Source organism: Pseudomonas palleroniana, assembly GCF_022836895.1.
Classification (GTDB): Bacteria; Pseudomonadota; Gammaproteobacteria; order Pseudomonadales; family Pseudomonadaceae; genus Aquipseudomonas; species Aquipseudomonas palleroniana.
Genome location: NZ_CP092411.1, coordinates 5,966,287 through 6,081,629, shown reverse-complemented (window position 1 = coordinate 6,081,629; position 115,343 = coordinate 5,966,287). Strand labels below are relative to the sequence as shown.

Annotated in this window: 93 protein-coding genes, 2 tRNA genes and 2 pseudogenes (2 of these 97 only partly in view); 47 read left to right on the top strand and 50 right to left on the bottom strand. The window is 61.7% G+C overall.

Annotated elements, in window-relative coordinates; all coding sequences use genetic code 11:
• The 3 genes and pseudogenes from MJP36_RS27395 to MJP36_RS28255 form a co-directional block, all read left to right on the top strand.
• Positions 1-601, top strand: the 3' end of a protein-coding gene (locus MJP36_RS27395) for an adenylosuccinate synthase (RefSeq protein WP_060755100.1). Its footprint begins 689 nt before the window's first position; only the last 601 of its 1,290 coding nucleotides appear in the window; its start codon lies off the left edge, out of view; its stop codon occupies positions 599-601.
• A 112-nt stretch (positions 602-713) separates the two neighbouring features.
• Positions 714-1,769, top strand: a pseudogene (locus MJP36_RS28260) (methyl-accepting chemotaxis protein); the annotation flags it as partial.
• Between the two features lie 390 nt (positions 1,770-2,159).
• Positions 2,160-2,675: pseudogene (locus MJP36_RS28255) on the top strand (methyl-accepting chemotaxis protein); the annotation flags it as partial.
• 124 nt (positions 2,676-2,799) lie between these two features.
• On the opposite strand, the gene MJP36_RS27385 reads toward MJP36_RS28255, so the two are convergent.
• Together MJP36_RS27385 and MJP36_RS27380 are read right to left on the bottom strand one after the other, a co-directional pair.
• Positions 2,800-2,886, bottom strand: a tRNA-Leu gene (locus MJP36_RS27385).
• A gap of 153 nt (positions 2,887-3,039) precedes the next feature.
• Positions 3,040-3,126 (bottom strand) — tRNA-Leu (locus MJP36_RS27380).
• Between the two features lie 224 nt (positions 3,127-3,350).
• On the opposite strand from MJP36_RS27380, the gene rnr reads away from it, so the two are divergent.
• The 13 genes from rnr (at position 3,351) to MJP36_RS27315 (ending at position 21,671) form a co-directional block, all read left to right on the top strand.
• Entirely contained in the window at positions 3,351-5,981 is a 2,631-nt protein-coding gene (gene rnr, locus MJP36_RS27375; protein WP_244384521.1) for a ribonuclease R, read from the top strand.
• Complete coding sequence (rlmB, locus tag MJP36_RS27370) at positions 5,978-6,733, top strand: 23S rRNA (guanosine(2251)-2'-O)-methyltransferase RlmB (protein WP_244384520.1); 756 nt, start codon at positions 5,978-5,980, stop codon at positions 6,731-6,733. The genes rnr and rlmB overlap by 4 nt, the downstream gene beginning before the upstream one ends.
• A gap of 310 nt (positions 6,734-7,043) precedes the next feature.
• A complete protein-coding gene (rpsF, locus tag MJP36_RS27365) occupies positions 7,044-7,466 on the top strand; it encodes a 30S ribosomal protein S6 (protein WP_003236224.1) in 423 nt (140 codons plus the stop codon).
• 28 nt (positions 7,467-7,494) lie between these two features.
• Positions 7,495-7,725 (top strand): 30S ribosomal protein S18, encoded by a 231-nt coding sequence (rpsR, locus tag MJP36_RS27360; protein ID WP_002551829.1) that lies wholly within the window; start codon positions 7,495-7,497, stop codon positions 7,723-7,725.
• Positions 7,726-7,761: 36 nt separating this feature from the next.
• On the top strand, positions 7,762-8,655 hold the full coding sequence (locus tag MJP36_RS27355; protein WP_060755096.1) for a YybS family protein: 894 nt from the start codon (positions 7,762-7,764) through the stop codon (positions 8,653-8,655).
• Between the two features lie 18 nt (positions 8,656-8,673).
• Entirely contained in the window at positions 8,674-9,120 is a 447-nt protein-coding gene (gene rplI, locus MJP36_RS27350; RefSeq protein ID WP_003171376.1) for a 50S ribosomal protein L9, read from the top strand.
• Positions 9,121-9,230: 110 nt separating this feature from the next.
• Positions 9,231-10,628, top strand: a complete 1,398-nt coding sequence (dnaB, locus tag MJP36_RS27345; RefSeq protein WP_060755095.1) for a replicative DNA helicase — start codon at positions 9,231-9,233, stop codon at positions 10,626-10,628.
• A gap of 110 nt (positions 10,629-10,738) precedes the next feature.
• Entirely contained in the window at positions 10,739-13,042 is a 2,304-nt protein-coding gene (locus MJP36_RS27340) for a YgiQ family radical SAM protein (protein ID WP_060755094.1), read from the top strand.
• A gap of 240 nt (positions 13,043-13,282) precedes the next feature.
• A complete protein-coding gene (locus tag MJP36_RS27335) occupies positions 13,283-14,188 on the top strand; it encodes an Ssp4 family T6SS effector (protein ID WP_244384519.1) in 906 nt (301 codons plus the stop codon).
• A complete protein-coding gene (locus MJP36_RS27330) occupies positions 14,185-14,634 on the top strand; it encodes a hypothetical protein (protein ID WP_060755092.1) in 450 nt (149 codons plus the stop codon). Before MJP36_RS27335 ends, MJP36_RS27330 begins: the two co-directional genes overlap by 4 nt.
• 187 nt (positions 14,635-14,821) lie before the next feature.
• Positions 14,822-18,112, top strand: coding sequence for a transglutaminase family protein (locus MJP36_RS27325; RefSeq protein WP_244384518.1), 3,291 nt, complete (start codon positions 14,822-14,824; stop codon positions 18,110-18,112).
• 182 nt (positions 18,113-18,294) lie between these two features.
• A complete protein-coding gene (locus MJP36_RS27320) occupies positions 18,295-20,781 on the top strand; it encodes a circularly permuted type 2 ATP-grasp protein (RefSeq protein WP_104995363.1) in 2,487 nt (828 codons plus the stop codon).
• On the top strand, positions 20,781-21,671 hold the full coding sequence (locus tag MJP36_RS27315; RefSeq protein ID WP_060755089.1) for a transglutaminase family protein: 891 nt from the start codon (positions 20,781-20,783) through the stop codon (positions 21,669-21,671). Before MJP36_RS27320 ends, MJP36_RS27315 begins: the two co-directional genes overlap by 1 nt.
• 46 nt (positions 21,672-21,717) lie before the next feature.
• On the opposite strand, the gene MJP36_RS27310 is transcribed toward MJP36_RS27315, so the two are convergent.
• Positions 21,718-21,900 carry a hypothetical protein gene (locus MJP36_RS27310; RefSeq protein ID WP_060755088.1) on the bottom strand — a complete coding sequence of 61 codons (183 nt, stop codon included), beginning with the start codon at positions 21,898-21,900 and terminating at the stop codon, positions 21,718-21,720.
• 332 nt (positions 21,901-22,232) lie between these two features.
• Between MJP36_RS27310 and azu the strand changes: the two genes are divergently transcribed.
• Positions 22,233-22,679 carry an azurin gene (azu, locus tag MJP36_RS27305; RefSeq protein WP_060755087.1) on the top strand — a complete coding sequence of 149 codons (447 nt, stop codon included), beginning with the start codon at positions 22,233-22,235 and terminating at the stop codon, positions 22,677-22,679.
• Positions 22,680-22,799: 120 nt separating this feature from the next.
• Here azu and nadE read toward each other — a convergent pair whose 3' ends face one another.
• The 3 genes from nadE to MJP36_RS27290 form a co-directional block, all read right to left on the bottom strand.
• Positions 22,800-23,627 (bottom strand): ammonia-dependent NAD(+) synthetase, encoded by an 828-nt coding sequence (gene nadE, locus MJP36_RS27300; protein WP_244384517.1) that lies wholly within the window; start codon positions 23,625-23,627, stop codon positions 22,800-22,802.
• A 3-nt stretch (positions 23,628-23,630) separates the two neighbouring features.
• Positions 23,631-24,845, bottom strand: coding sequence for a nicotinate phosphoribosyltransferase (gene pncB / locus MJP36_RS27295; RefSeq protein ID WP_060755085.1), 1,215 nt, complete (start codon positions 24,843-24,845; stop codon positions 23,631-23,633).
• A 208-nt stretch (positions 24,846-25,053) separates the two neighbouring features.
• Positions 25,054-25,944, bottom strand: a complete 891-nt coding sequence (locus MJP36_RS27290) for a LysR family transcriptional regulator (protein ID WP_060755084.1) — start codon at positions 25,942-25,944, stop codon at positions 25,054-25,056.
• Positions 25,945-26,098: 154 nt separating this feature from the next.
• Between MJP36_RS27290 and amaB the strand changes: the two genes are divergently transcribed.
• From amaB to MJP36_RS27245, 9 genes are all read left to right on the top strand, one after another.
• Positions 26,099-27,589: an L-piperidine-6-carboxylate dehydrogenase gene (gene amaB, locus MJP36_RS27285; protein ID WP_244384516.1), complete on the top strand. Its 1,491-nt coding sequence runs from the start codon at positions 26,099-26,101 to the stop codon at positions 27,587-27,589.
• 143 nt (positions 27,590-27,732) lie between these two features.
• Positions 27,733-29,016: an L-pipecolate oxidase gene (gene amaA / locus MJP36_RS27280; RefSeq protein WP_060755082.1), complete on the top strand. Its 1,284-nt coding sequence runs from the start codon at positions 27,733-27,735 to the stop codon at positions 29,014-29,016.
• A 374-nt stretch (positions 29,017-29,390) separates the two neighbouring features.
• A complete protein-coding gene (locus MJP36_RS27275) occupies positions 29,391-30,524 on the top strand; it encodes a branched-chain amino acid ABC transporter substrate-binding protein (RefSeq protein ID WP_161547778.1) in 1,134 nt (377 codons plus the stop codon).
• Positions 30,525-30,724: 200 nt separating this feature from the next.
• Complete coding sequence (locus MJP36_RS27270) at positions 30,725-31,639, top strand: ABC transporter permease subunit (RefSeq protein ID WP_010213575.1); 915 nt, start codon at positions 30,725-30,727, stop codon at positions 31,637-31,639.
• Between the two features lie 2 nt (positions 31,640-31,641).
• On the top strand, positions 31,642-32,919 hold the full coding sequence (gene livM, locus MJP36_RS27265) for a high-affinity branched-chain amino acid ABC transporter permease LivM (protein ID WP_060755081.1): 1,278 nt from the start codon (positions 31,642-31,644) through the stop codon (positions 32,917-32,919).
• Positions 32,916-33,791 carry an ABC transporter ATP-binding protein gene (locus MJP36_RS27260; RefSeq protein ID WP_060755080.1) on the top strand — a complete coding sequence of 292 codons (876 nt, stop codon included), beginning with the start codon at positions 32,916-32,918 and terminating at the stop codon, positions 33,789-33,791. The genes livM and MJP36_RS27260 overlap by 4 nt, the downstream gene beginning before the upstream one ends.
• Positions 33,788-34,504 (top strand): ABC transporter ATP-binding protein, encoded by a 717-nt coding sequence (locus MJP36_RS27255; protein ID WP_060755079.1) that lies wholly within the window; start codon positions 33,788-33,790, stop codon positions 34,502-34,504. The genes MJP36_RS27260 and MJP36_RS27255 overlap by 4 nt, the downstream gene beginning before the upstream one ends.
• Positions 34,505-35,287: 783 nt before the next feature.
• Positions 35,288-36,052, top strand: a complete 765-nt coding sequence (locus MJP36_RS27250; RefSeq protein WP_090367112.1) for an SDR family oxidoreductase — start codon at positions 35,288-35,290, stop codon at positions 36,050-36,052.
• A gap of 197 nt (positions 36,053-36,249) precedes the next feature.
• Positions 36,250-37,155: a cation diffusion facilitator family transporter gene (locus MJP36_RS27245; protein ID WP_060755077.1), complete on the top strand. Its 906-nt coding sequence runs from the start codon at positions 36,250-36,252 to the stop codon at positions 37,153-37,155.
• Here MJP36_RS27245 and MJP36_RS27240 read toward each other — a convergent pair.
• From MJP36_RS27240 to ureE, 5 genes are all read right to left on the bottom strand, one after another.
• Complete coding sequence (locus MJP36_RS27240; RefSeq protein ID WP_244384515.1) at positions 37,127-38,245, bottom strand: AGE family epimerase/isomerase; 1,119 nt, start codon at positions 38,243-38,245, stop codon at positions 37,127-37,129. The two genes, MJP36_RS27245 and MJP36_RS27240, sit on opposite strands and share 29 nt — an antisense overlap.
• A gap of 181 nt (positions 38,246-38,426) precedes the next feature.
• On the bottom strand, positions 38,427-38,999 hold the full coding sequence (locus MJP36_RS27235) for a HupE/UreJ family protein (protein WP_104995367.1): 573 nt from the start codon (positions 38,997-38,999) through the stop codon (positions 38,427-38,429).
• Between the two features lie 22 nt (positions 39,000-39,021).
• A complete protein-coding gene (ureG, locus tag MJP36_RS27230; RefSeq protein ID WP_003188109.1) occupies positions 39,022-39,636 on the bottom strand; it encodes an urease accessory protein UreG in 615 nt (204 codons plus the stop codon).
• Between the two features lie 24 nt (positions 39,637-39,660).
• Entirely contained in the window at positions 39,661-40,335 is a 675-nt protein-coding gene (locus MJP36_RS27225) for an urease accessory protein UreF (RefSeq protein WP_090367105.1), read from the bottom strand.
• Positions 40,332-40,832 (bottom strand): urease accessory protein UreE, encoded by a 501-nt coding sequence (gene ureE, locus MJP36_RS27220; protein WP_060755073.1) that lies wholly within the window; start codon positions 40,830-40,832, stop codon positions 40,332-40,334. Before ureE ends, MJP36_RS27225 begins: the two co-directional genes overlap by 4 nt.
• Before the next feature lie 277 nt (positions 40,833-41,109).
• On the opposite strand from ureE, the gene MJP36_RS27215 reads away from it, so the two are divergent.
• The gene (locus MJP36_RS27215; RefSeq protein ID WP_090367103.1) at positions 41,110-41,607 is read left to right on the top strand and encodes a C40 family peptidase; all 498 of its coding nucleotides are present in this window, start codon (positions 41,110-41,112) and stop codon (positions 41,605-41,607) included.
• 5 nt (positions 41,608-41,612) lie between these two features.
• On the opposite strand, the gene MJP36_RS27210 is transcribed toward MJP36_RS27215, so the two are convergent.
• Positions 41,613-42,245, bottom strand: a complete 633-nt coding sequence (locus MJP36_RS27210; RefSeq protein WP_090367101.1) for a TetR family transcriptional regulator — start codon at positions 42,243-42,245, stop codon at positions 41,613-41,615.
• A gap of 152 nt (positions 42,246-42,397) precedes the next feature.
• A complete protein-coding gene (locus tag MJP36_RS27205) occupies positions 42,398-42,769 on the bottom strand; it encodes a hypothetical protein (protein WP_060755070.1) in 372 nt (123 codons plus the stop codon).
• A gap of 356 nt (positions 42,770-43,125) precedes the next feature.
• Here MJP36_RS27205 and MJP36_RS27200 point away from each other — a divergent pair, with 356 nt between their 5' ends.
• The gene (locus MJP36_RS27200; protein ID WP_244384514.1) at positions 43,126-45,195 is read left to right on the top strand and encodes an AsmA family protein; all 2,070 of its coding nucleotides are present in this window, start codon (positions 43,126-43,128) and stop codon (positions 45,193-45,195) included.
• 186 nt (positions 45,196-45,381) lie between these two features.
• On the opposite strand, the gene MJP36_RS27195 is transcribed toward MJP36_RS27200, so the two are convergent.
• Positions 45,382-45,912 (bottom strand): ferritin-like domain-containing protein, encoded by a 531-nt coding sequence (locus MJP36_RS27195; RefSeq protein ID WP_060755068.1) that lies wholly within the window; start codon positions 45,910-45,912, stop codon positions 45,382-45,384.
• Positions 45,913-46,000: 88 nt separating this feature from the next.
• Positions 46,001-46,897: a LysR substrate-binding domain-containing protein gene (locus MJP36_RS27190; RefSeq protein WP_244384513.1), complete on the bottom strand. Its 897-nt coding sequence runs from the start codon at positions 46,895-46,897 to the stop codon at positions 46,001-46,003.
• A 135-nt stretch (positions 46,898-47,032) separates the two neighbouring features.
• Here MJP36_RS27190 and MJP36_RS27185 point away from each other — a divergent pair, with 135 nt between their 5' ends.
• Together MJP36_RS27185 and MJP36_RS27180 are read left to right on the top strand one after the other, a co-directional pair.
• Complete coding sequence (locus MJP36_RS27185) at positions 47,033-47,674, top strand: FMN-dependent NADH-azoreductase (protein ID WP_244384512.1); 642 nt, start codon at positions 47,033-47,035, stop codon at positions 47,672-47,674.
• Between the two features lie 79 nt (positions 47,675-47,753).
• A complete protein-coding gene (locus MJP36_RS27180) occupies positions 47,754-48,644 on the top strand; it encodes an esterase/lipase family protein (RefSeq protein ID WP_244384511.1) in 891 nt (296 codons plus the stop codon).
• A 12-nt stretch (positions 48,645-48,656) separates the two neighbouring features.
• Here the strand turns inward: MJP36_RS27180 and MJP36_RS27175 are convergent, their stop codons facing one another.
• Entirely contained in the window at positions 48,657-49,532 is an 876-nt protein-coding gene (locus tag MJP36_RS27175) for a DMT family transporter (RefSeq protein WP_060755064.1), read from the bottom strand.
• 97 nt (positions 49,533-49,629) lie between these two features.
• Here MJP36_RS27175 and MJP36_RS27170 point away from each other — a divergent pair, with 97 nt between their 5' ends.
• The 3 genes from MJP36_RS27170 (at position 49,630) to MJP36_RS27160 (ending at position 51,913) form a co-directional block, all read left to right on the top strand.
• Positions 49,630-50,418 carry an AraC family transcriptional regulator gene (locus MJP36_RS27170; RefSeq protein ID WP_090367096.1) on the top strand — a complete coding sequence of 263 codons (789 nt, stop codon included), beginning with the start codon at positions 49,630-49,632 and terminating at the stop codon, positions 50,416-50,418.
• A 71-nt stretch (positions 50,419-50,489) separates the two neighbouring features.
• Positions 50,490-50,789, top strand: coding sequence for a PsiF family protein (locus tag MJP36_RS27165; RefSeq protein WP_060755062.1), 300 nt, complete (start codon positions 50,490-50,492; stop codon positions 50,787-50,789).
• 110 nt (positions 50,790-50,899) lie between these two features.
• Positions 50,900-51,913 (top strand): AI-2E family transporter, encoded by a 1,014-nt coding sequence (locus tag MJP36_RS27160; protein ID WP_090367095.1) that lies wholly within the window; start codon positions 50,900-50,902, stop codon positions 51,911-51,913.
• 125 nt (positions 51,914-52,038) lie between these two features.
• On the opposite strand, the gene MJP36_RS27155 is transcribed toward MJP36_RS27160, so the two are convergent.
• On the bottom strand, positions 52,039-53,307 hold the full coding sequence (locus tag MJP36_RS27155) for an Hsp70 family protein (protein WP_244384510.1): 1,269 nt from the start codon (positions 53,305-53,307) through the stop codon (positions 52,039-52,041).
• Positions 53,308-53,546: 239 nt separating this feature from the next.
• Here MJP36_RS27155 and MJP36_RS27150 point away from each other — a divergent pair, with 239 nt between their 5' ends.
• The 3 genes from MJP36_RS27150 (at position 53,547) to MJP36_RS27140 (ending at position 66,131) form a co-directional block, all read left to right on the top strand.
• Positions 53,547-54,485, top strand: coding sequence for a DnaJ C-terminal domain-containing protein (locus MJP36_RS27150; RefSeq protein ID WP_090367094.1), 939 nt, complete (start codon positions 53,547-53,549; stop codon positions 54,483-54,485).
• A 107-nt stretch (positions 54,486-54,592) separates the two neighbouring features.
• Positions 54,593-60,145, top strand: coding sequence for an NEL-type E3 ubiquitin ligase domain-containing protein (locus MJP36_RS27145; protein ID WP_244384509.1), 5,553 nt, complete (start codon positions 54,593-54,595; stop codon positions 60,143-60,145).
• A 97-nt stretch (positions 60,146-60,242) separates the two neighbouring features.
• Positions 60,243-66,131 carry an NEL-type E3 ubiquitin ligase domain-containing protein gene (locus tag MJP36_RS27140; RefSeq protein WP_244384508.1) on the top strand — a complete coding sequence of 1,963 codons (5,889 nt, stop codon included), beginning with the start codon at positions 60,243-60,245 and terminating at the stop codon, positions 66,129-66,131.
• Here the strand turns inward: MJP36_RS27140 and ureC are convergent.
• The 11 genes from ureC to urtA form a co-directional block, all read right to left on the bottom strand.
• On the bottom strand, positions 66,128-67,828 hold the full coding sequence (ureC, locus tag MJP36_RS27135; RefSeq protein WP_244384507.1) for an urease subunit alpha: 1,701 nt from the start codon (positions 67,826-67,828) through the stop codon (positions 66,128-66,130). The two genes, MJP36_RS27140 and ureC, sit on opposite strands and share 4 nt — an antisense overlap.
• Before the next feature lie 137 nt (positions 67,829-67,965).
• A complete protein-coding gene (locus tag MJP36_RS27130; RefSeq protein ID WP_244384506.1) occupies positions 67,966-68,271 on the bottom strand; it encodes an urease subunit beta in 306 nt (101 codons plus the stop codon).
• Positions 68,268-68,801, bottom strand: a complete 534-nt coding sequence (locus MJP36_RS27125; RefSeq protein WP_198760919.1) for a GNAT family N-acetyltransferase — start codon at positions 68,799-68,801, stop codon at positions 68,268-68,270. Before MJP36_RS27125 ends, MJP36_RS27130 begins: the two co-directional genes overlap by 4 nt.
• Before the next feature lie 5 nt (positions 68,802-68,806).
• Positions 68,807-69,319 carry a GNAT family N-acetyltransferase gene (locus MJP36_RS27120; protein WP_244384501.1) on the bottom strand — a complete coding sequence of 171 codons (513 nt, stop codon included), beginning with the start codon at positions 69,317-69,319 and terminating at the stop codon, positions 68,807-68,809.
• 9 nt (positions 69,320-69,328) lie between these two features.
• A complete protein-coding gene (ureA, locus tag MJP36_RS27115) occupies positions 69,329-69,631 on the bottom strand; it encodes an urease subunit gamma (RefSeq protein WP_003171437.1) in 303 nt (100 codons plus the stop codon).
• 3 nt (positions 69,632-69,634) lie between these two features.
• Positions 69,635-70,474 (bottom strand): urease accessory protein UreD, encoded by an 840-nt coding sequence (locus tag MJP36_RS27110; RefSeq protein ID WP_244384499.1) that lies wholly within the window; start codon positions 70,472-70,474, stop codon positions 69,635-69,637.
• A 31-nt stretch (positions 70,475-70,505) separates the two neighbouring features.
• The gene (urtE, locus tag MJP36_RS27105; protein ID WP_090367080.1) at positions 70,506-71,204 is read right to left on the bottom strand and encodes an urea ABC transporter ATP-binding subunit UrtE; all 699 of its coding nucleotides are present in this window, start codon (positions 71,202-71,204) and stop codon (positions 70,506-70,508) included.
• A 126-nt stretch (positions 71,205-71,330) separates the two neighbouring features.
• Positions 71,331-72,164 carry an urea ABC transporter ATP-binding protein UrtD gene (urtD, locus tag MJP36_RS27100; protein ID WP_244384497.1) on the bottom strand — a complete coding sequence of 278 codons (834 nt, stop codon included), beginning with the start codon at positions 72,162-72,164 and terminating at the stop codon, positions 71,331-71,333.
• On the bottom strand, positions 72,161-73,228 hold the full coding sequence (gene urtC / locus MJP36_RS27095) for an urea ABC transporter permease subunit UrtC (protein WP_090367076.1): 1,068 nt from the start codon (positions 73,226-73,228) through the stop codon (positions 72,161-72,163). Before urtC ends, urtD begins: the two co-directional genes overlap by 4 nt.
• A complete protein-coding gene (gene urtB, locus MJP36_RS27090; RefSeq protein ID WP_104995385.1) occupies positions 73,228-74,730 on the bottom strand; it encodes an urea ABC transporter permease subunit UrtB in 1,503 nt (500 codons plus the stop codon). Before urtB ends, urtC begins: the two co-directional genes overlap by 1 nt.
• 134 nt (positions 74,731-74,864) lie before the next feature.
• The gene (gene urtA / locus MJP36_RS27085; RefSeq protein ID WP_060755047.1) at positions 74,865-76,130 is read right to left on the bottom strand and encodes an urea ABC transporter substrate-binding protein; all 1,266 of its coding nucleotides are present in this window, start codon (positions 76,128-76,130) and stop codon (positions 74,865-74,867) included.
• A gap of 260 nt (positions 76,131-76,390) precedes the next feature.
• Between urtA and MJP36_RS27080 the strand changes: the two genes are divergently transcribed.
• Positions 76,391-80,977, top strand: coding sequence for a DUF4329 domain-containing protein (locus MJP36_RS27080; protein ID WP_244384495.1), 4,587 nt, complete (start codon positions 76,391-76,393; stop codon positions 80,975-80,977).
• Here the strand turns inward: MJP36_RS27080 and MJP36_RS27075 are convergent.
• From MJP36_RS27075 to MJP36_RS27055, 5 genes are all read right to left on the bottom strand, one after another.
• Entirely contained in the window at positions 80,972-82,345 is a 1,374-nt protein-coding gene (locus MJP36_RS27075; protein ID WP_244384493.1) for a PepSY-associated TM helix domain-containing protein, read from the bottom strand. The genes MJP36_RS27080 and MJP36_RS27075 overlap by 6 nt on opposite strands.
• A 116-nt stretch (positions 82,346-82,461) precedes the next feature.
• Positions 82,462-84,522 carry a TonB-dependent copper receptor gene (locus MJP36_RS27070; RefSeq protein ID WP_244384491.1) on the bottom strand — a complete coding sequence of 687 codons (2,061 nt, stop codon included), beginning with the start codon at positions 84,520-84,522 and terminating at the stop codon, positions 82,462-82,464.
• 95 nt (positions 84,523-84,617) lie between these two features.
• Entirely contained in the window at positions 84,618-85,007 is a 390-nt protein-coding gene (locus MJP36_RS27065) for a DUF2946 domain-containing protein (RefSeq protein WP_244384489.1), read from the bottom strand.
• An 11-nt stretch (positions 85,008-85,018) separates the two neighbouring features.
• Positions 85,019-85,501, bottom strand: coding sequence for a copper chaperone PCu(A)C (locus MJP36_RS27060; RefSeq protein ID WP_198760928.1), 483 nt, complete (start codon positions 85,499-85,501; stop codon positions 85,019-85,021).
• A gap of 46 nt (positions 85,502-85,547) precedes the next feature.
• Positions 85,548-85,943, bottom strand: coding sequence for a DUF2946 domain-containing protein (locus tag MJP36_RS27055; RefSeq protein WP_104995391.1), 396 nt, complete (start codon positions 85,941-85,943; stop codon positions 85,548-85,550).
• A 515-nt stretch (positions 85,944-86,458) separates the two neighbouring features.
• On the opposite strand from MJP36_RS27055, the gene MJP36_RS27050 reads away from it, so the two are divergent.
• Positions 86,459-86,710, top strand: coding sequence for a DUF6124 family protein (locus tag MJP36_RS27050; RefSeq protein ID WP_126851395.1), 252 nt, complete (start codon positions 86,459-86,461; stop codon positions 86,708-86,710).
• A 57-nt stretch (positions 86,711-86,767) separates the two neighbouring features.
• Here the strand turns inward: MJP36_RS27050 and MJP36_RS27045 are convergent, their stop codons facing one another.
• From MJP36_RS27045 to cbiE, 4 genes are read right to left on the bottom strand one after another with little or no spacing between them, the layout of a single operon-like run.
• Positions 86,768-87,256 carry a PIN domain-containing protein gene (locus tag MJP36_RS27045; RefSeq protein WP_060755037.1) on the bottom strand — a complete coding sequence of 163 codons (489 nt, stop codon included), beginning with the start codon at positions 87,254-87,256 and terminating at the stop codon, positions 86,768-86,770.
• Complete coding sequence (locus tag MJP36_RS27040; protein ID WP_244384487.1) at positions 87,253-87,603, bottom strand: hypothetical protein; 351 nt, start codon at positions 87,601-87,603, stop codon at positions 87,253-87,255. The genes MJP36_RS27045 and MJP36_RS27040 overlap by 4 nt, the downstream gene beginning before the upstream one ends.
• A 55-nt stretch (positions 87,604-87,658) precedes the next feature.
• Positions 87,659-88,384, bottom strand: coding sequence for a cobalt-precorrin-6A reductase (locus MJP36_RS27035; protein ID WP_244384485.1), 726 nt, complete (start codon positions 88,382-88,384; stop codon positions 87,659-87,661).
• Positions 88,381-89,586, bottom strand: coding sequence for a precorrin-6y C5,15-methyltransferase (decarboxylating) subunit CbiE (gene cbiE, locus MJP36_RS27030; protein ID WP_244384483.1), 1,206 nt, complete (start codon positions 89,584-89,586; stop codon positions 88,381-88,383). Before cbiE ends, MJP36_RS27035 begins: the two co-directional genes overlap by 4 nt.
• A 38-nt stretch (positions 89,587-89,624) precedes the next feature.
• On the opposite strand from cbiE, the gene cobG reads away from it, so the two are divergent.
• The 5 genes from cobG to MJP36_RS27005 all read left to right on the top strand — a co-directional run bounded on the left by cobG (position 89,625) and on the right by MJP36_RS27005 (position 94,974).
• Complete coding sequence (cobG, locus tag MJP36_RS27025; protein WP_244384481.1) at positions 89,625-90,971, top strand: precorrin-3B synthase; 1,347 nt, start codon at positions 89,625-89,627, stop codon at positions 90,969-90,971.
• Positions 90,964-91,590: a precorrin-8X methylmutase gene (locus tag MJP36_RS27020; protein ID WP_104995396.1), complete on the top strand. Its 627-nt coding sequence runs from the start codon at positions 90,964-90,966 to the stop codon at positions 91,588-91,590. Before cobG ends, MJP36_RS27020 begins: the two co-directional genes overlap by 8 nt.
• On the top strand, positions 91,590-92,321 hold the full coding sequence (locus tag MJP36_RS27015) for a precorrin-2 C(20)-methyltransferase (RefSeq protein ID WP_104995397.1): 732 nt from the start codon (positions 91,590-91,592) through the stop codon (positions 92,319-92,321). Before MJP36_RS27020 ends, MJP36_RS27015 begins: the two co-directional genes overlap by 1 nt.
• Positions 92,321-93,958 (top strand): precorrin-3B C(17)-methyltransferase, encoded by a 1,638-nt coding sequence (gene cobJ, locus MJP36_RS27010; RefSeq protein ID WP_244384479.1) that lies wholly within the window; start codon positions 92,321-92,323, stop codon positions 93,956-93,958. The genes MJP36_RS27015 and cobJ overlap by 1 nt, the downstream gene beginning before the upstream one ends.
• A gap of 236 nt (positions 93,959-94,194) precedes the next feature.
• Positions 94,195-94,974, top strand: a complete 780-nt coding sequence (locus tag MJP36_RS27005) for a hypothetical protein (protein WP_090367042.1) — start codon at positions 94,195-94,197, stop codon at positions 94,972-94,974.
• Here MJP36_RS27005 and MJP36_RS27000 read toward each other — a convergent pair.
• The 13 genes from MJP36_RS27000 to MJP36_RS26940 form a co-directional block, all read right to left on the bottom strand.
• On the bottom strand, positions 94,971-95,567 hold the full coding sequence (locus tag MJP36_RS27000; RefSeq protein WP_060755028.1) for a MarC family protein: 597 nt from the start codon (positions 95,565-95,567) through the stop codon (positions 94,971-94,973). The genes MJP36_RS27005 and MJP36_RS27000 overlap by 4 nt on opposite strands.
• Before the next feature lie 210 nt (positions 95,568-95,777).
• On the bottom strand, positions 95,778-98,549 hold the full coding sequence (locus MJP36_RS26995; protein ID WP_060755027.1) for a hybrid sensor histidine kinase/response regulator: 2,772 nt from the start codon (positions 98,547-98,549) through the stop codon (positions 95,778-95,780).
• A 124-nt stretch (positions 98,550-98,673) separates the two neighbouring features.
• Positions 98,674-99,966, bottom strand: coding sequence for a phosphoribosylamine--glycine ligase (gene purD, locus MJP36_RS26990; protein WP_060755026.1), 1,293 nt, complete (start codon positions 99,964-99,966; stop codon positions 98,674-98,676).
• Between the two features lie 129 nt (positions 99,967-100,095).
• Positions 100,096-101,703: a bifunctional phosphoribosylaminoimidazolecarboxamide formyltransferase/IMP cyclohydrolase gene (purH, locus tag MJP36_RS26985; RefSeq protein ID WP_244384477.1), complete on the bottom strand. Its 1,608-nt coding sequence runs from the start codon at positions 101,701-101,703 to the stop codon at positions 100,096-100,098.
• 81 nt (positions 101,704-101,784) lie between these two features.
• Positions 101,785-102,105, bottom strand: a complete 321-nt coding sequence (fis, locus tag MJP36_RS26980; protein WP_002555375.1) for a DNA-binding transcriptional regulator Fis — start codon at positions 102,103-102,105, stop codon at positions 101,785-101,787.
• Positions 102,102-103,115, bottom strand: coding sequence for a tRNA dihydrouridine synthase DusB (dusB, locus tag MJP36_RS26975; protein ID WP_060755024.1), 1,014 nt, complete (start codon positions 103,113-103,115; stop codon positions 102,102-102,104). The genes fis and dusB overlap by 4 nt, the downstream gene beginning before the upstream one ends.
• A gap of 185 nt (positions 103,116-103,300) precedes the next feature.
• Complete coding sequence (locus MJP36_RS26970; protein ID WP_244384475.1) at positions 103,301-104,536, bottom strand: DUF3426 domain-containing protein; 1,236 nt, start codon at positions 104,534-104,536, stop codon at positions 103,301-103,303.
• A gap of 30 nt (positions 104,537-104,566) precedes the next feature.
• On the bottom strand, positions 104,567-105,445 hold the full coding sequence (prmA, locus tag MJP36_RS26965) for a 50S ribosomal protein L11 methyltransferase (RefSeq protein WP_060755022.1): 879 nt from the start codon (positions 105,443-105,445) through the stop codon (positions 104,567-104,569).
• Positions 105,446-105,664: 219 nt separating this feature from the next.
• Positions 105,665-107,026 (bottom strand): acetyl-CoA carboxylase biotin carboxylase subunit, encoded by a 1,362-nt coding sequence (accC, locus tag MJP36_RS26960; protein ID WP_060755021.1) that lies wholly within the window; start codon positions 107,024-107,026, stop codon positions 105,665-105,667.
• 17 nt (positions 107,027-107,043) lie between these two features.
• The gene (gene accB / locus MJP36_RS26955) at positions 107,044-107,508 is read right to left on the bottom strand and encodes an acetyl-CoA carboxylase biotin carboxyl carrier protein (protein WP_060755020.1); all 465 of its coding nucleotides are present in this window, start codon (positions 107,506-107,508) and stop codon (positions 107,044-107,046) included.
• 24 nt (positions 107,509-107,532) lie between these two features.
• On the bottom strand, positions 107,533-107,988 hold the full coding sequence (aroQ, locus tag MJP36_RS26950) for a type II 3-dehydroquinate dehydratase (RefSeq protein WP_010213488.1): 456 nt from the start codon (positions 107,986-107,988) through the stop codon (positions 107,533-107,535).
• Between the two features lie 293 nt (positions 107,989-108,281).
• Positions 108,282-110,243: a methyl-accepting chemotaxis protein gene (locus tag MJP36_RS26945; RefSeq protein WP_244384473.1), complete on the bottom strand. Its 1,962-nt coding sequence runs from the start codon at positions 110,241-110,243 to the stop codon at positions 108,282-108,284.
• A gap of 53 nt (positions 110,244-110,296) precedes the next feature.
• A complete protein-coding gene (locus MJP36_RS26940) occupies positions 110,297-111,967 on the bottom strand; it encodes a response regulator (protein ID WP_060755018.1) in 1,671 nt (556 codons plus the stop codon).
• A gap of 388 nt (positions 111,968-112,355) precedes the next feature.
• On the opposite strand from MJP36_RS26940, the gene MJP36_RS26935 reads away from it, so the two are divergent.
• The 4 genes from MJP36_RS26935 to speA all read left to right on the top strand — a co-directional run.
• Positions 112,356-113,333, top strand: a complete 978-nt coding sequence (locus MJP36_RS26935) for a DUF2333 family protein (protein WP_372241630.1) — start codon at positions 112,356-112,358, stop codon at positions 113,331-113,333.
• 2 nt (positions 113,334-113,335) lie between these two features.
• Positions 113,336-113,872, top strand: coding sequence for an NUDIX hydrolase (locus MJP36_RS26930; protein WP_161547813.1), 537 nt, complete (start codon positions 113,336-113,338; stop codon positions 113,870-113,872).
• 182 nt (positions 113,873-114,054) lie between these two features.
• Positions 114,055-114,426 carry a translation initiation factor Sui1 gene (locus MJP36_RS26925; RefSeq protein ID WP_060755015.1) on the top strand — a complete coding sequence of 124 codons (372 nt, stop codon included), beginning with the start codon at positions 114,055-114,057 and terminating at the stop codon, positions 114,424-114,426.
• Between the two features lie 142 nt (positions 114,427-114,568).
• On the top strand, positions 114,569-115,343 hold the start of the coding sequence (gene speA, locus MJP36_RS26920; protein WP_060755014.1) for an arginine decarboxylase. It continues 1,139 nt past the right edge of the window; only the first 775 of its 1,914 coding nucleotides appear in the window; the start codon lies at positions 114,569-114,571; the stop codon falls past the right edge of the window.

The following is a 115,343-nucleotide window of genomic DNA, read 5'->3' as shown; positions in this document are numbered from 1 at the left end:
CATCGACCACGGTACCTATCCGTACGTGACCAGTTCCAACACCACCGCAGGTGGCGTTGCAACGGGTTCGGGCGTGGGGCCTATGTTCCTGGACTACATCCTGGGCATCACCAAGGCCTACACCACGCGTGTCGGTTCGGGTCCGTTCCCGACTGAGCTGTTCGACGAAGTCGGTGCACACCTGGCCAAGCAAGGTCACGAGTTCGGTGCGACCACCGGGCGTGCCCGTCGTTGCGGCTGGTTCGATGCCGTTATCCTGCGTCGCGCTATCGACGTGAACAGCATCTCGGGCATCTGCCTGACCAAGCTGGACGTACTCGATGGTCTGGAAACCATCAATATCTGCGTTGGCTACAAAGATGCAGATGGCAATAGCGTTGCCCCGACTGACGCCGACAGCTATGTGGGCCTGCAGCCGGTGTACGAAGAAGTGCCGGGCTGGAGCGAATCGACCGTGGGTGCCAAGACCCTGGAAGAGCTGCCGGCCAATGCCCGCGCTTACATCAAGCGCGTGGAAGAGCTGATTGGCGCACCGATCGACATTATTTCGACGGGCCCTGACCGCAACGAAACCATCGTTCTGCGTCATCCGTTCGCTTAATAAGCTGTTGATGTAAAAAGCAAAGGGCTCCTTCGGGGGCCCTTTGTCGTTTGTGACGGGCGAACGGCACGGCCCTTGCTTTGCTTCTTCCTTTCGCGGCGCCATCAGATTAATGGCACCCAGGGTGGAGGGATTCTCGATGTCTGCCGTTCTCTCATTGTTACAAAGCCGTCTGTTGCGGCCGGTGTTCGTTACTCTTGGTATCGCTCTTTTGGTGCAAGTGCTGGTGGCCGTCGCTCTGACGCGGAGCACCGTCACTGCGCTTGAGGCTGATTTGGGCAATCGGCTGGGGGTCGATAGTCAGAAGCTGTCTGGCGAGTTGGCCCAGGCCGGTAAGGAAGTCACGTCCAGCCTGGACAGCTTGTCGACCAATACCCGTCAGCGCCTGACAGTGGGGCTTTCAACCCGACTGCAGGAAGAGCAGAAGCAACTGCGTGCGACCCTGGAAAAAGACCTGAAGGACTCCGCCAATGACATGGCGCAACTGCTGGCCTCGGTGGCGCCCCGCGCCATGTGGGACAGTGACGTGCCGACGCTGTCGGAGTTCGCCCGGCGTGCCCAGCGCAATCCCAACGTACTGTTCGTGGTCTATGACGACGCGGCGGGCGAGCATTTGACCCGCTACCTCAATCGCGAAAATCCGATCAACCAGGCGCTGCTGGAAAAGGGCAAGGGTGAGCGCGCGCTGGATAAAGTGCTGGATGCGGCGAAAGATGATCCGTCAGTGTTCTATGTCGAAGCGTCCATCAGCCCCAACGGTGTGGAAATCGGCAAGGTGCGCATGGGGGTTTCCACCGCAGCAGTGGAGGCGGATCTGGCTGCGCTGGATAAGCGCTTCGCAGCCCTGATCGCCAGTGGCGACCAGTTGGTGGGCGACAGTCTCAAAGGGGCGGCGGCTGATAGCGCGGCCGCCATGGGGGCCCGCTTGCAATCCGCGCAAGCCACGGCCACCCAGATGAGCGCCAACACTGCCAGCGTTGTGCAGGACGCCGCCGGCACCTTGCGCTGGCGCATCGGCATGGGCTTGGCGCTGGTTGGTTTCGGCGTGTTGCTGCTGATCGCTATCGTGCTGGGGCGTCGTGTGGTCAATCGCTTGAAGTTGCTGATTGCGGCCATGGATGACTTGGCGGCGGGCGAGGGGGATCTTACCAAACGTGTGCAAATCAATAGCCAGGACGAAATCGGCGCCATGGCCTCGGCGGTCAATCGCTTTGTCGACAAGTTGCAGCCGATTGTGCGCGAGGCGGGCGATGTGGCTCAGCGAACCGGCGTGGAAATCGGGGCCATGACCCAGCGCAATGCCGGTGCTGATGCGGCGGCTGGTTTGCAGCGCGACGAAGTGGCCGAGAGCTTGCGCGCGCTGTCGCAGATGGCGGACGAGGCTCAGGCCGAAAGCCATGCGATGCAAGCGGCGTTGCAGCAGGTAGTGGATATTCGTCAGGCCACGGATGAGAACTCGCGGACTTCCGCGCAAGTCGGCAACTTGATCGAGGCCTTGGCGGGGCAAGTGCAGGCCGGTTCCCAGGTGATCGAGCGGTTGGCGCAGCAGAGTGAGCAGATTGAGGTGGTGCTGACGGTGATCCACGGGATCGCCGAGCAGACCAATCTGTTGGCGCTCAACGCCGCAATCGAGGCGGCGCGGGCCGGAGAGACCGGACGCGGCTTTGCGGTCGTGGCAGATGAGGTGCGGGCATTGGCCAGTAAAACCCAAAGCTCCACCGGTGACATCCAGGCCCATATCGTGGCGTTGCAGCAGGGGGCGCGTGAGGCGGTGGAAACCATCGGCAAGGCCGGGCGCCAGGCCAGCGAAGGGCTGCTGGTGTTGCGCGACAGTGTGCGCTTGCAGCAGACCGTACAGGTGTCGGTTGAGCAGGTGCATGCGGCGATCGGTTTGGCGACGCGTGCGGCCGAGCACCAGGCCCAGGGTGCTCATGCGGTACGGGGGCGGGTCGAGGTGATCCATGCGCAGGCGGAGCGTGCCGCGCAGGCAGTGGTAGAAACCACCGCCAGCGGCAAGGTGCTGGACGGGTTGGCGGCGCAATTGAAGGCGAGCCTGGGGCAGTTCCGGGCCTAGTGGCTCAGGTGCATCCGGGGCGTCAGCGCAGGTGCTGGCACCCCGGCACTGGAGAATGAGCTGTTGGGAATATTTTCGAACGTCAGAAACGAAAAAACCCGCTTTCGCGGGTTTGATCTGAATTTGGTGCCCAGGAGAAGACTCGAACTTCCACGACCGTAAGGTCACCAGCACCTGAAGCTGGCGTGTCTACCAATTTCACCACCTGGGCATTATCAGCAGCGCTTGCGCTGTTGATGGAGCGAACTATACGGAGGGCTTTTTGATCTGTAAACCCCTGATAACAAAAATATAAATCAATATTCCCGTTAAAAATCAAAGACCTGAAACGAAAAAACCCGCTTTCGCGGGTTTGATCTGAATTTGGTGCCCAGGAGAAGACTCGAACTTCCACGACCTTGCGATCACCAGCACCTGAAGCTGGCGTGTCTACCAATTTCACCACCTGGGCAGCATCAACAACGTTGCCGTCGTCGATGGCGCGCACTATACGGAGCGATTTTTTGGCTGTAAACCCCTGCGATGAAAAAAACCTGGAAAATTTCGCCAATGGTCGTGCAAGGTAGCCGTCAGGGGCTGCAAAAGGCTTTTAAACGCTTGTTGAAACCTGAAATTTCCCGTTTCAATACGCGTATGCCAAACTAACCCTCATATAGACAAGGTGAAAACTCTCTAATGGCCGATTGGCAGTCCCTCGATCCCGAGGCCGCTCGTGAAGCGGAAAAATATGAAAACCCTATTCCTAGCCGCGAACTGATCCTGGCGCATCTCGCCGATCGGGGTTCGCCTGCTAGCCGCGAGCAATTGGTTGAAGAGTTCGGTCTGACCACCGAAGACCAACTCGAAGCGCTGCGCCGCCGCTTGCGTGCCATGGAGCGCGACGCACAACTGATCTACACCCGCCGTGGTACTTACGCGCCGGTGGACAAGCTCGACCTGATCCTGGGCCGTATTGCCGGCCACCGTGACGGTTTCGGCTTTCTGATCCCGGATGACGGCAGCGACGACCTGTTCATGAGCCCGGCGCAAATGCGTCTGGTATTCGATGGCGACCGTGCCCTGGCGCGCGTGTCCGGCCTGGACCGTCGCGGTCGCCGTGAAGGCGTGATCGTCGAGGTCGTATCGCGTGCCCACGAGTCCATCGTCGGCCGTTATTTCGAAGAAGGCGGTATCGGCTTCGTTGTACCGGACAACCCAAAGGTTCAGCAGGAAGTGCTGATTACCCCGGGCCGCAATGGCGCCGCCAAGGTCGGTCAGTTCGTTGAGGTGAAAATCACCCACTGGCCAACGGCGCGCTTCCAGCCGCAGGGCGATATCGTTGAAGTGGTCGGCAACTACATGGCGCCGGGCATGGAAATCGATGTCGCGCTGCGTACCTACGATATTCCTCACGTCTGGCCTGAGGCTGTGCTCAAGGAAGCCGGCAAGCTCAAGCCTGAAGTAGAAGAAAAGGACAAAGAGAAACGCATCGATCTGCGCCATCTGCCGTTCGTCACCATCGACGGCGAAGATGCCCGCGACTTCGACGATGCGGTCTACTGCGAAGCCAAGCCCGGCAAGCTGCGTCTGTTCTCCGGCGGCTGGAAGTTGTACGTGGCGATTGCCGACGTATCCAGCTATGTGAAGATCGGCTCGGCGCTGGACAATGAAGCCCAGGTGCGCGGCAACTCGGTGTACTTCCCCGAGCGCGTGATCCCGATGCTGCCTGAGCAGCTGTCCAACGGCCTGTGCTCGCTGAATCCGAAAGTCGACCGTTTGGCCATGGTGTGCGAGATGACTATCTCGAAAACCGGCGAAATGACCGATTACCAGTTCTACGAAGCGGTGATCCATTCCCAGGCGCGCCTGACCTACAACAAGGTCAGCACCATCCTGGAAACACCGAAGACCAGCGAAGCCAAGGCCCTGCGTGCCGAATACGCTGGCGTGGTGCCGCACCTCAAGCAGCTGTATGCGCTGTACAAGGTGTTGTTGGGTGCACGTCATACCCGTGGCGCGATCGATTTTGAAACCCAGGAAACCCGGATTGTCTTCGGTTCCGAGCGCAAGATCGCCGCAATCACCCCGACCACGCGTAACGATGCGCACAAGCTGATCGAGGAATGCATGCTGGCGGCCAACGTGGCCACCGCCGAATTCCTGAAAAAGCATGAAATCCCTGCGTTGTACCGTGTGCACGATGGCCCGCCACCTGAGCGACTGGAAAAACTGCGCGCGTTCCTCGGTGAGCTAGGCCTGTCCCTGCATAAAGGCAAGGACGGCCCGACGCCGAAGGATTACCAGGCTTTGCTGGCCGGCATCAAAGATCGTCCGGATTACCATGTGATCCAGACCGTCATGCTGCGCTCGCTGAGTCAGGCGGTGTACAGCGCCGACAACCAGGGGCACTTCGGTCTGAATTACGAGGCGTACACCCACTTCACCTCGCCGATCCGCCGTTACCCGGACCTGCTGACGCACCGGGCGATCCGCAGCGTGATCCACTCCAAGCAGAACACCCCGCACGTCAAGCGCGCCGGTGCGATGACCATTCCGAAGGCGCGCATCTATCCGTACGACGAAGCGGCCCTGGAACAGTTGGGCGAGCAGTGCTCCATGAGCGAGCGTCGTGCCGATGAAGCGACCCGCGACGTGGTGAACTGGCTCAAGTGCGAGTTCATGAAGGATCGCGTGGGCGAGTCGTTCCCTGGCGTGATCACGGCCGTGACCGGTTTTGGTTTGTTCGTCGAGCTGACCGACATCTATGTCGAGGGCCTGGTGCACGTGACTGCCTTGCCGGGTGACTACTATCACTTCGATCCTGTGCATCACCGCCTGGCGGGTGAGCGTACCGGTCGCAGTTTCCGTCTGGGCGACACCGTGGAAGTGCAGGTCATGCGCGTCGACCTCGACGAGCGCAAGATCGACTTCGGCATGTCTGACAAGCCCGCCGAATCACCGGGCAGTCGTAAAAAACGTGGGGGTGATACCCCGGCGCCAGCCTCCAAAGGCAAAAGTGCTCCTGCGAAAGCCGCCGAGCCTGAGCCCGCCAAGGCCGGCCGTCGTTCTTCCAGCAAGGACAAGGTCTCCGAAGCCTACCGCCCAAGCGATGCCGCGGCTAAAAACGCTGAGGTACGCAAGAGCCGCGAGTTGAAGCAGCAGTTGCTCAACGAAGCCAAAAGCGGTGGTAAACCGGCGTCGGGCGGTAAGTCGCGTGGGCCGGAAAGCTCGTCGAGCAAGACCAGTAAACATCGTAAAGGCCCGTCCAAGACGGGTTCGGCTCCTGCAAAGAGCAGTGGGTCGCGCAAACCTAAGGCCAAGTCATGAGTCTGGAAAAAATCTACGGCGTGCACGCCGTAGAAGCATTGCTGCGTCACCATCCCAAGCGCGTCAAACAAGTGTGGCTGGCGGAAGGTCGCAGCGAGCCGCGTGTGCAAACGCTGGTCGAGCTGGCCAACGAAAACCGCGTCGCCATCGGCCAGGCTGAGCGTCGTGAGATGGATGCGTGGGTGGAAGGTGTGCACCAGGGTGTGGTCGCGGACGTCAGTCCGAGCCAGGTCTGGGGCGAAGCGATGCTGGATGAACTGCTCGACCGCACCGAAGGTGCGCCGCTGCTGCTGGTGCTGGACGGCGTGACCGACCCGCACAACCTCGGCGCTTGCCTGCGCTCGGCAGATGCCGCCGGTGCGCTGGCGGTGATCGTGCCTAAGGACAAGTCGGCTACCTTGACGCCGGTCGTGCGTAAAGTCGCCTGTGGCGCGGCGGAAGTTATTCCGCTGGTGGCCGTGACCAACCTGGCGCGTACCCTGGAAAAACTCCAGCAGCGTGGCCTGTGGGTGGTGGGTACGGCAGGGGAGGCCGAGGTCAGTATTTATGACCAGGACTTCACCGGCCCGACCATCTTGATCATGGGCGCCGAAGGCAAGGGCATGCGCCGCCTGACCCGTGAGCATTGCGATTACCTGGTGCATTTGCCGATGGCCGGTAGCGTCAGCAGTCTTAACGTGTCGGTCGCGACGGGTGTGTGCCTGTTCGAGGCCCAGCGTCAGCGTGGCGCGAAGGCTAAAGCCAAGAAGTAATCCCGAGCCGGGCCTGGATCCAAACTTTGGGAGGGGGCTTGCTCCCGATAGCGGTGTGACAGTCGCCAGATGCAGTGACTGATACTCTGTCATCGGGAGCAAGCCCCCTCCCACAGTTATTCTGGGGTGTATGGAAGATTGTTCAAATAATCACCAATCACCTTGCGCGCTTTCTCCCCCTTCTCTACAATTGCGCCCCTTGCCTTCCTGGCAGGCACCGATGTGCCTCCCCGCGGCAAGATCCATAAGTGTCATTCACTCCTTGTCTGACCGTTTTTGAGCGGCAGGCTACAACCCGTAAGGAGCATTCATGCGTCATTACGAAATCATCTTTTTGGTCCACCCGGATCAAAGCGAGCAAGTCGGCGGCATGGTTGAGCGTTACACCAAGCTGATCGAAGAAGACGGCGGCAAAATCCACCGTCTGGAAGATTGGGGCCGTCGTCAACTGGCCTACGCAATCAACAATGTTCACAAGGCTCACTACGTGATGCTGAACGTTGAGTGCACCGGCAAGGCCCTGGCCGAGCTGGAAGACAACTTCCGCTACAACGATGCAGTGATCCGTAACCTGGTCATCCGTCGCGAAGAAGCCGTTACCGGCCAATCCGAGATGCTCAAGGCTGAAGAAAACCGCAGTGAGCGCCGTGAGCGTCGCGACCGTCCTGAGCACGAAGGCGCTGATAGCGCTGACAGTGATGACAGCGACAACAGCGATAACGCTGACGAGTAATCCACGGACCTTTTAAGGAGCCTATCAAATGGCACGTTTCTTCCGTCGTCGTAAATTCTGCCGCTTCACCGCTGAAGACGTGAAAGAGATCGATTACAAAGATCTCAACACTCTGAAAGCCTACGTATCCGAGACCGGCAAAATCGTTCCAAGCCGTATCACCGGTACCAAAGCTCGTTATCAGCGTCAGCTGGCCACCGCTATCAAGCGCGCCCGCTTCCTGGCCCTGCTGGCCTACACCGACAGCCACGGCCGCTGAGACCGGGCAGTCGACAAGTAGTAAGGGATTGAATGCATGCGCGCCTTAGCTGAGTTCATCATGCGCGGCCGTGTGCAGGCCACTCTGGTAGTGGCTGGCTTTGCGGCATTGCCGTTGTTTTATTGGTTGGGTGCTGCTGCAGGCTGCCTTGTGCTCCTGCGGCGCGGTTTGAAGGACGCCGTTGGCGTTCTTGCCCTGGGATTGTTGCCGGCCTTGATCTGGTGGCTGCAATTGGGTGATCCACGGGTACTTCTGGTACTGCTGGGGTCATCGAGCCTTGCGTTGGTTTTGCGCGCAAGTGAGTCCTGGGTCCGTACGCTGCTGGTCAGCGTGGCATTGGGTTTGGTGTATTCGGTGATGCTTGGCGCGGCTTTCCGCCCACAGATCGAGGCGCTGGCACAAGAGATCGTCAAGATCCTGCCGCTGGCCCTCGGGGATATCTACCAGCAATTGTCGGTAGATGAGCGAGCGCGGTTTGTGTCACTGATTGCCCCGGTCCTGACCGGCCTGATTGCGGCATTGTTGCAGGTTGTCAGCGTTATGAGCCTGATTCTTGGGCGTTACTGGCAGGCGTTGTTGTACAACCCGGGTGGTTTTGGTCGCGAATTTCGCAGTATCAGAATCCCGACGGGGCCGGCGATGTTGCTGCTGGCGTGCATGGTTGTCGGACCGAACTTCGGTCCTCAGATGGCCTTGCTGGCGCCGATTTGCAGCGTACCGCTGGTGTTTGCCGGACTGGCCCTGATTCATGGGCTGGTTGCGCGAAAGCGCCTGGCCAGGTTCTGGCTGGTGGGGTTGTACGTCACGCTGTTGCTGTTCATGCAGCTGATCTATCCGTTACTCGTGGTCTTGGCCATTGTCGACGGCCTGATTGATTTTCGCGGTCGTCTGGCGCCGAAAGACGCCGATAACGCGAACGGTGAAGGTTAAAAGTTAGAGGATTTTCACATGCAACTGATCCTTCTGGAAAAAGTCGCCAACCTGGGCAACCTGGGCGACAAAGTGAACGTTAAGGCCGGCTACGGTCGTAACTACCTGCTGCCATACGGCAAAGCCACCGCTGCAACCGCTGCCAACCTGGCTGCGTTTGAAGAGCGTCGTGCTGAGCTGGAAAAAGCAGCAGCAGACAAAAAAGCTTCGGCTGAAACTCGCGCTGCCCAACTGGCTGAGCTGGAAGTGACTATCACTGCCACCGCCGGTGACGAAGGCAAGCTGTTCGGTTCGATCGGCACCCACGACATCGCTGATGCACTGACCGCTTCGGGCGTTGAAGTGCAGAAGAGCGAAGTTCGTCTGCCGAACGGCACCATCCGCAACGTAGGCGAATTCGACGTAGCCGTGCACCTGCACGCTGAAGTTGAAGCCACCGTACGCGTTGTCGTGGTAGCAGCTTAAGTCGCACCTAACTGGCTGGCACCTCGTGTGCCGGGCGGTTAACATCGGGCACGATCCTGTTTACAGGTCGTGCCTTTTGTTTTTCTACAGACCCCCAATTCCAAGTGGCCATGAACGATATTTCAGCTCCTGAGCAATACGATCTGCAAACCGCTGCCCTGAAGGTGCCGCCGCATTCCATCGAGGCCGAACAGGCCGTGCTCGGTGGCTTGATGCTGGACAACAACGCCTGGGAGCGCGTGCTGGATCAAGTCTCGGACGGTGATTTCTATCGGCATGACCACCGCTTGATCTTCCGCGCCATCGCCAAGCTGGCCGATCAGAACTCGCCGATCGACGTGGTAACCCTGGCCGAACAACTCGACAAGGAAGGCCAGACCTCCCAGGTCGGCGGCCTCGGTTACCTGGGTGAACTGGCGAAAAACACGCCGTCCGTCGCCAACATCAAGGCCTATGCCCAGATCGTTCGCCAGCGGGCCACTCTGCGTCAATTGATCGGTATCAGCACCGAAATCGCCGACAGTGCGTTCAACCCCGAAGGGCGTACCGCCGAAGAGATTCTGGATGAGGCCGAGCGCCAGATCTTCCAGATTGCTGAGGCACGCCCCAAGACCGGCGGCCCGGTAGGCGTCAACGAGCTGTTGACCAAGGCCATCGATCGCATCGACACCCTGTTCAATACCGATGCCGCCATTACCGGTATTTCCACCGGCTACACCGACCTCGACGAGAAAACCAGCGGCCTGCAACCGGCCGACTTGATCATCGTCGCCGGCCGTCCGTCCATGGGTAAGACCACCTTTGCGATGAACCTGGTGGAAAACGCCGTGTTACGCAGCGACAAGACCGTCCTGGTGTATTCCCTGGAGATGCCAGGCGAATCGCTGGTCATGCGGATGCTCTCGTCGCTGGGGCGTATCGACCAGACCAAGGTACGTTCCGGCCAGCTGGAAGATGACGATTGGCCACGCCTCACCTCGGCGGTCAATCTGCTCAACGATCGCAAGCTGTTCATCGACGACACCGCGGGCATCAGCCCCTCCGAGATGCGTGCGCGTACGCGGCGCCTGGTGCGTGAACACGGTGACATCGCCCTGATCATGATCGACTACCTGCAGTTGATGCAGATCCCAGGCTCCAGCGGCGACAACCGTACCAACGAGATTTCTGAAATCTCCCGGTCCTTGAAAGCCCTGGCCAAGGAATTCAACTGCCCGGTGGTGGCGCTGTCCCAGCTCAACCGCTCCCTGGAGCAACGTCCCAACAAGCGTCCGGTGAACTCCGACTTGCGCGAATCCGGAGCGATCGAGCAGGACGCCGACGTGATCATGTTCGTCTACCGCGACGAGGTGTATCACCCGGAAACCGAGCACAAGGGCATTGCCGAGATCATCATCGGCAAGCAGCGGAACGGTCCTATCGGATTTATCCGCCTGGCGTTTATCGGCAAATACACCCGCTTCGAGAACCTCGCGCCGGGTAGCTACAATTTCGACGACGACGAATAAGCCATCTGCTCAATTCCGACCGTTATCGTCGGAATTGGTCAAAATTTGTGCTATATTTCGCGCCCGCGATTTTTCATCGCAGTTTTTTCATCTCAACACCGGTCACCGTCATGCAAACAGCCAAGCCGTTATTTGACTATCCCAAGTACTGGGCCGAGTGTTTCGGTCCAGCGCCGTTCCTGCCGATGAGCAGGGAGGAGATGGATCAGCTTGGCTGGGATTCCTGCGACATCATCATCGTCACCGGTGATGCCTACGTTGACCATCCGTCGTTCGGCATGGCGATCATCGGCCGGCTGCTGGAGTCCCAGGGCTTTCGCGTCGGGATCATTGCCCAGCCGAACTGGCAGTCCAAAGACGACTTCATGAAGCTCGGCGAGCCGAACCTGTTCTTCGGCGTCGCGGCCGGCAACATGGACTCCATGATCAACCGCTACACCGCCGACAAGAAAATCCGCTCCGACGACGCCTACACCCCCGGCGGCATGGCCGGCAAGCGCCCGGACCGTGCAAGCCTGGTGTACAGCCAGCGTTGCAAGGAAGCCTACAAGCACGTGCCGATCGTGCTCGGCGGCATTGAGGCTTCCCTGCGCCGCATCGCCCACTACGACTACTGGCAGGACCGTGTGCGAAACTCGATCCTGATCGACGCCAGCGCCGATATCCTGCTGTACGGCAACGCCGAGCGGGCGATCGTCGAGGTTGCCCAGCGCCTGTCGTGGGGCCACAAGATCGAAGACATCACCGACGTACGCGGCACCGCATTCATACGCCGTGATACACCGGCGGGCTGGTACGAAGTGGACTCCACCCGTATCGACCGTCCGGGCAAGATCGACAAGATCATCAACCCGTATGTGAACACCCAGGACACCCAGGCCTGCGCCATCGAGCAGGAAAAGGGCCCGGTTGAAGATCCGACGGAGGCCAAGGTCGTGCAGATCCTGGCCAGCCCGAAGATGACCCGCGACAAGACCGTGATCCGCCTGCCCTCGGTGGAAAAGGTGCGCAACGACGCCGTGCTCTACGCCCACGCCAACCGCGTGCTGCACCTGGAGACCAACCCGGGCAACGCCCGCGCCCTGGTGCAGAAGCACGGTGAAGTGGACGTGTGGTTCAACCCGCCGCCCATCCCGATGACCACCGAAGAAATGGACTACGTGTTCGGCATGCCTTACGCACGTATCCCGCACCCGGCGTATGGCAAGGAAAAAATCCCGGCCTACGACATGATCCGTTTCTCGGTGAACATCATGCGTGGCTGCTTCGGCGGCTGCACGTTCTGCTCGATCACCGAGCACGAAGGTCGCATCATCCAGAACCGCTCCGAAGAGTCGATCATTCGCGAGATCGAAGAGATCCGCGACAAGGTTCCCGGCTTTACCGGAGTGATCTCCGACCTCGGCGGCCCGACCGCGAACATGTACCGCATCGCCTGCAAGAGCCCGGAAATCGAATCTGCGTGCCGCAAGCCATCGTGTGTGTTCCCGGGCATCTGCCCGAACCTGAACACCGACCATTCGTCGTTGATCCAGCTGTACCGCAGCGCCCGTGCATTGCCGGGTGTGAAGAAGATCCTGATCGCCTCCGGCCTGCGTTACGACCTGGCCGTCGAGTCGCCGGAGTACGTCAAGGAGTTGGTCACCCATCACGTCGGCGGCTACCTCAAGATCGCCCCGGAGCATACCGAGGAAGGTCCGCTCAACCAGATGATGAAGCCGGGCATTGGCAGCTATGACAAGTTCAAGCGCATGTTCGAGAAGTACACCAAGGAAGCGGGCAAGGAGCAGTACCTGATTCCTTACTTCATCGCGGCTCACCCCGGCACCACCGATGAAGACATGATGAACCTGGCCCTGTGGCTCAAGGGCAACGGCTTCCGCGCCGACCAGGTGCAGGCGTTCTACCCGTCACCGATGGCCACGGCCACGGCGATGTACCACTCGGGCAAGAACCCGCTGCGCAAGGTTACCTACAAGAGCGACGCGGTGACCATCGTCAAGAGCGAGGAGCAGCGCCGCCTGCACAAGGCGTTCCTGCGTTATCACGACCCGAAAGGCTGGCCGATGCTGCGTGAGGCATTGACCCGCATGGGCCGTGCCGACCTGATCGGGCCGGGCAAGGACCAACTGATCCCGCTGCATCAACCGGCTACCGACAGCTACCAGAGCGCCCGTCGCAAGAACTCGACACCGGCAGGCAGCCACAAGGTCGCCAAGGACACCACCACCAGGGTCCTGACCCAGCACACCGGCCTGCCACCGCGTGGCAGCGACGGCAGCAACCCGTGGGACAAGCGCGAGCAAGCCAAGGCCGCAGCCCAGGCGCGCAACAAGCAAGCCGCCAAGGAGCGCACCGATGCGGCCAAGGGCAAAGGCAAGAAGCCTGCCCGCAAGCCGGTCGTGCCGCGTTGATCGCAGCTTGAAACGCAAAACGCCAGCCTCGTGCTGGCGTTTTGCTTTCTAGGCGTTGGGTAGCCTGTTTGTTAAGGTGTCGCCCATTGAGCCGTCATCGGGGGCAAGCCCCCTCCCACATTGGATCGGGTTCACACATCAAAGGGTGGGAGGGGGGCTTGCCCCCGATAGCGTCAGTCCAGTCACCCCCCTCTTTTCAAGGAAGAACACCCATGGGCAACCCCCCTGGCCAGCATCGGCATGGACTTCAACCGCTCCCAGTTCATGGCCCGCCAGCGCATCGAAAGCCAGATCAACCTGCCGCGCCTGTTTGCGGCCATTGACGCCGACCCCGGCATTGTCGGCGCGGGTGTCGTGTACATCGACGCCGACTTTAATGTCGTGACCCTGCGTGAATTCAAGCCCATCTGCAGCATCAAGCCCAAGCGCGTCATTATCCGTGAGGCGCAGAAGTACATCGCGCCAGCTCAGTTTGTCGAGCAGGTGAAGACCGACCCGCGAGAAGAGCGCCTGAGGAAAGAGGTGTTCGACATGGGCTTGTCCTGCGGCGCCGCCGTGATCGGCTGGATTGTGGTGTTCAGCGGTAGCGTTGCGGTGCCGTTCACGGCGGGTGCCAGCGCTTTTGTGGTCGGCATTGGCGTGACGGCGGCGCTGGCCGGCAGTGCGCAATGTGGGTTCGGTGTAGCGCGCACCTACAACGAGATTCTTGACCCCGACGCTAACGATCGCTTGGACGATACCGAGTGGTACAACGCCGTTTCCCCCGTGCTCGATGCGGTCTCATTGGTGGGTATCGGGACCGGCGCGCTCACAACCGTGAAACTGCTCAAGGCCAACAAGGCCGCCGCGCTTGGCAAGAGTTGGTACCAGTTGCTCAAGGGCTTGAGCCGTCAGGAGCGTAAAAAGCTGACCAAGGAGCTGTTAAGCCTGCGCGATCCCAGCCTCACGCCCAAGTTGCTCAAGTTGCAGCAGCGCGCGGGCAAATTGACCAAGAGCTATACGTCCACCGAAATTCGTCACGCCACCCTCACCCAGATGAAGGATGCGCTGGGCGGCCTGCTGGGTATCGTGGGCAGCTATCGCAGCGGTAACGTGGGCACCGCCAGTACCCTGGCGATCGGCTTGTACGAGGACCTGACGGAATGAGCGGTTTTCCCGACATGGCGGCCTTCCTGCGCCGCTATTTTCCGGTTTTCATGGGCACGATCTTCATGGCGATCTTTTCCGGTTCGTCTGCTGTGTCCATGGCAGGGGTGACTTATTGGCGCGACGCTGATCCGGCGCTCAAGTCCAGCTACTCCGGGCTGCTGATCCTGCTGCTGGTAGTCGTGATCGTATTCAGCAACGTCATGATTGCGCGCGGACGCACCTGGGCCACTGGCCTGGTGGCGGTTTACCTGGGCGGCTGTCTGCTGTTTGTATTGCCGATGATTCAGTATCACCTTCATGCGCTGGCTTACGGCTCGGGAGTGTTTTTCCCGCTGATGGGGTTGTTATTGCTCAACAGCAAGCGCCACCGTGAAATGCGCCAGAAGCTGGTCGAGGTCCGTCACCTGCGTGAAACCATGATCGCTCAACGCAAAACCCATTGACTGGGTAGATTCGCCACCTGTCTTCGCAGGTTCGCCACAATTATGTGCGAGCCTCGCACCACGGCACTCACCTGGGCGCCGTTTTGGTGCTGTACTGCACCGGGTCCTACGATAAAGCGCAATGACCGCTGCTCTGGCATAAGTCTTGCGCGCTTTGTTTCCATGCCCTGGCTCGCAGGAGGCCGCCGTGTCGATTCATGTCGCGTTGCACCACGTCACCCATTACCGCTACGACCGTGCGGTAGAACTCGGCCCGCAGATCGTGCGTTTGCGTCCGGCGGCCCATAGCCGCACGCGGATACTGTCCTACGCGCTGAAAGTGCTGCCCGAGCAGCATTTCATCAATTGGCAGCAAGACCCCCAGGGCAATTACCTGGCACGGCTGGTGTTCCCGGAAAAAACTGACGAGCTGCGTATCGAAGTCGACCTGGTCGCCGAGATGGCAGTGTTCAACCCGTTCGACTTTTTCCTTGAGCCCTATGCCGAAAAAATCCCTTTCAGCTACGCCGCCGACGAGCAGCGCGAGTTGGCGCCATACCTGGAAACCCTGCCGCTGACGCCGACGTTTGCCGCCTACCTGGCCGGCATCGACCGTACGCCGCTGCCGGCGGTGGACTTCCTGGTGGCGCTCAATCAGCGGTTGGCTAGCGATATCGCTTACCTGATCCGTATGGAGCCCGGTGTGCAAACCCCGGAGTTCACCCTGGAAAACGCTTCCGGTTCGTGCCGCGACTCGGCCTGGCTGCTGGTGCAATTGCTGCGCAACCTCGGGCTGGCGGCACGATTTGTGTCCGGCTACCTGATCCAACTGACCGCCGACGTCAAAGCCCTCGACGGCCCGTCCGGCACCGACGTGGACTTCACCGACCTGCATGCTTGGTGCGAAGTGTATTTGCCCGGTGCAGGATGGATCGGCCTGGATGCCACTTCCGGGTTGTTCGCCGGTGAAGGTCATATTCCTTTGGCTTGTAGTCCCGACCCATCCTCTGCCGCGCCGATCAGTGGGCTGGTGGAACCGTGCGAGTGCGAATTCACCCATGAAATGTCGGTGGAGCGCATTTGGGAAGCGCCACGGGTGACCAAGCCCTACACCGAAGAGCAGTGGCTGGCGATCCAGGCGCTGGGCCGTCAGATCGACAGTGACCTGCTCAAGGATGACGTGCGCCTGACCATGGGCGGCGAGCCGACCTTTGTCTCCATCGACGACCCCGACGGTGCCGAGTGGAACACCGCCGCGCTGGGGCCGAATAAGCGGCGCCTGTCTGCCGAGCTGTTCCAGCGCATGCGCAAGCACTACGCGCCGACGGGGCTGGTGCACTTCGGGCAGGGCAAGTGGTACCCCGGCGAGCAACTGCCGCGCTGGTCGCTCAACTGTTACTGGCGCCGCGACGGGGTGCCGATCTGGCACAACCCTGCGCTGATCGCCGATGAACAGCAGGACTACGGCGCCGACGACGCGCTGGCCGGGCGCTTCCTGGCCAGCGTCGCCGAGCGCCTCAAGCTGCCTGCGCGTTTCGTGTTCCCGGCCTTCGAAGACAACTTCTACTACCTGTGGCGCGAGGGCGCGCTGCCGCAAAACGTCACCGCCCAGGATCCGCGCCTGAGCGATGAGCTGGAGCGCGAACGCCTGCGCAAAGTCTTCAGCCAGGGCCTGGATAAAGTCATCGGCCACGTGCTGCCGCTGGCGCGCACGGCGGCCAATGATCGTTGGCAGAGCGGGCGCTGGTACTTGCGCGATAACCACTGTCGGCTGGTGCCGGGGGACTCGCCGCTCGGCTACCGCCTGCCATTGGCGTCGCAACCATGGGTGAGCGCGGCGGAGTATCCCTTCGTGCATCCGGTTGACCCCAATCAGGATCAACCGGAGCTGCCGACGCCTGCGCAACTGAAGAGTCACGACGAGCCCGCGCCTGGCGACGAGCGCGTGCCCACAGTGGATGAGTCCGCCGATTGGCTGACCCGCACCGCGCTGTGTGCTGAAGCGCGGGGCGGGCGCCTGTACCTGTTCATGCCGCCGCTGGAGCGCGTCGAGGATTACCTGGAGCTGGTGGCCGCCATCGAAGCCACCGCCGAAGAGTTGCATTGCCCCGTACTGCTGGAAGGTTACGAGCCGCCGTTTGACATGCGCCTGAGCAACTTTCGCGTCACGCCGGACCCGGGTGTGATCGAGGTCAACGTGCAACCGTCCGCCACCTGGGACGAGTTGGTGGAGCGCACCGAATTCCTCTACGAAGAAGCGCGACAAACCCGCCTGACCACCGAAAAATTCATGATCGACGGGCGCCACACCGGCACCGGTGGCGGTAACCACTTTGTCATGGGCGGCGCAACGCCCAAGGATTCACCGTTCCTGCGCCGGCCGGATCTGCTGCGCAGCCTGATCAGCTACTGGCACAACCACCCTTCGCTGTCCTACCTGTTTTCCGGGTTGTTCATCGGCCCGACCTCCCAGGCACCGCGGGTCGACGAGGCGCGTAACGACGCGCTGTACGAGCTGGAAATCGCTTTCGCCCAAATGCCGGCGCCCGGCGAAGAGTGCCCGCCGTGGCTGGTCGATCGCCTGCTGCGCAACCTGTTGATCGACGTGACGGGTAACACCCACCGCGCGGAATTCTGCATCGACAAACTTTACTCGCCCGACGGTGCCACCGGCCGCCTGGGCCTGCTGGAGCTGCGCGCTTTTGAGATGCCGCCCCATGCGCGCATGAGCTTGACCCAGCAACTGCTGCTGCGCGCCTTGGCCGCGCGTTTCTGGCGCGAACCTTATGCGCCGCCGAAACTGGCGCGCTGGGGTACCGAGCTGCATGACCGTTTCCTGCTGCCGCACTTTATCGAGCAGGACTTTGCCGATGTGATCGTCGAGCTGAATGCCGCCGGTTATCCGCTGCGTGCCGAATGGTTTGCGGCGCATCTGGCGTTTCGTTTCCCCAAGGTCGGCGACTACGCGGTCGGTGGCATCGAGCTGGAACTGCGCCAGGCCCTCGAACCCTGGCACGTGCTGGGCGAAGAGGGCGCGGCGGGCGGTACGGTGCGCTATGTGGATTCGTCGCTGGAACGCCTGCAAGTGAAACTCACCGGGTTGGCGCCGCAACGCTACCTGCTGACCTGCAACGGTATTGCGGTGCCGCTGCAAGCCACCGGGCGTGTCGGTGAATTTGTCGCCGGCGTGCGTTACCGCGCCTGGCAACCGGCCAACTGCCTGCAACCGACCATCCCGGTGCATGCGCCGCTGGTGTTCGACCTGCTCGACACCTGGATGCAACGCTCCCTCGGCGGCTGCCAATACCATGTGGCCCACCCGGGAGGGCGGAATTACGACAGCTTGCCGGTGAACGCCAACGAAGCCGAGAGCCGGCGCATGGCGCGGTTTTTCCGTCTTGGCCATAGTCCGGGCAAGCTCCCTGTACCGCCGGTGGTCATCAACGATGAGTTACCGATGACCCTGGATTTGCGGCGTTTTCCCAATAAAAATGACTGACGCGGATCAACTATGAGCCGGCGCTTGTGTGGCGAGGGAGCTTGCTCCCGCTGGAGTGCGAAGCGCTCCCGGGATCTCCGGGGCCGCTACGCAGCCCAGCGTGAGCAAGCTCCCTCGCCACACAAACCCTGTCCACATTAGACTGCGGTGACTTTGACCCCCTTTGCCCTGCCGAGCGTTCCATGTCCGACTTGCTCGACCGTTACCCGCTGACTGCGGGCACTTATCACGAACTGCTGGATGACAGCGGTGCGGTGCGTGCCCATTGGCAGCGCCTGCTCGACCACTTGCAACGCAGTACGCCTGCGCAACTGGCCCAGCGTCAGGCCCTGTTGACCCGGCAGATCCAGGAAAACGGCGTGACCTACAACGTCTACGCCGACCCCAAGGGCGCCGACCGCCCGTGGGAACTGGATCTGCTGCCCCATGTGCTGGCTGCCGATGAATGGCAGCACCTCGCTGCGGGGATCGCCCAGCGTGCACGCCTGCTCAATGCCGTGCTGGCCGATCTCTACGGCCCGCAACGCTTGATCAAGGAAGGCTTGCTGCCGGCCGAGCTGGTGTTCGGGCATAACAACTTCCTATGGCCGTGCCAGGGTATCCAGCCGCCGCAGGGGACGTTCCTGCACCTGTATGCGGTGGACCTGGCGCGTACGCCGGATGGCCGCTGGTGGGTCACCGCCGACCGCACCCAGGCGCCGTCGGGTGCGGGTTATGCCTTGGAAAACCGCACTATCGTGTCGCGTGCGTTCCCGGACCTGTACCGCGATCTGCAAGTGCAGCACCTCACCGGTTTCTTCCGCACCCTGCAGGAAACCCTGGCTCGCCAGGCGCCTGGCGATGACCAGCCGCCGCTGATTGTGTTGCTCACGCCGGGGCGCTTCAACGAAAGTTATTTCGAACATCTCTACCTTGCGCGCCAGCTGGGTTACCCGCTGGTGGAGGGCGGTGATCTCACCGTGCGTGACAGCACGGTGTTCCTCAAAACCCTCAGTGGCCTGCGCCGGGTGCACGCCATCATGCGCCGGCTGGATGACGACTTCTGCGACCCGCTGGAATTGCGCACCGACTCGGCCCTCGGCGTGCCCGGCCTGCTGGATGCGGCGCGCCAGGGCAACGTATTGGTGGCCAATGCGTTGGGCAGCGGTGTGTTGGAGTCCCCGGGCCTGCTCGGCTTCTTGCCGAAGATCAACGAGTTTTTATTTGGCGAAGCATTGATCCTGCCGTCCATCGCCACCTGGTGGTGCGGCGAGGGGCCGGTGCTCGCAAAAGCCTTGGAGAAACTCCCGGAACTGTTGATCAAACCGGCGTTTCCTTCGCAAAGTTTCACCCCGGTCTTCGGGCGTGATTTGAACGACGAACAACGCGAGGCCCTGGCCGAACGCATGCGTGCGCGACCCTATGCGTATGTCGCCCAGGAGTTGGCGCAACTGTCCCAGGCTCCGGTGTGGCATACCGTGGATGACCACCTGCAACACCGCGCCATTGGCATGCGCGTCTACGCCGTGGCGAGTGAGGAAGGTTATCGCGTGCTGCCGGGCGGGCTGACCCGCGTGGCGGCCGAGGCGGATGCCGAAGTGGTGTCGATGCAGCGCGGTGGCGCGAGCAAAGACACCTGGGTGCTCGGCGAACGCGCCGCCGGGGGCGAGCATTGGCGCGCACAGCGTGCGATCGGTGTGCATGACCTGGTGCGCCGCGATCCTTATCTGCCGTCGCGGGTGGTGGAGAACCTGTTCTGGTTTGGTCGTTATTGCGAGCGCTGTGATAACAGCGCGCGCTGGCTGCGCATCGTGTTGGCGCGCTATGTCGACGGTGACGATCCGCAGGCGTTGCAGGCGGCGGTCGAGCTGGGTGACAGCCTGCACTTGTTGCCGGAGGAGGGCGAGTTGCCTGAACGCCTGTTGGCGGCCTTGCTGGGCGATGACTGGCCGTCGAGCCTGCGCGCCAATCTGCAGCGTTTGCAGTGGGCGGCGTCCCAGGTGCGCGGTAAGTTGTCGCGGGAAAACTGGCAGGCGTTGGTGGAGCTGCAACGCGAAGCGCTGGAGTTGGAAAGCGAAGTGCCGGACTTTGGCGAGCTGCTGGACTTCCTCAACCGTTTGGTGATGTCGCTGGCGGCGCTGTCCGGGTTTGCCCTGGACGATATGACCCGCGACGAAGGCTGGCGCTTCTTGATGATGGGGCGGCGCATCGAGCGCCTGCAATTTCTGAGCAGCAGCCTCGCGGCGTTCCTGCGCGGTATGGCGGTGTTCGATCAGGCGGGGCTGGAATGGTTGCTGGAGCTGGGTAACAGCAGCATCACCTATCGTTCTCGCTACCTGGCGGTGCCGCAATTGATTCCGGTGCTCGACTTGTTGCTGCTGGATGAGCAGAACCCCCATGCCGTGCTGTTCCAGCTCAAATTGGTGAGCCGTACCCTGCGCCGTCTCAACGATGACTTCGGGGTGCCACGGGAAACCGGCCTCGGGCCTCTGGTGGAGCGCCTGACGCGGTTTGACCTGGGCTGCCTGGAGAACCCGCTGTTCGGCGAGTCCAGCGTACGCGCCGCATTGGACGGCTTGGCCGACCTGCTGCAGGCGGTGGCCGATGAGAGTGGGCAGGTGTCGGATCGCCTGGCGTTGCGTCACTTTGCCCATGTGGATGATGTCAGCCAACAAACGGTGTCGGTGTGATGAGTGCGCGCTACCAGATTTTCCATGATACCCATTACCACTATGACAGCCCGGTGTCCCTGGCTCAGCAATTGGCACACTTGTGGCCCAGGCCCTGCGCCTGGCAGCGCTGCAGTTCGCAGCAACTGGATATCAGCCCGCAGCCGTCTTCGCGGCGGGATGAGCTGGACGTGTTCGGCAACCCAATCACCCGTCTCGCGTTCGAACGGCCTCATGACGAGCTGCTGGTGAATGCCGGGCTGACCGTAGAGGTGCTGGCGCGGCCGGCGCTGGACTTTGAGCAGTCACCCGCCTGGGATCAGACCCGTGACAGCCTGACCTACAGCAGCCAGCCGATGTCGGCGCCACTGATCGAAGCCTGCCGCTATCGCTTTGAATCGCCTTACGTGCACTTGAAGAAAACCTTCGTTGAGTTCTCCGAAAGCTGTTTCCCCCCAGGCATGCCGTTGCTGCTGGGGACGCAAGCGTTGATGGAGAAGATCTTCAGTGAGTTCACGTTCGATGCCGAAGCCACCCAGGTCGCCACGCCCCTGGTGGAAGTGCTGGAGCGCCGCCGCGGCGTCTGCCAGGACTTTGCCCACCTGATGCTCGCCTGCCTGCGCTCGCGGGGCCTGGCGGCGCGCTACATCAGCGGCTACCTGCTGACCCAGCCACCGCCGGGGCAGCCGCGTCTGATCGGCGCGGACGCGTCCCATGCCTGGGTTTCGGTGTATTGCCCGGTGTCGGGCTGGGTGGATTTCGATCCGACGAACAACGTGCAGCCGGCACTGGAGCACATCACCCTGGCCTGGGGCCGGGATTTCTCAGATGTATCGCCGTTGCGAGGGGTGATTCTGGGAGGGGGGAGCCATGACCCGGAGGTGCGGGTGACGGTGATGCCGCTGCAATGACCCTGGATTGTGGTGAGCCGGTCGGGCCTGCTCACCACAAAGCAATTTATTGCGCCGGATCCTTTGGTGTTTCAGCCTCGTCGTTCGTCTCTTCACCATCCACATCATGGTTCAGCGCGTTCGCTTCTCCTTCTGCGGCGGCTTTCTTGCGTTGCAGTTTTTCCTCTTTCTTCTGCTCCTTGGCCAAGTCTCTCTGACGTTTGGCGAAGGAGTAATTAGGTTTGGCCATGGGCGATCCTCTAGGGTCGAAGGTGAGGGTGGCGGCGCTCGGCTGCCTTGGGTTGCCATGGTAGCAGCTTAGCAGCGCGCTTGGCCTTCACTTACCGCAGGCGTAGGCCGCGAACAGGCCGTTGAACAGTTGATTGAGGTGCATGGCTCGGACTCCGTTGGGTGATGGGCCGATCATAGACAGGTCGTAGTACTTTGGCTGGTAGATTGTGTTGATACGGCTGATAGCCTAAAGTTGTATACAATCTGTTGATTCAGATCATAAGAATTCCTGCCTGCTTGAGGCACCCTTGTCGCAATCCGCGTTTTTTAAACCCTGCCTTGGAGATTCACATGTTTGCCAAACTCGTTGCTGTTTCCCTGCTGACTCTGGCGAGCGGCCAGTTGCTTGCTGCAGAGTGCAAGGTCACCGTCGACTCCACTGATCAAATGTCCTTTAACACCAAGGCCATTGAAATCGACAAAAGCTGCAAGACATTCACCGTCGAGCTGACCCACTCCGGCAGCTTGCCGAAAAACGTCATGGGCCATAACTGGGTGCTGAGTTCCGCTGCCGACATGCCAGGTATCGCCAGCGACGGCATGGCCGCCGGTCTCGACAAGAACTACCTGAAAGACGGCGACACCCGCATCATCGCCCACACCAAGATCATCGGTGCCGGCGAGAAAGACTCGGTGACCTTCGATGTGTCGAAGCTGGCAGCGGGTACCGACTATGCGTTCTTCTGCTCGTTCCCGGGCCACATCTCGATGATGAAAGGCACTGTGACCGTCAAGTAAGACCGCGTCATCGTTCATCGGGGGCAAGCCCCTCCCACAGGTTGGAATGCATTCCAAGTGTGGGAGGGGGCTTGCCCCCGATGACATTCTGCAAATCAACCCAACACTATCGAGTTCGCCTCAAGGCGCAAACGGCGTCACCCGCTTGTGCTCGGTCTTGCGATACGTATCGCAAATGATCTTGAACGCTTCCTCACGTACCGGCTCGCCGTGCAGGAACGCATCGATCTCGGCATAGGTCACGCCGTGGGACGCCTCGTCCGGCTTGCCCGGTGACAGGTCTTCCAGGTCGGCCGTCGGCACCTTCTCCACCAACGACTCCGGCGCGCCAAAGTGCCGCGCAATCGCTCGCACCTGATGCTTTACCAGCCCGCTCAGCGGCGCCAGGTCACAGGCCCCGTCACCGAACTTGGTGAAAAAGCCCATGACCGCTTCCGCCGCATGGTCAGTGCCGATTACCAGCCCACCCGTAGCCCCCGCGATGGTGTATTGCGCGACCATGCGCATGCGCGCCTTGGTGTTGCCCAGTACGAAATCGCGGGAGACCGCCGCCTTGCCTTCAAACGCCGCCACTTCATTGGCCAGGGACTTCACTGCCGGGCCGATGTTCACGGTGTGGCGCTCATCCGGCTCGATAAAGTCCACCGAAGCCTGGGCATCGTGTTCGTCGAACTGGGTTTCGTAAGGCAGGCGCACGGCGATAAAGCGGTAGGCTTCGTCACCGGTGGTGGCGCGCAGCTCCTTCATCGCGCGCTGGGCCAGGAGGCCCGCGGTCAGGGAATCGACGCCGCCGCTGATGCCCAGCACCAACGTCTTGAGCCCGGAATTGCGCAGGCAATCCTGGATAAAAGCCACGCGGCGAGCCACTTCGGCCTCAAGGGCGGCCGGGTCTTTGAACGGCGCTTGGACCTTGAGCTGCTGCGCAATCTCACGCTGTACGGCTTGCATGATTCACTCCTTGCTGGATAGGGCAGGTACTTTGAAAACGTGACGCAAATAGGCGACGAAATTCGGGTCGGTGCAATGGGTCTTGCCCGCCTCATCAGAGATCTTCGCCACCGGCTGGCCATTGCAGGCCGTCATTTTAAGCACGATGCTCATCGGCTCAACCCCTGGGATATCACAGGTCAGGTTGGTGCCGATGCCGAAGCTCACATTGATCCGACCGCGCAGCGCACGGAATATCTCCAGGGCCTTGGGCAGTGTCAGGCTGTCGGAGAACACCAGGGTCTTGCTCATCGGCTCGATACCGAGCTTATGGTAGTGGGCGATGGCTTTCTCGGCCCACTGCACGGGGTCGCCGGAATCGTGGCGCAGGCCGTCGAACAGCTTGGCGAAGTACAAATCGAAGTCGCCGAGGAACGCATCGGTGGTGATGCAATCGGTCAGGGCAATCCCCAGCAGGCCACGGTATTCGCGGACCCAGCAGTCGAGCGCGGCGATCTGGCTGTCGATCAGGCGCGGGCCGAGTTGCTGATGCGCCATGATCCACTCGTGGGCCATGGTGCCCAGGGGTTTCATGCCCAGCTCGCGGGCCAAGTGCACGTTGCTGGTGCCGACGAATCGCCCGGGGAAGTCATGCTTGAGCACATTGACCACTTCTTCCTGCACCCGGTACGAGAAGCGTCGACGCGTGCCGAAGTCGGCCACCTGCAACTCCGACAGCTCGTCGCTGCTGGCGTTGTCGGTGAGCCAGTCGAACTTGCGATACAGCTGCTCGCGGGCCTGTTCCAGGATCACGGTCTGGTAGCGGTAGCGGTTACGCACTTCGCTGACGATGGCCAGCATCGGCACTTCGAACAGGATCACGTGCAGCCACGGCCCGCGCAGGCGGATGAACAACTCGCCGTTCTCGATGCCGGTTTGCACGTAACGCAGGTTGAAGCGGAACAACCCGAGAAAACGCAGGAAGTCCGGTTTCATGAAACTGATGCGCTCCAGGAAACTCAGTTGGTCAGCGCTCAGGCTCAGTTCGGCGAGACGCTCGATCTGGTAGCGGATTTCCGCCAGGTACGGGCGCAGGTCTTCGCTGTTACGGCAACGGAATTCCCATTCAACTTCCACGTTGGGGTAGTTGTGCAGCACCGCCTGCATCATGGTCAGCTTGTAGAAGTCGGTGTCGAGCAGGTTCTGCACGATGCGATCGGCAAACACACTCTCGCTCATTATGGGAATCTCCAGACGGGGCGGCGAGGGGCGCCGGCCGTTACGCACGATTAAGGAATGGCGCTAGTGGCGCATAGACCCATGGGGTTTTGCCAGTGATTTTTTCGGGTGTGACGACTGGCCTCATCGGGAGCAAGCCCCCTCCCACAGGTTGGAATGCATGCCAAGTGTGGGAGGGGCCTTGCTCCCGATTGCGGTATCCCGGGTACTAAGCCACTTGCTCCATCATCCATTTCACGAATTCGCGCACCTTGGGCACCTCTGCCGAGTGCTCGGGATAGGCCAGGTAATACGCGTCCTGGCTTGGCATTGCATGCTGCCAGGGAATCACCAGCTTGCCCTCGGCCAGCTCTTCCTCCACCAGAAACCGTGGCAGCAGCGCCACGCCACAGCCCACCTGTGCCGCACGAATGCACATATAGAAGGTGTCGAAACGCGGCCCGTGGTAGCTGTGTTCGGTCTGGTAGCCTTGGCTTGCGAACCAGTCGTGCCAGCCTTGGGGGCGTGACGCGTTTTGCAGCAGTACCAGCTCGCTCAGTTGGGTCGGATCACTGAACGGCTTGGCCGGCAGGCTCTCCGGCGCGCACACCGGCACCAATTCCTCGCTGAACAGTTTCAGGCTCTCGGTGCCGGCGCGTGAGCCCTGGCCGAAGTAAAAGGCCATGTCCGCCTTGCCTTGCAGCAGTTCATCGGGGGCCTGCTCGTTGCACAGGTCGAGGTGGATCTGCGGGTGACGCAAACGCCAGCCCTTGAGGCGTGGCACCAGCCAGCGTGCGCCGAAGGTGTACGGCGTGGAGACACGCAACACCTCGGTCTCGCCGCCGTAGGAACGCAGGTAATGGGTGGACATCTCCACCTGCGTGAGGATCTTGCGCACTTCCACCAGGTACAGATCCCCTGCCGGCGTCATCTGCAGGCGGCGGCGTACTCGGCGGAACAGCAGGTGTTGCAGCAGTTCTTCCAGTTGCGCCACTTGCTTGCTCACCGCGCTCTGCGTGAGGTTCAACTCCTCGGCGGCGCGGGTGAAGCTCAAATGGCGGGTGGCGGCTTCGAAACACTGCAGGGCGGTGATCGAAGGCAAATGTCTTTTGTTCAGCACGGCACGCCTCGTCTGATGCTTTGCATGAATAAACGGAATGATATCTCGCCTAATCGTCGTTTGTTGGCAAGTCTTGGGCCAGCTACAAATAAGCTCTGGATCGCCGTGCTGGGCGCGGCGCGAATTTTCTGTCTGCAGATTGAAGGAGCGACCCATGGTTGCCGCATTGCTTGATCGCCTCGGGGTAGACCCGGCGTTGTACCAGTCGGGTAAACAACCCGTGCATTCGCCGATTGATGGCAGCCGTCTCGGCAGCGTGCATTGGGAAGGTGCCGCCGAGGTGGAGCAACAGGTCAGTCGCGCCGAGCATGCATTCGAAGCCTGGCGCAAGGTGCCGGCCCCGCGTCGTGGCGAGCTGGTGCGCCAGTTCGGCGACGTGCTGCGCGAATACAAGGCCGACCTGGGCGAACTGGTCTCCTGGGAAGCGGGCAAGATCACCCAGGAAGGCTTGGGTGAAGTACAGGAAATGATCGATATCTGCGATTTCGCCGTCGGCCTGTCCCGCCAGCTGTACGGCTTGACCATTGCCTCGGAGCGCCCCGGCCACCACATGCGTGAAACCTGGCACCCGCTGGGCGTGGTCGGAGTGATCAGCGCGTTCAACTTCCCGGTGGCGGTGTGGGCGTGGAACACGGCCCTGGCGTTGGTGTGCGGTAACGCGGTGATCTGGAAACCGTCGGAAAAGACCCCGCTCACCGCCCTGGCCTGCCAGGCGCTGTTCGAGCGCGTCCTGAAGCATTTCAACGATGCGCCGCCCTACCTGAGCCAAGTCATCATCGGTGGCCGCGATGCTGGCGCCGCGTTGGTGGATGACCCGCGCGTGGCTCTGATCAGCGCTACCGGCAGCACCCGCATGGGCCGCGAAGTGGCGCCCAAAGTCGCCGCACGCTTTGCCCGCAGCATTCTCGAACTGGGCGGCAACAACGCGATGATCCTCGGCCCGAGCGCCGACCTGGACATGGCCGTGCGCGCCATCCTGTTCAGTGCGGTCGGCACCGCCGGCCAGCGTTGCACCACCTTGCGCCGCCTGATCGCCCATGAGTCGGTCAAGGAAGAAATCGTCACCCGCCTCAAGGCTGCCTATGCCAAAGTGCGCATCGGCCACCCGCTGGAAGGCAACCTGATCGGCCCGCTGATTGATAAACACAGCTTTGAAAATATGCAGGACGCGCTCGAGCAGGCCCTGAGCGAGGGCGGCAAGGTGTTCGGCGGCAAGCGTCAGTTGGAGGACAAGTTCCCCAACGCCTATTACGTATCGCCTGCCATCGTGGAAATGCCCGAGCAGAGCGACGTGGTGTGCAGCGAAACCTTTGCGCCGATCCTGTACGTGATCGGCTACAGCGACTTCAACGAGGCCCTGCGCCTGAACAACGCCGTGCCGCAAGGGTTGTCGTCGTGCATCTTCACCACGGATGTGCGTGAAGCCGAACAGTTCATGTCGGCGGTGGGCAGTGATTGCGGGATCGCCAACGTCAACATCGGCCCGAGCGGCGCGGAAATCGGCGGCGCGTTTGGCGGTGAGAAAGAAACCGGCGGCGGGCGTGAGTCGGGTTCGGATGCGTGGCGCGGCTATATGCGTCGCCAGACCAACACCGTGAACTACTCGCTGGAATTGCCGTTGGCACAGGGCATCACCTTCGACTGATGATGATCGTTCCCACGCTCCGCGTGGGAATGCATCCTGTGACGCTCCGCGTCACGACCTGAAGCGGGCGCGCAGCGCCCAGGGCTACATTCCCACGCAGAGCGTGGGAACGAGCGGTGGTGAATTCATCCCGGAGTCTGGCAATGGCACTACGCGAAACATGTTTATGGGAATACCTCACCCCCGGCCGGCCGGATCGTGCCGCGCTCAAGGGCGAGGTCAAGGTGGATGTGTGTGTGATCGGCGCCGGCATCACTGGTTTGTCGGCCGCCATTCACTTGCTGGAACAGGGTAAGAGCGTTGCCGTGCTGGAGGCCCATCGCACCGGCCATGGTGGTTCGGGGCGTAACGTCGGGCTGGTCAACGCCGGTTTGTGGATTCCTCCGGACGAAATCGAAGCCGGTTTCGGCGAAGCGGTGGGCAGCCAGCTCAACCGCATGCTGGGCGCAGCACCGTCCCTGGTGTTCAGCCTGGTCGACAAATACAACATCGATTGCCAATTGCGCCGCGAGGGCACCTTGCACATGGCGCACAACGCGCGTGGCGAGGCGGATTTGCGCAGTCGTGAAGAACAATGGAAGCGCCGTGGCGCGCCGGTTGAGCTGCTCACCGGGCAGGCGTGCGAGCGCGCCACGGGCACCCGCAAGATTGCCGCCGCGCTGCTGGATCGGCGTGCCGGCACCTTGAATCCAATGGCCTATACCACCGGATTGGCGAATGCCGCGGTTGGCCTGGGTGGGCAGTTGTTCGACCATTCGCCGGTCACCCAGCTCGAGCGCCAAGGTTCACACTGGTCGGTACAGACCGCGCAGGGCTCTGTGCAGGCTGCACAGGTGGTGATCGCTTCCAATGCCTACACCGAAGGTGAGTGGACTGAGCTGCGGCGCAATTTTTTCCCCGGCTACTACTATCAGGTCGCCTCCGCGCCGCTGACCGATGCTGCTGCCGAGCAGATTCTGCCCGGTGGGCAAGGTTCATGGGACACCCGCCAGGTGTTGAGCAGTATCCGCCGCGACGCCGACGGCCGCCTGTTGCTCGGCAGCCTGGGCAACGGCAATCAGAAGCCGGCGTGGTTCCTCAAGGCGTGGGCCGATCGGGTGCAGCAGCATTACTTCCCGTACCTCAAATCGGTGCAGTGGGAATACACCTGGACTGGCTGTATTGCCTTCACCCCGGACCATTTGATGCGCCTGTTCGAGCCTGCGCCGGGCCTGGTGGCCGTCACGGGTTATAACGGGCGTGGTGTGACCACCGGTAGCGTGGTCGGCAAGGCGTTCGCCGACTATTTATGTCACCAGGATCCCCAGGCGTTGCCGATTCCCTTTGCGCCGATGCAGCCGTTGGTCGGGGTGGGCCTGCGCAGTTGCCTGTATGAAGCCGGATTCTCGCTGTATCACGCGGGGCAGTGCCTGCGGATCGTGATCTGATCGGCGAGATACCTGTCAAAAGCCTGCATTTTCTTAGCCGGCTACTAATCTGTATTGGTGCAAGTCGTAGCAATCGCGCACTGTAAATGTGCAGTTCCGTTACGCACGTTGTTACAGGTGTAGGAACTGTCGTTTATCCGTCTGGTTGCAGGTGCGACCTGCTCGGGTTGTACTTTTTGCGGTGAAAGGTTGCACCTCCTGACGCTAGACGGTTGCACGTCCTGGCGAAAGGCGGCGAAACACCCGTGATAACAATGACACCGTGTCTTTTTGAAGAATAAAAACGTAATGGCACGCGCCTTGCTCTGGGCTTTCAGTGGAAAGTTTGAATGCAAGTTGTCGTGCCAAAAATCAAAAATATCGGAGCACCACTCATGTCCCAGACGTTTTACAAGAAAGGTTTCCTGGCTCTCGCCGTCGCAGCGGCGCTGGGTGTTTCTACGTTTGTTCAAGCTGATGTGAAGATTGGCGTGGCCGGCCCGATGACGGGTGCCAACGCAGCTTTCGGTGAGCAGTACATGAAGGGTGCCCAAGCGGCGGCCGATGTGATCAACAAGGCGGGCGGTATCAACGGCGAACAGATCAAGCTGGTCGCCGGTGACGACGCCTGTGAGCCCAAGCAGGCCGTGGCCGTGGCCAACCGCCTGGCGGACCAGGACAAAGTGATCGGCGTGGTCGGGCACTTCTGCTCGTCCAACACCATCCCGGCCTCCGAGGTCTACGACGAAGCGGGCATCATCGCGATCACCCCAGGCTCCACCAACCCACAAGTGACCGAACGCGGCCTGGGCGCCATGTTCCGCATGTGCGGGCGGGACGACCAGCAAGGTATCGTCGCCGGCGACTACATCGTCGACGTGCTCAAGGGCAAGAAAGTCGCAGTCATCAACGACAAGGACACCTACGGCAAGGGCCTGGCCGACGCTACCTCCGCCCAGTTGACCAAGCGCGGCGTGAAGCCTGTGCTGGAAGAGGGCCTGACCCGTGGCGAGAAAGACTTCAGCGCCCTGGTGACCAAGATCCGCTCCCTGGACGCCGACGTTGTGTACTTCGGCGGCCTGCACCCGGAAGCCGGTCCTTTGGTTCGTCAGATTCGTGAAGCGGGCCTCAAAGCCAAGTTCATGTCCGATGACGGCGTAGTGACCGACGAACTGGCGAAAACAGCCGGTGGCAACCAGTACGTAGACGGCGTGCTCATGACATTCGGCGCCGATCCGCGCTTGCTGCCTGACAGCAAGGCCGTGGTGGATGAGTTCCGTAAGGCCGGTTACGAGCCTGAAGGCTACACCCTGTACGCCTATGCCTCGATCCAGGCCCTGGCCGCCGGTTTCAACGGTGCCAAGTCCAACAAGGGCGAAGACGCCGCCAAGTGGCTCAAGGCTCACCCGGTGAAAACCGTCATGGGCGAAAAAGCCTGGGATGCCAAGGGCGACCTGAAGGTCTCCGACTACGTGGTTTACGAGTGGGATAAAGACGGCAAATACCACCAGCTGGAAAAACAGAAGTAAGCATTAGCACCACAGCTCCAATGTGGGAGGGGGCTTGCTCCCGATCGCGGTGTGTCAGTCAGCCTGTTCAAACCTGATCCACCGCCATCGGGAGCAAGCCCCTCTCACAGGGGAGTGGTGTTGTCATCAAGATCTGTCTTTTCCTCCAGAAGTGCCGCACACCCACCGGTGTGCAGGTGCTCACCGCGTGAGATTGCGTTATGGATGGTATTTTCCTGCAGCAACTGGTCAACGGCCTGACCCTCGGGTCGGTCTATGGCCTGATCGCCATCGGCTACACAATGGTCTATGGCATCATTGGCATGATCAACTTCGCCCACGGCGAGGTTTATATGATTTCCGCTTACCTCGCGGCGATCAGTCTGGCACTGCTGGCTTACTTCGGCATCGAATCCTTTCCGCTGCTCATTCTCGGCACCTTGATCTTCACCGTGGTCGTCACCGGCGTGTACGGTTGGGTCATCGAGCGTGTCGCCTACAAACCCCTGCGTAACTCCACCCGCCTGGCACCGCTGATCAGCGCTATCGGCATCTCCCTGATCCTGCAGAACTACGCGCAGATCGCCCAGGGCGCCAAGCAACAAGGTATTCCCACCCTGCTGGCCGGGGCCTGGCGTGTCGACATCGGCAGCGGGTTCGTCCAGCTCACGTACACCAAGGTCTTCATCCTGGTCGCCGCCTTCGCGGGCATGGCCCTGCTGACCTATGTGATCAAGTACACCAAGCTCGGCCGCATGTGCCGCGCCACCCAGCAAGACCGCAAGATGGCCTCGATCCTGGGCATCAACACCGACCGGGTGATCTCCTACGTGTTCGTCATCGGCGCCGCCATGGCCGCGCTGGCCGGCGTGCTGATCACGCTCAATTACGGCACCTTCGACTTCTATGCCGGCTTCATCATCGGCATCAAGGCGTTCACCGCAGCGGTACTCGGCGGCATCGGCTCCCTGCCTGGGGCGATGCTGGGCGGGATCATCCTCGGTATCTCCGAGTCGTTGTTCTCGGGGTTGATCAACTCTGACTACAAAGACGTGTTCAGTTTCTCCCTGCTGGTGGTGATTCTGATTTTCCGTCCTCAGGGCCTGCTTGGTCGCCCACTTGTGGCGAAGGTGTAAACATGTCTGCTGCCAAATCTATCGATATCAAGAAAAGCGTGGTCGATACGGTCCTTGCCGGGCTGATTGCGCTGGTTGTGTTCGGCCCCATCGTCGGCGTGGTCCTCGACGGCTACAGCTTCAACCTGGAACCGGCTCGCGTGGGCTTGCTGGTCGCCATTGTGATGGTCGGCCGCTTCGCCATGAGCCTGTTCCTGCAAACCTCCAAGGGCCTGAAGATTCTGCAGGGCTTCGAGACCAGTGGTTCCGGCGTGCACGTGCTGGCGCCGGACTACAAGTCGCGGCTGCGCTGGATCATCCCGGCGCTGATCGTGATTGCCATCGTGTTCCCGATCTTCGCCAACAAATACCTGCTGACCGTGGTGATCCTCGGGCTGATCTACGTATTGCTGGGCCTGGGCCTCAACATCGTGGTGGGCCTGGCCGGTCTGCTCGACCTGGGTTACGTGGCGTTCTACGCCATCGGTGCCTATGGCTTGGCGCTGGGTTATCAATACCTGGGGCTGGGGTTCTGGTCGGTGCTGCCACTGGCGGCTATCGCGGCGGCATTAGCGGGGTGCATTCTCGGCTTCCCGGTGTTGCGAATGCACGGCGATTACCTGGCCATCGTGACCCTGGGCTTCGGTGAAATCATCCGCCTGGTGCTGAACAACTGGCTGTCGTTCACCGGTGGCCCGAACGGCATGCCGGTGCCATCACCGACCTTCCTCGGCCTGGAGTTCGGCCGCAAGGCGAAGGACGGCGGGGTTCCGTTTCACGAGTTTTTCGGTATCGATTACAACGCCAACATCAAGTTCATGTTCATCTACATCGTGCTGTTCCTGGTGGTGCTGGCCGTGCTGTACATCAAGCACCGCCTGACCCGCATGCCGGTCGGTCGCGCCTGGGAAGCCTTGCGCGAAGACGAGATCGCCTGCCGCTCCATGGGCCTGAACCACGTACTGGTCAAGCTCTCGGCGTTCACCATCGGTGCCTCCACGGCCGGTTTGGCCGGGGTGTTCTTTGCCAGCTACCAGGGTTTCGTCAACCCGTCGTCGTTCACCTTCTTCGAGTCGGCGCTGATCCTGGCCATCGTGGTCTTGGGCGGCATGGGCTCGACGGTGGGCGTGGTCATTGCGGCGTTCGTGCTGACGGTCGCGCCGGAGTTGCTGCGTAGCTTCTCCGAATACCGCGTGCTGCTGTTTGGCGTGTTGATGGTGGTGATGATGATCTGGCGGCCACGCGGCTTGATTCGGATCAGCCGCACGGGTGTGACGCCACGCAAGGGGGTCGCACCATGAGCAAGGAAATCGTGCTGTCCGTGGAAAACCTGATGATGCACTTCGGTGGCATCAAGGCCTTGAGCGATGTGAGTCTCAAGGTCGAACGCAACTCGATCTTCGCCCTGATCGGCCCCAATGGTGCGGGCAAGACCACGGTGTTCAACTGCCTCACTGGCTTTTATAAAGCCAGCGGCGGCAAGATCGAACTCAACGTGCGTGGCAAGCAGACCAACGTCATCCAGTTGCTCGGCGAGCGCTTCCAGCCTGTCGACTTCGTATCGCCGAAAAGCTTCTTCAGCCGGGTGTACTACAAGATGTTCGGTGGCACCCACCTGGTGAACCGCGCAGGTTTGGCGCGGACTTTCCAGAACATTCGTCTGTTCAAGGAAATGTCGGTGGTGGAAAACCTGCTGGTGGCCCAGCACATGTGGGTCAACCGCAACATGCTCGCGGGCATCCTCAACACCAAGGGCTACCGCAAGGCCGAAAGCGACGCGTTGGACCATGCGTTCTACTGGCTTGAAGTGGTGGACCTGGTGGACTGCGCCAACCGCCTGGCCGGCGAACTTTCCTATGGCCAGCAGCGCCGCCTGGAAATCGCCCGCGCCATGTGCACACGGCCGCAGATCATCTGCCTGGACGAACCGGCAGCCGGCCTCAACCCCCAGGAAACCGAAGCCCTCAGCGCGATGATTCGCCTGCTGCGCGACGAACACGACCTCACGGTGGTGCTGATCGAACACGACATGGGCATGGTGATGAGCATTTCCGACCACATCGTGGTGCTCGACCACGGTAACGTGATTGCCGAAGGTGGGCCGGACGCGATCCGCAACGACCCGAAAGTGATTGCCGCCTACCTGGGCGCCGACGAGGAGGAACTGGCATGAGCGCACCCATCCTCGAAATGAAGGACCTGGACGTCTACTACGGCCCGATCCAGGCCCTCAAGAAAGTCTCGCTGCACATCAACGAAGGCGAAACCGTGAGCCTGATCGGCTCCAACGGTGCGGGTAAATCCACACTGCTGATGTCGATCTTCGGCCAGCCACGGGCCGAGTCGGGGCAGATTCTTTATAGCGGCGTCGACATTACCCACAAGTCCTCGCACTACATTGCCTCCAACGGCATCGCGCAGTCGCCGGAAGGGCGGCGAGTATTCCCCGACATGACCGTCGAGGAAAACTTGCTGATGGGCACTATCCCGATTGGCGACAAGTACGCGCAGGAAGATATGCAGCGCATGTTCGAGCTGTTCCCGCGACTCAAGGAGCGCCGTAACCAGCGCGCCATGACCATGTCGGGTGGTGAACAACAAATGCTCGCCATCGCCCGCGCCCTGATGAGCCGGCCCAAGCTGTTGCTGCTCGACGAGCCGAGCCTGGGCCTGGCGCCGATTGTGGTGAAGCAGATCTTCTCCACCCTGCGCGAGCTGGCGTCCACCGGGATGACCATCTTCCTGGTGGAGCAGAACGCCAACCATGCGTTGCGCCTGTCGGACCGCGCCTATGTGATGGTCAATGGGGAGATTCGCCTCACAGGTACCGGTAAAGAGCTGTTGGTGAACGAGGAAGTGCGCAACGCCTACCTGGGCGGGCACTGATCCCCGTCATCTGATCGTTCCCACGCTCCGCGTGGGAGCGCCTCTTGTGACGCTCTGCGTCACGCTTTGGACGCGGAGCGTCTTCGGATGCATTGCCACGCAGAGCGTGGGAACGATCAGGTGTCCACAGGCACTCGACCAAATTGTGGAAAACAAATCCAGCCACCTCCCAAAGCGCGACATATAGCCGCCGCAAATCCCTGTTTTGTCACAGTTTTGACTTGTCCCCATCGGCTGTGGAACCGGCTGTGGGTAACGTGGGAGTAGCTGGCTGAAAGCCTTTAACGGCGTGGCCTGCAGTGCGTCGATTGTTTTTTGATCAGGGACTTTTTCGCGACCGCCCAAGGGGTTTGTCAACCTGTTTAAAGACACAGGTATATGACCGTTTTGTGTTGATCAAACCTGTGGATAAGTCTGTGATTAAACTCTGGAAAGACCGCCGCAGAGGCCGAAATGACTGGCCTGGAGCCATCGCTCGAACTTTTTCCTTCAACCAGGGCCTACATACGCCTTGGTCCAGGTCAAGCAAAAAACTTTCTAAAACTCCCTGGAGCCCTTGTATTGAGCGGCCTGAGCGGTTTTTTACTTGCCCCCAAAGACTGTGGGTGCAGTTGTGGATAACCTGCGTGCATATGGCTGCAGGCCACGGTTTGTAAGGGTTTGCTGGGGTTGGTTAAAAAGTGATCAACTGTGCGTGAAGTTGTTTGCTTAATGGTTGCTGCAACGTCGGGGTAAGGGCATTCTGCTGGCAACTTTTTTCCCGATGCCCGCAAGGAGAACACCATGTCCGACACGCTGTTTATTACCGGCGCCACTTCAGGTTTTGGCGAAGCTTGTGCCCGTCGTTTTGCCGACGCCGGCTGGAAATTGGTGCTCACGGGGCGTCGTGCCGACCGCTTGAACGCGCTGGTCGAAGAGCTTTCCAAGCAGACTGAAGTACATGGCCTGGTGGTGGACGTACGGGACCGCAAGGGCATGGAAGACGCCATCGCCAACCTGCCGCCGTCGTTCGCCAAGCTGCGCGGGCTGATCAACAACGCCGGCCTGGCCGTGGGCACCGATCCTGCGCCCAAGTGCAACCTCGACGATTGGGAAACCATGGTCGACACCAACATCAAAGGCCTGTTGACCACCACCAACCTGCTGTTGCCACGCTTGATCGCCTACGGGCGTGGCGCCGGCATCATCAACCTGGGCTCCATCGCCGGTAACTACCCGTACCCGGGCAGCCATGTGTATGGCGGTTCCAAGGCATTCGTGAAGCAGTTTTCGCTGAACCTGCGCTGCGACCTGCAAGGCACTGGCGTGCGTGTGACCAACATCGAGCCGGGCCTGTGTGAGAGTGAGTTCTCGCTGGTGCGCTTCGGCGGTGACCAGGCACGGTACGACGCTACCTATGCGGGTGCCGAGCCGATCCAGCCGCAGGACATTGCCGATACCATTTTCTGGGTGTTGAACACGCCGGCGCATGTGAACATCAACCGCCTGGAGCTGATGCCGGTGAGCCAGACCTGGGCGGGTTTTGCGATTGAGCGCGGGGCCAAGTAAGGCGTCAGACCGTGTCGCGGCTATCGGGAGCAAGCCCCCTCCCACACTTGACCGTATTTCAAAGTTGAAACTCAGTCGAATGTGGGAGGGGGCTTGCCCCCGATGGCGTCAAATCGGCCAAAACACGACATAAGGTACACTCCACCCCTGAAAACCCCTCCGCACTGTGCGGTTTAAAGGTTTTGACGGGAGGAAATGTGAGTAACCGAGGTGAGCAGGCACTGCTCAAACAATCGACCATCCTGATGTTCGCCGTTGCGATCGCCGGGATTGTCACTGGTGTGATTTCTGGCGCCCAATCCATTCTATTCGACGGCTTTTTCTCGCTGATCGCCACCGCCATCAAGGTGTTGATGCTGATCACGGCCAAGCTGATCGCGAAAAAAAGCAACGAGCGTTTCCAGTTCGGTTATTGGCACCTGGAGCCGATGGTGCTGCTGATCGAAGGCAGCTTCCTGCTGCTGATCGCCATCTACGCGTTTCTCAACGGTGTGTTCGGCATTATCAATGGCGGGCGTGAGATCGAGTTGGGGCTGGTGATCCTCTATGCGGCGGTGTTTACCGTCGTCGAGTTCGCCTACTTTTTTTACGTGCGCTATCGCAATCGCCGGCTGAAATCGTCACTGATCCAGTTCGATAACATCAGTTGGCTGGTGGACGCGATGCTGTCGGTGGGCTTGTTGATCAGCTTTCTCGCTGCCCTGTTGCTCAAGTCCCAGGGCTATGGCGAGTGGGCGGTGTATGTCGACCCATTGATTCTGATCCTGCTGGCCCTGAGCATGCTGGCCCCGGCCTTGAAGATCCTGCGCCCGGCGCTGCGCGAGGTGCTGGGGATCGCACCGGACCAGTTGGACGACACCGTGCGCGAAGTGATGGACGCGGCGCAGGCCCGACATGGTTTCGACGACTACGTGTCTTACGTACAGAAGCACGGGCGTGCACGGTTTATCGAGATTCATGTGGTACTGCCGGCGGATTACCCGGTGGATAACATCGCGACGCTGGATCGGCTGCGCGAAGAGATATCCACAGGGCTCGGCACGCCGGATGCGGCGCGCTGGCTGACGATCAGCTTTACCGCAGATCGCAAGTGGATTGCATGAGGCCCTGGTAGCAGGTCGCCAAGTGGTAGGGCGTGGTCGACGGCATGTCCCGTCGGCTCACGTCGCCCTTGGCATCCAGGCATTCATGCCAGCCTTTGTCATGCAGGAAGTGTTGTTGCAGCGCCAGCAACTGGCGTAGCAACACTGCCTCACTGCCCGGTCGCAGGGTCAGGGCCCGCAGGTATTCGGCCTGGGCCCAGATCCGTTGGGTGCCGTCGCGCACATGGCCGTCGAGGGCAAGCATGCCGCTGACCGCGCCGCTGGCTTTATCCACACCCTTGAGTTCGGCGTAGGCAAATGCCCGCGACAACGCTGCATGCAGCGGCGTGCCGCGCAGTACGGGTGAAGACTCCAGCAAAAAGAACCATTCGAACTGGTGCCCCGGCTCAAACCAGTTATCCACAGCTCCCAGCGGTTTTTCCATCATCACGCCGTGCTGAGGATCGATAAAGCGCTTGTGCAGCGCACCTGCCAAATCCAGCAGCGCATCTTGGGTGACTGCATCTTCACGCACCGCCAGCGTCGCGAGGAAGCCTTCGGCGAGGTGCATCAGCGGGTTTTGCAACGGGCCGGATTTGAGGGATGACCAGTTGCGCTCCAAGACCGCTTCGTACAGGCCGTCGCCGGTAGCGAAACGTTCGGCGACCACTGACAGGGCGGCATCCAGCACGGATTCGACCAACGGCTCGCGCACCTTGGCCCAGTAGTGGGCGCAGGCGAAGATGATGAAGGCGTGGGTGTACAGGTCTTTGCGCTTGTCCAGCGGCTGGCCGGTCGGGTCGATGCTGTAGAACCAGCCACCGTGCTCGGCGTCATGGAAATGCCGTTGCAGGGAGCGGAACAGCGCCGCTGCACGCTCTTGGGCAAAGGCGGCGCCCGGCTCGCCGATCAGGCTGGCGAACAGGTACAACTGCCGGGCGCAGGCCATGGCGCGGTAGCGTTGCGGGGGCAGTGGCCGGTGATCGGCGTCCAGCGCCTCGTAGGGCAGCGCCAAGTCGGCATTCCAGCCCGGGCCTTGCCAGAGTGGCACGATCAGGTCATGGAAGTGCGTGAGCACAGAATTCAAGGAGGGTTGGGAAGCGATGGGCATCAGCTGGCGTCGTCACGGCAGGGGTGTAGGCGCGCATGGTAGCAGGCTTGGGTTCTGTGGTGTCCGGTCTACCGCTATCGGGAGCAAGCCCCCTCCCACACTAACGGTGTTCAAAGTTGGAACCGTGTCGAGTGTGGGAGGGGGCTTGCTCCCGATGACGCCTATACAGGCACTGCAATATTCAGCCGGCGAGCAGCCAAACCCCCGTCGCCGCCGATGCCGCACCGGCGACTCGCACCAACGGCGCGGCCGCCGCCGGCAGGAAGCGCACCACCGCATAACCGGCAGCGTGCAGGGCAGCGGTCGCACCGACGAACCCTGCCGCATACGCCCAAGGGCTGGACATATCCGGCAGTTCCAAGCCATGCGCCACGCCATGGAACAACGCAAACAGCGCCGTCGCCCCCACGGCCACGAACAATGGCGGCCGCACCGCCAGTGCAACGGCCAGGCCCAATGCCAGCACCGAGGCGGCAATCCCGCTTTCCAGTGCCGGCAACTGCAGCCCTTCGAAGCCCAGCAAGCCACCTATCAGCATGGTGCCGACAAAGGTACAAGGCAGTGCCCAGCGCGCATTGCCTGTTTGCTGCGCTGCCCATAGGCCGACCGCAACCATGGCCAGCAAATGGTCGATACCGCCCAGTGGGTGGCTGATGCCGGCCACCAGGCCATTGTCGCCATGGCCCGGGTGGGCGAAGGCGAGGGCGGGGGCCAGCAGCAGGCTGGCGGCGGCGAAAAGTTTCTTGAGGCTCATAACAGGCTCCTTAAAGGGATGATCAGGCGGCGGTCAGCAAACCCTGACGTTCGATAAAGGCGACGATGTCATCCAGGCCGACGCCGGTTTTCTGGTTGCTGAACACAAAGGGTTTACCGTTGCGCATCCGCTGGGTGTCGCTGTTCATCAGCTCCAGCGAGGCGCCCACCAGCGGCGCCAGGTCGATCTTGTTGATCACCAGCAAGTCGGATTTGCAGATGCCCGGCCCGCCTTTGCGCGGCAGTTTGTCGCCGGCGGACACATCGATGACATAGATGGTCAGGTCCGACAGTTCCGGGCTGAAGGTCGCCGACAGGTTGTCGCCGCCGGACTCCACCAGGATCAGGTCCAGGCCAGGAAAGCGACGGTTGAGCTGGTCCACCGCTTCCAGATTGATCGAGGCATCTTCACGAATCGCCGTGTGCGGGCAGCCGCCGGTTTCCACGCCGATGATGCGCTCAGGCGCCAAGGCTTGGTTGCGTACCAGGAAGTCGGCGTCTTCGCGGGTATAGATATCGTTGGTGACCACCGCCAGGTTGTAGCGGTCGCGCAGCGCGAGGCACAGGGCCAGGGTCAGCGCGGTCTTGCCGGAGCCCACCGGGCCACCGATGCCGACACGCAGGGGTTGTGTGTTCATGTGTCTCTCCAAAATAAACCGTTCCTAGGAACGGAACAGGCGGCTGTACTGGCGTTCGTGGGCCATACACGCCAGGGACAGGCCGAACGCGGCGCTGCCGAAGTGGTTGGGGTCGATATGCGTGGCATCCTGCTGGGCTTGTTGCAGCAACGGCAGCAGTTCGCTGGTCAGGCGTTGAGCGGCCTGCTGCCCCAGGGGCAGGGTTTTCATCAGCACGGCTAATTGGTTTTCCAGCCAGCTCCACAGCCAGGCGGCGAGGGCGTCGTCGGGGCTAATGTGCCAGGCGCGTGCCGCCAGCGCCCAGCCCAAGGCCAGATGCGGTTCGGCGCACGGCTCAAGAAATGTACGGGCGGCGGCATCCAGCTCGGGCAGGCCGTTGAGCAGTTGTTGCAGGGAATAGCCCATCTGGCGGCTTTCCTGATACAGCTCGCGGGTCTCACGGCTGGCGCGATGTTCTTCGCATAGCTGCGTGAGGCGCGACCAATCCTGTGCGGCGGCAGCGTTGCAATGGGCGAGCAGCAGCGGTGCTTCGAAGCGGGCGAGGTTAAGCAGCAACTGGTCGCTGATCCATCGCTGGGCGCTGGCCGCATCCTTCACACGGCCATTTTCCACGGCCATTTCCAGGCCCTGGGAATAGCTGTAGCCGCCAATCGGCAATTGCGGACTGGCCAGGCGCAGCAAGGCCCAGGCTGGGTTCATGGGCGCACGCCGAACTGGTGCAGTTTGGGCGGGTAGTTGAAATCCTCATCGCCATGGCGCGAGTGGTGATGGCCACCGCCGTAGGCACCGTGCTCCGGCTGAAAGGGCGCTTCGATGGTTTGCGTCTGCGCCCCCAGTTGTTCGAGCATGGCCTTGAGCACGTAGTCATCGAGCAGACGCAACCAGCCGTCCCCGACCTGCAGCGCCACATGGCGGTTGCCCAGGTGGTAAGCCGCCCGCGTCAGTTCAAAGGCACTGCTGCAAGTGACGTGCAGCAGTTGTTCAGGCCTGGCGCACACGCGTACGACGCGTCCGTCTTCGGCCTGCAGGAATTCGCCATCGTGCAACGGGGGCTGGCCACGCTCCAGGAAAAGGCCGACGTCTTCACCGTCGGCACTGAAACAGCGCAGGCGGCTTTTGCTGCGCGCTTCAAAATTCAGCAGCAACTCGGCGGCCCAGAGGGCTTGGGGGGCGATTCGGCGGTGGATCACCAGCATCAGAAAGCTTCCGGCTAAGAGCGATGAAACAGCTAGAGCAAGGGGCTTGCCAACCTGGATGGGAAGTAGGAATTGCCTGTAAGTAAGTACGGCGGCGCCACCTAATAGGGCGTCGGAATATTCTGAGAATGGTCCAATTTGGTGCGTTGATAGGCTTGGCGCACCCGTCATGGGCGTTTTCGGATTTGTCCTACAGGTACTCAGGATTTGCCGTTCAAGACGTTACCGACATGATCATTAGGCTGTGCGTCGTGTTTAATCCACTGCGACGTTCATCATGTTTAGATCATTGTGTTGTTTAGTACTCATCAGCCTGTCTTTTGTCATCTCATCGGCTTCGGCTTCGTTGCAGCCCCACCCCAGCTTCAGTACCTCGCTGAAGGAAACGGCAATCGACGATATCGTCGACCGCGCTCATGAACTATTGGGCACGCCGTACAAATGGGGGGGCACGTCAGTGCAACAGGGCTTCGATTGCAGCAGTTTCCTGGTCTACCTGTTCAAGACAGAAGCCCAGATCCAGATCCCCCGCACCACGGCCGCGATGCACCGCTCCTCGGCTCCAACCATCAAACGCAACGCCCTCAAGCCTGGCGACGCGGTGTTTTTCAAAGGCAATGGGCGCGGTCAGGTCAGCCATGTCGGCCTTTATATAGGCGAGGGTAAGTTCATCCATTCGCCGCGCACCGGCAAGAACATCCGCATCGACTCGTTGAGCAACCGCTACTGGAACAAGAACTACACCACGGCCAAGCGCTTTCACTCAGCGGGCTGATGGCGTCATTCGGTGCTGCCCAGGCCTTGCCAGTGCTTCAAGCCGATAAAGATAAAGCGCAATTGCTGGGTGATTTTCGCCTGGGGCGTGAGGTGCGCGGGCAACGCATGGGCAGGTGGGTCAATGATGTCGGGCAGGGTGGCGAAGACGCTCTTGACGATCAAGTCGGCCATCACATGCAAGCCTTCGGCATCCAGGTGTTGCAGCTTGGGCATCAGGGTGAGGTCCGCCGCCAGGTCGCGGGTGATGTCTTCGCGCAGTGCGCCGATGGCTTGGCGCACGGCCAGGCAACCACCGTATTGCTCGCGTGCCAGAAACAGGAACTGTGAGCGATTGGCCGACACCACGTCCAGAAAGATACGTACCGAGGCGTCAATAATGCCGCCCATCACGAATTCGTTGTGGCGTACCAGGCGAATCGTGGCGCGGAAGGTCTGGCCCACTTCACTCACCAACACCAGGCCAAGTTGGTCCATATCGGCAAAGTGGCGGTAGAAGCCGGTAGGCACGATCCCCGCCTTCTTGGCCACTTCGCGCAGGCTCAGGCTGCCAAACCCTCGGCCACCCTCCATCAGATGGCGGGCTGCATCCATCAGGGCGAGGCGGGTCTGTTGCTTCTGTTCGGCGCGGGGCAGCATGGGCGGGAGGGCTTAAGTCGGCAAGTACAGCGACGCACTCTAGCAAAAGCGCTTTGCCGGCGTCGAACTTGGCGAGAACAATGCGTGACGCGGTCTATATAAAAGCAAAAGCCCGATCGGCTGATCGGGCTTTTTTCTGGGCCACCACGGGCTTAGCTCTGTGCTTGATGCAGTTCTTGCAGGCGGTCTGCACCACCTTCAGCAACGCCGTCGGTGTAAGCACGTTTGTTAGCTTGTTCTGCGCCGCCTTCTACCAAACCTTTCTCTTGCAGGCGATCATAGCCACCTTCAGCAACGCCTTCGGTGTAGGCGCGTTTGTTGGCGTGTTCCGAACCGTTTTCAGCCACAGCGCCTTTGGCGTAGTCGCGATTTTCGTCTTCTTGCGAACCGCTGCGGGCCAGGGTTTGGCTGGATTGCACGGCTTGGGCTTTATTCTGTGGAGTCGCTTGTTCGGCGGCTGGCAAGGCAAAAGCACTGGAAGCCAGGACGGACAGCAGTACGGTAGCGAGTATTTGGCGTTTCATGATAGTTGCTCCTTGGGAGGGCGATAAATTGGGTACAGGGCTAATGCTACTCTTGATAAGTCGATATAAAAGTTCATAAACACAATGGTAATAATCAACGGAATTGATTGTTCCGTGCAGAGGCTCTAGCGCGGGCCTCTCAAGCCCGCGCTTTTGCACCGTGGTGGGTATTTTCGACACGAACACGGGTAACAATGGTGCGCCGTTGATGATGGAAATTGCCTGTTCGGTCAGAAAAATAGCTTTTTGCGGCTAAAACCGCAGGCCGGTTAAACCCCCAGGCGGTTTGCCAGTCACAGCTTTATAAGCGGCTCCAAAGGAGCCGCCTTGCCAGTCGTATTCAGGAGTCCTGTGCAATGACGCGCACTCGTAAAATTGTGGTTTGGAGCTGCGCCAGCTTCGTTCTGTTAATCGCCGTGGTGGTAATGGTCCTGGCATTCTTTGACTGGAACCGCATCAAGCCGCCCCTCAATGCCAAAGTCTCCGAAGAACTGCATCGCCCGTTCGCCATCAACGGCAACCTCGCGGTGGTGTGGCAGCGTGAGCCCGATGAAGGCGGTTGGCGCGCCTGGGTACCGTGGCCTCATGTGATCGCCGAAGACCTGACCCTGGGCAACCCCGACTGGTCGAAAAAGCCGCAAATGGTCACGCTCAAGAAAGTCGAGTTGCGTATTTCGCCGCTGGCGTTGCTGGTGCAGCGCGTGCTGATCCCGCGTATCGACCTCACTGAGCCGAGTGCCGACTTGCAACGCCTGGCCGATGGCCGCGCCAACTGGACGTTCAAGTTCGACCCCAAGGATCCGAATGCCGAACCTTCGAGCTGGGTGGTGGACATTGGTGCCATCGGCTTCGACAAAGGCCATGTGACCCTTGACGACCAAACCCTCAAGACCCAGCTGGACGTCATCATCGATCCGCTTGGTAGACCCATTCCTTTCGGTGAGATCGTCGGCGATGCCGATGCCAAGAAGGCCCTGGAAAAAGGCTCGGCGCCCCAGGACTATGCGTTCGGGCTCAAGGTCAAAGGCCAGTATCACGGCCAGAAACTCGACGGCACCGGCAAGATCGGTGGCCTGCTGGCGTTGCAGGACGCCGCCAAGCCATTCCCGTTGCAGGCTCAGGTGCAGGTGGCCGACACCCGTATAGCGCTGGCCGGCACCCTCACCGATCCGCTGAACCTCGGCGCCCTCGACCTGCGCCTGAAACTCTCCGGCAGCAGTTTGGGCAACCTGTACCCGTTGACCGGCGTAACCCTGCCGGACTCCCCGGCCTATTCCACCGACGGCCATCTGATCGCCAAGCTGCATGAAGCCAGCGGCGCGTCCTTTCGCTACGAAAACTTCAACGGCAAGATCGGCAACAGCGATATCCACGGCGACCTGGGCTATGTAGCCAGCCAGCCACGGCCAAAGCTCACGGGCACTTTGCTCTCCAACCAACTGTTGATGGCCGACCTCGCGCCCTTGATCGGCGCGGACTCCAATGCCAAGCAGAAAGCCCGTGGCGGCGCGAGCAAGCAGCCGGCAACGAAGGTCCTGCCGGTGGAAGAGTTCCGCACCGACCGCTGGCACGATATGGATGCCGACGTGGAGTTCACCGGCAAACGCATCGTGCACAGTGCCGATCTGCCCTTCACCGACCTCTATACGCATCTGGTGCTCAATGACGGCCAGCTCAGCCTCGAACCCCTGCGTTTCGGCGTGGCGGGCGGCAAGTTGGATGCGCAAATTCGCCTGAACGGCCGCACCACACCGATGGAAGGCCGCGCCAAACTCACCGCGCGCAACTTCAAGCTCAAGCAGTTGTTCCCCACCTTCGAACCGATGAAAACCAGCTTTGGTGAACTCAACGGCGACGCGGATATTGCCGGGCGCGGCAACTCCGTGGCAGCGCTGCTGGGCACCTCCAATGGCGACCTGAAGATGTTGATCAACGATGGTGCCATCAGCCGTGGCCTGATGGAGATCGCAGGGCTTAACGTGGGCAATTACGTGGTGGGTCGCTTGTTCGGCGACAAGGAAGTGAAGATCAATTGCGCGGCGGCCGATTTCGGCATCAAGACCGGCTTGGCGACCACGCGGCTGTTTGTGTTCGATACCGAGAACGCCATCATCTACATCGATGGCACGGCGAATATGACCACGGAGCAGTTGGACCTGACCATCACGCCGGAATCGAAAGGCTTCCGCCTGTTCTCCCTGCGTTCACCGTTGTACGTCAATGGGCCGTTCATCAAGCCCAACGCCGGGGTAAAGGCCATTCCGCTGGCCTTGCGTGGAGCGGGGATGGTGGCGCTGGGTGTGATCGCGGGGCCCGCTGCGGGGTTGCTGGCGTTGGTTGCACCGAGCGGTGATGAACCCAACCAGTGCGCGCCGTTGCTGCAGCAGATGAAGGAAGGCAAGGCGCCGAAAACCGTAAAAGGTTAAGGCTCCAATATCCTTCCCAAATGTGGGAAGGGGGCTTGCTCCCGATGACGGTGAGTCAGTCAATTGCGATATCGACTGATTCACCCTCATCGGGAGCAAGCCCCCCTCCCACAGAGACAGCGTTAAGCCTTAACTGACTGGCATTAAGGCAAACCCCCTCCCATATTGGCCATGCATGTTGCCGGGTTACAGGCTTTCCAGAATGTCGGCCATGTCATCGGCATGCTCTTCTTCCTGGGCGAGGATTTCTTCGAAGAGGCGGCGGGTGGTCGGGTCTTTATCGCCGATGTACTGGATGATTTCGCGGTAGCTGTCCACCGCGATACGCTCGGCCACCAGGTCTTCGTAGACCATCTCTTTCAGCGAGTTGCCGGCCACGTACTGGGCGTGGGAGTTTTTCGTCAGCAGGTCCGGGTTGAACTCCGGCTCACCGCCCAACTGCACAATGCGTTCGGCAAGTTTGTCGGCGTGCTCGGCTTCCTGGGTCGCGTGTTCAAGGAATTCATCGGCGGCAACGGAGGCTTTGATACCGCTGGCCATGAAGTAGTGACGCTTGTAGCGCAGTACGCAGACCAATTCAGTGGCCAACGAGGCGTTGAGCAAGCGGATGATTTCTTCGCGGTCGGCATCGTAGCCTTCGGTGACGGCACCGTTTTCGACGTTCTGGCGGGCGCGGCTGCGCAAGGTGGCGACGTCGGTCAAGTTTGCTTGGGTCATCTCGATCTCCTGGTACTAATCCGGTGTTGCGCCACGCTCTGCCGGCGTGATCGCGTCCAGTTGTGAGTCCCAGGCAAGGGCAAAAGTTTTATCGGATTTGCGCCGACTTCACTTCTTCTTGCATCCATTGGAAAAACGCTCGCACGGGGGGATGCCGCTCGCGCCCCGGTACGCAAAGCGCGCTGTAACCGGCGCCGTCGACGCTGACGTCGGGGCGATAAGGCACCAGCAAGCCGCTGGCGATACTTTCCGACACGAGGATATTGCTTGCCAGTACCAAGCCCTGGCCGGCAATCGCTGCCTGTAGCGCATAGTGTTCTTCGTCGTATTCGCGCAATGGCGAAGCATGCGCCAGCCATTGCTCCCCGGCTTTGTCGCACCAGGCTTGCCAACCCAGGGCGTAGAGCTTGGAGTTATGCCAGCGCACGCTGATCAACGTCGGCACCTGGCTGCCGGCCCGCGCCACCTGCTCAGGGGAGCCATACACCGCAAAGTGTTCATCGAACAGGCACTGGCCATACAGCTGCGGGTAGTCGCCGAGGCTGTAGCGAATCACCAGATCGATGCTGGCATCCTGCTGCAGGTCGACGACTTCGCATTGGGTGTCCAGGCGCAGGTTGATATCCGGATGAGCGGCATAGAAGCGGCCCAGGCGAGGCACCAGCCATAGCGCGGCAAAGGCCGGTGTCGTCGACACCGTGAGCTGCCCGGCGCTGCGTTGCGGGCGCAAGCTGTCCAGGCTTTGCGCCACATCCAGCAAGGCGCCGTGCAGGCTGTGAAACAGCCGCTCGCCGCCTTCGGTCAGGCGCACCTGGCGCGGCAAGCGTTCGAACAGCGCAAGGCCCAGCCAGGTTTCCAGTGAGCGAATCTGATGGGACACCGCCGTAGGCGTTACCGCCAGTTCCTCGGCGGCCGCCTTGAAGCTCAACAGGCGCGATGCGGATTCAAACGTACGCAGGGCGGTCAGGGGCAGGGCAGCGAACATTTGGGCTCCATGGGTGAAATGTATTCATCCGGATTAACTATTGCTCATTTGTCGGTGGGCACGCTCGATTTTAGATTGGCGAGCATAAAGGCGCCATCCAGGTTGCCTGAGTGTACCCTCTGAAGGTTTGCATAGATGAAAAAAATGCTTGTTATACACGCCAGTCCACGCGGTGAGCGCTCCCATTCCCGGCGCCTGGCCGAGTCGTTCCTCACCGCTTGGCAAGCCGCCAACCCCGACGCTCGCCTGACCCGTCGCGAAGTCGGACGGGCCTTTATTCCCCACGTCACCGAAGCCTTCGTCGCGGCGAATTTCTACCCTGAGCGGCAAGCGTTGCCGAAAGTGATGAAGGCTGATTTGCAATTGAGCGACGAACTGGTCGGTGAACTGATCGAACACGAGCTGCTGGTAATTTCCATGCCGCTGTACAACTTCGGCGTACCCAGCGGGCTCAAGGCCTGGATCGATCAAATCGTGCGTCTGGGCCTGACCTTCGACATCACGCAAGACAGCCAGGGCATCGCCCAGTACCAGCCGTTGCTCAAGGGCAAGCGCGCATTGATCATCACCAGCCGCGGCGGCAATGGGTTTGGACCGGGCGGTGAATACGAATGGATGAACCATGCCGACCCGCACCTGCGCACGGTGCTGGGTTATATCGGTATCGATGATGTGCGGGTGATTGCCGCCGAGGGCGAAGAGTCGGACAAGCGTGTATTCCTGCGCGCCTGTGACGAAGCCGAGCGCCAACTGCATGACCTGGCCGGGCATTTCTGAACCCCCTGACAGTCACGGGGCGGTCATATCGATTGGACTAGGATGGTGTTATTGCCGACACGATCAGGATATGCGCTCCATGCCCGACTCCCTCGCCACGCGTTACCCCCTGGTATTGGTCCCCGGCATGCTGGGCTTTGTGCGCCTGGGCGGGTTTCCATACTGGTACGGCATAGTCCCGGCGCTGCAGGCGGGCGGGGCGCAGGTCTTTCCTGTGCAAGTCGCGCCGCTCGATTCCAGCGAGGTGCGCGGCGAGCAATTGCTGGTGCACATCGAGCGCATTCGCCGTGAGACCGGCGCCGACAAGGTCAACCTGATCGGCCACAGCCAGGGCGCGCTCACTGCTCGCTATGCAGCGGCCAAGCACCCGGAATGGGTGGCATCGGTGACCTCGGTGGCCGGCCCCAACCACGGCTCGGAACTGGCCGACCATTTCCATCTCCATTACCCGCCCGAGGGTGTAAAAGGTCGCATCATCAGCGCGCTGTTTCATCTGGTCGCCTGGGGCATGGGCGCGCTGGAGACCGGCTATCGCGGGCCGCGCTTCAAGGCGGATCTGCGCGCCTCGCATCAGTCACTGACTAGCGAGGGCGTAACGCTGTTCAACCGTCAGTACCCACAGGGGCTACCCCAGGCATGGGGCGGCCAGGGCCCGGAGGAGGTCAACGGTGTGCGCTATTACTCGTGGTCGGGCACCTTGCAGCCGGGCATCACCGACCGGGGACGCAACCTGTTCGACGGGAGCCATCGAAGCTGCCGCTTGTTCGCCCGCAGCTTTGTGCGGGAAAAGGGCCAGTGCGACGGCATGGTCGGGCGCTACAGCTCGCACCTGGGGGTGGTGATCGGTGACGACTATGCCTTGGATCACTTCGATATCGTCAACCAATCCATGGGCCTGGTGGGCAAGGGTGCTGAGCCTATCCGCTTGTTTGTCGAGCATGCGCGGCGCTTGAAGGATGCCGGGGTTTAAAGCGTGATGAGTTCAGGCCGCCCTGACCGGTGTGGTCCAGCGCTCCGACAGAATCACCCCACCCAACGTCAGCAAACCGCCCACCAAGTGATACAGCGCCAACTCTTCCTTCAATACCAACGCTGCGATCAGCGCCGTGATCAACGGCAGCAGGTTGAAAAACAGCGTGGTGCGGCTGGGGCCCAGGGTCTTCACCGAGTGCATCCAGGCCAACGGCGCGAGCATCGAAGCCAGCAAGCAGGCGTACAGCACCAGTGGAATATTCGCCCAGCCCAAGCCGGCCTTGGCCGAGAACAGGAACAGCGGAAACAGCACTACCACGGCCACCAGCACTTGCAGATACAGCAACACCAGCGGTGGCAGGCGCAATTGCCATTTTTTCAACAGGGTGCTGTAGACCGCGTAGGCGAGCGTGGCCACCAGCATCATGCCGTCGCCCAGGTTGACCCCATGTTGCAGCAGCGCGCCCAGGCTGCCGGCCGATACCACCACGACCACGCCGGCAAATGACAGCACCGCACCGGTAAGGGCGCCGAATGTGAGACGCTGGCCGAGGCTGATGATCGCGGCGGTCAGTGCCATCAACGGCATCAACGACAAGATGATGCCCATGTTGGTCGCGCTCGTCAGGGACGCTGCGTAGTACGCCAGGCTCTGGTACACGGCCATGCCGAGCACGCCGAGGATAAAGACCTTGCCCAGGTTCGGGCGGATGTTCGACCAATGGGCAATCACCGGCTTGAGCATGAACGGGGTGAACAACAGTGCCGCCAGCAGCCAGCGATAAAAGCCGATCTCCGACGGGAAAATCGAGCCCACGGCCAGTTTGTTGACCACGGTGTTGCCGGCCCAGATAAAAATGGCCAGCAGGGGATACGCGTATTGCATCGAGAGAAACCTGGTGTATTGACGAGGCGCGATTATCCGCTGTCTGGATAGCGGCTTATACTGCAAACCAGACAACCGACCCTTGTATCCAGACAACATGGCCAGACATACCGTACGCCTCGCGGATTTCCGCCAGCTGCCAAGCCCCGTGTACTTCCGTTACTCCGATTTCGCCCCCGATACCGAGTGCACCCCACACGAGCACTTCTGGGGATCGCTGGATTATTCCGCCAGCGGCGTCATGCGCATGGAGGTGGCGGGCAGCCGCTTCATGTCGCCCCCGCAGTATGCGGTGTGGGTGCCGCCGCATACCGAGCACAGTTCCTACAATGCCGAGGCGATCGTCTACCATTCGGTGGGCCTGGCCCCGGAGCTTTGTGAGCAGCTACCCGCGCAGCCGTGCACCCTGGCCATCAGTGACATTCTCAAGGCCATCCTGCGCGATTTCGCCCAGCGCGGCGTCAATATCCCGCAGGCCGACGCTGATATTCGCCTGGCCCAGGTGCTGGTGGACCAGCTCAAGCAAGCACCGATCCACGATTGCTTTCTGCCTTACGCACGCCATCCCGGGCTGTTGAGTGTGTTGGAAGGCATGCAAGCCGAGCCCGGCGATAATCGGCCGTTGGCACAATGGGCCGAGCATGTGCACGTCAGTGAGCGCACCCTGGCGCGGCAATTTGTGCGGGAGTTGGGCATGAGCTTCGGTGAGTGGCGCCAGCGTCTGCGCTACCTGGCCGCCATCGAGGCGCTGGACAGCGAACGCAGTGTGCAACACGTCGCTTTTGACCTCGGCTACAGCACCGCGTCGGCCTTCATCGCCATGTTCCAGCGCCACGCCGGTTGCACGCCGGAGCAGTACCGTCGGTCAAATATTCGCGGACGCTGAAGATGTAACAGGTTTTGGCTACACTGCTCGTAGGCCGTGCCCCTTCGGCACGGTAACAGGGAGAAAACTCCATGAAGATGTTGCGTGTTCCGCTGTTGATGATCGGTTTGTTGCTGTGTTCCCAGAGCTTTGCCGAGACCGCTCAGCAAAACAAAATGACCACCTGTAACGCCGATGCCACCACCAAGGCGCTCAAGGGCGATGAGCGCAAAGCCTTCATGAGCACATGCCTCAAGGCCGCCCCGGCTCCGGCTGCGAAAACCCTGACCCCTCAGCAGCAAAAGATGAAAGACTGCAACGCCACGGCGAAAACCCAGGCCTTGACCGGCGATGCGCGCAAGACTTTTATGAGCACTTGCCTGAAGAAGTAATAGCCCCAAGCCATAGAAGGCTGCGACACTCGCACACAGCCCTCTGCTGCCGGGACGAGCGACTTCGTTCCGGCGGCAACATCCTTTAACGTCGTTCGTTTTGAGGCTGTATGCCAACGTTTTCTCAGCGTCACGTATTGTTGCTGGTCAGTTGCATCATCATTTTCGGCGGGTTGCTGCTGGTCCTGCCATTGAAACTATTGCCTAGCCTGCTGGCGGGTTTGCTGGTGTATGAGCTGGTCAATATGCTCACCCCGCAATTGCAACGGCTGATCGAAGGGCGACGTGCGCGTTGGCTCGCGGTGGCCTTGCTCGGCACATTGATCGTCAGCGTTCTGACGCTGATCTTTGCCGGTGCCATCAGCTTCCTGCTCCACGAAGCGGAAAACCCCGGGGCTTCCCTCGACAAATTCATGGGCGTGGTCGACCGCGCACGCGGCCAGTTGCCGCCGTTCCTCGATGCCTACTTGCCCGCCAGCGCCGCCGAGTTCCGCGTGGCCATCGGCGATTGGCTGAGCAAACACCTGAGCGAACTGCAACTGGTGGGCAAAGATGCCGCCCACATGTTCGTCACCCTACTGATCGGTATGGTGCTCGGTGCGATTATCGCCTTGCAGCGCGTGCCCGACCTGACCAAACGCAAACCCCTGGCCGCCGCGCTGTTCGACCGTCTGCACCTGCTGGTCCAGGCGTTTCGCAACATTGTCTTCGCCCAGATCAAGATCGCCGCGCTCAACACCGCCTTCACCGCCGTGTTCCTGGCCGTGGTGCTGCCTTTGTGCGGCATCCACCTGCCGTTGACCAAGACCCTGATCGTACTGACCTTCCTGCTGGGCCTGCTGCCGGTGATCGGCAACCTGCTGTCCAACACCCTGATCACGATCGTGGCGTTGTCGCTGTCGATTTGGGTGGCGGTCGCGGCGTTGGGGTATCTGATCGTGATCCACAAGGTCGAGTACTTTCTCAACGCGCGCATTGTGGGCGGGCAGATCAGCGCCAAATCATGGGAGCTGCTGTTGGCGATGTTGGTATTCGAGGCGGCGTTCGGCTTGCCGGGCGTTGTAGCGGGGCCGATTTACTATGCGTATCTCAAGAGTGAGCTGAAGCTCGGGGGGATGGTCTAAGACTTGTGCTGTCTGGGCCGTCCCCATCGGGAGCAAGCCCCCTCCCACACTTTGACGAGTGTACACATTCAAGTGTGGGAGGGGGCTTGCTCCCGATGAGGGCGCCACGGTCTTCCAATTGAAACTCAGTAGCCGTACCGCTTGCTGGCTTCAATTGCCAGGCCACTGCCGATACTGCCGAAGATATTCCCTTCCACATGCCGCGCCTTCGGCAGCATCGCCGAGATGCTGTGGCGCAGTGCCGGAATACCGCTGGAACCGCCGGTAAAGAACACCGTGTCCACCTGCTCGACGCCTACGCAGGCGTCGTTGAGCAACTGCGTGACGCTACCGCGCACCCGCTCCAGCAGGCTGTCGATGGACGACTCGAACAAGGCACGGCTGAGGTCGACGCTCAGGCCTTTTTCGATGCGGTCCAGTGGCACATGGCGGCTCTCTTCGTGGGTCAGCTGGATCTTGGTCTCTTCTACTTCCATCGCCAACCAGTGGCCGGCGCGCTGTTCGATCAGCTTGAACAGCCGGTCGATGCCGCCGGTGTCTTCGATGTCGTAGCGCATGCTGCCCAGCGCCAGCTGGGATTTTTGCGAGTACACCGAGTTGATGGTGTGCCAGGTCGCCAGGTTCATGTGATGGCTGGTGGGCATATAGGCGCCGCTTTTCATGCGGCTGCCATAGCCGAACAACGGCATCATGCCGGCCAGCGACAGTTGCTTGTCGAAGTCGGTGCCGCCGATATGCACGCCGCCGGTGGCGAGGATGTCGGCGTGGCGATTATCGACGGTGCGGCGTTCCGGGCTCAGGCGCACCAGGGAAAAGTCTGAAGTACCGCCGCCGATGTCGACGATCAGCACCAACTCTTCTTTTTCGATGGTGGACTCGTAGTCGAATGCCGCCGCAATCGGTTCGTACTGGAACGAGACTTCCTTGAAGCCCAGCTTGCGCGCCACCTCCACCAGAGTGTCTTCGGCTTCTTTGTCGGCCAGCGGGTCGTCATCGACGAAGAACACCGGGCGGCCCAGCACAACTTCCTCGAACTCGCGGCCGGCGGTGGCTTCGGCGCGATTCTTGAGCTGGCCGATAAACAGGCCCAGCAAGTCCTTGAACGGCATCGCAGTGCCCAGCACGCTGGTGTCGTGCTTGATCAGCTTGGACCCCAGCAGGCTCTTGAGCGAGCGCATCAAACGGCCTTCGTAGCCTTCGAGGTATTCGTGCAGGGCCAGGCGGCCGTAGACCGGACGACGTTCCTCGATGTTGAAGAACACCACCGACGGCAGGGTAATCTTGTCGTCTTCCAGCGCGATGAGCGTTTCCATGCCGGGGCGGATCCAGCCGACGGTGGAGTTGGACGTGCCGAAGTCGATGCCGCAGGCACGGGCTGGGGATGGGCTGTTCATGTCTATCGGGTTCCGGTCGAAAAAACGGCCGCGCAGTGTATGCCAGTCGAAGGCGGATGCGTAGGCCAACTCTCTGCTAAATCATGCTTGAAAGTGCGCAATTTGCCCCCACATCTGCTGCATACGGCAAGCGCCGATAACACTTTGACGCACTCCCAGGCCACAAGACTCAACAGGTGCAAAGCAGCGCACATTGTGCCCCGGGCTGTGCGATCCCGATTTAGGATGGTGAACCGCCGATGGATTTCAAAGACTACTACAAGATATTGGGCGTTGAGCCGAGCGCGGACGACAAGGCAATCAAGGCCGCTTATCGCAAGCTCGCGCGCAAATATCACCCTGATGTGAGCAAGGAAAAAGACGCCGAGGAGAAATTCAAGGACGCGTCCGAAGCCTACGAGGCGCTCAAAAGCGCCGACAAACGTGCCGAGTACGATGAACTGCGCAAGTACGGCCAGCATGGCCAGCCGTTTCAGGGGCCGCCGGGCTGGCAGAGCCGTGGCGGTTTCGGCGGCGGCCAGGATGCGGGCGATTTTTCGGACTTCTTCAGCTCGATCTTCGGCTCGCGTGGCGACGCTTTCGGCGGTGGCCAGCGCCGACCTGCCGGGCGTAAAGGCCAGGACGTGGAGATGCAACTGACGGTGTCCCTCGAGGAGACGCTGTCTGCCGAGTCCAAGCAGATCAACTTCCAGGTGCCGCAATACGACGCCTCGGGCCGTCACGTCAGCAACACCACCAAGAGCCTGAATGTGAAGATTCCCGCCGGCGTGGCCGACGGCGAGCGCATCCGCCTCAAGGCGCAGGGCGCACCGGGTATTGGCGGCGGGGCCAATGGCGACCTGTACCTGATCATCAAGTTTGCACCGCACGCGAAGTTTGAAGTGGACGGCGAAAACCTGGTGATCAACCTGCCGCTGGCGCCCTGGGAATTGGCGCTGGGTGCCGAGGTGGCGGTGCCGACCCTCACCGGCAAGATCAACCTCAAGGTGCCGGCCGGCAGCCAGAATGGCCAGCGCATGCGCGCCAAGGGCCACGGTTTGCTGAACAAGGCCGGGCAGCGGGGTTACCTGTTCGTGCAGCTCAAGGCGGTGATGCCGAAGGCGGCTGACGATGAGGTCAAGGCGCTGTGGCAAGAGCTGGCGCAGAAAGCCGCGTTCAACCCGCGCGAAAACTTCTGACCCTCAGTGCAGCGCCCCGGCGGGGGCGCTGCATGGCGACAACTATCTACGCCCGCCCGCCGCTATTGACGTGATGTGCTAGCGCTCCCATCTACTGGAGCGACACCATGCCCGACGTCACCCGCCCTGCCGTTTCATCCGGCATTCACGGCGCTTTCCTCACGCGCGCCATCCCGCCCTGGTTTTCCCAGGCTCGCCTGCCCCGCCAGCAAGCACTGGCCGAGCATGCCCTGGTCATCCCCGCCTGGTACATCAAGGCCACTGCAGCACAAAAAAACGCCTTGGCCGCCAGCCATGCCAAATACCGCACGGTCTTCAATCAGGTCGACGCTACGCTTGCGACGATCCAGGATGTCCAGGCATTCGCCGAACCGCTGCTCAAGGCCGCGATCAAGGAGCGTTTCAAGCTCGATATAGACGTGCGCAACGTCTACCTGGCGCGCAAATTCGCGCCCGGCGCCCGTGATGACTTCTATGGTTTTTTCAGCTTTGACCGCACTCGCACATCGCCGCTGGATGAGGAGTACCGGGGCGTCTCATTGTTGGAGGTGGCCCTGGCCAACTTCCTGCCTGAAGAAGAACACCCGGCGCGCTGCGCAGATTGCGAAATCATCACCGGTTGGAGTGACTACGACGGTGAGGTCATTGCCGATTTTGCGGCGGTCAATTCCCTGGCCAAACCCATTGCGCCCGCCGCGTTCGCCAAACTGTGCCGCAGCCTGGATCTGGGCCGCCAGTATCAACAACATATCAAGGCCATCCTGCAACCCAGGGGGGTGATTGAACGCCAGGCGCTCGCCGGTCAGTTGCAGGAGCACCAGCGCCAGCAATTGGCGCTCAGCACTGAAATCGCCTGGCAGCAATTTGCCAAGAAGCCCGACAGCGACCTGGTCGGCGCAGGGATCAGCAGCGCTGTTTACCAGATGCTCAAGCAGGTCCTGGCCGCCAATGCCGCCCCGACGCTGGACAGTCGCCCCGTCACTTTCGCCAACCTGCAGTTGCTCGGGGTGGAACTGGTCGGCCCGCTGCTGATCGGCCCCTCGCGCATCCGTGCGGCACGCGTTGAGCGCCTGGCGGTGTATCTGCCCGATGACCCGCAGCAGCCGCTGAAGGAGTACGCCAACCTGTACGAGTTCCTGGCCGACCTGGGTGGCCGCCTGAAAGATACGGAGTACCGGCGCTATTTCAGCCGGTTCGTGCCGGTATCTCAACAAGGTGAGTTCTTTCGGCAGCTCAACGCCTTATATCAGGCGTCGCGGCTGCCTCAACCGCCTGACTGGCGGATGGGCGAAGCGACCATCAAGGGCGATCTGTGGCAGCACAGCTACCAGGCCAGTGTCGACAAGATACTGGCCGATGCCCGCGCCGTGGCAGTGCCCACCGATGACGAAGACGCCAAGGCCCGGGTAGCGCGAATGGAGGGATTCAAGGACGCCGTGGTCAGCGTGTTCAACCTGGCCTCCTTTGTGGTGCCGGGCCTGGGGCCGATCATGCTGGCGGTGGGCGCGGTGCAGATGTGCGAAGAAGTGTATGAAGGCATCGAAGCCTACGAACAAAGCGAAATCCGCGAAATGTGGGCGCACTTTTCCAGTATTGCGCTGAACGTGGCCATGCTTGCCACCGGCGCTACGGTACTGCCCCAAGTGCAAATGTCCGGCGTGGTGGATGCGCTCAGGCCGGTGATCCTGGCCGACGGCAAGCAGAAGCTGTGGCGGGCGGACCTGTCGGCGTATCACCAGGACCTCAAGCTTGAGGGCCAGGCCAACCCGCTGGGGCAGTATGCAGTCGCCGGCAAACATTATCTGCGCCTGGGCGACAAGGTAGTCGAGCACGCCTTTGATGAGTCGACGCAGCGCTGGCGCATCCAACACCCCAGTGATGCACTGGCCTATCAACCGCCACTGGTGCATAACGGCGCCGGTGCCTGGCGCCAGGTGCATGAGCAGCCGCTGGCGTGGGACCGCCTGACGTTACTGCGGCGTATGGGGCCGGTTGTCGAAGGCTACAGTGACGACGTGTTGCTCAGGGCCGCCGATATCAGCGGGGTCAGCGACAGCAGCCTGCGCAAGATGCATCTGGACAACGCCGCGCCGCCGCCTGAGTTGGCCGATACCCTGCGCCTGTTCGAGGCCGAACGAGGCGTGCAGCAGGTCTTGGCGCAGTTGGAGGGCAAGCAGCCGATCGATGAACGTTACCTGTACGCCCCGGCACTGGTCTGCGAATTACCGCGCTGGCCCGTGGGGCGAGTGCTGCAAGTGTTCGAGAACGCCGAGCTGAGCGGCCCTTCGATTCAATACGGCAGCCAGCATTTACCTTCGGGGAGCACGGCCAAGGCGCCGATCAAAATCAGCCGCGCCGACGTGCTCGGCGGCCAGCTGCCGGTGCGTCTCCTCGCGTCCCTCGATGGAGCGGAAATCACCCGTTTGCTGGGCGGTGAAGCGGCCCGTGTCGAAGCCGCCCAGCCCGAGGAGTTTCGCAAGCAGTTGGCCGACTTTGCCCGTACCCGCCAGCCGGCGTTGTTCGAAAGCCTCTACCAAGGCCGAGCGGCCAAGGACCCCGATGTACAGAAACTGCAGCGCCTGACCCCAGGTTTAAGTGAACCGGCGGCGCAAAGTGTGCTGGACCACGCCTCTGCTGAAGAGTTGACCCGCCTGCGCACTGCGCGCGCGCCTCTGTCACTGTTGGAACAATCACGTTGGCATGCACGCCAGGGGCGCGTCAGCCGAGCACTGGCCGGTCTGCATATGGACAACCTGGCCGCTACCGACAGCAAACGCCTGGCCCTGCATGCCCTGGGCCAATTGCCGGGCTGGCCGGACGACCTGCGCCTGGAAATCCGCGACGGCGGCATCGACGGGCAGTTGATTGCAGGCGTTGGCGACATCCGTGCCACGCAGCGCAAATACCTGGTCAAGAAAGGCCCGTCCTACCAGGCCTTCAACGAGCGTGGCGAAACCCTCAACAGCGTACCGAGGGACAACGACAACTTTTACCCGTCGCTGATGCATGCCTTGCCCGACGCAGCCCGCCAGGCCCTGGGTATTGCCGATGTGGCCCGCAGTGCCGAGTTGCGCCAGGCGATCACCGAGTATGCGCTCGCCCACCCGGCCGACGCGGTGCAGGTCCTCGACAGGCGCCTGCCGCGCCTGCGACCGCCGCAGCGTATCGGCCGGATGCGCGTGGGCTACCCGGCCAGTGGTCGTGGGGAAGGGCAAGCGCCGGCACTGGTCAGACGAGTGCGGGACGTTTACCCGCAACTGACGGAGCAGCAGGCCAACGGGTTTATCCTCGAACAACTGCGCACTGGTAAGAGCAACTCGCAGATTCTCAGCCTGCTTGATGATCGCCTGATCGAATGGCAACGCCTGGAAGCCAGGCTCGACCAGTGGGTTGCCGCACGTGGTGGTAACCGCAGAAGCAAGCAGCGCGCAGCACTGAGCATCAAGGACAGTTGGCGCAACGCGCCGCTGGCCGCCGAAGACCCGCGCTATACACAACTGGATATCTGGGCCCAATACCAGCTGCCGGCGTTATTGGATGCCGATTTTTCCTATGTGCGTAAGTTGCGAATTAGCGGGGATGACTTAACGGATCACACTATCAACCAGATGCTGGAGCGGTTTCCCAATGTACGCGAACTCAGATTGGATGTGCCCACGGTAAATGTTCCCAATCTACCCTCGGGCCTGCATCGCTTGCCCGAGCTGAGGGCGCTGACCCTCGACGGCCTCGTAGAGTTCGAACCCCAAGCGGCCGCCGAATTGGCGAGCCTGGTCAACCTGCATTCGCTCAAGCTGCATCGCGTACTCACCTCGTTCGATCATCTGGACGTTCGCCCGTTGACCCAGCTGCGCGAACTGACGATTTCCGACACCCACCAGGGCCACTTTCCAGAAAGCACGTTGGACCTGCCTCAACTCGAACGCCTGAACTTGCAATACGCGACCGTGCGGCAATTACCTGCGCGTCTGCTCCAGCCGGGGCATGAAAAGCTTTGGGCGGGCCTGTCGCTGGACTGGTCGAAATTGACGCGAGAAAACTTCAAACCGGCGTATGAGTACATCAAGAACCACCCCCAGCACGAGGTCGACCTGGAGCAGATGGTGGCCGGGCATGCCATGGGCCAGATCGAGCGAATGGGCCAGTTCATTGCGCCGGTCACATACCACCCGAGCTCGCGTCTGTATGTCTTGATCGACAGGATTGTCGATCGCTGGCCGGACGCCCAGGCCCGCTTCGAAGCCGTCGAGGCGTTCAGCGATGAATACGCAGCGCAGTTGCGTGAACTGGAGCAATGGCATGACAGCGGGACGTCGGTGGCCGTGAGGCTGGGCAGGCAACAAACGATGCGGATGTTCATGGCTTGTTGGATTGAAGGCTTGATGAAGCGCTACGACGTGCCAGGGGTTTCCAGGAGCCTGGACCTCTCCGGCGTACCCACTGACGAACTGCGGGACCTGCCTGTACTCAGCGGTGATTTCTCCCATGTGACTGAGCTGGTAATGGGAGCGGAGCGGTCTCTTTGGCAGTTGAACTACGATTTTCGCAACAGCTTTTCCAGTGTGTCGCCTCTGGATACCGGCCCGGCATCGGAGCCTTTGGGCTGGGCAATTGGGATTCCACGGCCTGACTACCACATTGACAGCGTTGAGGATTCGCCTCTCGGGAGCCCCCTGTCCGGTCCTCGTGCAATGAGACCGATGCAGCCCGCAAGGACCTTGCCGGATATTGAACCGGATAGCGATGAAGAGACCTTGGGAACTCATGTGTCATCTGCTCAAGGCTACGAGGTGCTTGCGCAGAATGACTCCGGTGTTTCGGAGTTGGTGCCCTGGGTCTTCAGTTTGTCTGTGCCCGAAACTCAGGTGCGCAGTAAGCAGTGGCTGCAATTGGCAAGCGAGCCCGACAACCAGGCGTTTTTCCATTTGCTGGCCCGGCTGCGGTTATCCGCAGACTATCGCGCGGACTCCGACGACCTGACCCGCCGCGTATGGACGGTGATCGAGGCCGCCACTGCCAATACCGAATTGCGTCAATTGCTGTTCAGCCTGTCGAGCACGCACGGTACCTGCGCGGACGGACGCATGCTGACCTTCAGCGAGCTGGAAGTGAAGGTGTTCGAGTACCAGGCGGTACAGGCGATCGACCCGCATGACCTGCCGGCCAGAGGCGCGGCATTGCTGCGCCTGTCACGGCGCCTGTTTCGCCTGGGCGAAGTGGAGAAACTGGCGGATGGGGTGGCGGGGCCGCATGTGGACAAGGCCGAAGTGCGCCTTGAATACCGCCTTGGCCTCAAGGTCCCACTGGACTTGCCCGGGCAGCCGCAGGGCATGCTGTCCGGCCAGCCCATTCGGGGGCAGGTGCTGAAACAGGCGATTGAAATCGTACAGCAGGCCGAACAGGGCGAGCCGTTTTACGAAGACCTGATCAGCCGCAGCTACTGGGTGGATTACCTCAAGGCCAGATACCCCGAGTCGTTCGACACCCTCGAGCGCGAGTCCGAGCAGCGTCGTTCGCGTCTGGAGGATGAGCATCAGGTTCTGGACGAAGCCTACGGTGCGGCGGTGACCGCGCTGCAGATCGAACTCGACACCACGCGCAACCAACGGCTGCTGGCCTTATCACGCCAGGAAGTCGCAGCTCTCGAGGCCACCGCCTGAGGCGGCAGTTCAGTGCCGCTGTGCGGTAACTAAGCAGGCACTGTGGAGCACGGTCGTTGCGTAGGCTGAGGTTTCCATCAGTGACGGACGACCGCTCATGTCAGACCGCAAAACCCCAGCACCGCGCCCCGAAGGTGTGTTCCATGCCGACCTTCGGGGTGTCCACTACGACTTTATCAAGGCCCGCGTGCCGAGCTGGTTCAGCCAGGCGCGGGCGCCGCGCCGGCAGGAACTGGCCGACCACGCGCTGGTATTGCCCGCGTGGTACGTCAAAGCCTCGGGCACCCAAAAACAAGCGCTGGCCGCCAGCCATAGCCGGTACCGCGCAATCTTCAATCAGGTCGATGCCACCCTTGCAACGATCCAGGATGTGCAAGCGTTTGCCGAACCCTTGCTTAAAGCCGCGATCAAGGAACGCTTCAAGCTCGATATAGACGTGCGCAACGTCTACCTGGCGCGCAAGTTCGCGCCCGGCGCCCGTGATGATTTCTATGGTTTTTTCAGCTTTGACCGCACCCGCACATCGCGGCTGGATGAGGAGTACCGGGGCGTGTCGTTGCTGGAAGTGGCCCTGGCCAACTTCCTGCCCGAAGAAGAACACCCGGCGCGTTGCGCCGATTGCGAAATCATCACCGGCTGGGGCCGCTACGACGGCGACGTCATCCCGGACTTCGCGGCGGTCAACTCCCAGGCCAAGCCCATTGCACCTTCTGCGTTCGCCAAACTGTGTCGCAGCCTGGATCTGGGTCGCCTGTACCAGCAACACATCAAGGATATCCTGCAACCCAAGGACGAGAAAAAACGCCAGGCGCTGGTCAAGCAACTGCAGGAGCATCAGCGCCAGCAACTGGCGCTCAGCACTGAAATCGCCTGGCAGCAATTCGCCAAGAAGCCCAACAGCTACCTGGTCGGTGCCGGGATCAGCAGTGATGCCTACCGGATGCTCAAGCATGTGCTCGCCGCCAAGGCCGCTCCGACGCTGGATGGCCGCCCGGTGACGTTCGCCAACCTGCAGTTACTGGGCGTGGAGCTGGTCGGGCCGTTGTTGATCGGGCCAAGGCGCAAGCGCGCGGCGCGGGTCGAGCGCCTGGTGGTGTACCTGCCCGATGACCCACAGCAGCCGCTGAAGGAATACGCCAACCTGTACGAGTTTCTGGCCGACTTGGGCGAGCGCTTGAAGAGCCTCGAGTACCGGCGCTTCTTCAGCCGGTTCGTGCCGGTGTCCGAGCAAGGTGCGTTCTTCGACAAAATCAACGCGCTGTGCCGGCCTTCGCGGTCGGTCCAACCCGCGGAGCTGGCGATGGACGAATCGACCATCAAAGGCGACCTGTGGCAGCACCGCCACCAGGCCCATGTCGACAAAATCCTCGCCGACGCCCGCGCCGTGGCGGTGCCCACCGATGACGAGGACGCCAAGGCCCGTGCGGCCCGGTTGGAAGGTTTCAAGGATGCCGTGCTCAGCGTGTTCAACCTGGCCGCCTTCGTGGTGCCGGGCCTGGGCCCACTCATGCTGGTGGTGGGCGCCGCGCAGATGTGCGAGGAAGTGTACGAGGGCATCGATGCCTACGCACAAGGCGAGACCCGTGAAATGTGGGCGCATTTTTCCAGCATCGCGCTGAACGTGGCCATGCTCGGTACCGGCGCCACCGTGCTGCCCCACGTGCAAGTGTCCGGTGTGGTCGAGGCGCTCAAGCCGGTGATCCTGGCCGACGGCAAGCAAAAGCTGTGGAACCCGGACTTGTCACGCTACAAAGCCAATATCCAGCTGGCCACGGATGCCAAACCCGACGGCCTGGGCCTGTACCGCCACGAGGGAAAACCGGTGCTGGTCCTTGAAGGCAAGCACTACCAGGTCGAGCAGGAAACCAGCACCGGCCAGTACCGTGTGCAGCACCCAGACCGCACGGACGCCTATCGTCCGCTGCTGGAGCACAACGGCGAAGGTGCCTGGACCCACGAAGGCGAAGACCCGCTGACCTGGGGCGAGGCGACCTTGCTGCGGCGACTGGGCAAACCGGCCGCCGACCTCAGCGCCGAGCGCTTGCAACAGGCGCGCCTGGCCAGCGGGGTCGAGACCGAGGCGCTGCGTGAAGCGTTGTTCGACCAGCACGCCACGCCGCGGCTGCTGGCCGACAGTCTCAAGCGCTTTGCCTTGCATCGCGAGCTGGAGAACAGTATCGAGCAATTGCGCAGTCGCAATCCTGCGACCTACGCCAAGGCCGATGCGACGCTGCAACTGGAGCTGATGAAACGCCGTGGCATGCTCTCCAACGAGCCCTCGCTGCGTGTGCTCGGCAGTGACGGGCGTGAGCTATGGAACGACCCTGCGCCCGCGTCCCAGGTTCGCCGGGTCGTCGCACTGGATGCGGTGCAACAAGCGCGGGGCGAATTACTCGAACAGGTGCTGTACACCCTGCAAGGCAGCGACCCGGCGCTCAAGGACATACCCGGCATGGCCGCGCAGACGCTCGGTGAGCGCGCCGCCCAGTTGCGCCTGTACCTGGCCGACGCCGCCGAACAGCTCAAAGGCTCGCTGCTGGAAGAGCGCTATAAGGCGCAGAACTGCTCCGCAGATGTCGACGTGCAGCGTGTGCTCAACACCTACCCGCAATTGCCCGCGCCGGTGGCCAGGCTGTTGCTCGATGGGATGAGCGCCGAGGACCTGCAAGTCTTTCGCAGCAGCCGGCGCCTGCCCGGCCCGATCCATGAGCGGCTGCGCTGGAGCGAGCAGGAGGTCCGTGTATCCCGCGCCTATGAGGGCCTGTTCCTCGACTCGATGAGCAATATCGACACCCAGCGTCTTGCGCTGCGCACCTTGGAACTGTTGCCGGGCTGGGCACGCGGTACACGCCTGGAACTGCGCGAGCATTTTGCCGAGGGCCAGGTGCTGGATGCCATCGGCCATCCCGAGGCCACGGCGCGGCGAATCCTGGTGCAGGACGCCGATGGGCAGTTTCAGGGCGAGGACTTTTACACGGCGCTGTGGCAAGTGCTCACGCCGGCCGAACAACAGGCGATGAATTTCACCAGCGTGACGCAGCTCAAGTCGGCCATCCTGCGCAACCCCTTGCCACGCGAACCCTTGCGTACGGTGTTGCTCGATCACCCGTTACGCCGACCGGTCATTGACCCCACGATGCGCCTGCTCGGGGGAGGGCGCGGTTTCAAGCAACTGGTGAACACACTGCGCAGCAATGAGGCGCGGGTGCGGCGCTTGTACCCTTCGTTTTCCGATGCCGATGTCAGTGTGTATATCCAGTTCCTGGGGGCCGATGTGCGGGTCCGGTTGACGCAATTGGAAGCCGACTACGCCAACCTGGATCGCAGCCTCAAGACCTGGGTGCGCGCCACCGATACGCCGTCCGATGCCAGTGGCGCGCGGTTCGCCATGGACATCCGACGTTGCTGGCGCCGCGAAACCGGCAGCGAACTGTCGCTGTCGGCCATCGCCCCGCGCAGCCTGCCGGCGCTGACCGCCGATTTCAGCCACGTGGAGGAACTGGCCCTCGGCAAAATCGTCTGGAATGCCGACACCCAGGTCTTCCTGAAAAACTTCACGCACATCCACGAACTGCGCATCAGCGATACCGGCATGACCGAACTGCCCGATATTGTCGGCGACCTGCGCCAGCTGACTCATCTGCGCTTGCGCGGCAACCGCATTCGCCTGACCGACGCCAGTGCTGGAAAACTCGCCGGGCTGGATCAACTGCAAAGCCTTGACCTGGCCGGCAACCCCCTGCACAAAACGCCGGATTTCACTGCCCTGCAGCGCCTCAAATTCCTCGATCTGAGCAATACCGGCATCACCCAGTGGCCCCGGGGCCTGCTGAGCCAGGCCGACCTGCTGCGCGTGGACCTGCGCAACAACCAGCTGAGCGAGATCCCGCGAGAACACCTCTACCCGCAGGCCGAACATTTCCAGCGCACGATACAGATCAATGGTGTGACGGTGATCGGCGGCAACCCGTTCTCCGAAGCCTGCATGCTGGAAGTGGACAACTACTGGAAGCGTTTGGGCGAGGTCGTACCGGAGTTGGCGCAGAGTGGTATTGCCGATGCGTTTTCCGTCGAGTCCCCCGCCATTTTGACGGTGCAGCGCATGTACCCGGACAAGACCATCAAGGCCGCCAGAGAGTTGATCTGGAGCCTGGGCGAGGGCGCCGAAGCAGAGTTGGCGCGGCGTGCGACCGAGTTCGACAGACTGACCGAACAGCTCAACGCCTGGGCTTTCTCCGGTGGCGGCGCCAGTGAACGCTATATTCGCTCCGATCAACTGCGCAGCAACGCAACGACGCGGGATGACCGCTACATCGCCAAGTCACGCATCCTGCAATGCTGGCGTCGCGAGGCGCCGATGAAACTGGCCCATGACGGTACTCCTATCGGCCTCGAGCTGGACCTGGGCAATCTACGGCTGCCCAGCCTGCCGGACCTGGACGCGGATTTCTCGCATGTCGGTTCGCTCAAGCTCAGCGGGATGGCGCTGAGCGCCTCCCCCGAAGGTTTCCTGGCGCGTTATCGCAGCGTGCGCTGGCTGGATCTGTCGAACAACCAACTGCGTGAACTGCCACCGGCCCTGGGCGAGATGCACGGGTTGACGCGCTTGTTCTTGCAGAAAAACCAGATCCAGCTGACCCCGCAGACCGCCGAGGTCCTGGCCGGTCGTATCAGCCTGCGGGCGTTGTGGCTGGACAACAACCCACTGGGCATCGCGCCGGATTTCAGCCGGATTCCCGACATGCGTTCGCTGAGCCTGAAAAACGTCAATATCGACACCTGGCCGCCGGGGTTGGGTGAGCAGCCGCTGCTGGACATGGTCGACTTGAGTGGCAACCAGATCACCACGCTACCGGACTTCCTGGTCGCGCCGCTGCCCGAACAACGGGCGCAATCGGTGCGCCTGAGCCGGGTGGCCAACGTGAGCAACAACCCGCTGAGCGAAGCGACGCTGGCGCAGGTGCGGGTGTATTCCGAACGCCTCGAGCAGAACGCATTGAGTGAGCCGGGCAGCCCGAACCTGTTGGTGGTCTCGGCCTTGCGCATTGCTCACCGTGAACTCTTGAATACGGCCCCCGGGTTGGTGTTCGAGCGCTGGAGCCTGGGTTTTGCCGAGGAGCAATTGGCGACGCGCAGGGCTCAGTGGCTGGCACTGCGGGAACGGCCGGGGAGCGCGGGGTTTTTCCGGATGCTCAGCGATTTGCAGGTGGTCAGCGAGCAGCACACCGACCTGCAAGGCCGCGTCTGGGAGGTGATCGACTGCATCACGCAAAACAGCAGCGAGTCGGAGCGCCTGCGCGAGCAGATGTTCGAATGGGCCGGCCGGCCGGCGTGTTGTGATCGGGCGGCGTTGTCGTTCAGCAACGTCGAAGTCATGGCGATGGTCTACAAGGCACGGGCAGCCGCCACCGACGCGACCCAGGGCGCGGCATTGCGCAAACTGTCGCGGGGGTTGTTCCGCTTGGATGAGGTGGAAAAAATCGCCCTCAACGACATTGCCGAACGGACCGCTGCCATCAACGCCACGCCGCATTTGAGCGATGCCGAGAAAGCCCGACGCGTCAGCCGCCTGGAGGAGGTCGAAATCCGCCTGGCTTATCGCTTCGGCCTCAAGGGCGCCGACCAGCTCGACTTGCCCGGCCAACCGGAACAGGTGCGATTCACCAATATGGGGAATGTCACCCAGGCGATGCTCGACAGCGCTCGCACGCGGGTGCTCGCACTCGACAATTCGCCGCAGGAGTTCGAAGCGCTGCTGTCCCGGGACTTCTGGCTCGACTACGTGACGCATAAATACCGCACGCAGTTCGATGCCCTGAGCAAGCCGTACCAGGAGCGCCTGGCGGTGCTGTACGAGCAGTCCGCGAGCGGCCTGCTGACCGTCGATGAATACGCGGCACAGGCCAAGGACTTGCAGGCCCAACTGGCGATCGAAGAGGCCAACCTGATCGAAGCGTTGACCCGTGAGGAGCTGGCCGCGAGTTAAAACAGGAAATAGCGCTGCGCCATCGGCAGCGTTTCTGCCGGCTCGCACCACAACAACACGCCGTCGGCCTTGACCTGGTAGGTTTGCGGGTCGACATCGATCTGCGGCAGGTAGTCGTTATGGATCAGGTCGGTTTTCTGTACCGAGCGGCAGCCCTTGACCACGCCGATCTGCTTTTTCAAACCCAAGGCTTCGGGCAGCCCGGCGTCAAACGCCGCCTGGCTGATAAACGTCAGGCTGGTGGCCTGTAGCGAGCTGCCGAAGCTGGCGAACATGGGGCGGTAGTGCACCGGTTGCGGGGTGGGAATCGACGCGTTGGCATCGCCCATCAGGCTCGATGCGATCGCCCCACCCTTGAGAATCAACGTCGGCTTGACCCCGAAAAACGCCGGGCGCCACAGCACCAGGTCGGCCCACTTACCCACTTCGATCGAGCCCACTTCATGGCTGATGCCGTGGGTGATCGCCGGGTTGATGGTGTACTTGGCGATGTAGCGCTTGATGCGGAAGTTGTCGTTACCGGCGCCGTCGCCGGGCAGGGCGCCGCGCTGTTTTTTCATCTTGTCGGCGGTCTGCCAGGTGCGCGTGATGACTTCGCCGACGCGGCCCATGGCCTGGCTGTCGGAGCTGATCATGGAGAACGCGCCGAGGTCGTGCAGGATGTCTTCGGCGGCGATGGTTTCGCGACGGATGCGGCTTTCGGCAAACGCCACGTCTTCGGCAATGCTCGGGTCCAGGTGATGGCAGACCATCAGCATGTCGAGGTGTTCGTCGATGGTGTTGCGGGTGAACGGCCGTGTCGGGTTGGTGGAACTTGGCAGCACGTTGGGGAAACCACAGGCCTTGATGATATCCGGCGCATGGCCGCCCCCGGCACCTTCGGTGTGATAGGTGTGGATGGTGCGCCCCTTGAGCGCGGCGAGGGTGGTTTCGACGAAGCCGGACTCGTTCAGGGTGTCGCTGTGGATCGCCACCTGCACATCGTACTCATCGGCAACGCTCAGGCAGTTGTCGATACTCGCCGGGGTGGTGCCCCAGTCTTCATGCAGCTTCAAGCCGATGGCGCCGGCCTTGACCTGCTCGATCAGCGGCTCGGGCAAGCTGGCGTTGCCCTTGCCGGTAAAACCGATGTTCATCGGGAACGAATCGCTAGCCTGGAGCATGCGTGCCAGGTGCCAGGGCCCGGAGGTGCAGGTGGTGGCGTTAGTGCCGGTGGCCGGCCCGGTGCCGCCGCCGATCATGGTGGTGACGCCGCTGGTCAGCGCCTCTTCGATCTGCTGCGGGCAGATGAAGTGCACGTGGCTGTCGATACCGCCGGCGGTGAGGATCATGCCTTCGCCGGCGATCACTTCGGTGCTGGCGCCGATGGCGAGGGTCACGCCGGGCTGGATGTCCGGGTTACCGGCCTTGCCAATGGCGGCGATGCGGCCGTTCTTCAAACCGACGTCAGCCTTGACGATGCCCCAATGGTCGATGATCAGCGCGTTGGTGATGACCGTATCGACGACTTCATGGGCGAGCAATTGGCTCTGGCCCTGGCCGTCGCGGATCACCTTGCCGCCGCCGAATTTTACTTCTTCGCCATAGACCGTGAAGTCTTTCTCCACTTCGACGAACAGCTCCGTGTCGGCCAGGCGGACCTTGTCACCGACGGTGGGGCCGTACATGTCGGCATAGGCTTGTCTGGAAATTTTCATCGCACGTTATTCCTCGATCGTTCCCACGCTCTGCGTGGAAATGCAGCCCTGGACGCTCTGCGTCCGCTCTTGAAGTCGTGACGCAGAGCGTCACCGGATGTATTCCCACGCGGAGCGTGGGAACGATCAGTGAAGCCCTAAAGATCACCCATGATTTTCCCGGCGAAGCCAAAAATCCGCCGTCCACCGCTCACATCCACCAACTCGATTTCACGACTTTGCCCCGGCTCGAACCGCACCGCGGTGCCCGCTGGAATATTCAGGCGCATGCCACGGCTGGCGGCGCGGTCGAAGGTCAGTGCGTCGTTGGTCTCGAAAAAATGGTAATGCGAGCCGACCTGGATCGGCCGGTCGCCGCTGTTGGCCACGCTCAGGCTGACGGTGCGCCGGCCCACGTTGAGTTCGATGTCGCCAGGCTGGATCTGATATTCGCCAGGAATCATGCAGGTTGCCCCAATGTCTTGAAGTAGATGGCGGTCGGGGTGTAGCGCCCGTCCGGGCTTTGGCAGTAGTCGGGCAATTCGCCCAACTTGGTGTAGCGCAGCGCCTGGTAGAAGGCTTCGGCGGCCGAACCGGCCTCTGTGTCCAGGTACAGCAGGCCACGCTTGTGCTGGCGGGCGGCGAGTTCCAGGGTATGCATCAATTGTTGGCCCAGGCCATGACGCCGCGCGCTGCTGTGCACCAACAGCTTCTGCACCTCGGCGCGGTTCAGGCCGTTGGCCTTCTGGCACAGCGCCAATTGCACGCTGGCTATTACCTGCTCCTCACGGACCACCACCCACAGCAACAGGCTGCCATCCTCGATGCTGGCCTGCACGCCGCTCAGATAGGCGCGGGCCTGGGCCTCATCAAAGTCGGCCATGAACCCGACGCTGGCGCCATGCTTGACCGCGTCCAGCAACAGCTCGATCAGGCCCAGACGGTAATGGGCAAAACTTTCAGCATTCACTCGACGCAGGTGCGTGGCGCTCATCGGTGTCACTCCTGGGGTGGCTCGGCACCCGGGTTCAGGGCCAGTTGCATGAAGGTCAAGTCCAGCCAGCGGCCAAACTTGATACCTACTCGGGGCATCTGCCCGGTCGTTATAAAACCTTGGCGCTCATGCAGGCGGATCGAGGCCTGGTTGCCGCTTTCGATGGCGGCGACCATGACGTGTTTGCCGCAGGCCCGCGCGCGTTCGATCAGGGCCTCCATCAAGCGTGGGCCGACCCCTTGGCCGCGTTGATCGCTGCGCACATACACCGAGTGCTCGACGCTGTAGCGAAAACCTTCGAACGGCCGCCAGTCACCGAACGAGGCGTAGCCGGTGACTTCATTGTTTTCGATGGACACCAGTACCGGATAACCCAGGGCCTGACGCGCACTGAACCAGGCCAGGCGGTTGGCCAGGTCCACCGGTTGTTCGTTCCAGATCGCCGTGGTGTTGCGCACCGCGTCGTTATAGATATCGCGGATTGCCGGCAGATCCTGTTCGGTTGCATCACGAATCATGGGCGTGCCTCAGGCGATGGGTTGGTGGACGGTGACCAGCTTGGTGCCGTCGGGGAAGGTGGCTTCCACCTGGATGTCCGGGATCATTTCCGGGATGCCCTCCATCACTTGTTCACGGCTGAGCAAGGTGGTGCCGTAGTGCATCAGGTCGGCCACGGTGCGGCCATCGCGGGCGCCCTCCATCAAGGCGGCGGAGATGTAGGCGATGGTCTCCGGGTAGTTGAGCTTTACGCCGCGCGCCAGGCGCCGCTCGGCGACCAAGCCTGCTGTGAAGATCAACAGCTTGTCTTTTTCCCGTGGGGTCAGGTCCATGGTTCAGGTGCTCCAGATTCGGGGTGAAACGGCTTCGCGGCCCAGCGTCGCCGGGCGCAGCAGCCGCCATAAATCGATCAGCCAGGCGCGTGCCAGCAGCGCTTCGCCGGCCAGGCAGCGGGCGACCAGCAGGCCAGGCAGTTGGGTCAGGTCGCCGCGCACGGCGTGAGGCAGGGCGCGGCAGGTGTCCAGCAGTTCAGGGTCGATGTCGGCCGTCAGCAGCAACGTCGCAAAGACCGGCTGCCCGTCCAGGCCGATGGGTGAGTCGAGCAAACCGTCGGCACCTACAATGCGCTGGCGCTCATGCCAGAGCAACCGGCCATCGCGGCGGATATCCAGGTGCGATTGAAAGTGGCCGAGGTCGAAGCGTTCGTCGCTGGCCGGGCGGCCCAGGGCGACTACATCCCAGTAGAACAGCCGGGCGTCGCCGTGCAGGTCAATACGGGTGCTGAGCTCGGCTTGAGCGGCGCTGAACACGATGGTTTCCTGGGGCAGCCACTCCAGGGTGGCGCCGGCTTCGACGGTCAAGTCCAGGTGCTGGAAGGCCGGGCTCTGGGCGCGGTACCACTTCGCCGCGCCGGGGCTGGTCAACTGGGCCCAGGCGCCTTCGCCCACCCGTGCGCTGATCGCCAGGCGGTCGCCGCCGGCGATTCCGCCGGGCGGGTGCACGATGATGTGTTGGCACACCTCGGGGCCTTCAGCGTACAAGTGCTTTTGCACCCGTAGCGGGCCGAGGTGGCGACGCATCACCGGGCGCGTCGTGTCGCCGAAACGCGCGTAGCCGAGTTCCAGCGCAGCATGCCAGCTGGGGGTGAACAGGGCAGGGGAAACGGGCAGGTTCATGGCAGAGTGCTTATCGTTAGAAGGCTACAGATTAGATGGTTACCAAGCCGCGTACACCCTCGCGTTCCATATTTTCACCACGGCCTTGCTGCAGGATTTCACCGCGAGACATCACTAGGTACTGGTCGGCCAATTCGGCGGCAAAGTCGTAGAACTGCTCGACCAGCAAGATGGCCATATCCCCGCGCTCAGCGAGCTTCTTGATCACCGCGCCGATCTCCTTGATCACCGACGGCTGGATGCCTTCGGTGGGTTCATCCAGGATCAGCAGCCTCGGTCGACTGGCCAGCGCCCGACCGATAGCGAGCTGTTGCTGCTGGCCGCCGGACAGGTCGCCACCACGGCGATGTTTCATCTGCAGCAGCACCGGAAACAATTCGTAGATGAAAGCGGGCACTTCCTTGGCTTCTGAGCCTGGAAAACGCGAGAGCCCCATCAGCAGGTTTTCTTCCACCGTCAGCCGCCCGAAAATTTCACGACCCTGGGGCACATAGGCGATACCGGCCTGTACGCGCTGGTGCGGCTTGAATCCAGTGATGGCCTTGCCCTCCCAATTGACTGCGCCTTCCTTGGCCGGCAACAGGCCCATCAGGCACTTGAGCAGGGTGGTCTTGCCCACGCCGTTACGGCCGAGCAGGCAAGTCACCTCGCCGATCTTCACCTCGAAGGACAGCCCGCGCAGGATGTGGCTACCGCCGTAATACTGGTGCAACTTGTCGACTTGCAGCATGTTCAAACTCTCCTCAATCGATCGTTCCCACGCTCTGCGTGGGAATGCCGCTAAAGTCGTGACGCGGAGCGTCACTGGATGCGTTCCCACGCGGAGCGTGGGAACGATCAGCGGTCCGTGGCAGGTTTAGCGACCGAGATAGACTTCGATCACCCGCTCGTTTTCCTGTACCTGCGCAAGCGACCCTTCGGCCAGCACGCTGCCCTGGTGCAACACGGTGACGTGGTCGGCAATCGAGCCGACAAAGCCCATGTCGTGTTCCACCACCATCAACGAATGCTTGCCCGCCAGGCGCTTGAACAGTTCGGCGGTGAATTCGGTTTCGGCGTCGGTCATGCCCGCCACCGGTTCGTCCAGCAGCAACAACTGGGGGTCTTGCATCAGCAGCATGCCGATTTCCAGGAACTGCTTCTGGCCATGGGACAAGAGCCCGGCCGGGCGTTGCGCCGAGGCGCTGAGGCGGATGGTGTCGAGTACCTCGGCAATGCGGTCTTTCTGTTCGCCGCTCAGGCGCGCGCACAAGCTGGCCCATACGGACTTGTCGGTCTTCTGCGCCAGCTCCAGGTTTTCGAACACACTGAGGGCTTCGAACACCGTGGGTTTCTGGAACTTGCGGCCGATACCGGCCTGGGCGATCTGGACTTCGCTCATGCCGGTCAAGTCCAGGGTTTCGCCGAACCAGGCGTGGCCCTGGCTGGGGCGGGTCTTGCCGGTGATCACATCCATCAGCGTGGTCTTGCCTGCCCCGTTGGGGCCGATGATGCAGCGCAGTTCACCGACGCCGATGTACAGGTTCAAGTCGTTGAGCGCCTTGAAACCATCGAAGCTCACACTGATGCCCTCAAGGGTCAAAATGGTGCCGTGGCGAGTATTCAGGCCCTTGCCGGCGGCCTGGCCCAGGCCGATGGCGTCGCGGCCGATGCCGGCATCGAAAATAGGTTCGAGCATGACGTTCCTCATTTCTTCAGCAGCCCGATAACGCCCTTGGGCAGGTACAGGGTGACGATGATGAACAGCGCCCCGAGGAAGAACAGCCAGTATTCCGGGAACGCCACGGTGAACCAGCTCTTCATGCCGTTGACCACACCGGCGCCGAGCAGCGGGCCGATCAGCGTGCCGCGCCCGCCCAATGCCACCCACACGGCCGCTTCGATGGAGTTGGTCGGCGACATTTCGCTGGGGTTGATAATGCCCACTTGCGGCACATACAAGGCCCCGGCCAACCCACACAACACCGCGCTCAATACCCACACGAACAGCTTGAAGCCACGTGGGTCGTAACCGCAGAACATCAGGCGGTTTTCCGCGTCACGCAGGGCCGTGAGCACCCGGCCGAACTTGCTCTTGGCCAACCGCCAGCCGATCAACAGACTGGTGACCAGCAACAGCACCGTCGCGACGAACAACACCGCTCGCGTGCCGGGCTCAGTGATGCCGAACCCGAGGATGCTGCGAAAGTTGGTGAAACCGTTGTTGCCGCCAAAGCCGGTCTCGTTGCGAAAGAACAACAGCATCCCGGCAAAGGTCAGGGCCTGGGTCATGATCGAGAAGTACACGCCCTTGATCCGCGAACGAAAGGCGAAGAACCCGAACACCAGCGCCAGCAGGCCCGGCGCCAGGACTACCAGGCACAACGCCCAGAGAAAGTGTTGGGTGCCGACCCAGTACCAGGGCAATTCGGTCCACGACAAAAAGGTCATGAACGCGGGTAACTCATCCCCGGCGGCCTGGCGCATCAGGTACATGCCCATGGCGTAACCGCCCAGCGCAAAGAACAGGCCGTGCCCGAGGGACAACATGCCCGCATAACCCCACACCAGGTCCAGCGCGAGGGCGACGATGGCGTAGCAGAGGATCTTGCCCACCAGGGTCAGGGTGTAGGCCGAGACATGCAACGCGTTGTCCGGCGGCAACAGTGACAGCAGCGGCAGGGCGAGCAACACCACGAGGACCAGCGCGCCCAGCGCAATCGTCAGCTTGGGGCCGGCCTTCTGCGTGGCCGTGAGCATCAATGGTTGGTTCATCAGTCGATCACCCGTCCTTTCAGTGCGAAGAGTCCCTGCGGGCGCTTCTGGATAAACAGAATGATCAGCGCGAGGATCAGGATCTTGCCCAGCACCGCACCGATCTGCGGTTCCAGGATCTTGTTGGCGATGCCCAGCCCGAAGGCCGCCGTCACGCTGCCGGCCAACTGGCCGACACCGCCGAGCACCACCACCAGGAACGAATCGATGATGTAGCTCTGGCCCAGGTCCGGGCCGACGTTGCCGATCTGGCTCAGCGCCACGCCGCCCAAGCCTGCGATGCCGGAGCCCAGGCCAAAGGCAAGCATGTCCACACGCCCGGTGGGCACGCCACAGCAGGCGGCCATGTTGCGGTTCTGGGTGACGGCGCGCACGTTCAGGCCCAGGCGCGTCTTGTTCAGCAGCAACCAGGTCAGCATCACCACGCACAGGGCGAAGGCGATGATCACGATGCGGTTATAGGGCAGCACCAGGTTGGGCAGTACTTGAATACCCCCGGACAGCCACGCGGGGTTGGACACCTCGACGTTCTGGGCGCCGAATACCAGACGTACCAGCTGGATCAGCATCAGGCTGATGCCCCAGGTGGCGAGCAGGGTTTCCAGCGGGCGGCCATAGAGGTGACGAATCACTGTGCGTTCCAGGGCCATGCCGATGGCGGCGGTGACGAAAAACGCCACCGGCAGCGCAACCAGCGGGTAGAACTCGATGGCTTGCGGCACATAGCGCTGCATCATCAATTGCACCACGTAGGTCGAGTAGGCGCCGAGCATCAGCATCTCGCCGTGGGCCATGTTGATCACGCCGAGCAGGCCAAAGGTAATCGCCAGGCCGAGCGCCGCAAGCAACAGAATCGAGCCCAGCGACAGGCCGCTGAACGCCTGGCCGAGCAGTTCACCCAACATCAATTTACGCTTGACCTGGGCCAGGCTGGTTTCGGCGGCGGTGTGCACGGCCGCATCGGTTTCCACGCCGGGGGCGAGCAGGGCTTCAAGGCGGGTGCGCGCCAGCGGGTCGCCGGTACCACCCAATAGGCGTACGGCGGCGAGGCGAACAACTGGGTCGGTGTCCACCAATTGTAGGTTGGCCAAAGCCAAGCTGAGGGCGGTGTGCACGCCTTCGTCGGTTTCGGCGGCGACTTGCTGGTCGAGAAATTTCAGTTGCGTGGGCTGTGCGCTTTTTTGCAGGGTCTGTGCAGCGGCCAAGCGCAGCTTGGGATCGGCAGCGAGCAATTGCTGGCTGGCTTGTACGTTGTCGATCAGGCCGCGCAGACGGTTGTTCAGGCGTACGGTTTTGGTTTCACCGTTGACCGTGAGTTGGCCTTGTTGCAGGGCGTCCACCAACTCGATGCGTGCAGGGTCGGGCTGGGCGGCCCAGTCCTGGAGCAGCTTGGCTTGTTGGGCCGGGTTGGCGGCAAGGAAGTCTTCGGCGTCGTTGGCGTGTGCGGCAAAGGGCAGCAACAGCAGGGCCGTCAGGATGAAGCGGTAAAGGGCAGTGGGCATAAACAAGTTTCCTATAGATCGTTCCCACTCTCTGCGTGGGAATGCCGCCTTGGACGCTCTGCGTCCGCGTTGTGACGCTGAGCGTCACGCGATGCATTCCCACGCAGAGCGTGGGAACGATCAGTACTGCGGGCTTAGTTGCTCTTGACGGCGTAATCCGGCTTCTTGTCATTCCCCGGGATGTACGGGCTCCACGGCTGGGCGCGGATCGGCTCCTGGGTCTGCCACACCACCGAGAACTGCCCATCGGCCTGGATTTCGCCGATCATCACCGGCTTGTGCAGGTGGTGGTTGGTCTTGTCCATGGTCAGGGTGAAGCCCGACGGCGCGGCGAAGGTCTGGCCGGCCAGGGCTTCGCGCACTTTATCGACATCGGTGGACTTGGCTTTCTCGGCGGCCTGCGCCCACATATGGATGCCCACGTAAGTGGCTTCCATCGGGTCGTTGGTCACCGCTTTATCCGCGCCCGGGAGGTTGTGGGCCTTGGCATAGGCTTTCCAGTCTGCGACGAATTTCTTGTTCACCGGGTTTTCCACCGACTGGAAGTAGTTCCAGGCAGCGAGGTTGCCCACCAGCGGTTTGGTGTCGATACCGCGCAGTTCTTCTTCACCGACGGAGAACGCGACCACCGGCACTTCGGTGGCTTTCAGACCCTGGTTGGCCAGTTCCTTGTAGAACGGCACGTTGGAGTCGCCATTGACCGTGGAGATCACCGCGGTCTTGCCGCCGGCGGAGAACTTCTTGATGTTGGCGACGATGGTCTGGTAGTCGGCATGGCCAAACGGTGTGTAGACCTCTTCGATATCTTTGTCGGCGACGCCTTTGGAATGCAGGAACGAACGCAGTATCTTGTTGGTGGTGCGCGGGTAGACGTAGTCGGTGCCCAGCAGGAAGAAGCGTTTGGCGCTGCCGCCTTCTTCGCTCATCAGGTATTCCACGGCCGGGATCGCCTGCTGGTTCGGCGCCGCACCGGTATAGAACACGTTGGGCGACATCTCTTCGCCTTCATATTGCACCGGGTAGAACAGCAGGCCGTTGAGTTCTTCGAACACCGGCAACACGGATTTACGCGACACCGAAGTCCAGCAGCCGAACACCACGGCGACCTTGTCCTGGGTCAGCAACTGTCGGCCTTTCTCGGCGAACAGCGGCCAGTTCGACGCCGGATCGACGACCACCGGTTCGAGCATCTTGCCATTCACACCGCCCTTGGCGTTGATCTCATCGATGGTCATCAGCGCCATGTCTTTGAGCGACGTCTCGGAGATGGCCATGGTGCCGGACAGAGAGTGCAGGATGCCGACCTTGATGGTCTCGGCGGCCTGTACGGTCCAGGTCAGGCCCATGGCGGCAATGGATGCCGAAAGAGTGAAAGCCTTGATCAAGCTGCGACGCTTCATGGTGCGTTCTCCGTGAACCCGAGTTTTTGTTGGACAGATGACAAGGCTTTTGCAAGGGGCATGCCCGCTTTGTCCGCCTGCACAATCAACGTCTCGGGCGCGGGTTCGCTGCGCAGGGCGTGCACTATATCGGCGCTCGCTTTCAAGGCGGGTTCACGCGTTGCACAGTACTGGTGCGGGACGATTAACTATCTAACGCCTTGGTCAGGTTGGGGTGTTCAGGATGTCGGGACATTCGAACACACACCCAAGGAGCTCCCATGGACGATTCTTTTTCACGCGATAAACGCGCCGCGTTGCCCCAGGGGCACGCCAAGCTGGGAGCCTTGACCCCGGCGTTCATCAGCGCTGACGACGTGGCGCGCTATCTTCATGAACGTATCGGCAACCAACACGACAAGGAGTACGGTTGCGTGATCCTGCAGCGTCACGCGGACCAGTTGTATGTCGGCACCGAGCCCCGGGCGGATCGGCCGACGACGTTCGATTTCACACTGTTGCTCGACCGCATCAGTGCCGATGGCGAATACCGCCAGCCGGACGGCTATACGTTGGTTGCGACGTTGCATTCGCACCCCGACACCCAGGCCGATACCCAGAAGAAAAACCCGCGCTTTACGGTGCAGCAGGTCAAGGCCTTCATGAGTTTCTATTCCATTCCGGATGTGATCCTTACCCAGCAAGACCGGCTGACGCTGCCCTATGCGTATCTGTCCGGCCCGGACGGCACGTTGCTGCGCTATCAGGTCAGCTATTCGGAGGACGAGGCGCAGTATGTGCGCTGGTTGTCCGAGAGCGGTCCATGGAGTTCACCGCATGCCCATGACGGTAGCCTGGAAGGGGTGTTCAAAAAGCTGGCGTCGGTTGGCAACCTGCGATTTCTGCTTTCCAGTCCCAATTGGGGGGGATCGGTAGGGGACGTGCCTGCCGATTGGCAACCCTATCAGTCCTTCAGCGCGGCGCCGCTGCCCATACCGTGTGGCCCGGTGTTCACCCGCCAGGAGCAGGCGCTGACACAGGCCTGGACGCGTATCCAGCGCCAACCCACCGTACGACAGCAGGTGCTGGTGTTACAGCACAGCGTCAAAGGCCTGTATACCGCCGCCGAACCGCAACCGCCCGCTCAGCTCAAGCAACTGCCGCCCCTGCCGGAAGGCTTTCACCTGCACGGTGTGTACCTGCATTCGCGACCCTTGCCTGGCAACTATCCCGAGCTGGAAGCCTGGTTGTACAAGAACTTCATCAGCCCGCTGGAGCTGGCGCAGTGCATTGCCCAGTTTCGTGGCTATGCGCTGGCACAGCCTTCGACCCTGGGCGCCTCGCTGTTTATTCGCCTGCGTGATGAGGCGCTGTTGCGTTATCGGTTCTCCGGCTCGGCGGACGAATCACTGCTGTTTGCGACTGAGGCCGATGGTGCGGTTCGTGATCAGGGCTTGCAGGCGCAGTTGGCCGGCGGCGCTTTGCTGACGCGCGACTATGTGCTGCGCGTGGCCAGGGCCGGCGAGCTGACGGTGGAAAAAACCAGTGCCCTGTGGGATCGCCCCGGAGTGGTCGACGCCCACTGGCGCCCCTATTCGAACCGCGTACTGATGCCGCTCAAGCAGGCTTTTCTATCGGCCGACGACGCCGCCCGGCATGCGCACCTGCACATCGACGAACAACGCGACCAGGCCTATGGCGGGTTGATCCTGCAGCGCAGCGACGGGCGTTTCGTGGCCACTGACCCGGTGCGGGCCCAGGGCAGCCCGTTCACGCTGGATGGCGGCTACCCGAAGGACCGCCAGGGTGGCCTGATCATTTTGCACGCCGGCCATCGCCTGCATGCACGATATGGGTCGCGGCGGGCATTGTGGAAAACTGACCGCGCCCAGGGCACGCGACTCAAGTGGAGCCACAAGGAGGCCGAGCTGCATGCGCAGATGTTCAGCGACCTGGATATACAGGCCATCCTGCAATCCCATTGTCCGGGTTACCTCTCGGGAACGCAGGACAGCCTGATCGCGTTCCAGCCGGGCGAGGCGACGGCGGCTTGGCGCCAGCAGTGGCAGACACCGGCCTCCGGCGGCATGAGCCCGATCGCCCAACGTCTGGACAGCGGCGCGATCAAGCCTGCCGATATTGTGCGCATCCTGGCCGAGCCTGGCACTCTGCGTGTGATGACCGCCAGCAAGCTGTGGGGGCCGGCGGAAAAGGTCGAGACGGATTGGGCGCCGTTCGTGCGGGTGCTGGAGTTTCAACGGCCCGGCGCGTTGAGTTATGGCGCCGTGTTCGCCAGCGCCGACGCTGCGGCCCTGGACCTGCAGCATCGGCAACCGGAGCGCGCCTACCCGCGCTATGCCAACGTGTTCTTTGCGTTCATCTTCAAACACCAGAGCCGTGAGGAATATGTCGCCAGCGAGTGGGTGCCGGTCACGCAGAAAACCCCACTGCTGTCGCTGCCTGGTGTGTCCGCCAACCCGGTGCCTGAAGGCTTTGCCTGCCAGGGCGTGTACTACACCCGGCAAACGGCGGGCAGCCGTTCGACGGCATGGCTGGAGCGACTGTTTATCCTGCCCGATGATTTGAGCACGGCCATTATCGAGGGGCGCGCCGCGATTCCCTCATCGAGCCGTGGTGCGACGATTTATATCGCGCCGCCGGAAGGCGCCTTGTTGAGTTACCGATCACCCTCGCCCCGTGGTCTGTTCGAGGCCGAGAGCAGCGTTGACAGCGTCGAGCAGATCAAGGCCAAGTTGAGTTTCGGTACCCTGGACGGGCTTGGGTTCGTGCGCAAGGTGGCTGCCGCCGGTGAGTTGCGGGTGGTTGCCGCGAGCCCGTGCTGGGACCGCCTGGGTATCGTCTCGGCCACCTGGGAGGCTTATGCGCACCTGCCACGCCGACGCATGAGCGCGGCGTTCCTGTCGATGGACGATGCCGCGCGCTACGTGTGCAGCAGAATGTCAGGAGGAGGGGGCACAAGAAGCTATGGCGGGGCGATTCTGCGTCGCGATGACGGCTGGTTCATCGCCAGCGAACCCCTGTGGCTTGCCGATGAGGCGTTGGAGCAGAGCTGGCTGTTTCCCGATGAGTTGGTGGCCCGTGGGCTTTACCCTGAGCGCTGCAAGCTGGTGGCCTATTACTCTTCGCGTCCGGTGATGCGGATGCCGTTCCTGCTGACGAGCGAGCAGGCCACGGTGTACAGCAACATGTTTTCCACCCGGCTGCTGGCCCACGCGATGAGCGAGGGCCACAAGGGCATCACGCACTATTCGCTGGGCCAGGACGGCTCGCTGATCCGCCTGCTGGCAACGGCCCGGGTCAAATACCCGCTGATCACTCAGGCCAACCTGGTCATGCGCCCGCACAACCGTCGCGACTGGCTCTATGGTGAGACTGAATGCGCGTTGCGTTCCGGCGAGTTGACGCCTGTGGAGTACGTCAACCGGGTCGCCGCGTCGTTCTCTCTGGACGTGGTGCTGGGCGGCGCGCTATGGGGCACGCAGGGGCCGGTGTCGGGCTGGGTGCCTTACGCCACACCACACACCGCCGAGCGCGGTTATCTGCGAGCGCGGCATGACCCGGCGTTTGGCCCGGTCTGTACGCAACTGGACGATGCAGCGCGGTTGTTGTCCCAGGCGCTGACCACGTGCGACGAGCTGCAAGTCGGTTATCTGCTCAAGTCCCAGGACGGCCACTACGTCGCGACCTTGCCGATCAAGGACAGTGGTGCGCGGTTCGCCCATCGACGGGTGTTCAGCGACGCGGGTTACCCGCGTGGCTACGCAATGGCCGGGCTGTACTTTTGCGTCTCGCAGCCTGTCGAGTTGCGTCCCCGTGGCGTCACCATCAGTGGCGACGAGATTTTTCAGGGGCTGTTTTCGCCCTACGACCTCAAGGATGCGCTGTATCAGGTCCGTGGCACCCGAGAGCGTGCCAGCCTGCCGTTGTACATCTTCTGTGCCGACGGCGCCTTGCTTAAGTTCGTGGTGGTCAACGATCGGTTTGTTCAATACCGCGACCTGTCGGATTTGCACGCACGGGTGCTGAGCCCGCGCGATTTCATCCGGCGCATGGCGGCGGCCGGCGACTTGCGCATCCTGCGCTCCAGTGACAACTGGCCGGGCCTTGGCGTGGTGGACAGCCAGTGGCAACCGGGACGTTCGCAGGGTGTGCCGGCACCCGACGAACACACCCTGAGCCTGGGGCCGGTGTACATCCATACTGAAGATGCGGCGCTGCATATCCATGAACTGGCGGGGCAGTTTGCCGGTAAACAGTACTTGGGGGCGCAGCTGAAAAACACGGCGGGCAGTGGCTACCTGCCGGTCCTTCCGACGCTGGACCAGGGCTACCCCTCCCTGGTCGCCGAGCGCTTGTTCCCCCAGGCTTTCAAGGGCATCGGCCCGGCCCGCAGGGTGCCGCAGCTGCCTAATGGCTACCGGTTCTGCGCCGCGCACCTGGTGTTTCACGACGGGCTCGACCAGCCTGCAAGGGCGAGTGAAGACAATTACCGCAGGTCCTTCGTCTCGTGGCGTGAAGTGGGTTTCTACGTCCACACCTTGAAGAGCGCCGGGGTGGCGATCAACGCGCTGTACCTGACCACACGCGATGGTGCCCTGTTGAGCTACCAGCCAAGTTTCAGCAACGATGAGTACAACCTGTTGGACACCGGCCTCAAATGGTCCCAGGCCGGCGGTTACACCGCGTATGCGCCAGCCCCCTCCCATGTGGTTCTGGAGCTGGCGCGCCTCGGTGAGTTGCGGGTGATTCACCCGTCGGCGTTCTGGCGTCTGCGCGGAAAACTCGGCGCGGACCTTGCCTCTTCGGTCGGCGAGGTGGTGCTGGTGCCGACCAAGGACGAGCTATGAGCCGCTCGCGCTTTGCCAGAAAAACCGTGACAACACCAGCCGGTCCAGGGCCCACATCAACACCAGTGAAACGCCCACCAACGGGAACAGGAGCGCCAGGGCGAACATAATCACCATTGCGGTTTTCCACTTGGGCAGGTCATGGCGCAGCGGTGGAACGCCTAAGCCGCCCGCCGGGCGGCGCTTCCACCAGATCACCAGGCCACTGACCGCGCTGAGCAGAATCATCAGGCAGATCAGCAAGACGATGATCTGGTTCACCACGCCGAACATCTTGCCCTCGTGCAGCATCACGCCGGTCTCCGTGGCGCGTGCGACGTTGTTGTAGTGTTGCCAGCGCACATCGGCCAGGACCTTGCCGGTGTATTGATCCACATGCAGGGTGGCATCGTTGCGCGGGTCGTCGGCGAACACCGCGACCGTGAACACGCCGGTGGCCGTGGTAGGGAAGGTGATGCTGTAGCTGGGCTCGACCTTGCGTGCGTTGGCCAGGTCGACCACCTGTTGCAGGCGCAGCACCGGTGCGGCTGGGCCTGTATGCATGGCGCCGTGGTTCATGTGTTCGGCATGGTCGCCGGACATCGGCATGGGTGTGTTTTCCACGGCCCACGGCACGGTCTGTTGGCTGGCGGTATTGAGGGTGCGGGCCTGCTGGTCGGATTGCGGCACGTTGTTCCACATGGCGTCCGGGAAGCGGTTCCACAGCTCGGCATACTGCTTGCCCCAGAAGCCGGTCCAGGTCATGCCGCTGAGCAACATCACCAGCAGAAACGCGGCGCCCCAGAAACCGACCACGGCATGCATATCGCGCCAGAACACCCGGCCGCGTGCATTCAACCGAGGCCACAACACACCGGCCGCCGACTTGCCGCGCGGCCACCACAGGTACAGGCCCGACACCACCAGCATCACGCCCCAGCCGGCGGCGAGTTCCACCAGGCGATCACCGACAGTGCCGATCATCAGCTCACCGTGCAGGGCGCGGGCGATGGCTTGCAGGTTGTATTTGGCGTCCTGTTGGCCGAGCACGGTGCCACGATACGGGTCGACGAATACCGTCACTTCGCGGCCGTCGTTGTGCATGACGAACTGTGCGCTGCGGGTGGCGTCGGCCGGTGGCAGGTATTTGCTGATCCGGGCTTGGGGGAACGCAGCCTGGGCTCGTTGCAATTGCTCATCGGCACTCAGGGCATGCTCGGCGCTGGGCACGGTCAGCAGGTCGCCATACATCAGCGGGTCGAGCTGGGGTTTGAACAGGTAGATGATGCCGGTGAGGGCCAGCAACACCATGAACGGGGCGACGAACAGGCCGGCGTAGAAGTGCCAGCGCCAGGCCAGGTTGTAGAAGGAAACTTTTTGAGTGGACATCAGGGGCTCCGCAAGGCGTTGGTTTTCTTGTGTCAGGTAGGCCGCTAATCGGGGGCAAGCCCCCTCCCACATTGGAATGCATTGCAAATGTTGGAGGGGGCTTGCCCGCGAGGCGGTCAGAAGCTCATGTCGACTTTGGTCCAGAGGGTGCGCCCCGGCTCCTTGAGGGCTTGCGGGTCGTTGGCCGGGTAGCCGAACCCGGCATTACCGGCCAGGTTCAGGTGCTCGGCATAAGCCTTGCCGAACAGGTTGTCGACGCCGGTGCTGACCTTGAAATTCTTATTGATGCGGTACGCGGCGTTCAGCGAGAACACGCCAAAGCCGCCGCTCTTGTCGAAGTCCTTGCCGACCACGTTGCCCTGGTTCGGGGCGATGCGATTCTGCGCCGCGACCACCCGCCACAAGGCGCCGGCGCTCCAGTCATCTTCGCTGTAGGTCAGGCCGAAACGGGCATCGAGCGGTGGCATTTGCGGCAGTGCCTTGCCATCGCTGCTGTTCTTGCCCCAGGCGTAGGCGAGGGTGGCGTCGGCCTTCCAGTTACGCGTCAGCTTGTAGGCTGCGCCCAGTTCACCGCCCATGATGCGTGCATCGATATAACGTGCCTGGGAGGTGGTGCCCATCATGCCCGGCCTGTAGTCGAACAGAATGAAGTCTTGCACCCGGCCGATGTAACCCGAGGCCCAGGCTTCCAGGTCGGCGGTTTTGTATTGCGCGCCGAAGTCGAGTTGGGTGGTTTTCTCAGGCTTGACGCCATCGAAGGCGTTGACCGAGCCGGCCGCGCCGGTGTTGGGGGAAAACAGTTCCCAGTAGTCCGGGAAACGTTCGGCGTGGCCCAAGCCAGCATAGACGGTGGTGGGTGTGTCAGCCAGATCGTGCTCGTAGCGCACAAAGCCCGAGGGCAGGGTATCGGCGCGCGTGTCGTCGGCGGTGGGGTTGGGGCGGGACATCATGCCCGAGCCGGTGGTCTGGCGAAAATCCTTGGCCGAGGCGCGGTCCAGACGTGCCCCGGTGATCAGGCGGTCGCGGTCGGCGGCGTACCAGGTCAGTTCGCCGAACACGCCGTAGTTGTGGAAGTTGGCGTCCTTGTTGCGCGGCAGATCTTTATACGTGTCGATGCCCATGCTGCTGCGCTGGCGGTGTTCATTGGTTTGCGCGTCCAGGCCGCTGATCAATTGCACATCGGCCCAGCGCCAGGTGGCCTTGATGCGGGCGCCGAGGGTGCGACGGTCGACGTTGGAGGCCATCGGCCCGGCCATCATGCCGGTGCCCGACGGTACGCGCAGGCTGTAGTTGTCCATCACGTGGTCGGCATAGTTGTAGTAGACCTGGGCTTCGACCTTGTCCAGCACTTCGCCGATGTTGGATTTCTCGAAACGCAGGCCCAGGCTTTCGCGCAGGAACTGCGAGCCGTCCATGCCGCGCCCGGCGTAACGCGCTTCCCCATCACCGCGCCCGGCGGTGAGTTCCAGCAGGGTGTCGGCGTCGGGCGTGAAACCGACGGCCACGTCGCCGTTCCATTTGTCGTAGCGTGAGGCGACCGTTTTGTTGTTGCCGTCCTTGTAATCATCGGCGTGGGCCTGGTTGCCGATCACCCGCACATAGCCCAGCGGCCCGCCGGCGGCTGCATCGATGACCTTGTCGAAACGCCCATTCGAACCGGCCAGTACGCTGGCGTTGACCCGCGTGCCCAACTCACCGAACTGCTCGGGTTCGCGGTCGAACAGGATCGTGCCGGCCGATGCGCCTGGGCCCCAGAGCACGGTCTGCGGGCCTTTGATCACGGTCAGCTTGTCGTAGGTCTCCGGCGAGATGTACGAGGTGGGCGCATCCATCCGCCCGGGGCAGGCGCCGAGCATCATGCCGCCGTTGGTGAGGATATTCAGGCGCGAGCCGAACATGCCGCGCAGCACCGGGTCGCCATTGGTGCCGCCATTGCGCACCAGGGCAAAGCCGGGGATGGTCTTGAGGTAGTCGCCACCGTCGCTGGCGGGCACCGGTTGGCGCGGGTCTTTCGGGTTGGTGATGACTGTCAGCGGCGAGCTCGGTGCGATCGCGGTGATCACGGTAGGGCTCAACTCGTGCTCGTCGGCATAGGCCTGTGGAACCAGCAGTGCGCCGCACAGAACGGCGAAAACGGGGGAGCATCCCAAACGGGAGTCAGCAGAAAACCTGGACATGAAAAATTCCATCAATCATTCGTAAACAACACGGCCAGCAGCCTGCGGCTGTCTGTCTAAAGTCGGCCGGGGTGAAGTAACGGTGCTTGGTGCGCTTACGCAGGGATGGGTGGGGCGCGGCTGCGGGCGCCGGGGAAGATGCTCTGCCGGGCATGGCCCAGGCGCGTGGCGGGGGTGAGGGCGTTGGCGGGCGGCGGGGTATCGAGCAGCACCGGCGAAACGCTGCCGGGCAAGGCCGGACAGCTGAAGAGCAGGTCGCAATAGCCGCACTTGGCCCAGAGTGCGTGGTGTTCGTCAGGTGCTTTTTTGTGATGGGCTTGGCCATGCTCCATCGGCATGCTCATCGACATACCGGCGTGATGATCCATCGGCATCGCTTGGGAAATCAGCGGACCGATAAAGATCATCAACATGGCGAACAGGCTGATCCAACTGCCGCGCTTCACGCGGCGGTGTACCGATAGCCTGGCGCGAGGGGCGCCCATTGTGTGTCAGCCTATTGGGCGTGCTTATGCTCGTGGCCGGCCATCGGCGGTGCTTTCTGCACCGAGACCTGCACCTGCACCTTGCCGGCTTTTTCGAAGGTCAATATCAGTGGGAACTGCTTGCCATCGGTCAACAGGCTGCGGTCTTTGAGCCCCAGCAACATCACGTGATAGGCCATCGGTGCGAAGGTCAGCTCGCCCTTGGCCGGCACCGCCACGCTGGGTACTTGCTGCATCTTCATCAAGTCACCCTGCATCACATGCTCATGCAGCTCGGCCTTGTCCGCCACCGGCGTTTGCACGCTGAGCAGGCGGTCCGGCGTTTCACCGGTGTTATGAATCACAAAATACGCCGCGACGGTCGGCGCATTGGGCGGCAACTCCTGGGACCAGGGTTGGCTGACCAGCAAGTCGCCGGCCTTGTAGTCCTCGGCGTTGGCGGCACTGAACACCGGCAACAGCAACGCAGCCAGAAGCAGGGAAGATTTGAGCATGGCAGTTCTCCAGAACGGTTCTAAACGCAGTTCACTTGCGAAGACATCAGGCCGTTGGAGAGGCGCGAGGGTTGAGGCTGGGCCATTGCTGGCGCGGGGTTGGGGTTTGCAACTGGGGCGCCGGCAAGCTCTGCGCGGCGTCGAACCGGGTGACATACAACTGCGGCACATGCCCCGGCAGCGCCACCAACGGCGCCGAGCCCGAGCAACACCAGCAGTGCTGCATGGCGGAGTGATCGTCCTGCTGCGGCGCCGGAATCTCCAGTTTGCCCAGGGCAATGGTCTTCAGGCTGGCGCCATTGGAGGAGCAGAAACTGCCCCACAGCAATTGCTGCACGGGGTCCTGGGACTGTTGCATCGCCCCGGCCATCGGCATGGCAAAGGCGTTGAACAGCACTGCAAGGCAGGCGATCCACACAATTGCAAAGCGTTGACGGGCCATGGCGGACAATCCGTAGGGGTTTAACGATCAGGGTATTTAGCCTGATCGGGGGGGATAAGTAAAAAGCGGTGGTGTGGTTTGGTGTCGCAGTGCCGGGTTTGAGGATAGACGGGGAATCGATTGGACGCCGATTTTCTAAGCTGCGCAGTTTGAATGTGGGACTTGCGGTGTTTGGTGCGCCTCAGGCTCTGGGCCTGAATTTGAACGTCTTTCGCAGAAATATCCGACAAGTCTTTGAGGTTGCCCCTAGGACACTCGATCTCTAGTCTCCGTACACCGCTGTGAACCCAGCAGTCGGGCGTCGCGGCCCGGATTTTCTAAGAGCAAAAGCACTATCGTCTGCTTTCAGTTGATGCTTTTTTATCGTCTACTGTGCGGCGCAATGGTGGCTGTGCGCGGGATACCTTCGGGTATGCCGGGTTGCCTTAGGACCGGTCCGCGAACCTGCGTACAGCTGCCACCCCCTCGCGTCGCGGCGAATCAGTGGCAGCTCCACTTTTCTAAGGAGCTTCACAATGATTAAACCCACCCCAAATCCCCCCATCCGGCTCTTCACCGTGGCCGATGAAATCAGCACCGAGGACCTGTTGGTCAACCTCAGCGAAACACTCGCCTCGGCCAATGCACTGAGTTGCGATATTGCGTTTAACCTGGAAGGTGCACCACGTGAGGAATTGCTGGGTGTTGCGCAGTTGATTGAGCTGGCGCAGTTGCTCGCTGAAAGGGTGCACGAAGGTGCAGGGCAGGCGGCAGCCGCGAGTCGTTAGCAGTTCGATAAATGATCGTTCCTGCGCTTATGCGTGGGAATGATCGTGGGGCAGGTCTCAGACCTCCCAGCTGGCTTCTCGTATATGGTTGAAGTTGACGACATCTACGCAGTGCTGATGAGCAAATCCCGCGACTCTAAGGTCGTCAGTCAACACCAGGTAATTATCTTTTGCTGCGGCAACAATGCCGACGTCGGTAAGGCCATAGGGTGAAAGTTCATAGTCACGACTTATATCCAAGGCTGGATTATGAATCTCTATTATTGTTGAAAGTGAGTTCTTTAATGTTGCATAAAAATCGTGAAGCTTGCTCCCATAAAGTCCATTCGTCAGGTTGCTGACTTCAGCGAGAATGTGAGGGGTTGAAACCAGCTTTTCGAACTGATCAATCACTTTTAGCAAAAGTTGATAGTCTTCATGGTTGTAGCCGCGTGTTCTCTTGAATTCTACGATGCTGGCCGTTCCTCCTATCAGTGCCAGCAGTAACAAGTTGGTGTCGACTATGATTCCTTTTCTTCGATATTGCTTGATGTAGGTGTCCATCATATTTCGCGGATCTTCATGGAGCGGAATTCGCCAGTCTGCGCATCAATGATGAAAGTCTTGTATTTTCTTGAAAACATTTCTCCGGAAAGAGCGGCACCAATTCTCTGGAGTTTATTCGGGTTTGGGACGTTGAAGCCCAGTGTTATTGCCCAGGTATTGTTATCTGGATCCAGCTCTACTTCCTCAAGCATTAAATCGTTCAACGCCATTTCCTGCCCGAGAAAATCGTTTGCTGCTGCCTTCGCAACTTTAACGGCGTCTTTAACTTCTATCATGTCAGCTCCTGGATAGCGTTGGGCCTGGCTTGAACTGCTGCTGGAGTTTAGCACTTCGTATTGTGGGTTCATCGCCGTCCCTTGAGGTAACAAACAGATTGGATAGAGGGTGGCGAATGATCCTGATCTACCTAATGAAATCTGCCAACGAATCGATTGTTTCAGCGAGCGACAGGAACTCTCGGTCCACCGCAGCCAACACCGGCCGCTTCAACACCAGCACCGGCACACCTCGCTCCCGCGCTACTTCCAGCTTCGGCTCCGTCGCTGCGCTACCGCTGTTCTTGCTGATCAACACATCAATCGCGCGCCGTTCAAACAACGCGCGTTCGTCTTCGATCAAAAACGGCCCACGCGCGCCGATCACTTCACACCGCTCATTCCCCGGATACACGTCCAGCGCGCGCAGTGTCCAGAACTGGTCAACCGGGATTTCATCGAGGTGCTGCAACGGTTCGCGGCCCAACGTGAACAGGGGGCGCTTGAAGGGTTTCAGGGCTGCGATCAAGTCGGCCCAATCGCTGACCTCACGCCAATCATCCCCGGCCTGCGGCTGCCATGCCGGACGCCGCAGCGCCCAGCAAGGGATGCCACTCAACTGTGCAGCCTCGGCGGCATTGCGGCTGATCTGCGCCGCGTAGGGGTGGGTCGCGTCGAGAATCAGGCCAATCCCCTCGTCCCGAACAAACGCCGCCAAGCCCTCGGCCCCGCCGTAGCCGCCAACCCGCACCTGGCACGTGAGGTCGGTCGGCACGCGGCCCACCCCGGCCAGGCTGTAGATATGCTCCGGCCCCAGAGTCCGCGCAATAGCCAGCGCCTCGGTCACGCCGCCCAGCAGCAAGATGCGTTTCATAGCGGCTTGACCACTTCAAGCAGCGTGATCGGCAACGCCTGGCGCCAGGTATCGAACTCGCCCAGCGGCTGCGCCTGCGCCACATGGACACGGGTCAGCTCGCCGCCATGCTGGGCGCGCCAGTTCATCAAGGTCATTTCGCTTTGCAGGGTCACGGCATTGGCGACCAGCCTTCCACCAGGCCGCAGCTGTTGCCAGCAGGTCTCGAGCACGCCGTCGCGAGTGACGCCGCCGCCGATGAAGATCGCGTCCGGTGCTTCCAGACCGCGTAACGCCTCGGGAGCCTTGCCGCGAACCAGTTGCAGCCCAGGCACGCCCAGCGCATCGCGGTTGTGTTCGATCAGGCCCTGGCGACCTTCATCCGCTTCAATCGCCAGCGCACGGCAACTGGGGTGCGCACGCATCCATTCGATACCAATGGAGCCGCTGCCCGCGCCCACATCCCACAGCAGTTCACCGGGCATCGGCGCGAGGCGGGCGAGGGTCATGGCGCGCACGTCGCGCTTGGTCAATTGACCGTCGTGCTTGAAGGCGGAATCGGGCAGGCCCGCCAGGCGTGACAGGCGGGGTGTTGCGCAGGAGGCTACGCAGTCGATGGCGACCAGGTTCAAATCGGCGACAGAAGCCTGTTGCCAATCAGCCGCCAAACCGTCGATACGCCGCTCGTCCGCGCCGCCCAGGTGTTCAAACACGCTCAACCGGCTGGGCCCGAACCCGGATTCAGCCAGCAACGAGGCGATCGCAGCAGGGCTGCGACCGTCGTTGCTCAACACCAGCAACCGCGCGCCGCTGGCCAAGTGCATATTCAGCGCCGCCAAGGGCCGGGCCACCACGGATAACGTCACCACTTCCTGCAATGGCCAGCCCAATCGCGCCGCCGCCAGCGACACCGACGACGGCGCCGGCACTATCAGCAACTCTGCCGCCGGCACCTGCCGCGCCAGGCTGGCGCCCACGCCATAGAACATCGGATCACCGCTGGCCAGCACGCACACCGGTTCGCCACGCCGAGCCAGCACCGGCTCCAGGGAAAACGGGCTTGGCCACACTTGGCGCTCACCCCGAATGCATACCGGCAACAGGTCCAGCTGGCGCTGGCCGCCTATGATCCGCGTGGCGCGCAACAGGGCATGCCGGGCATTCCTGCCCAGCCCCTTGAAGCCGTCTTCACCGATGCCTACAACCGTCAGCCAGGGCGACATATGAATTCCTTGAACGACATCCGACGGGCAGGCTTTTCATGCCGCCGGACAAAGCAGGCATAATACCGCGCCTTGACCCGTCAACCGGTAGCCCCGTGAACCCAACGCCCGCTGTGAATACCTTGCGCCCCTCGGCTTGTCCGGGGTTGCTGCGTATTGTCCAGGCGCTGGATGGCGGCATTTGCCGGGTCAAACTGGCGGGCGGTTCAATCACCGCCGCCCAAGCCAGCGCCGTGGCAGACGCGGCCCAGGCCTATGCCGGTGGGGTGATCGAGGCGACCAACCGCGCCAACCTGCAGATTCGCGGAATCGGTGCCGACCAGGAAGCGCTGATTGCGACGCTGCTGGCCGCGGGCCTTGGCCCCCGCAACGCCGGCGGCGACGACGTGCGCAACCTGATGCTCAGCCCCAGCGCCGGTATCGACCCGCAAATGCTGTTCGACACTCGCCAGTTGGCCGACCAGATTCTCGCCACCTTGCAAAGCCACCCGCGCTTCCATGAGCTGTCGGCCAAGTTCGCGGTGCAACTGGATGGTGGCGAAGCCCTGGCGATGCTCGAACATCATCATGATCTGTGGCTGTCGGCGTTTGTACGCGACGGCCAGACGCTGCTCGCGTTCGGCCTGGCCGGTTGCCCTGGGCTGAATGCGCCGTTGGGCGCCGTACCGTTGGAGCAGGGCCATGCCCTGGTGGTGGCGGTCCTGGAAGCGTTCCTCGATCTGGCGAGCCCTGCGCAAACCCGCATGCGCCATCTGCCCGTGGAGAGTGTGTTGGGCCGTCTCAACCTGCCGCTGCTGCCCACCGACGGCTTCAAACGCCCGCCCAGCGGTGCGTTGCTGCACCTCGGAACCTATCCACAGGAGCAAAAGAACCAGTTCTACGTCGCCGCTATCGCCCCGTTGGGCCGCCTGGATTCGACGATGCTCAAAGGCGCTGCGCAACTGGCCAACGAGTACGGCGACGGCACCTTGCGTTTCACGCCTTGGCAAGGCGTGCTGCTGCCCTACGTCGAAAAGCCGCACGCAGTGACCCAACGCCTGGCGCAGTTGGGCTTTCTCTGTTCTATCGAGCAGCCCCTGGCGCGCATGATCGCCTGCACCGGCTCCAGCGGCTGCGGCAAAGCCCTGGCCGACACCAAGGCTGACGCGGTGCAACTCGCCGCGTTGCACCCCGGCCATGACGTGCACCTGTCCGGCTGCCCGCGTTCCTGCGCCGCCGCGCACACCGCGCCGGTCACGCTGCTGGCGGTAAGCCCGGGCCACTACGACCTCTATTTTCGTGATCCAGCCCAACCCGGTTTCGGCCGGCTGCACGCGCACAACCTTTCCATTGAAGCGACGGGCGCCTTGCTACGCGCCCGCCCACGGAGCAACACCGATGATTGATTACATCCGCGACGGTCAGGAGATCTATCGCAACTCCTTTGCCATTATTCGCGCGGAAGCCAAGTTGGACCGCATCCCGGCCGACCTGGAAAAACTCGCGGTGCGCGTGATTCATGCGTGCGGCATGGTCGAGGCAATCGACGGCCTGCAGTTTTCCGAAGGCGCGGGCCAGGCCGGGCGCGCTGCGTTGGCCGCTGGCGCGCCGATTCTGTGTGATGCGCGAATGGTCTCCGAAGGCGTGACCCGAGCACGCCTGCCGGCCAATAACCGCGTGATCTGCACCTTGCGCGACGACAGCGTGCCGCAATTGGCGCGGGAGCTGGGCAACACCCGTTCCGCTGCCGCCCTGGAGCTGTGGCGCCCGCACCTGGAAGGTAGCGTGGTGGTGATCGGCAACGCGCCGACGGCCTTGTTCTACTTGCTGGAAATGCTCGACGCCGGCGCACCGAAACCGGCATTGATCCTGGGTTTTCCGGTGGGGTTTGTCGGCGCTGCCGAATCCAAGGCCATGCTTGCAGCCGATAGCCGTGGCGTGCCCTTTGTGATCATGCAGGGCCGCCTGGGCGGCAGTGCGATGGCTGCCGCTGCGGTCAACGCCTTGGCCACGGAGGTCGAATGATGCAGGCACGCGGACGTTTGATCGGCCTGGGCGTCGGCCCCGGTGACCCGGAACTCATCACCCTCAAGGCCCTGCGCCTGCTGCGCGAATCGCCGGTGGTAGCGTACTTCGTGGCCAAGGGCAAGAAGGGCAACGCCTTCGGCATCATCGAAGAGCACCTGGTGCCGCAACAGACCCTGATGCCGCTGGTGTACCCGGTGACCACCGAGGTGTTGCCGGCACCGATGTCCTATGAACAGGTCATCAGCGATTTCTACGACGCCGCCAGTGTCGACGTGGCCGCGCACTTGGACGCCGGCCGCGACGTGGCGGTGATCTGCGAAGGCGACCCGTTCTTCTATGGCTCCTACATGTACCTGCACGACCGCCTGGCCGAACGCTATGAAGCGCAGGTCATTCCGGGGGTGTGTTCGATGCTCGGTGGTGCGTCGGTGCTCGGCGCGCCGTTGGTGTATCGCAACCAGAGCTTGTCGGTGCTTTCGGGCGTGTTGCCCCACGACGATCTCAAGCGCCGCCTGGCGGACGCCGATGCCGCGGTGATCATGAAGTTGGGGCGCAACTTTCCCAAGGTGCGCCAGGTGCTCGAAGAGCTCGGCCTGGCCAAGCGTGCGCTGTATGTGGAGCGCGCGACCATGGCCAACCAGAAGATCGTACCGCTGGACCAGGTGGATCCGGCTTCGTCGCCGTACTTTTCGTTGATCATCGTACCCGGTGAACGGTGGCAAGGTTGATGAGCCCAGCGATTGTCATCCTCGGCCAGGGCAGCCTGGCCACTGCGCGCAAGATCCAGCAGGTGTACCCCGGCGCCTTGATCTACGGCCTGGCGGCTCGGGTCGACGGCGCCGACAGTGTCTACAGTGAGTTCGGTACGACCCTGCGCCAGCTCTATCAACAAGGCACGCCGCTGATTGCGCTGTGCGCCGCCGGCATTGTGATCCGCACCCTGGCGCCGCTGCTGCTGGAAAAGGGCGAAGAACCCGCCGTGCTGGCGGTTGCCGAAGACGGTAGCGCCGTGGTGCCGCTGCTCGGCGGGCTGGGCGGCGTGAACGTCATGGCACGCGACATTGGCGCTGCGCTGCAGGTGGCCGCTGCGATAACCACCAGTGGCGAGCTGCGTTTCGGCACTTGCCTGCTTAACCCGCCCAAGGGCTATGAGTTGGCGGATCTGGAGCTGGGCAAGCGCTTCGTTTCCGACCTGCTGGCCGGTGAAAGGGTACGCATCGAGGGCGTGGCGCCGTGGTTGGACCAGGCCAACCTGCCCCAGGACGCACAGGCACGCCTGGCGATTCACGTGGGCAATGCCGAGCGCAGCCCTGCGCCCGATGAATTGCTGATTTATCCGAAGAACGTGAGCGTGACCTGCAAACCAGGTGCACAACTGGCTGAGCGTGTGCGCACGGCGCTGCGTGAGGCGGGTATCGCCGTGCAATCCCTGGCGTGCCTGCTGGCCAGCGATACGCACATGGCTGAAGCGTCGTTGCACGCAGCGGCGTTGGAGCTGGGTGTACCGCTGCGTTTCGTCAGTGCCGGCCGCGATGCCGATATCGTCATCGATGTCGCCGAGCAACCATTGGACCTGTCGCAAGTCGGCCGGGTGCGTGGCCGCCTTGCCGTGATCGGCCTGGGCCCTGGCGCAGCCGAGTTGATGGTGCCGGCGGTCAAGGCTGAACTGGCGCGTTGCACCGACGTGCTGGGTTATGAAACCTACGTGCGCATGGCCGGCCCGTTTCGTGACGATCAGGTGCAGCACTGCACCGATAACCGCGAAGAAATGCAGCGCGCGCGCCACGCTTTCGAGCTGGCGGCCCAGGGGCGCTCGGTGGTGGTGGTGTCGTCCGGCGACCCGGGCGTGTTCGCCATGGCCGCCGCGGTGATCGAGGCTTTGCACGAGTCCACCGACTCGACGTGGCATCAGGTCGACCTGCAAATCCTGCCGGGTGTCTCGGCCTCGCTCGCCACCGCCGCCCAGGCGGGGGCGCCGTTGGGCCATGACTTCTGTGTGATGTCGCTGTCGGACAACCTCAAGCCGTGGTCGATCATCGAAAAACGCCTGGACCTCGCGTCCCAGGCCGATCTGGCGCTGGCGTTCTACAATCCGATCTCCCGCTCACGCCCGTGGCAGCTGGGGCGTGCACTGGAAATCGTGGCACTGCACCGCACGCCTGAAACGCCCGTGGTGCTGGGGCGCGATATCGGTCGTCCGGGCCAGACCCTGCGTGTCACTACGTTGGGGCAACTGACGCCGGAGCAGGTGGACATGCGCACCATGGTGTTGGTCGGCTCGTCCACTACCTGCACATTCCCGCGTGCCGGTGGCGGTCAATGGGTATATACACCGCGCTGGTACGGCGAAAAGCCTGCGTCCTGAAAACGCTTTATTGGTCGCCGGAAAGCTCCGAATGACCCAGGGATTTTCCTGGCGTCGTTCGGGGCTTTTTCTTTTTTCTGCGACGAAATCCGCAAGCCTGCCCGTGACGCGGCGTGATTGCTGGGCAGCGCGCTTCGTCGGGTTGGGCCAAGGGATTTATAGCGTCTGGAAAGCCCATCAGCCCGTGGACTAGGGTGGACATAAGCCCCGAGTTGGGGTGCTTGTGGAGAATCAAAATGGAGCGACATCACAGAGGGATCAGCAGTACAAAACGGCGCAAGTTGATTGCTGCCTACAAACTGCCGGGAGCGTCAGCCAGGCAGGCGGCTTTACCGCAGGACGCCGAGGACGACTTCAATGCAGCCGTGGTCAACAATGGCGTCATCTCGTTTGCCGAAGGCTTGTCCGGCCTGAACAGGGAGTACGTGCGTAAAAGCTATTTGCTGGCCAGCAGCTACGTCAGCGATGTGCTGAAAGTGCACCGTGGAACCGAGGATTGGTACGACGAATTCATCAAGGTGATGGTCAGCCTGGGGTGGTTGCCGGTGCGCAGCAGCTTCGAGCGGGTCTCACGTATGGGCAAGGGCCTGACCGTGCAATTGGCGGCGCTGAACCTCATCGCCGGCATGCTGGCGTCGAGTGCCTTGTCCGGGCCGCTGCTCACTGCGCTGCCGAAACTGGCGGCCGATGCATTGGAGGCGTTGAAGCAGACGCCGGCGTCGTTCGAGTTGTTCAAACGCAATAGCTCGGTGCATCAGGGCGGTGATTTTGGCCTGGCGTCTTGTGCGCAAACAGAGGGTGGATTGATGATGGTGCTGGTGACCTACAGCACCCGTGGCGTGGATAAACAGGTGGGCTTGCCCTTCCTGGAGTGGGACAGCTCCTCGTTCGAGGCTTTCAGCGGGCAGACCTGCCTGGTGCTGAACACCACGGTGGTCAACGAAAAGACCCTTCAGCTGATGCGCGAGAGTGCGGGAGACAAGGTGCAACTGGCGATCGCCAAGTACCGCATCTAGGGCACCAGGTAACCGCGCACGCCGGTAAAGATGATCTGCGCGGCCAGCGCGCAGACGAACAACCCCATCAGCCGGCTGACAATCTGCAAGCCCTGGTCGCCAAGAATGCGTTCAATGCGGTTGGACAAATACAGCACCACACCGACCGTGAGGCTGGCCAGGGCGATGCTGAGGATGGCCATGATCTTGTCATCCCAATGCGGCTGGCTCACGCCCATCACCAGCAGGGCGCCGATCGTACCGGGGCCGACCGTGAGGGGGATGGTCAGCGGTACGATGGTCACGTCCTGCTGCACATTGTCGGCCTGTACCGCCGACTTGCCCTGGGCCATGCCCAGGGCGGAAATGAACAGTACGCTACCGGCGCCGATGCGGAAGGCATCCACCGTGATGCCGAAGACACTGAAAATCACGCGGCCGAACAGGTAGAGCAGCACGCTCGACACCAGTGTGGCCAGCGCCACTTTCCACGCCAGGCGCCGACGCTCCTTGCTGGAATAACCCCGGGTAAGGCTGATAAAACAGGACAGCACGAAGAACGGGCTGTAGAGCACCAGCATTTTCAGGTAGACGCTGAATAACACGTGGAGCATGTGAGTGGCTCGTGGCGGATAAAGTGTGTGGAGTCTATCAGGCGGCACACACCAAATCTGCAAGGGGCTTTGTAGTGAGCGGGCTTGCCCCGCGCTGGGTGGCGAAGCCGCCCTAAAACCAGACACCTCGGTCTTTCTGAAACACTGCGGCGTTGTTATTGGGGCGGCTCCGCCCCCCAGCGCGGGGCAAGCCCGCTCACTACAAGTTTCTCAGGAGGGGGCGTGTTCCGGGCGCTGTTGACGCTGCGCCACCCAGTATTCCACCAACTCACGTAACTGCGACAATTCCACCGGCTTGGCCATATGCCCATCCATCCCGGCCAGGCGTGCGCGTTCTTTGTGTTCCGACAGAATGTGCGCCGTCAGCGCCACGACCGGCGTGCGGATGCGCTGGTGGCTGACTTCCCATGCACGCAGTTGCTGGGTCGCCGAGAAGCCATCGAGGATCGGCATCTCACAGTCCATCAGGACCAGGTCGTAACGCTGGGCTTTCATCGCCTCCAGCGCCTCTTCGCCATTACTGGCCGTGTCCGGGTTGAGGTTGAGCTTGCCGAGCATGCCACGGATCACCTTGGTGGAGATGCTGTTGTCTTCAGCCACCAGGATGCGGAAATCGGCAGGTACGGTGATGGCTGCCGGTGCACTGAGGACGGGGCGTGGCGGCACGTTGCCTTTGCTGCGCTGCGTCAGCTCGTCGGCCAGGGTGGTCTTGAGCGTATACCCGGCCACTGGCTTGGCGAGAATGCGCTTGATCCCGCAATTGCGCGCGATGATCTTGCTCGGCGCATTGCTGATGCCGGTGAGCATGATCAGCAGGATGTCGTGGTTCAGGCTCGGGTCTTCCTTGATCTTTGCCGCCAGCTGCATGCCGGTCATGCCCGGCATGTTCTGGTCCAGCAGCACCACATCGAAGTAATCGCGCAGGTGCGCCTTGGTGCGCAACAAGGCCAGGGCCTCTTTGCCGGAGGGCGCGGCACTCACGTTCAAGCCCCAGGCCGAGCATTGCTGCACCAGCACTTTGCGACAGGTGTCGTTGTCGTCCACTACCAGCACCCGTGCGCCCTTGAGCGGGCCATCGAGGTCGGAGGTCGGGTGTTCCAGACGTTCCGGGTCCAGCGGCAGGGTCAACCACAGGGTGCTGCCCTGATGGCTGCTGCTCTTGATGCCGAACTCGCCGTTCATCAGCAGGATCAGTTGGCGGGCGATGACCAGGCCCAGATGGCCACTCAAACGGGTGGCCGAGAGGAAGTTCTTGCTGTGCAGTTCGCTGTGCAGCAGGGCATCGCGCTCGATGGCGTCCATGGGGACGCCACTGTCTTGCACGGCAATGCGCAGGCGCGGCTTGGGGCTGCGCTCGTCCAGGGCGACGACGATCAGCACTTCGCCTTCGTCGGTTTTCTGCAGGGCGTTTTCCAGCAGGCTCAACAGTGCCTGGCGCAGACGTGTCGGGTCGCCACTGATCACACGAGGCACCTGGGGCTGGATAAAACTGATCAATTCGACGTTTTGCTGCTCGGCCTTGGCGCGGAAGATACTCAAGCAGTCTTCAATCAGTGCGTTGAGGTCGAACTGCACATCATCGAGCTCGATCTGCCCGGACTCCAGCTTGGAGATATCGAGGATCTCGTTGATCAGCGTGAGCAGCTCATTCCCGGCGCTGTGGATGGTCTGCACGTAGTCCCGCTGTTTGACCGACAACGGCGTTCCCAGCAGCAATTCGGTCATGCCCAGCACACCGTTCATGGGGGTGCGGATTTCGTGGCTGATCTTCGCCAGGAACTCGGCCTTGGCCGCGATCTCGGCGTTGCTGGCGGCCAGGTCGCGGCTGAGGCTGAAACGGGTTTCAACAATCGCGCGCTGGCGCTCGCCCAGGGCCAGGCTCATCAGCAGGCCACTGAGGCAGATAAAGCTCAGCAGGGTGACGATCAAACCCTGCGGTGCCACCAGTGTCAGGCCGAGCAGGGCCGGCAGGATGATCAGCGTGCCGAGGTTGAACACCACCATGGCCGCCACGAACAAGCGTGCCGGGCGATAGCCTTTCTGCCAGTGGTAGGCCGAGATGAACAGCATGCTCAACCCGGCCAGGGCGACCAGGGCATAGGTGATGATGTTCAGCGGCAAGGTGTTGACGAACAACAGCAGCAGACCGCACAGCACGATGAACAGGATGTCCGCCATCAACAGTTTGTTCAGCGGATGCGGGCCCAGCGGCATGAAGAAGCGGTAGGCAAACATCAGCCCGCAGGGGGCGGTCAGCAATAGCGCGAGGTAGGCGCCGGGCGTCTGGATGGCTTGCCAGTTCGGCAGCCAGGGCCCGATCAGGTTGAGCAACAGCAGCAGGCTGAGCATCAACAGGAACTCGCAGGCGGCCAGCCATAGGCTGCTCCGCGAGCGGTGGTAGGCGAAGCGCGTGAGGTTGTGCAGGATCAGCATCAAGAGGACGCCGAACAGCAGCCCGTAGATCAGCGTCTGGTGCTGGTCGGCCGCCGCCAGTACGGCCGGCTCCAGGGTGATATAGGGGCGCAGCTCATGCTCCGACACCAGGCGCAGGTAGACGTCGAGTGGTTTGGGGCTCTGGGGCATCGGCAGCATGAAGTCGCTGCTCGGTAGCGGCCTTTCAACCTGGGGTTGGCGGGTGCCGGTGGTCTGTTGTTCCACCAGGGTGTCGCCGTCCAGCACATACAGGCTCAGATGGGACAAGTCCGGGGCAAACACCCGCAGCACTTGTTCGTGCTTGCCGGGTTGCAGCCTGAAGCGCACCCACAACGCGCCGTCCGGTTGCGCAGCGGTAATCCGGTCCAGTTCGATGGGGCTGAATTGATTGGTGTAGCGTGAGGAGCGGATGTCGCTCAGTTGCAGGTCGGCCTGTTCATCAAGTAATACCGCCCAACCACTGCCTTGCGCCGCGGCCTGGGCCGGGAACAAGCAGAGCAGTGTCAGCAGGCTGACGGTGAAACCTATGGCGATCCTGAGCCAGCGCACGGCGAAATCCCTTCGTAGGTTGATGCACGTGATGCATGGGTTAACTATGCGCGGGGCGACATGTGTAGGGCAAGGGCCGAAGGCCCTTACCTAACCGAACGGATAGCTACTGGAGAGTAGCGGCTCAGCTGTTCTGGCCACGTTCACGGGCAATGGCGCGATAGCCGATGTCCGTACGGTAGAAACAGCCTTTCCAGTCGATTTTCGCCGCCAGCTTGTATGCCTGTTGTTGCGCCGCGTCGACACTGGCGCCCATTGCCGTGGCGCACAGCACGCGGCCACCTGCGGTCACGACTTTGCCATCCTTGAGCGCGGTGCCCGCATGGAACACCTTGCCTTCCAGCGCAGCTGCCGCGTCCAGGCCTTCAATCACATCGCCCTTGGCGTAGTCTGCAGGATAGCCACCGGCCGCCAGCACAATGCCGACGCTCGGGCGAGGGTCCCACTGCGCTTCAACCTTGTCCAGCGCCTGGGCCAGGGCGGCTTCCACCAGCAGCACCAGGCTCGATTGCAGGCGCAACATCACCGGCTGGGTTTCCGGGTCGCCGAAACGGCAGTTGAACTCGATGACTTTCGGGTTGCCGGCTTTGTCGATCATCAGGCCGGCGTACAGGAAACCGGTGTACACGTTGCCTTCGTCGGCCATGCCGCGCACGGTCGGCCAGATCACCTGGTCCATGACGCGCTGGTGCACCTCGCTGGTGACCACTGGGGCAGGGGAGTACGCACCCATGCCGCCGGTGTTCGGGCCAGTGTCGCCGTCGCCGACGCGTTTGTGGTCCTGGCTGGTGGCCATTGGCAATACGTTCTTGCCGTCGACCATCACAATGAAGCTGGCTTCTTCGCCATCGAGGAATTCTTCGATGACGACGCGCGAGCCGGCCTCACCAAAGGCGTTGCCGGCGAGCATGTCGCGCACGGCGTCTTCGGCTTCCTGCAGGGTCATGGCAACGATCACGCCTTTGCCGGCGGCCAGGCCATCGGCCTTGATCACGATCGGTGCACCTTTTTCACGCAGGTAAGCCAGGGCCGGCTCGATCTCGGTGAAGTTCTGGTAGTCGGCGGTCGGGATCTTGTGGCGAGCCAGGAAATCCTTGGTGAACGCCTTGGAGCCTTCCAGTTGGGCCGCGCCGGCGGTTGGGCCGAAGCAATCCAGGCCACGGCTGCGGAACAGGTCCACGACGCCTGCAACCAGCGGGACTTCCGGGCCGACGATGGTCAGGGCGACGTTCTTTTCGGCGAAGTCGGCCAGTTGCTCAAGGGCCAGCACGTCGATGGCGACGTTTTCGCACTTGGCTTCAATCGCGGTGCCGGCGTTGCCGGGGGCCACGAAGACTTTCTGAACGCGTGGGTCCTGGGCAACTTTCCAGGCCAGGGCGTGTTCACGGCCACCGCTGCCAATGATCAAAACATTCATTTCAAAAACCTCGTTTGGGTCATCGTTCCCACGCTCTGCGTGGGAATGCCTCTTGTGACGCTCTGCGTCACGCTTTGGGACGCTCTGCGTCCCAGGCTGCGTTCCCACGCGGAGCGTGGGAACGATCGATCAGTGACGGAAGTGGCGCATGCCGGTGAAGACCATGGCAATGCCGGCTTCATCGGCCGCGGCGATCACCTCGGCATCGCGCATCGAGCCGCCCGGTTGGATCACGGCGGTTACGCCGGCTTTCGCGGCGTTGTCCAAACCGTCACGGAAGGGGAAGAATGCGTCGGAGGCCATCACCGAACCGGCAACCTGCAGGCCAGCGTGTTCGGCCTTGATCGCGGCGATACGCGCCGAGTTCACACGGCTCATCTGGCCAGCGCCGACACCGATGGTCTGGCGGTTCTTGGCGTAGACGATGGCGTTGGACTTGACGTACTTGGCCACTTTCCAGGCGAAGATCAGGTCGTTGATCTCGTGTTCGGTCGGGGCGCGCTGGGTCACCACTTTCAGGTCGGCGCTGCTGATCATGCCGATGTCGCGGCTCTGTACCAGCAAGCCGCCGTTGACGCGCTTGTAGTCCCAGGCAGCGGCTCGCTCGGTCGACCATTCGCCGCAGGCCAGCAGGCGTACGTTGGCTTTGGCGGCGACAATGGCACGTGCCTCTTCGCTCACGCTTGGCGCGATGATCACTTCGACGAACTGACGATCAACGATCGCCTTGGCGGTTTCGGCATCCAGTTCACGGTTGAAGGCGATGATGCCGCCGAAGGCCGATTCGGTATCGGTGGCGTAGGCCAGCTCATACGCCTGGCGAATCCCGCCTTCTGCGTCCGGGCTCACGGCCACGCCGCATGGGTTGGCGTGTTTGACGATTACACAGGCGGGCTTGACGAAGCTCTTCACGCATTCCAGCGCGGCGTCGGTATCGGCCACGTTGTTGTAGGAAAGCTCTTTGCCTTGCAGTTGGGTCGCGGTGGCGATGCCCACTTCGGCCGGCTTGGCTTCCACGTAGAACGCCGCGCTCTGGTGCGGGTTCTCGCCGTAGCGCATTTCCTGGGCCTTGATGAACTGGCTGTTGAAGGTCCGCGGGAACTGGCTGCGGCCTTCTGTGCTCAGGGTTTGCGCGGCCTGGTTCACGGTGCCCATGTAGTTGGCGATCATGCCGTCGTAGGCGGCGGTGTGTTCGAACGCCTTGAGCATCAGGTCAAAGCGCTGGGCGTAGGTCAGGCCACCGGCTTTCAGGCTTTCCAGCACTTGGCCGTAGTCGCCGGCGTTGACCACGATGGCCACGTCTTTGTGGTTCTTGGCCGCCGAGCGCACCATGGTCGGGCCGCCGATATCGATGTTTTCGATGGCGGTCGGCAGGTCGCAGCCTGGCTTGTTGATGGTAGCTTCGAACGGGTACAGGTTGACGGCGACCAGGTCGATCGGCTTGATGCCGTGCTCGCTCATGATGGCGTCATCGATACCGCGACGGCCGAGGATGCCGCCATGGATTTTCGGATGCAGGGTCTTGACCCGACCGTCCATCATTTCCGCGAAACCGGTGTAGTCCGCGACTTCTACTGCGGCCACGCCGTTGTCCTGCAGCAGTTTGAAGGTCCCGCCCGTGGAGAGGATTTCCACACCCAGAGCTTCCAGCTCCCGGGCAAATTCGAGGATCCCGGTCTTGTCAGAAACACTGATCAAGGCGCGGCGGATCGGAAGGCGGGTAGTCTGGTCGGTCATTTCAATTTCCATCAAAAGCAAAGGAGTCAGCAAAAAAGGCGACCGTTTTTACGCGGGCGCCTTTCTGGGTTGATTGAATGCTTACAGCAAATCGTACTGCTTGAGCTTTTTGCGCAAGGTGCCCCGGTTGAGGCCCAGCAGCTCACTGGCTTTGGTCTGGTTGCCCTTGACGTAGTTCATCACGCTTTCGAGCAAGGGCGCCTCGACTTCCGAGAGGACCAGGTTGTACACGTCCGTGACGGAAGCGCCCTCAAGGTGGGCGAAATAATTGTGCAGCGCCTTCTCGACACTCCCGCGAAGGGTCTGGCCTTCTTCGCTCGGTGTGTTGAGGTGCTGTTTCAAATTGACGTTGTCGCTCACGGGTGTTGTTCCACTCACTAAAGTCTCGGTCATCATCGTCATGCGGCCACCCCCTCTCCGTTCCCTGTCCTCAGGCTCTTTTCGCGCTCGCTGAAGTACTCTCGAACGGTGGTGACCTGTGCTTGCGTATCATCCAAACGATTGAAGTGGGCGCGAAACTCCCTGGCGCCCGGCAGGGTTGCGAGATACCAGCCGACATGCTTGCGAGCAATGCGTACACCCATCACGTCCCCATAGAAGGCGTGCAGGGCGGCCAGATGCTCTAGCAGAATACGTTCCACCTCGATCAGCTCCGGTGCCGGCAAGACTTCGCCGGTACGCAGAAAGTGATCGACCTCACGGAAAATCCACGGCCGCCCCTGGGCAGCCCGGCCAATCAACAAGCCATCGGCACCGGTTGCGTGCAGCACGCGCCGGGCTTTCTCGGCTGAGTCGATATCGCCGTTGGCAAAGACCGGCATCGACACCGCCTGCTTGATCGCGGCAATGGTGTCGTACTCGGCTTCACCGGTGTAAAGGTCGGCGCGGGTGCGACCATGCACCGCCAGCGCTGTAATTCCTGCCTGTTCGGCGATCTTCGCCACCGTCAGGCCGTTCTTGTTGTCCCGGTCCCAGCCGGTGCGAATCTTTAACGTGACCGGCACATCCACTGCGCCAACAACGGCCTGCAGGATCTCGGCAACCAACTGCTCATCTTTCAACAGCGCGGAACCGGCGGCCTTGTTGCAGACCTTCTTGGCCGGGCAACCCATGTTGATATCGATGATCTGCGCACCCAGTTCCACATTGGCCCGGGCCGCATCCGCCAGCATCTGTGCATCACCACCGGCGATCTGTACCGAGCGGGGCTCGGGATCACCTTCGTGGATCATGCGCATCCGCGATTTGCGGGTATTCCACAAACTCATGTCGCTGGTGACCATTTCCGAGACTACTAGACCCGCGCCCAAACGCTTGCACAACTGACGAAAGGGCTGGTCGGTGACGCCCGCCATTGGGGCGAGAATCAAGCCGTTCTGCAATGTGTATGGGCCGATGCGTACCGCCGACATAGGACTTCCCTGTTGTGGGGCCGGATCATTAGAGTTCGAAAAAGGGTTGGCATGATACCCGCTCTCGATGACTGGATAAAGGCTGAATTGGATAAAATCTGAGCAGCTATTTCTTTATCGCCGTCGGTTTGGTCGGCGGAGATGCAGTCAATAATCCGTCGCCAAACCTTCGGTTGTGCACCGCTTCACTCGGGCGAGTGAAAGCTCAGGCTGTAATTCACGGCTTTATTGCCTGGGTCGAGGATGTCCAGGGAGATGTGGATGGGGGTCTGCGAGGGCATTTCGCTCACGCCGGCCAGCTCGCCGCTCAGGTATTCGGCGGGTTTGAAGCGACGACTGGCGATCAGGTTGCCGTTCAGGTCCGCGAAACGCAGTTCCAGCAGCGGAAACGGCTGGGAGAACGTCGCACGGTTATAGATGATCGCATCCACCACCAATGCTCCGGCGAATTCCGGGTGGCTGCGCACCACCAGGTTGCTGCTCTTGATATGAGCAATGTCGACCCGTGATGGCACCGTACATCCCAATTTCGGGCACAACTGCTGGAACCAGGGGCGGTAGGCATCCTGGCGCGACAGGTCGTCGAATTGGTAGGCGATGTACTGGCCGGCGAGGCCGGCGGCGGCGATTACTACCAGCAGCAGCCAGAGCAGTCGACGGCCCCAGCCTGACGGACGTTTCTGTGAATAAAGGTGCAGCGGATCGTCTTCCAGGTCCTGGAGGACGTCGTCGTGAACGCTTGCCTGCGGCCGTGCCTGTTTGCGGCGCGGCTGTGATTCCTCGGGAGCGGGCTCTTCCACTTCGTCGATGACCGGCGTCACGGGCGGGTCGAAAACCTCATCCTCAGGGCCTGAACTCAGCGGCGGTTCATCATCCAGATCGTCGATAGGATGCGACATGGACGGTTCGGTGCGCTGCCGGGTCGCAGAGGGTGGTTCGGCGTCATTGGCCTGGGCGCGTTCTTCCGGCGGTTCGCTGAACAGGCTGGCGGCCCATTTTTCTTCCTCGGCCTTGGCGGTGTCGCGGCTGGCGCTGAGGGCGTCTTTTTGCCGGCGGTCGGGGCCCGCCTGGCGGCGCTCTGCGTTCAATGGCTGAGTATGCTGAATCTCACGGCGTTCCAGCTTGGCCAGTTCTTCGTCCAGGTCCAGGTTATCCAGGTCCAGTACTTCGGCGGTCCACTGCTTCTGGCTGATGGGCCGTGGCGTCGCGGGTGCTGCCTCGACGGCGGTCGGTTGTTCAGGTTCCGGCGCAGGTGCGGGTAAAGGTGCTTGAGCGCGTTGCTCCAGCAACTGGCGAGCCGCGTTGAACACTTGCAGGCACGAGCCGCAGCGCACCACGCCACGGGCCACGCTCAACTGGGCGTGGCTGACGCGAAAGCGGGCTTGGCAATGCGGGCACTGGGTGACGAAACTGTCGGTCATGCGGCCATCCGATTCAGGCAAGCGCTCATTCTAGCGCCGACGACCGCTGATGCGTACCCAACCATCACGATTGGCGATCGGGTCCAGTTCGAAATCCTCGGCGTAAGCGGCGGCGACATCCTCGCCTTGCTCGGCCAGGATGCCCGACAACGCCAGGCGGCCGCCCGGCTTGACCAGGCTCGACAGTTGCGGCGCCAAGGCAACCAGCGGCCCGGCGAGGATGTTGGCCACCAGCACGTCGGCCTGCACCTGGGGCAATTGCTCCGGCAGGTAGAGCGGGAATTTGTCCTCGGGAATGTGGTTGCGCCCTGCGTTATCGCGGGAGGCTTCCAGGGCTTGCACGTCGATGTCGGTGCCCACGGCTTGCTTGGCGCCCAGCAACAACGCGGCAATCGCCAGAATCCCCGAGCCGCAGCCGAAGTCCAGTACGTTGCAGTCGGTGAGGTCCTGGCCGTCCAGCCATTCCAGGCACAGCGCAGTGGTGGGGTGGGTGCCGGTGCCGAACGCCAGGCCCGGGTCCAGCAGCAAGTTGACGGCGCCTGGTTCCGGTGCGGCGTGCCAGCTCGGCACGATCCACAGGCGCTGGCCGAAACGCATCGGCTGGAAGTTGTCCATCCAGCTGCGTTCCCAATCCTGGTCTTCGATCACTTCGCTGTGATGCTCCGGCAGCGGGCTACCGGTGAGCAATTCCATATGGGCCAGCACGCTGGCGGCATCGGTGCCGTCTTCGAACAGGGCCAGCAGGTGGGTGTGGGACCACAGCGGCGTGGTGTTGAGTTCGGGTTCGAAGATCGGCTGGTCTTCGGCGTCCATGAACGTGACCGAAACGGCGCCTACTTCGAGGAAAGCGTCTTCATAGGTTTCGGCTTGTTCTGGGCTGATGGCGAGACGGACTTGCAGCCAAGGCATGGCGGGCACCTTTGAAAAAATGAGTGTACGACTACATGTGTCGCGAAAGCGCGCAAGTTTACGCGAGAGGCGGGCAGAAGACGACTGCGCCGACGATCGTTCCCACGTTCGTGACGCGGAGCGTCACAAGATGCATTCCCACGCGGAGCGTGGGAACGATCACATCAGCAGGCCAGAAACAACAAAGCCGCCCGAAGGCGGCTTTGTTGGGTGGAGCACTTACTGGTTGGCCAGCTTGTGTTCCAGGTAGTGAATGTTTACACCACCTTCGCAGAAGCCTTCATCACGAACCAGGTCCCGATGCAGGGGGACGTTGGTCTTGATGCCGTCGACCACGATTTCGTCCAGGGCGTTACGCATGCGGGCCATGGCCTCGTCGCGGGTCGCGCCCCAGGTGATCAGCTTGCCGATCAGCGAGTCGTAGTTGGACGGAACCTTGTAGCCGCTGTACAGGTGCGAGTCGACGCGAACGCCGTTGCCGCCGGGAGCATGGAAATGCTTGACCAGGCCTGGACTTGGGATAAAGGTTTTCGGGTCTTCGGCGTTGATCCGGCACTCCAGGGAGTGACCGTGGATCTTCACGTCGTCCTGGGTGAAGGACAGCTTGTTGCCAGCGGCGATGCTGAGCATCTCCTTGACGATGTCGACACCGGTGACCATCTCCGTGACCGGATGCTCTACCTGCACACGAGTGTTCATCTCGATGAAGTAGAAGCGGCCGTTCTCGTAGAGGAACTCGAAGGTGCCGGCGCCACGGTAGTTGATGTCGATGCACGCCTTGACGCAGCGAGCCAGCACTTCCTGGCGAGCCTTTTCGTCCAGGCCCGGTGCCGGAGCTTCTTCCAGTACCTTCTGGTGACGACGTTGCAGCGAGCAATCGCGGTCGCCCAAATGGACGGCGTTGCCCTGGCCGTCGGAGAGCACCTGCACTTCCACGTGACGTGGGTTGGTCAGGTACTTTTCCAGGTAGACCATCGAGTTGCCGAACCAGGCACCGGCTTCGGCGCGGGTCTGTTTGGCCGCTTCGATCAGGTCTTCTTCCTTGTGCACCACACGCATGCCGCGACCACCACCACCACCAGCGGCTTTGATGATCACCGGGTAACCGACTTCGCGACCGATGCGCAGGGCGGTTTCCTCGTCTTCAGGCAGCGGGCCATCAGAACCTGGAACGGTTGGCACGCCGGTCGCAATCATCGCGTCCTTGGCCGACACCTTGTCGCCCATCAGGCGGATGGTATCGGCTTTGGGGCCAATGAAGGCAAAGCCGGATTTTTCCACCTGTTCGGCGAAATCGGCGTTTTCCGCGAGGAAGCCGTAGCCCGGGTGGATGCCATCAGCGCCGGTCACTTCCGCGGCCGCGATGATGTTGGAGACTTTCAGGTACGAGTTCGAGGCCAGTGGCGGGCCGATGCAAATGCTTTCGTCCGCCAGCTTCACGTGCATCAATTCGGTATCGGCCGTCGAGTAAACAGCGACGGTCTTGATGCCCTCTTCCTTACAGGCGCGCAGGATACGCAGCGCGATCTCGCCGCGGTTGGCGATCAGGACTTTTTGCAGTTTCTTCGCAGGTTTCAACATCGAAGGCACTCCGCGGTTCAAACGATGGTGAACAGCGGCTGGTCGTACTCAACCGGCTGACCGTTTTCTACCAGGATGGATTCAATGACGCCGGCTTTTTCAGCGGTGATGTGGTTCATCATCTTCATCGCTTCAACGATGCAGATGGTGTCACCCACTTTCACGGTTTTGCCGACTTCAACGAAGGATGGCGAACCCGGTGCCGGGGTACGGTAGAAAGTACCGACCATTGGCGACTTGACCACGAAACCGTTCAGCGCAGGTGCGGCTGGGGCGGCAGGTGCAGCAGCGGCAGCGGGTGCGGCGGCCGGAGCAGGTGCGGCGGGAGCCGGTGCCTGCATTTGTGGTGCGTAGTAGGGTTGGGCCGGAGTCTTGCTGTGACGGCTGATGCGTACGGACTCTTCGCCTTCCTTGATTTCCAGCTCGTCGATACCGGATTCTTCCAGCAGTTCGATCAGTTTCTTAACTTTACGGATATCCATGAATCATCAACTCCCAAGGGTCGGTCAGGGGCGCTTGGCCGGTTGTTCAAGTTGTTCCAGGGCGGCCTCCAGGGCCAGTCGGTAACCGCTGGCGCCAAGGCCGCAGATCACTCCTACCGCTACGTCGGAGAAATAAGAGTGATGGCGGAAAGCTTCGCGTTTATGCACGTTGGACAAATGCACTTCGATGAATGGGATGCTCACCGCCAGCAATGCGTCACGTAATGCAACGCTTGTGTGTGTAAAAGCGGCGGGATTGATCAGGATAAAGTCCACGCCTTCACCGCGTGCGGCATGGATGCGATCAATCAATTCGTACTCGGCATTGCTTTGCAGGTAGAGCAGATGGTGGCCGGCTTCACGGGCCCGTCGCTCAAGATCAAGGTTGATCTGATCCAGGGTCACTGCCCCATAGACGCCCGGTTCGCGGGTGCCGAGCAGGTTCAGGTTGGGTCCGTGAAGAACCAGTAAGGTCGCCATCGGCTGTTCCTTGTTATGGATGGGGTACGGCAGAACCCGGCGACTATGCCGCAAAGCCTTTGTGACTGTCCAGTTCTATGCAGTAGGCGGCACGATTAGCGAGGATAGCGCAAAGTTTGTGACTGCGCCGCAGGATCCGGTCATTGGCGACACACTCCGAATCCAACGAACATCAACTGTGGGAGGGGGCTTGCTCCCGATAGCAGTGGATCAGTCATAGGTACTGAGACTGACACTCCGCAATCGGGAGCAAGCCCCCTCCCACATTTATCCTCATATGGCGTTGGAACGGCTCAGACGCGGAAGGCTTTGACTGCCGTATTGAGCTGGCCTCCCAGCACCAGCAGGTGCTCGCCCTGACTGCGCCCTTGGCCGATGCGCTGCAGGTTATCCTCACCCAGCTGGTGAATCCGCTCGCTGTTATCGCGAATCTCACTGACGGCGCCGCTCTGTTGTGCCGTCACATCGGCGATGCGCACTGCTGTGTCGGAGATGGTCTGGATCGCCCCGACGATTTCATCCAGCGCGCCATCCGCCGCCTGGGCTTGCTGGGCTGTGGCTTCGGCGTGTTCGACCTGGGCGCGCATGCCTTGCACCGATTGGTGGGCGGCGGTTTGCAGGCCGGCGATCAGGTCCTGGATCTGCGCCGTGGCGCCCGCCGTGCGTTGGGCCAGGGAGCGCACCTCATCGGCGACCACGGCAAACCCGCGCCCGGCCTCACCCGCGCGGGCGGCCTCGATGGCAGCGTTGAGCGCGAGCAGGTTGGTCTGGTCGGCAATCGAGCGGATCACCGTCAGCACGCCGCCAATCGTGGCGGACTCCTCGGCAAGTTTTTCGATCATCTGCGCATTTTGCTGCACTTCGCCGACCAGCGAATGCAGCCCGGTGAGGCTCAAGCCGATCACCCGTTGACCCTGTTCCACAGCCTGGCCCGCGCTGCGGCTGGCGTCGGCGGCCTGGCTTGCATCACCCGCCACTTGCTGGATGGTGGCTTCCAGCTCGCCCAGGGAGTCACGAATCTGCGCCGTATCGCCCGCCTGCCGCTCGGCGCCGTCGTGCAGGCCGCTGCTCAGCTCGGCGAGGGTACGGCTGGTGCCGGCAACTTCCTCGGCATTGCCGCGAATGGTGCCGACCAGGTCCACCAGGTAGGCGCGCAGACGGTTCAGGGAGGCTTCGATGTCGTGCAGTTCGCGGTTGGTCTTGCCCAGGGCGATCGGTTGGCCGAAGTCGCCTTCGGCCCAGGTCGAAAGCGCCGGGGCAAGATGGGTCAGCACCCGCGCCAGGCGCCGTTGCAGGGTATCGATCAACAAGGCGATCAGCAGGATCAGGCCGATCATCACGCCCTGCATCAAGCGTACTTCGCCTTGGATCTTGCCGTGTTGCGCACGCACCACGGGCTCCAGGCCGGCGATGGCTTGCTGCACGGCGGCGATTTTCAGATGGGTGGCCGTGGCGAGGTCGGCCCGTTGCTGGATCTGCTCGCGGGTGCGCTTGAGTTCGGCGGGGTAGCGGGTCAGCAGGCTGTTGAGTTCGCGCTTGAGGTCGACGCCGGTGTCTTGCGCTTCGGTCTTTTCGTTGTTTTCCAGGCCCATCATGGCGGAGAAGTCATTGGCGCTGGATTCGCTACTGGCCTTGACGCCCAGCAAGGGCAATTGCGCCAACCGTTCGGCCTGGGTGCGGATGCTGGCCAGCTCTCGCTCTACATCGTCGGCCAGTTCGGCGCGCCCGCTGCTGACCAGCTTATCGCGGGCCAGGGATAATTTGCCCAGGTGCTGGGACGCGTCCAGCAGCGGCGGCAGGTAGCGCGCCGCCTCCGGCGAGTTGACGCCCATGGCGTACTGGCTCAGTTGTTCCAGGTTCGCCCCCACTTCACGTTCGGCTTGCAGCAACAGCGCTTGCGGGTCACCCGCCAGTTTGCCGGCGGCCAGCAGGTCGGTTTTGCTGAACGCATCAAGGTCAACGAGGCTGGGGCGCAGGTTCTGCGCGAGGTCCGCCGGCAGGTCATCCAGATGCTGCAGCAGGCTTTCCAGGCTCTGGCCGGCACTGCTCAGGCGCAAGGCATCACCGCTGGCCAGGTAATCGTCGATATTGCGCGCGGCCTGATTCTGAAAGGTCTGGGACAAACCCAGATAACGCTCCATCAACAGGTAAGGTCGTTCCAGCGCCCGTTGCGACCACCAGAGTGTCGCACCCAAGGCCAGGCACACGGCCACCAATAGAAGGGTATTGAGATTGGTCAGCAGCTTCAGGCGCATGCGGGGTTTCAACCGACGGCGAAAGATAAGTGCCTGAAGTTATTGCGTTTCTATTACATAGTTATGACGGAATCAGTGGATTCCGGTGAAAAAGTGGCACTTTGCCTTGTTGTGCGTGCGGCCAGTACGCGGTTGCGTCCGGCATCCTTGGCGCGGTACAGCGCCTCGTCGGCCTGGGCGGCCATCATCAAACTGTCGGAGCCATCACACAATTCAACCAGGCCGGCGCTGAAGGTGCACCACAAATCCTGGGGTTGGGCCGGGTAATGAATTTCGGCAAAGCGCCCGCGGATTTCATCCAGCACCTTGCAGGCCGATTCCAGGTCGGTGTCGGGCATCACGATGGCGAACTCTTCACCGCCGTAGCGCCCGATATAGTCGGTCTTGCGCAAGCGCTGCTTGAGAAACAGCGCCAGGCTCTTGATCACGCGGTCGCCCATAGGGTGGCCGTGGCTGTCATTGACCCGTTTGAAATGGTCGATATCGAGCATGGCGAAGCTCAACGGCTTGTTCTCGCGGCGCGCGCGGAAGCTGCAGTCTTCGAGCAGTTGCAGGATATGGGTGTGGTTATACAGGCCGGTCAGGCTGTCGCGCACCATCCGCGCCTTCAAGTTGCGCGCACGCGCGGCGCGGTTGCGCACGGTGGTGATCAGGTGGCGCGGCTTGATTGGTTTGGTGAGGAAGTCGTCACCGCCTTCGCTCATGGCGTCCAGCTGTTTGTCCAGGTCATCCTCGGCCGACAGGTAAATGATCGGCACGCTGACGTAGCGGTCGTTGTGGCGGATCACCTTGGCCAGTTCGGTGCCGGTGCAGGCGGGCATGTACATGTCGAGGATGATCAGGTCTGGCTGGAAATCCGCCAGTTCAGCCATGGCCTGGATCGGTTCGATCAGGGTGCGGGTGACGATACCGGCACTGTTGAGCAGCCGCTCGGTGTGCAATGCCTGGGCGCGTGAGTCATCGATGATCAGGACTTTATAGGGTTCGTACTGGGCAACGCAGGTCAGCACTTCGATCTTTTCCAGCAGGCTTGAGGCTTCCAGCGTGCCGGTGAGGAACTCCTGGCCGCCGGCGCGCACGGCGGCCAGGCGGGTCGGGGTGTCGGTTTCATGCAAGCTGAAGAATAGCAGCGGCAGCTTTTGCTCCAGGCCCTCCTGGGCTTCGGCGGCGAGCTTGAGGCCCTGGCCTTCGCCGCAGAAGTCCACATCCATCACGATGGCGGACGGCAGGCGCTCGGCCATGGACGCCCGAAAAGCCGCGATGCTGTCCAGGGACTGGGCGCTCATGCCAAAGAATTCCAGCTGCTTGGCCAGGCGCTCGGCGCGGTCGTGATCGGCCAACATCACGTAGATCGGCTTGCGCATCGGTGGCAGGAAGGTTTGTTCCAACTGGTCGCCCTGGCGCAGGCCGGTGCGTGACAGGCGTTGCATCAGGCGGTTGAGTTCGGTGATCAGTTGGCTGCTCAAGCGCCCGCGATTTTCGTCCACAGCCTGCAGGGACTCGCCGATATGCCGTGCCAGTTGACCGTGCTCCGGCTGCTCGAAGCGCTCGGCGAAGCGCAGCAGGCGCAGGTTGGCTTCGCTGAGTTCGGAGAAATCGGCGTTCGACCATTCACTGCGTTGCAGGCGTTGCCAGATCTCAAGAATTTGACGTGCCTGATGAATTACCCGCTGGGCAAAATGGTGCTTGAGACGCTCACGGCTGGGGTCTTCTGGCTCGGTCATATCCTGACTACTAGTGAGGGTGCATGCTGAGGTCGACTGATGGCTCTATGCTAGCACCTCTTTTATGTTGCATGAGTGTCATACGTCAATTAAGTGCAAGTCTCTGCCATTCAGTTTTTGACCGAGTGGTCGCGCAGCGTAAAAAGCGTGCATCCTTTATAGTCGAATCTGCCTGTGTGCCACTTTCGTTTAAAAGGCCCGCACCGGCGGGCACGATGGGGTAGGGTTGTGGTCGGAGTGTTTGAACGCACCCGGACAATTGATGTGCATGAACTCAAGTGATTGAAAGGATATCGCCATGCTGGACTGGAAAAACCGTGAAGGCAGTGCCAAAGGCCCCGCCCCTGAGCCCAAGTCGGCCAATCGTGGCTACTTTCGCAACCTGCTGATGAGCAAAGCCTTGCTCAGCGTGTTGGGCTTGTACCTGTTGGTCACCGGTGCCCTGGGTTGGTACTGGAGCGAAGAGCCGGCGCTGTTCCCGGTCCAGCAAAACGCCCAGCTTGCCGCCGAGAAGGAAGGCAAGCAGATGGTGGTGGGCTACACCACCGTTGAAACCCTCAAGACCGTGGTCGGCACGTTGCTGAACAAGCCCGGTGGCTACATTTCCAACGATCGTTTCCCGCCTGGCCTGTGGATGGACAACATGCCGAGCTGGGAGTACGGCGTACTGGTACAGGTGCGTGACCTGACCCGCGCCCTGCGTAAGGATTTTGCCCGATCCCAGTCGCAGTCGGCTGAAGACGCCGATCTGGCCAAGGCCGAGCCGCGCTTCAACTTCGACAACAAGAGTTGGGTGCTCCCGTCCAGTGAGTCGGAATACCAGGAAGGTATCAACTCCCTGAGCCGCTATGAAGCGCGCCTGTCTGATCCGAACCAGCGCGGCGCGCTGTTCTATGCGCGTGCCGACAACCTGAACAACTGGCTGGGGGATGTCGCCACCCGCCTGGGTTCGCTGTCGCAACGCCTGTCGGCCAGCGTGGGCCGGGTCAAGCTGAACACTGCACTGAAAACTGAAGCCCTGGCTCCAGGTGAGGTGCCGCAGGTCGATGAAGAAGTGGTGGAAACGCCGTGGATGCAGATCGACAACGTGTTCTACGAAGCCCGTGGCCAGGCGTGGGCATTGTCCCATTTGCTGCGCGCCATTGAAGTCGACTTTGCCGATGTGCTGGCCAAGAAGAACGCCACCGTCAGCGTGCGTCAGATCATTCGTGAGCTGGAGGCCTCGCAGGAAACCGTTTGGAGTCCTATGATCCTTAATGGCAGTGGTTTCGGCGTTCTCGCCAACCACTCGTTGGTGATGGCCAACTATATTTCCCGGGCAAACGCTGCAGTGATCGATTTGCGTCAGCTCCTCAACCAGGGTTGATGATGGACGCTATTCCAAACGAGGCCGCGCACCGCGCGGCCTCTGATGCTGAACTGATCTGCTGGGTCGACAGGCAAGACAACCTGCTCGGCCACCTCGTCAGGTCTGACCTGCGCCAGCGCGGCCTGATCGGCCGTTGCACCTTTATCTTCCTGTTCAATTCGGCAGGTTTGCTGTGTGTGCACCGACGCACCCTGAGCAAGGCGTTGTATCCCGGGTTCTGGGACACGGCGGCGGGTGGCATGGTGGCGGCAGGCGAGTCCTACGCTGAATCGGCGGCGCGGGAGCTGGAAGAAGAACTGGGCGTCGCCGGGGCGGTACTGACCGAGCACGATCACTTCTTCTTTGAAGACGGCGACAGCCGGCTTTGGTGCAAATCCTACTCCGCCGTGTGGGATGGCCCCCTGCGGTTGCAGCCCGAGGAGGTCATGGAAGCACGCTTTTTACCCATTGAAACCGTGCTGCTGGAGGCTGAGCAAAAGCCTTATTGCCCGGACGCTCAAGAGGGCCTGCGGCGCTATCTGGCCTCGCGTCGCTAAAGTTGTATAAATTGGCGCCATTTGGCTCTTAGCAAGTCGGCTTTTTGTGGTTACACTGCGCGACTTTTCACCCGAACCACCCTGTGCGGTTCGGTAGCGCTGCCCCTGCCTGAGTGGGGCTTCGCGGTCGGTGACCTCTTCGCAGGTACCGATCTGTCTTTGTCCTCCCAAGAGGATTGCCGGTGGCCAAAAAAGCCGCATCCTTCGCCGCCCTTGGTGGCCTGGTATTTTCCACCGACGCAGGTCGACACTGCCCGGACTGTCGTCAGCCCGTGGCCGCTTGCACCTGCAAACAGACCCTGATCCCTGAAGGCGACGGCATTGCCCGCGTGCGACGCGAGAGCAAAGGCCGTGGCGGCAAGACGGTGACGACCATCACCGGCGTACCGCTGGCCGAAGATGCCCTGAAGGAGCTGGCCACGACGCTGAAAAAGCGCTGTGGCACCGGTGGCGCGTTGAAAGACGGCGTCATCGAGATCCAGGGCGATCACGTCGAGTTGCTGTTGGCCGAGCTGATCAAGCTCGGGTACAAGGCCAAGAAGTCCGGCGGCTGAAAGCCTCTTCCCGACCTGTGTCTAAACTCTGTCCTGCGAGCGGGGTCTACCTCTCTTACAGGCAAATCGTCATTTTAATTCTTTAGACTGCGCCAGCCTCAGATGGGGGCGGTGCCTTCGACTTCATTTATAGGGGACTTCGATGTCCGTACGACGCACACGCAAAGACGATGGCAGCCAATGGACAGTTGCGGACAGCCGCAGTGTTTACGGGATTCGCCATTGGGGGGCCGGGTATTTCGCGATCAATGATGCCGGTCGCGTTGAAGTCCGTCCGAACGGCCCGAACAGCACACCCGTCGACTTGTACGAGCAAGTCGACGAGTTGCGCAAAAGCGGCTTGTCCTTGCCGCTGCTGGTGCGCTTTCCTGACATCCTGCAAGACCGCGTGCGCCAACTGACCGGCGCGTTCGATTCGAACATCGAGCGCCTGGAATACCAGAGCAAGTACACCGCGCTGTATCCGATCAAGGTGAACCAGCAGGAAGCGGTGATCGAAAACATCATCGCCACCCAGAACGTGTCCATCGGCCTGGAAGCCGGTTCCAAGCCTGAGCTGCTGGCCGTGCTGGCCCTGGCACCGAAGGGCGGCACCATCGTCTGCAACGGTTACAAGGACCGTGAGTTCATCCGCCTCGCGCTGATGGGCCAGAAGCTGGGCCACAATGTATTTATCGTGATCGAGAAAGAGTCCGAAGTCGGCCTGGTGATCGAAGAGGCCGCGAGCCTCAAGGTCAAGCCACAGGTTGGCTTGCGCGTGCGTTTGTCGTCGCTGGCGTCGAGCAAATGGGCGGACACCGGCGGCGAGAAATCCAAGTTCGGTTTGTCGGCGGCGCAGTTGCTGTCGGTGGTCGAGCGCTTCCGCGCTGCCGGCCTGGACCAGGGCATCCGCCTGCTGCACTTCCACATGGGCTCGC

Excerpts from the sequence above, each read along its gene's own strand:
- rnr (WP_244384521.1), top strand. The coding sequence starts at position 3,351 with ATGGCCGATTGGCAGTCCCTCGATCCCGAGGCCGCTCGTGAAGCGGAA.
- rlmB (WP_244384520.1), top strand. The coding sequence starts at position 5,978 with ATGAGTCTGGAAAAAATCTACGGCGTGCACGCCGTAGAAGCATTGCTG.
- rpsF (WP_003236224.1), top strand. The coding sequence starts at position 7,044 with ATGCGTCATTACGAAATCATCTTTTTGGTCCACCCGGATCAAAGCGAG.
- rpsR (WP_002551829.1), top strand. The coding sequence starts at position 7,495 with ATGGCACGTTTCTTCCGTCGTCGTAAATTCTGCCGCTTCACCGCTGAA.
- MJP36_RS27355 (WP_060755096.1), top strand. The coding sequence starts at position 7,762 with ATGCGCGCCTTAGCTGAGTTCATCATGCGCGGCCGTGTGCAGGCCACT.
- rplI (WP_003171376.1), top strand. The coding sequence starts at position 8,674 with ATGCAACTGATCCTTCTGGAAAAAGTCGCCAACCTGGGCAACCTGGGC.
- dnaB (WP_060755095.1), top strand. The coding sequence starts at position 9,231 with ATGAACGATATTTCAGCTCCTGAGCAATACGATCTGCAAACCGCTGCC.
- MJP36_RS27340 (WP_060755094.1), top strand. The coding sequence starts at position 10,739 with ATGCAAACAGCCAAGCCGTTATTTGACTATCCCAAGTACTGGGCCGAG.
- MJP36_RS27335 (WP_244384519.1), top strand. The coding sequence starts at position 13,283 with ATGGACTTCAACCGCTCCCAGTTCATGGCCCGCCAGCGCATCGAAAGC.
- MJP36_RS27330 (WP_060755092.1), top strand. The coding sequence starts at position 14,185 with ATGAGCGGTTTTCCCGACATGGCGGCCTTCCTGCGCCGCTATTTTCCG.
- MJP36_RS27320 (WP_104995363.1), top strand. The coding sequence starts at position 18,295 with ATGTCCGACTTGCTCGACCGTTACCCGCTGACTGCGGGCACTTATCAC.
- MJP36_RS27315 (WP_060755089.1), top strand. The coding sequence starts at position 20,781 with ATGAGTGCGCGCTACCAGATTTTCCATGATACCCATTACCACTATGAC.
- MJP36_RS27310 (WP_060755088.1), bottom strand. The coding sequence starts at position 21,900 with ATGGCCAAACCTAATTACTCCTTCGCCAAACGTCAGAGAGACTTGGCC.
- azu (WP_060755087.1), top strand. The coding sequence starts at position 22,233 with ATGTTTGCCAAACTCGTTGCTGTTTCCCTGCTGACTCTGGCGAGCGGC.
- nadE (WP_244384517.1), bottom strand. The coding sequence starts at position 23,627 with ATGCAAGCCGTACAGCGTGAGATTGCGCAGCAGCTCAAGGTCCAAGCG.
- pncB (WP_060755085.1), bottom strand. The coding sequence starts at position 24,845 with ATGAGCGAGAGTGTGTTTGCCGATCGCATCGTGCAGAACCTGCTCGAC.
- amaB (WP_244384516.1), top strand. The coding sequence starts at position 26,099 with ATGGTTGCCGCATTGCTTGATCGCCTCGGGGTAGACCCGGCGTTGTAC.
- amaA (WP_060755082.1), top strand. The coding sequence starts at position 27,733 with ATGGCACTACGCGAAACATGTTTATGGGAATACCTCACCCCCGGCCGG.
- MJP36_RS27275 (WP_161547778.1), top strand. The coding sequence starts at position 29,391 with ATGTCCCAGACGTTTTACAAGAAAGGTTTCCTGGCTCTCGCCGTCGCA.
- MJP36_RS27270 (WP_010213575.1), top strand. The coding sequence starts at position 30,725 with ATGGATGGTATTTTCCTGCAGCAACTGGTCAACGGCCTGACCCTCGGG.
- livM (WP_060755081.1), top strand. The coding sequence starts at position 31,642 with ATGTCTGCTGCCAAATCTATCGATATCAAGAAAAGCGTGGTCGATACG.
- MJP36_RS27260 (WP_060755080.1), top strand. The coding sequence starts at position 32,916 with ATGAGCAAGGAAATCGTGCTGTCCGTGGAAAACCTGATGATGCACTTC.
- MJP36_RS27255 (WP_060755079.1), top strand. The coding sequence starts at position 33,788 with ATGAGCGCACCCATCCTCGAAATGAAGGACCTGGACGTCTACTACGGC.
- MJP36_RS27250 (WP_090367112.1), top strand. The coding sequence starts at position 35,288 with ATGTCCGACACGCTGTTTATTACCGGCGCCACTTCAGGTTTTGGCGAA.
- MJP36_RS27240 (WP_244384515.1), bottom strand. The coding sequence starts at position 38,245 with ATGCCCATCGCTTCCCAACCCTCCTTGAATTCTGTGCTCACGCACTTC.
- MJP36_RS27235 (WP_104995367.1), bottom strand. The coding sequence starts at position 38,999 with ATGAGCCTCAAGAAACTTTTCGCCGCCGCCAGCCTGCTGCTGGCCCCC.
- ureG (WP_003188109.1), bottom strand. The coding sequence starts at position 39,636 with ATGAACACACAACCCCTGCGTGTCGGCATCGGTGGCCCGGTGGGCTCC.
- MJP36_RS27225 (WP_090367105.1), bottom strand. The coding sequence starts at position 40,335 with ATGAACCCAGCCTGGGCCTTGCTGCGCCTGGCCAGTCCGCAATTGCCG.
- ureE (WP_060755073.1), bottom strand. The coding sequence starts at position 40,832 with ATGCTGGTGATCCACCGCCGAATCGCCCCCCAAGCCCTCTGGGCCGCC.
- MJP36_RS27215 (WP_090367103.1), top strand. The coding sequence starts at position 41,110 with ATGTTTAGATCATTGTGTTGTTTAGTACTCATCAGCCTGTCTTTTGTC.
- MJP36_RS27210 (WP_090367101.1), bottom strand. The coding sequence starts at position 42,245 with ATGCTGCCCCGCGCCGAACAGAAGCAACAGACCCGCCTCGCCCTGATG.
- MJP36_RS27205 (WP_060755070.1), bottom strand. The coding sequence starts at position 42,769 with ATGAAACGCCAAATACTCGCTACCGTACTGCTGTCCGTCCTGGCTTCC.
- MJP36_RS27200 (WP_244384514.1), top strand. The coding sequence starts at position 43,126 with ATGACGCGCACTCGTAAAATTGTGGTTTGGAGCTGCGCCAGCTTCGTT.
- MJP36_RS27195 (WP_060755068.1), bottom strand. The coding sequence starts at position 45,912 with ATGACCCAAGCAAACTTGACCGACGTCGCCACCTTGCGCAGCCGCGCC.
- MJP36_RS27190 (WP_244384513.1), bottom strand. The coding sequence starts at position 46,897 with ATGTTCGCTGCCCTGCCCCTGACCGCCCTGCGTACGTTTGAATCCGCA.
- MJP36_RS27185 (WP_244384512.1), top strand. The coding sequence starts at position 47,033 with ATGAAAAAAATGCTTGTTATACACGCCAGTCCACGCGGTGAGCGCTCC.
- MJP36_RS27180 (WP_244384511.1), top strand. The coding sequence starts at position 47,754 with ATGCCCGACTCCCTCGCCACGCGTTACCCCCTGGTATTGGTCCCCGGC.
- MJP36_RS27175 (WP_060755064.1), bottom strand. The coding sequence starts at position 49,532 with ATGCAATACGCGTATCCCCTGCTGGCCATTTTTATCTGGGCCGGCAAC.
- MJP36_RS27170 (WP_090367096.1), top strand. The coding sequence starts at position 49,630 with ATGGCCAGACATACCGTACGCCTCGCGGATTTCCGCCAGCTGCCAAGC.
- MJP36_RS27165 (WP_060755062.1), top strand. The coding sequence starts at position 50,490 with ATGAAGATGTTGCGTGTTCCGCTGTTGATGATCGGTTTGTTGCTGTGT.
- MJP36_RS27160 (WP_090367095.1), top strand. The coding sequence starts at position 50,900 with ATGCCAACGTTTTCTCAGCGTCACGTATTGTTGCTGGTCAGTTGCATC.
- MJP36_RS27155 (WP_244384510.1), bottom strand. The coding sequence starts at position 53,307 with ATGAACAGCCCATCCCCAGCCCGTGCCTGCGGCATCGACTTCGGCACG.
- MJP36_RS27150 (WP_090367094.1), top strand. The coding sequence starts at position 53,547 with ATGGATTTCAAAGACTACTACAAGATATTGGGCGTTGAGCCGAGCGCG.
- MJP36_RS27145 (WP_244384509.1), top strand. The coding sequence starts at position 54,593 with ATGCCCGACGTCACCCGCCCTGCCGTTTCATCCGGCATTCACGGCGCT.
- MJP36_RS27140 (WP_244384508.1), top strand. The coding sequence starts at position 60,243 with ATGTCAGACCGCAAAACCCCAGCACCGCGCCCCGAAGGTGTGTTCCAT.
- ureC (WP_244384507.1), bottom strand. The coding sequence starts at position 67,828 with ATGAAAATTTCCAGACAAGCCTATGCCGACATGTACGGCCCCACCGTC.
- MJP36_RS27130 (WP_244384506.1), bottom strand. The coding sequence starts at position 68,271 with ATGATTCCTGGCGAATATCAGATCCAGCCTGGCGACATCGAACTCAAC.
- MJP36_RS27125 (WP_198760919.1), bottom strand. The coding sequence starts at position 68,801 with ATGAGCGCCACGCACCTGCGTCGAGTGAATGCTGAAAGTTTTGCCCAT.
- MJP36_RS27120 (WP_244384501.1), bottom strand. The coding sequence starts at position 69,319 with ATGATTCGTGATGCAACCGAACAGGATCTGCCGGCAATCCGCGATATC.
- ureA (WP_003171437.1), bottom strand. The coding sequence starts at position 69,631 with ATGGACCTGACCCCACGGGAAAAAGACAAGCTGTTGATCTTCACAGCA.
- MJP36_RS27110 (WP_244384499.1), bottom strand. The coding sequence starts at position 70,474 with ATGAACCTGCCCGTTTCCCCTGCCCTGTTCACCCCCAGCTGGCATGCT.
- urtE (WP_090367080.1), bottom strand. The coding sequence starts at position 71,204 with ATGCTGCAAGTCGACAAGTTGCACCAGTATTACGGCGGTAGCCACATC.
- urtD (WP_244384497.1), bottom strand. The coding sequence starts at position 72,164 with ATGAGGAACGTCATGCTCGAACCTATTTTCGATGCCGGCATCGGCCGC.
- urtC (WP_090367076.1), bottom strand. The coding sequence starts at position 73,228 with ATGAACCAACCATTGATGCTCACGGCCACGCAGAAGGCCGGCCCCAAG.
- urtB (WP_104995385.1), bottom strand. The coding sequence starts at position 74,730 with ATGCCCACTGCCCTTTACCGCTTCATCCTGACGGCCCTGCTGTTGCTG.
- urtA (WP_060755047.1), bottom strand. The coding sequence starts at position 76,130 with ATGAAGCGTCGCAGCTTGATCAAGGCTTTCACTCTTTCGGCATCCATT.
- MJP36_RS27080 (WP_244384495.1), top strand. The coding sequence starts at position 76,391 with ATGGACGATTCTTTTTCACGCGATAAACGCGCCGCGTTGCCCCAGGGG.
- MJP36_RS27075 (WP_244384493.1), bottom strand. The coding sequence starts at position 82,345 with ATGTCCACTCAAAAAGTTTCCTTCTACAACCTGGCCTGGCGCTGGCAC.
- MJP36_RS27070 (WP_244384491.1), bottom strand. The coding sequence starts at position 84,522 with ATGTCCAGGTTTTCTGCTGACTCCCGTTTGGGATGCTCCCCCGTTTTC.
- MJP36_RS27065 (WP_244384489.1), bottom strand. The coding sequence starts at position 85,007 with ATGGGCGCCCCTCGCGCCAGGCTATCGGTACACCGCCGCGTGAAGCGC.
- MJP36_RS27060 (WP_198760928.1), bottom strand. The coding sequence starts at position 85,501 with ATGCTCAAATCTTCCCTGCTTCTGGCTGCGTTGCTGTTGCCGGTGTTC.
- MJP36_RS27055 (WP_104995391.1), bottom strand. The coding sequence starts at position 85,943 with ATGGCCCGTCAACGCTTTGCAATTGTGTGGATCGCCTGCCTTGCAGTG.
- MJP36_RS27050 (WP_126851395.1), top strand. The coding sequence starts at position 86,459 with ATGATTAAACCCACCCCAAATCCCCCCATCCGGCTCTTCACCGTGGCC.
- MJP36_RS27045 (WP_060755037.1), bottom strand. The coding sequence starts at position 87,256 with ATGATGGACACCTACATCAAGCAATATCGAAGAAAAGGAATCATAGTC.
- MJP36_RS27040 (WP_244384487.1), bottom strand. The coding sequence starts at position 87,603 with ATGAACCCACAATACGAAGTGCTAAACTCCAGCAGCAGTTCAAGCCAG.
- MJP36_RS27035 (WP_244384485.1), bottom strand. The coding sequence starts at position 88,384 with ATGAAACGCATCTTGCTGCTGGGCGGCGTGACCGAGGCGCTGGCTATT.
- cbiE (WP_244384483.1), bottom strand. The coding sequence starts at position 89,586 with ATGTCGCCCTGGCTGACGGTTGTAGGCATCGGTGAAGACGGCTTCAAG.
- cobG (WP_244384481.1), top strand. The coding sequence starts at position 89,625 with ATGCCGCCGGACAAAGCAGGCATAATACCGCGCCTTGACCCGTCAACC.
- MJP36_RS27020 (WP_104995396.1), top strand. The coding sequence starts at position 90,964 with ATGATTGATTACATCCGCGACGGTCAGGAGATCTATCGCAACTCCTTT.
- MJP36_RS27015 (WP_104995397.1), top strand. The coding sequence starts at position 91,590 with ATGCAGGCACGCGGACGTTTGATCGGCCTGGGCGTCGGCCCCGGTGAC.
- cobJ (WP_244384479.1), top strand. The coding sequence starts at position 92,321 with ATGAGCCCAGCGATTGTCATCCTCGGCCAGGGCAGCCTGGCCACTGCG.
- MJP36_RS27005 (WP_090367042.1), top strand. The coding sequence starts at position 94,195 with ATGGAGCGACATCACAGAGGGATCAGCAGTACAAAACGGCGCAAGTTG.
- MJP36_RS27000 (WP_060755028.1), bottom strand. The coding sequence starts at position 95,567 with ATGCTCCACGTGTTATTCAGCGTCTACCTGAAAATGCTGGTGCTCTAC.
- purD (WP_060755026.1), bottom strand. The coding sequence starts at position 99,966 with ATGAATGTTTTGATCATTGGCAGCGGTGGCCGTGAACACGCCCTGGCC.
- purH (WP_244384477.1), bottom strand. The coding sequence starts at position 101,703 with ATGACCGACCAGACTACCCGCCTTCCGATCCGCCGCGCCTTGATCAGT.
- fis (WP_002555375.1), bottom strand. The coding sequence starts at position 102,105 with ATGACGATGATGACCGAGACTTTAGTGAGTGGAACAACACCCGTGAGC.
- dusB (WP_060755024.1), bottom strand. The coding sequence starts at position 103,115 with ATGTCGGCGGTACGCATCGGCCCATACACATTGCAGAACGGCTTGATT.
- MJP36_RS26970 (WP_244384475.1), bottom strand. The coding sequence starts at position 104,536 with ATGACCGACAGTTTCGTCACCCAGTGCCCGCATTGCCAAGCCCGCTTT.
- prmA (WP_060755022.1), bottom strand. The coding sequence starts at position 105,445 with ATGCCTTGGCTGCAAGTCCGTCTCGCCATCAGCCCAGAACAAGCCGAA.
- accC (WP_060755021.1), bottom strand. The coding sequence starts at position 107,026 with ATGTTGAAACCTGCGAAGAAACTGCAAAAAGTCCTGATCGCCAACCGC.
- accB (WP_060755020.1), bottom strand. The coding sequence starts at position 107,508 with ATGGATATCCGTAAAGTTAAGAAACTGATCGAACTGCTGGAAGAATCC.
- aroQ (WP_010213488.1), bottom strand. The coding sequence starts at position 107,988 with ATGGCGACCTTACTGGTTCTTCACGGACCCAACCTGAACCTGCTCGGC.
- MJP36_RS26945 (WP_244384473.1), bottom strand. The coding sequence starts at position 110,243 with ATGCGCCTGAAGCTGCTGACCAATCTCAATACCCTTCTATTGGTGGCC.
- MJP36_RS26940 (WP_060755018.1), bottom strand. The coding sequence starts at position 111,967 with ATGACCGAGCCAGAAGACCCCAGCCGTGAGCGTCTCAAGCACCATTTT.
- MJP36_RS26935 (WP_372241630.1), top strand. The coding sequence starts at position 112,356 with ATGAGCAAAGCCTTGCTCAGCGTGTTGGGCTTGTACCTGTTGGTCACC.
- MJP36_RS26930 (WP_161547813.1), top strand. The coding sequence starts at position 113,336 with ATGGACGCTATTCCAAACGAGGCCGCGCACCGCGCGGCCTCTGATGCT.